This window comes from Paenibacillus sp. NPDC057886, assembly GCF_042796655.1.
In the GTDB taxonomy this organism is placed as follows: Bacteria; Bacillota; Bacilli; order Paenibacillales; family Paenibacillaceae; genus Paenibacillus.
This window is the reverse complement of record NZ_JBHVMZ010000011.1, coordinates 115,343-230,685: the sequence shown is the minus strand read 5'-3', so window position 1 is coordinate 230,685 and position 115,343 is coordinate 115,343. Positions and strand designations below refer to the sequence as shown.

109 protein-coding genes and 2 pseudogenes (2 of these 111 running past the window's edge) are annotated in these 115,343 nt (G+C 46.9%); 77 read left to right on the top strand and 34 right to left on the bottom strand.

The genetic code is table 11. From position 1 onward, the window contains the following. The 8 genes from ppc to glmS all read left to right on the top strand — a co-directional run. Positions 1-2,620, top strand: partial view of a phosphoenolpyruvate carboxylase gene (ppc, locus tag ACFVQB_RS30140; protein WP_379448131.1) — the 3' portion only. It extends 173 nt beyond the left edge of the window; only the last 2,620 of its 2,793 coding nucleotides appear in the window; the start codon falls outside the window, past its left edge; it ends in the stop codon at positions 2,618-2,620. A gap of 255 nt (positions 2,621-2,875) precedes the next feature. Continuing rightward, complete coding sequence (gene sigW, locus ACFVQB_RS30135) at positions 2,876-3,442, top strand: RNA polymerase sigma factor SigW (RefSeq protein ID WP_017692117.1); 567 nt, start codon at positions 2,876-2,878, stop codon at positions 3,440-3,442. 135 nt (positions 3,443-3,577) lie between these two features. Further along, the gene (locus ACFVQB_RS30130; protein ID WP_062329949.1) at positions 3,578-4,192 is read left to right on the top strand and encodes a zf-HC2 domain-containing protein; all 615 of its coding nucleotides are present in this window, start codon (positions 3,578-3,580) and stop codon (positions 4,190-4,192) included. Between the two features lie 425 nt (positions 4,193-4,617). Further along, on the top strand, positions 4,618-5,457 hold the full coding sequence (gene cdaA / locus ACFVQB_RS30125) for a diadenylate cyclase CdaA (RefSeq protein WP_063567044.1): 840 nt from the start codon (positions 4,618-4,620) through the stop codon (positions 5,455-5,457). After that, positions 5,450-6,931, top strand: a complete 1,482-nt coding sequence (locus tag ACFVQB_RS30120; RefSeq protein WP_379448123.1) for a CdaR family protein — start codon at positions 5,450-5,452, stop codon at positions 6,929-6,931. Before cdaA ends, ACFVQB_RS30120 begins: the two co-directional genes overlap by 8 nt. A gap of 74 nt (positions 6,932-7,005) precedes the next feature. Further along, complete coding sequence (gene glmM, locus ACFVQB_RS30115; RefSeq protein ID WP_076291156.1) at positions 7,006-8,346, top strand: phosphoglucosamine mutase; 1,341 nt, start codon at positions 7,006-7,008, stop codon at positions 8,344-8,346. Between the two features lie 322 nt (positions 8,347-8,668). Continuing rightward, complete coding sequence (locus ACFVQB_RS30110; RefSeq protein ID WP_379448119.1) at positions 8,669-8,842, top strand: hypothetical protein; 174 nt, start codon at positions 8,669-8,671, stop codon at positions 8,840-8,842. Between the two features lie 244 nt (positions 8,843-9,086). Beyond that, positions 9,087-10,919, top strand: a complete 1,833-nt coding sequence (gene glmS / locus ACFVQB_RS30105; RefSeq protein WP_379448117.1) for a glutamine--fructose-6-phosphate transaminase (isomerizing) — start codon at positions 9,087-9,089, stop codon at positions 10,917-10,919. 641 nt (positions 10,920-11,560) lie between these two features. Here glmS and ACFVQB_RS30100 read toward each other — a convergent pair. The 3 genes and pseudogenes from ACFVQB_RS30100 to ACFVQB_RS30090 form a co-directional block, all read right to left on the bottom strand. After that, positions 11,561-11,929, bottom strand: a complete 369-nt coding sequence (locus tag ACFVQB_RS30100) for a VOC family protein (RefSeq protein ID WP_379448115.1) — start codon at positions 11,927-11,929, stop codon at positions 11,561-11,563. A 347-nt stretch (positions 11,930-12,276) separates the two neighbouring features. After that, positions 12,277-12,906: pseudogene (locus tag ACFVQB_RS30095) on the bottom strand (Rossmann-fold NAD(P)-binding domain-containing protein); the annotation flags it as partial. Further along, positions 12,887-13,198, bottom strand: coding sequence for a DUF6809 family protein (locus tag ACFVQB_RS30090; protein ID WP_379448113.1), 312 nt, complete (start codon positions 13,196-13,198; stop codon positions 12,887-12,889). The pseudogene ACFVQB_RS30095 and the gene ACFVQB_RS30090, both read right to left, overlap by 20 nt. Positions 13,199-13,311: 113 nt before the next feature. Between ACFVQB_RS30090 and ACFVQB_RS30085 the strand changes: the two genes are divergently transcribed. Then, positions 13,312-13,545 carry a helix-turn-helix domain-containing protein gene (locus tag ACFVQB_RS30085; RefSeq protein ID WP_094599886.1) on the top strand — a complete coding sequence of 78 codons (234 nt, stop codon included), beginning with the start codon at positions 13,312-13,314 and terminating at the stop codon, positions 13,543-13,545. A 212-nt stretch (positions 13,546-13,757) separates the two neighbouring features. On the opposite strand, the gene ACFVQB_RS30080 is transcribed toward ACFVQB_RS30085, so the two are convergent. Next, on the bottom strand, positions 13,758-15,500 hold the full coding sequence (locus ACFVQB_RS30080) for a HAMP domain-containing sensor histidine kinase (protein ID WP_379448110.1): 1,743 nt from the start codon (positions 15,498-15,500) through the stop codon (positions 13,758-13,760). Further along, the gene (locus ACFVQB_RS30075) at positions 15,497-16,231 is read right to left on the bottom strand and encodes a response regulator transcription factor (protein WP_094599888.1); all 735 of its coding nucleotides are present in this window, start codon (positions 16,229-16,231) and stop codon (positions 15,497-15,499) included. Before ACFVQB_RS30075 ends, ACFVQB_RS30080 begins: the two co-directional genes overlap by 4 nt. Before the next feature lie 241 nt (positions 16,232-16,472). On the opposite strand from ACFVQB_RS30075, the gene ACFVQB_RS30070 reads away from it, so the two are divergent. Together ACFVQB_RS30070 and ACFVQB_RS30065 are read left to right on the top strand one after the other, a co-directional pair. Further along, positions 16,473-17,156, top strand: a complete 684-nt coding sequence (locus tag ACFVQB_RS30070) for a CPBP family intramembrane glutamic endopeptidase (RefSeq protein ID WP_379448107.1) — start codon at positions 16,473-16,475, stop codon at positions 17,154-17,156. A 385-nt stretch (positions 17,157-17,541) separates the two neighbouring features. Beyond that, a complete protein-coding gene (locus ACFVQB_RS30065) occupies positions 17,542-17,811 on the top strand; it encodes a macro domain-containing protein (protein ID WP_379448104.1) in 270 nt (89 codons plus the stop codon). Between the two features lie 32 nt (positions 17,812-17,843). Here the strand turns inward: ACFVQB_RS30065 and ACFVQB_RS30060 are convergent, their stop codons facing one another. Further along, a complete protein-coding gene (locus ACFVQB_RS30060; protein ID WP_379448101.1) occupies positions 17,844-18,089 on the bottom strand; it encodes a helix-turn-helix transcriptional regulator in 246 nt (81 codons plus the stop codon). Between ACFVQB_RS30060 and ACFVQB_RS30055 the strand changes: the two genes are divergently transcribed. Then, complete coding sequence (locus ACFVQB_RS30055) at positions 18,088-18,237, top strand: hypothetical protein (RefSeq protein WP_379448098.1); 150 nt, start codon at positions 18,088-18,090, stop codon at positions 18,235-18,237. The genes ACFVQB_RS30060 and ACFVQB_RS30055 overlap by 2 nt on opposite strands. 681 nt (positions 18,238-18,918) lie before the next feature. On the opposite strand, the pseudogene catA reads toward ACFVQB_RS30055, so the two are convergent. Then, positions 18,919-19,570 (bottom strand): annotated as a pseudogene (gene catA, locus ACFVQB_RS30050) (type A chloramphenicol O-acetyltransferase); the annotation flags it as partial. Between the two features lie 254 nt (positions 19,571-19,824). Here catA and ACFVQB_RS30045 point away from each other — a divergent pair. From ACFVQB_RS30045 to ACFVQB_RS30030, 4 genes are all read left to right on the top strand, one after another. Then, on the top strand, positions 19,825-20,112 hold the full coding sequence (locus tag ACFVQB_RS30045; RefSeq protein WP_379448095.1) for an ArsR/SmtB family transcription factor: 288 nt from the start codon (positions 19,825-19,827) through the stop codon (positions 20,110-20,112). Between the two features lie 254 nt (positions 20,113-20,366). Further along, positions 20,367-21,233 (top strand): aldo/keto reductase, encoded by an 867-nt coding sequence (locus tag ACFVQB_RS30040; RefSeq protein WP_379448093.1) that lies wholly within the window; start codon positions 20,367-20,369, stop codon positions 21,231-21,233. A 31-nt stretch (positions 21,234-21,264) separates the two neighbouring features. After that, positions 21,265-22,062: a dienelactone hydrolase family protein gene (locus ACFVQB_RS30035; RefSeq protein WP_379448092.1), complete on the top strand. Its 798-nt coding sequence runs from the start codon at positions 21,265-21,267 to the stop codon at positions 22,060-22,062. Between the two features lie 48 nt (positions 22,063-22,110). Continuing rightward, entirely contained in the window at positions 22,111-23,286 is a 1,176-nt protein-coding gene (locus tag ACFVQB_RS30030; RefSeq protein WP_379448089.1) for an MFS transporter, read from the top strand. 304 nt (positions 23,287-23,590) lie between these two features. Here ACFVQB_RS30030 and ACFVQB_RS30025 read toward each other — a convergent pair whose 3' ends face one another. Beyond that, positions 23,591-24,265 carry a VOC family protein gene (locus ACFVQB_RS30025; RefSeq protein WP_379448087.1) on the bottom strand — a complete coding sequence of 225 codons (675 nt, stop codon included), beginning with the start codon at positions 24,263-24,265 and terminating at the stop codon, positions 23,591-23,593. A 22-nt stretch (positions 24,266-24,287) separates the two neighbouring features. Further along, entirely contained in the window at positions 24,288-25,169 is an 882-nt protein-coding gene (locus ACFVQB_RS30020) for a LysR family transcriptional regulator (RefSeq protein ID WP_379448082.1), read from the bottom strand. A 161-nt stretch (positions 25,170-25,330) separates the two neighbouring features. Here ACFVQB_RS30020 and ACFVQB_RS30015 point away from each other — a divergent pair, with 161 nt between their 5' ends. Further along, entirely contained in the window at positions 25,331-26,524 is a 1,194-nt protein-coding gene (locus ACFVQB_RS30015; RefSeq protein WP_379448080.1) for an MFS transporter, read from the top strand. Between the two features lie 67 nt (positions 26,525-26,591). Here ACFVQB_RS30015 and ACFVQB_RS30010 read toward each other — a convergent pair whose 3' ends face one another. Next, positions 26,592-27,596 carry a helix-turn-helix transcriptional regulator gene (locus tag ACFVQB_RS30010; RefSeq protein WP_379448078.1) on the bottom strand — a complete coding sequence of 335 codons (1,005 nt, stop codon included), beginning with the start codon at positions 27,594-27,596 and terminating at the stop codon, positions 26,592-26,594. An 88-nt stretch (positions 27,597-27,684) separates the two neighbouring features. Here ACFVQB_RS30010 and ACFVQB_RS30005 point away from each other — a divergent pair, with 88 nt between their 5' ends. Then, positions 27,685-28,128, top strand: a complete 444-nt coding sequence (locus ACFVQB_RS30005) for a VOC family protein (RefSeq protein WP_379448076.1) — start codon at positions 27,685-27,687, stop codon at positions 28,126-28,128. Between the two features lie 84 nt (positions 28,129-28,212). Here ACFVQB_RS30005 and ACFVQB_RS30000 read toward each other — a convergent pair whose 3' ends face one another. The 4 genes from ACFVQB_RS30000 to ACFVQB_RS29985 are packed head-to-tail and all read right to left on the bottom strand — an operon-like array spanning position 28,213 to position 32,602. Beyond that, positions 28,213-28,992 (bottom strand): PHP domain-containing protein, encoded by a 780-nt coding sequence (locus tag ACFVQB_RS30000; RefSeq protein ID WP_379448074.1) that lies wholly within the window; start codon positions 28,990-28,992, stop codon positions 28,213-28,215. 41 nt (positions 28,993-29,033) lie between these two features. Beyond that, the gene (locus tag ACFVQB_RS29995; protein WP_024631502.1) at positions 29,034-29,861 is read right to left on the bottom strand and encodes an energy-coupling factor transporter transmembrane component T family protein; all 828 of its coding nucleotides are present in this window, start codon (positions 29,859-29,861) and stop codon (positions 29,034-29,036) included. After that, a complete protein-coding gene (locus tag ACFVQB_RS29990; RefSeq protein WP_379448072.1) occupies positions 29,836-31,722 on the bottom strand; it encodes an ABC transporter ATP-binding protein in 1,887 nt (628 codons plus the stop codon). Before ACFVQB_RS29990 ends, ACFVQB_RS29995 begins: the two co-directional genes overlap by 26 nt. After that, the gene (locus ACFVQB_RS29985) at positions 31,715-32,602 is read right to left on the bottom strand and encodes a DUF8171 family membrane protein (RefSeq protein WP_379448070.1); all 888 of its coding nucleotides are present in this window, start codon (positions 32,600-32,602) and stop codon (positions 31,715-31,717) included. Before ACFVQB_RS29985 ends, ACFVQB_RS29990 begins: the two co-directional genes overlap by 8 nt. Before the next feature lie 204 nt (positions 32,603-32,806). On the opposite strand from ACFVQB_RS29985, the gene ACFVQB_RS29980 reads away from it, so the two are divergent. From ACFVQB_RS29980 to ACFVQB_RS29955, 6 genes are all read left to right on the top strand, one after another. After that, on the top strand, positions 32,807-33,640 hold the full coding sequence (locus ACFVQB_RS29980) for a MurR/RpiR family transcriptional regulator (protein WP_379448068.1): 834 nt from the start codon (positions 32,807-32,809) through the stop codon (positions 33,638-33,640). 394 nt (positions 33,641-34,034) lie between these two features. Next, entirely contained in the window at positions 34,035-34,895 is an 861-nt protein-coding gene (locus ACFVQB_RS29975; RefSeq protein ID WP_379448165.1) for a methyl-accepting chemotaxis protein, read from the top strand. A 147-nt stretch (positions 34,896-35,042) separates the two neighbouring features. After that, on the top strand, positions 35,043-36,737 hold the full coding sequence (locus ACFVQB_RS29970; protein ID WP_379448051.1) for a spore germination protein: 1,695 nt from the start codon (positions 35,043-35,045) through the stop codon (positions 36,735-36,737). A gap of 27 nt (positions 36,738-36,764) precedes the next feature. Further along, entirely contained in the window at positions 36,765-37,862 is a 1,098-nt protein-coding gene (locus ACFVQB_RS29965) for a spore germination protein (protein ID WP_379448049.1), read from the top strand. Continuing rightward, positions 37,859-39,064: a Ger(x)C family spore germination protein gene (locus tag ACFVQB_RS29960; RefSeq protein WP_379448047.1), complete on the top strand. Its 1,206-nt coding sequence runs from the start codon at positions 37,859-37,861 to the stop codon at positions 39,062-39,064. The genes ACFVQB_RS29965 and ACFVQB_RS29960 overlap by 4 nt, the downstream gene beginning before the upstream one ends. A gap of 89 nt (positions 39,065-39,153) precedes the next feature. Next, complete coding sequence (locus tag ACFVQB_RS29955; protein WP_379448044.1) at positions 39,154-39,402, top strand: homocysteine S-methyltransferase family protein; 249 nt, start codon at positions 39,154-39,156, stop codon at positions 39,400-39,402. A 200-nt stretch (positions 39,403-39,602) separates the two neighbouring features. Here ACFVQB_RS29955 and ACFVQB_RS29950 read toward each other — a convergent pair whose 3' ends face one another. From ACFVQB_RS29950 to ACFVQB_RS29930, 5 genes are all read right to left on the bottom strand, one after another. Next, a complete protein-coding gene (locus tag ACFVQB_RS29950) occupies positions 39,603-42,005 on the bottom strand; it encodes an ABC transporter permease (protein WP_379448042.1) in 2,403 nt (800 codons plus the stop codon). Between the two features lie 3 nt (positions 42,006-42,008). Continuing rightward, positions 42,009-42,767 (bottom strand): ABC transporter ATP-binding protein, encoded by a 759-nt coding sequence (locus tag ACFVQB_RS29945; protein WP_379448033.1) that lies wholly within the window; start codon positions 42,765-42,767, stop codon positions 42,009-42,011. 121 nt (positions 42,768-42,888) lie between these two features. Next, positions 42,889-44,331, bottom strand: a complete 1,443-nt coding sequence (locus tag ACFVQB_RS29940) for a sensor histidine kinase (RefSeq protein WP_379448032.1) — start codon at positions 44,329-44,331, stop codon at positions 42,889-42,891. A 21-nt stretch (positions 44,332-44,352) separates the two neighbouring features. After that, positions 44,353-45,051 carry a response regulator transcription factor gene (locus tag ACFVQB_RS29935; RefSeq protein ID WP_379448030.1) on the bottom strand — a complete coding sequence of 233 codons (699 nt, stop codon included), beginning with the start codon at positions 45,049-45,051 and terminating at the stop codon, positions 44,353-44,355. Between the two features lie 200 nt (positions 45,052-45,251). Further along, complete coding sequence (locus ACFVQB_RS29930) at positions 45,252-46,070, bottom strand: helix-turn-helix domain-containing protein (protein ID WP_379448027.1); 819 nt, start codon at positions 46,068-46,070, stop codon at positions 45,252-45,254. A 143-nt stretch (positions 46,071-46,213) separates the two neighbouring features. Between ACFVQB_RS29930 and ACFVQB_RS29925 the strand changes: the two genes are divergently transcribed. Together ACFVQB_RS29925 and ACFVQB_RS29920 are read left to right on the top strand one after the other, a co-directional pair. Continuing rightward, positions 46,214-46,990 (top strand): sugar phosphate isomerase/epimerase family protein, encoded by a 777-nt coding sequence (locus ACFVQB_RS29925; RefSeq protein ID WP_379448025.1) that lies wholly within the window; start codon positions 46,214-46,216, stop codon positions 46,988-46,990. 27 nt (positions 46,991-47,017) lie between these two features. Beyond that, entirely contained in the window at positions 47,018-48,037 is a 1,020-nt protein-coding gene (locus tag ACFVQB_RS29920; protein ID WP_379448023.1) for a Gfo/Idh/MocA family protein, read from the top strand. Between the two features lie 327 nt (positions 48,038-48,364). On the opposite strand, the gene ACFVQB_RS29915 is transcribed toward ACFVQB_RS29920, so the two are convergent. Continuing rightward, entirely contained in the window at positions 48,365-49,312 is a 948-nt protein-coding gene (locus ACFVQB_RS29915; RefSeq protein WP_379448021.1) for an aldo/keto reductase, read from the bottom strand. A gap of 21 nt (positions 49,313-49,333) precedes the next feature. After that, the gene (locus tag ACFVQB_RS29910; RefSeq protein WP_379448019.1) at positions 49,334-50,338 is read right to left on the bottom strand and encodes a Gfo/Idh/MocA family protein; all 1,005 of its coding nucleotides are present in this window, start codon (positions 50,336-50,338) and stop codon (positions 49,334-49,336) included. 118 nt (positions 50,339-50,456) lie between these two features. Here ACFVQB_RS29910 and ACFVQB_RS29905 point away from each other — a divergent pair, with 118 nt between their 5' ends. From ACFVQB_RS29905 to ACFVQB_RS29895, 3 genes are all read left to right on the top strand, one after another. Then, positions 50,457-51,293 carry an AraC family transcriptional regulator gene (locus ACFVQB_RS29905; RefSeq protein ID WP_379448016.1) on the top strand — a complete coding sequence of 279 codons (837 nt, stop codon included), beginning with the start codon at positions 50,457-50,459 and terminating at the stop codon, positions 51,291-51,293. Between the two features lie 109 nt (positions 51,294-51,402). Next, a complete protein-coding gene (locus ACFVQB_RS29900) occupies positions 51,403-51,810 on the top strand; it encodes an Rrf2 family transcriptional regulator (protein ID WP_379448014.1) in 408 nt (135 codons plus the stop codon). A gap of 39 nt (positions 51,811-51,849) precedes the next feature. Then, the gene (locus ACFVQB_RS29895; protein ID WP_379448011.1) at positions 51,850-52,299 is read left to right on the top strand and encodes a nuclear transport factor 2 family protein; all 450 of its coding nucleotides are present in this window, start codon (positions 51,850-51,852) and stop codon (positions 52,297-52,299) included. Positions 52,300-52,417: 118 nt separating this feature from the next. Here the strand turns inward: ACFVQB_RS29895 and ACFVQB_RS29890 are convergent, their stop codons facing one another. Further along, entirely contained in the window at positions 52,418-53,632 is a 1,215-nt protein-coding gene (locus ACFVQB_RS29890; protein WP_379448008.1) for a sugar efflux transporter, read from the bottom strand. 211 nt (positions 53,633-53,843) lie between these two features. Next, entirely contained in the window at positions 53,844-55,220 is a 1,377-nt protein-coding gene (locus tag ACFVQB_RS29885) for an MFS transporter (RefSeq protein ID WP_379448005.1), read from the bottom strand. 210 nt (positions 55,221-55,430) lie between these two features. Here ACFVQB_RS29885 and ACFVQB_RS29880 point away from each other — a divergent pair, with 210 nt between their 5' ends. The 5 genes from ACFVQB_RS29880 (at position 55,431) to ACFVQB_RS29860 (ending at position 59,157) form a co-directional block, all read left to right on the top strand. After that, positions 55,431-55,754, top strand: coding sequence for an ArsR/SmtB family transcription factor (locus tag ACFVQB_RS29880; protein ID WP_053780179.1), 324 nt, complete (start codon positions 55,431-55,433; stop codon positions 55,752-55,754). Between the two features lie 140 nt (positions 55,755-55,894). Continuing rightward, positions 55,895-56,083 carry a hypothetical protein gene (locus ACFVQB_RS29875; protein ID WP_072735590.1) on the top strand — a complete coding sequence of 63 codons (189 nt, stop codon included), beginning with the start codon at positions 55,895-55,897 and terminating at the stop codon, positions 56,081-56,083. A 94-nt stretch (positions 56,084-56,177) separates the two neighbouring features. Further along, on the top strand, positions 56,178-57,098 hold the full coding sequence (locus ACFVQB_RS29870) for a helix-turn-helix transcriptional regulator (RefSeq protein WP_379448001.1): 921 nt from the start codon (positions 56,178-56,180) through the stop codon (positions 57,096-57,098). A 25-nt stretch (positions 57,099-57,123) separates the two neighbouring features. Then, entirely contained in the window at positions 57,124-58,122 is a 999-nt protein-coding gene (locus ACFVQB_RS29865) for a hypothetical protein (RefSeq protein WP_379447999.1), read from the top strand. 18 nt (positions 58,123-58,140) lie between these two features. After that, a complete protein-coding gene (locus ACFVQB_RS29860; RefSeq protein WP_379447998.1) occupies positions 58,141-59,157 on the top strand; it encodes a hypothetical protein in 1,017 nt (338 codons plus the stop codon). A 173-nt stretch (positions 59,158-59,330) separates the two neighbouring features. Here the strand turns inward: ACFVQB_RS29860 and ACFVQB_RS29855 are convergent, their stop codons facing one another. Further along, entirely contained in the window at positions 59,331-60,893 is a 1,563-nt protein-coding gene (locus ACFVQB_RS29855; RefSeq protein WP_379447996.1) for an FAD-dependent monooxygenase, read from the bottom strand. Positions 60,894-61,071: 178 nt separating this feature from the next. Here ACFVQB_RS29855 and ACFVQB_RS29850 point away from each other — a divergent pair, with 178 nt between their 5' ends. Together ACFVQB_RS29850 and ACFVQB_RS29845 are read left to right on the top strand one after the other, a co-directional pair. Next, positions 61,072-61,782, top strand: coding sequence for a MarR family transcriptional regulator (locus ACFVQB_RS29850; protein WP_379447994.1), 711 nt, complete (start codon positions 61,072-61,074; stop codon positions 61,780-61,782). Between the two features lie 273 nt (positions 61,783-62,055). Continuing rightward, the gene (locus tag ACFVQB_RS29845) at positions 62,056-62,241 is read left to right on the top strand and encodes an aspartyl-phosphate phosphatase Spo0E family protein (RefSeq protein ID WP_379447991.1); all 186 of its coding nucleotides are present in this window, start codon (positions 62,056-62,058) and stop codon (positions 62,239-62,241) included. Positions 62,242-62,294: 53 nt separating this feature from the next. Here ACFVQB_RS29845 and ACFVQB_RS29840 read toward each other — a convergent pair whose 3' ends face one another. Next, positions 62,295-63,173, bottom strand: a complete 879-nt coding sequence (locus ACFVQB_RS29840) for a carbohydrate ABC transporter permease (RefSeq protein ID WP_076291187.1) — start codon at positions 63,171-63,173, stop codon at positions 62,295-62,297. Between the two features lie 12 nt (positions 63,174-63,185). Next, positions 63,186-64,145, bottom strand: a complete 960-nt coding sequence (locus tag ACFVQB_RS29835) for an ABC transporter permease (RefSeq protein ID WP_379448162.1) — start codon at positions 64,143-64,145, stop codon at positions 63,186-63,188. A 265-nt stretch (positions 64,146-64,410) separates the two neighbouring features. On the opposite strand from ACFVQB_RS29835, the gene ACFVQB_RS29830 reads away from it, so the two are divergent. From ACFVQB_RS29830 to ACFVQB_RS29810, 5 genes are all read left to right on the top strand, one after another. Continuing rightward, entirely contained in the window at positions 64,411-66,171 is a 1,761-nt protein-coding gene (locus ACFVQB_RS29830) for a sensor histidine kinase (protein ID WP_379447989.1), read from the top strand. Further along, on the top strand, positions 66,146-67,738 hold the full coding sequence (locus ACFVQB_RS29825) for a response regulator transcription factor (protein ID WP_379447984.1): 1,593 nt from the start codon (positions 66,146-66,148) through the stop codon (positions 67,736-67,738). Before ACFVQB_RS29830 ends, ACFVQB_RS29825 begins: the two co-directional genes overlap by 26 nt. Before the next feature lie 99 nt (positions 67,739-67,837). Next, positions 67,838-69,490, top strand: coding sequence for an extracellular solute-binding protein (locus ACFVQB_RS29820; RefSeq protein ID WP_379447982.1), 1,653 nt, complete (start codon positions 67,838-67,840; stop codon positions 69,488-69,490). Between the two features lie 346 nt (positions 69,491-69,836). After that, complete coding sequence (locus tag ACFVQB_RS29815; protein ID WP_379447979.1) at positions 69,837-71,525, top strand: DUF6138 family protein; 1,689 nt, start codon at positions 69,837-69,839, stop codon at positions 71,523-71,525. A gap of 69 nt (positions 71,526-71,594) precedes the next feature. Then, a complete protein-coding gene (locus ACFVQB_RS29810) occupies positions 71,595-72,641 on the top strand; it encodes a hypothetical protein (protein WP_379447976.1) in 1,047 nt (348 codons plus the stop codon). Between the two features lie 203 nt (positions 72,642-72,844). Here the strand turns inward: ACFVQB_RS29810 and ACFVQB_RS29805 are convergent, their stop codons facing one another. Further along, a complete protein-coding gene (locus tag ACFVQB_RS29805; RefSeq protein WP_379447974.1) occupies positions 72,845-73,948 on the bottom strand; it encodes a stalk domain-containing protein in 1,104 nt (367 codons plus the stop codon). A 195-nt stretch (positions 73,949-74,143) separates the two neighbouring features. On the opposite strand from ACFVQB_RS29805, the gene ACFVQB_RS29800 reads away from it, so the two are divergent. After that, a complete protein-coding gene (locus ACFVQB_RS29800; protein WP_379447972.1) occupies positions 74,144-74,809 on the top strand; it encodes a DinB family protein in 666 nt (221 codons plus the stop codon). A gap of 138 nt (positions 74,810-74,947) precedes the next feature. Here the strand turns inward: ACFVQB_RS29800 and ACFVQB_RS29795 are convergent, their stop codons facing one another. Next, positions 74,948-75,154, bottom strand: coding sequence for a hypothetical protein (locus ACFVQB_RS29795; RefSeq protein ID WP_113055449.1), 207 nt, complete (start codon positions 75,152-75,154; stop codon positions 74,948-74,950). A 335-nt stretch (positions 75,155-75,489) separates the two neighbouring features. Here ACFVQB_RS29795 and ACFVQB_RS29790 point away from each other — a divergent pair, with 335 nt between their 5' ends. From ACFVQB_RS29790 to ACFVQB_RS29745, 10 genes are all read left to right on the top strand, one after another. After that, positions 75,490-77,118 carry a copper amine oxidase N-terminal domain-containing protein gene (locus ACFVQB_RS29790; RefSeq protein WP_379448160.1) on the top strand — a complete coding sequence of 543 codons (1,629 nt, stop codon included), beginning with the start codon at positions 75,490-75,492 and terminating at the stop codon, positions 77,116-77,118. Between the two features lie 302 nt (positions 77,119-77,420). Next, positions 77,421-77,873 (top strand): disulfide oxidoreductase, encoded by a 453-nt coding sequence (locus tag ACFVQB_RS29785; protein ID WP_379447969.1) that lies wholly within the window; start codon positions 77,421-77,423, stop codon positions 77,871-77,873. Positions 77,874-77,890: 17 nt separating this feature from the next. Next, on the top strand, positions 77,891-78,334 hold the full coding sequence (locus ACFVQB_RS29780) for a FixH family protein (RefSeq protein WP_379447966.1): 444 nt from the start codon (positions 77,891-77,893) through the stop codon (positions 78,332-78,334). 88 nt (positions 78,335-78,422) lie between these two features. After that, complete coding sequence (locus tag ACFVQB_RS29775) at positions 78,423-79,403, top strand: LacI family DNA-binding transcriptional regulator (RefSeq protein WP_379447964.1); 981 nt, start codon at positions 78,423-78,425, stop codon at positions 79,401-79,403. Positions 79,404-79,561: 158 nt separating this feature from the next. Next, complete coding sequence (locus ACFVQB_RS29770; RefSeq protein ID WP_379447962.1) at positions 79,562-80,884, top strand: ABC transporter substrate-binding protein; 1,323 nt, start codon at positions 79,562-79,564, stop codon at positions 80,882-80,884. 202 nt (positions 80,885-81,086) lie between these two features. Continuing rightward, complete coding sequence (locus tag ACFVQB_RS29765) at positions 81,087-81,971, top strand: carbohydrate ABC transporter permease (protein WP_379447951.1); 885 nt, start codon at positions 81,087-81,089, stop codon at positions 81,969-81,971. Next, positions 81,971-82,798 (top strand): carbohydrate ABC transporter permease, encoded by an 828-nt coding sequence (locus ACFVQB_RS29760; RefSeq protein WP_379447948.1) that lies wholly within the window; start codon positions 81,971-81,973, stop codon positions 82,796-82,798. The genes ACFVQB_RS29765 and ACFVQB_RS29760 overlap by 1 nt, the downstream gene beginning before the upstream one ends. Before the next feature lie 45 nt (positions 82,799-82,843). Then, entirely contained in the window at positions 82,844-84,373 is a 1,530-nt protein-coding gene (locus ACFVQB_RS29755; protein WP_379447946.1) for a glycoside hydrolase family 32 protein, read from the top strand. A gap of 212 nt (positions 84,374-84,585) precedes the next feature. After that, positions 84,586-86,067: an alpha/beta hydrolase gene (locus tag ACFVQB_RS29750; protein WP_379447944.1), complete on the top strand. Its 1,482-nt coding sequence runs from the start codon at positions 84,586-84,588 to the stop codon at positions 86,065-86,067. A 24-nt stretch (positions 86,068-86,091) separates the two neighbouring features. Beyond that, the gene (locus ACFVQB_RS29745; RefSeq protein ID WP_379447941.1) at positions 86,092-86,499 is read left to right on the top strand and encodes a MerR family transcriptional regulator; all 408 of its coding nucleotides are present in this window, start codon (positions 86,092-86,094) and stop codon (positions 86,497-86,499) included. A gap of 105 nt (positions 86,500-86,604) precedes the next feature. Here ACFVQB_RS29745 and ACFVQB_RS29740 read toward each other — a convergent pair whose 3' ends face one another. From ACFVQB_RS29740 to ACFVQB_RS29725, 4 genes are all read right to left on the bottom strand, one after another. Beyond that, on the bottom strand, positions 86,605-87,282 hold the full coding sequence (locus tag ACFVQB_RS29740) for a M14 family metallopeptidase (RefSeq protein ID WP_379447939.1): 678 nt from the start codon (positions 87,280-87,282) through the stop codon (positions 86,605-86,607). 94 nt (positions 87,283-87,376) lie between these two features. After that, on the bottom strand, positions 87,377-88,345 hold the full coding sequence (locus ACFVQB_RS29735) for an ABC transporter ATP-binding protein (protein WP_379448158.1): 969 nt from the start codon (positions 88,343-88,345) through the stop codon (positions 87,377-87,379). 22 nt (positions 88,346-88,367) lie between these two features. Next, positions 88,368-89,168 carry an ABC transporter permease gene (locus ACFVQB_RS29730; protein ID WP_379447937.1) on the bottom strand — a complete coding sequence of 267 codons (801 nt, stop codon included), beginning with the start codon at positions 89,166-89,168 and terminating at the stop codon, positions 88,368-88,370. Then, complete coding sequence (locus tag ACFVQB_RS29725; RefSeq protein WP_379447935.1) at positions 89,165-89,941, bottom strand: ABC transporter permease; 777 nt, start codon at positions 89,939-89,941, stop codon at positions 89,165-89,167. The genes ACFVQB_RS29730 and ACFVQB_RS29725 overlap by 4 nt, the downstream gene beginning before the upstream one ends. A gap of 305 nt (positions 89,942-90,246) precedes the next feature. On the opposite strand from ACFVQB_RS29725, the gene ACFVQB_RS29720 reads away from it, so the two are divergent. From ACFVQB_RS29720 to ACFVQB_RS29675, 10 genes are all read left to right on the top strand, one after another. Continuing rightward, a complete protein-coding gene (locus ACFVQB_RS29720) occupies positions 90,247-91,089 on the top strand; it encodes a DegV family protein (RefSeq protein WP_379447932.1) in 843 nt (280 codons plus the stop codon). Positions 91,090-91,224: 135 nt separating this feature from the next. After that, positions 91,225-91,944 carry a response regulator transcription factor gene (locus tag ACFVQB_RS29715; RefSeq protein ID WP_379447930.1) on the top strand — a complete coding sequence of 240 codons (720 nt, stop codon included), beginning with the start codon at positions 91,225-91,227 and terminating at the stop codon, positions 91,942-91,944. Between the two features lie 5 nt (positions 91,945-91,949). Continuing rightward, positions 91,950-92,873: a sensor histidine kinase gene (locus tag ACFVQB_RS29710; protein WP_379448155.1), complete on the top strand. Its 924-nt coding sequence runs from the start codon at positions 91,950-91,952 to the stop codon at positions 92,871-92,873. Positions 92,874-93,001: 128 nt separating this feature from the next. Further along, the gene (locus tag ACFVQB_RS29705; protein WP_379447928.1) at positions 93,002-93,925 is read left to right on the top strand and encodes an ABC transporter ATP-binding protein; all 924 of its coding nucleotides are present in this window, start codon (positions 93,002-93,004) and stop codon (positions 93,923-93,925) included. Next, positions 93,918-94,616, top strand: coding sequence for an ABC transporter permease (locus ACFVQB_RS29700; RefSeq protein ID WP_379447926.1), 699 nt, complete (start codon positions 93,918-93,920; stop codon positions 94,614-94,616). The genes ACFVQB_RS29705 and ACFVQB_RS29700 overlap by 8 nt, the downstream gene beginning before the upstream one ends. Positions 94,617-94,720: 104 nt before the next feature. Further along, positions 94,721-95,533, top strand: coding sequence for a bifunctional hydroxymethylpyrimidine kinase/phosphomethylpyrimidine kinase (thiD, locus tag ACFVQB_RS29695; protein WP_379447923.1), 813 nt, complete (start codon positions 94,721-94,723; stop codon positions 95,531-95,533). A gap of 243 nt (positions 95,534-95,776) precedes the next feature. Beyond that, a complete protein-coding gene (locus tag ACFVQB_RS29690) occupies positions 95,777-96,457 on the top strand; it encodes a response regulator transcription factor (RefSeq protein WP_379447920.1) in 681 nt (226 codons plus the stop codon). Further along, positions 96,406-98,211, top strand: a complete 1,806-nt coding sequence (locus ACFVQB_RS29685; RefSeq protein WP_379447917.1) for a sensor histidine kinase — start codon at positions 96,406-96,408, stop codon at positions 98,209-98,211. Before ACFVQB_RS29690 ends, ACFVQB_RS29685 begins: the two co-directional genes overlap by 52 nt. Before the next feature lie 20 nt (positions 98,212-98,231). Then, positions 98,232-98,777, top strand: coding sequence for a CDP-diacylglycerol--serine O-phosphatidyltransferase (pssA, locus tag ACFVQB_RS29680; RefSeq protein WP_379447915.1), 546 nt, complete (start codon positions 98,232-98,234; stop codon positions 98,775-98,777). A 13-nt stretch (positions 98,778-98,790) separates the two neighbouring features. After that, positions 98,791-99,276, top strand: coding sequence for a DedA family protein (locus ACFVQB_RS29675; protein WP_379447913.1), 486 nt, complete (start codon positions 98,791-98,793; stop codon positions 99,274-99,276). 144 nt (positions 99,277-99,420) lie between these two features. On the opposite strand, the gene ACFVQB_RS29670 is transcribed toward ACFVQB_RS29675, so the two are convergent. Further along, positions 99,421-100,611: a cation:proton antiporter gene (locus tag ACFVQB_RS29670; RefSeq protein WP_379447911.1), complete on the bottom strand. Its 1,191-nt coding sequence runs from the start codon at positions 100,609-100,611 to the stop codon at positions 99,421-99,423. A gap of 377 nt (positions 100,612-100,988) precedes the next feature. On the opposite strand from ACFVQB_RS29670, the gene ACFVQB_RS29665 reads away from it, so the two are divergent. The 5 genes from ACFVQB_RS29665 to ACFVQB_RS29645 all read left to right on the top strand — a co-directional run bounded on the left by ACFVQB_RS29665 (position 100,989) and on the right by ACFVQB_RS29645 (position 104,255). After that, positions 100,989-101,573, top strand: coding sequence for a DUF420 domain-containing protein (locus ACFVQB_RS29665; RefSeq protein ID WP_379447909.1), 585 nt, complete (start codon positions 100,989-100,991; stop codon positions 101,571-101,573). 72 nt (positions 101,574-101,645) lie between these two features. Next, positions 101,646-102,389 (top strand): 2,3-diphosphoglycerate-dependent phosphoglycerate mutase, encoded by a 744-nt coding sequence (gpmA, locus tag ACFVQB_RS29660; RefSeq protein ID WP_379447907.1) that lies wholly within the window; start codon positions 101,646-101,648, stop codon positions 102,387-102,389. A 219-nt stretch (positions 102,390-102,608) separates the two neighbouring features. Next, positions 102,609-102,782 carry a hypothetical protein gene (locus ACFVQB_RS29655; protein WP_379447905.1) on the top strand — a complete coding sequence of 58 codons (174 nt, stop codon included), beginning with the start codon at positions 102,609-102,611 and terminating at the stop codon, positions 102,780-102,782. A 153-nt stretch (positions 102,783-102,935) separates the two neighbouring features. Continuing rightward, a complete protein-coding gene (locus ACFVQB_RS29650; RefSeq protein WP_379447903.1) occupies positions 102,936-103,844 on the top strand; it encodes an aldo/keto reductase in 909 nt (302 codons plus the stop codon). Positions 103,845-103,928: 84 nt separating this feature from the next. Beyond that, positions 103,929-104,255: a thioredoxin family protein gene (locus ACFVQB_RS29645; RefSeq protein WP_379447901.1), complete on the top strand. Its 327-nt coding sequence runs from the start codon at positions 103,929-103,931 to the stop codon at positions 104,253-104,255. Between the two features lie 305 nt (positions 104,256-104,560). Here the strand turns inward: ACFVQB_RS29645 and ACFVQB_RS29640 are convergent, their stop codons facing one another. Then, on the bottom strand, positions 104,561-105,349 hold the full coding sequence (locus ACFVQB_RS29640) for an undecaprenyl-diphosphate phosphatase (protein ID WP_379448152.1): 789 nt from the start codon (positions 105,347-105,349) through the stop codon (positions 104,561-104,563). A 239-nt stretch (positions 105,350-105,588) separates the two neighbouring features. On the opposite strand from ACFVQB_RS29640, the gene ACFVQB_RS29635 reads away from it, so the two are divergent. From ACFVQB_RS29635 to ACFVQB_RS29590, 10 genes are all read left to right on the top strand, one after another. Further along, a complete protein-coding gene (locus tag ACFVQB_RS29635; protein ID WP_379447899.1) occupies positions 105,589-106,221 on the top strand; it encodes a TetR/AcrR family transcriptional regulator in 633 nt (210 codons plus the stop codon). A gap of 176 nt (positions 106,222-106,397) precedes the next feature. Beyond that, a complete protein-coding gene (locus ACFVQB_RS29630) occupies positions 106,398-107,231 on the top strand; it encodes a substrate-binding periplasmic protein (protein ID WP_379448150.1) in 834 nt (277 codons plus the stop codon). Positions 107,232-107,262: 31 nt separating this feature from the next. Beyond that, the gene (locus tag ACFVQB_RS29625) at positions 107,263-107,907 is read left to right on the top strand and encodes an amino acid ABC transporter permease (protein ID WP_379447898.1); all 645 of its coding nucleotides are present in this window, start codon (positions 107,263-107,265) and stop codon (positions 107,905-107,907) included. A 16-nt stretch (positions 107,908-107,923) separates the two neighbouring features. Then, positions 107,924-108,670: an amino acid ABC transporter ATP-binding protein gene (locus ACFVQB_RS29620; RefSeq protein ID WP_379447896.1), complete on the top strand. Its 747-nt coding sequence runs from the start codon at positions 107,924-107,926 to the stop codon at positions 108,668-108,670. A gap of 18 nt (positions 108,671-108,688) precedes the next feature. Next, positions 108,689-109,111 (top strand): OsmC family protein, encoded by a 423-nt coding sequence (locus ACFVQB_RS29615; protein WP_053780142.1) that lies wholly within the window; start codon positions 108,689-108,691, stop codon positions 109,109-109,111. A 172-nt stretch (positions 109,112-109,283) separates the two neighbouring features. Then, positions 109,284-111,074, top strand: a complete 1,791-nt coding sequence (locus tag ACFVQB_RS29610; protein WP_379447894.1) for a sensor histidine kinase — start codon at positions 109,284-109,286, stop codon at positions 111,072-111,074. Then, a complete protein-coding gene (locus ACFVQB_RS29605; RefSeq protein ID WP_379447891.1) occupies positions 111,067-112,659 on the top strand; it encodes a response regulator transcription factor in 1,593 nt (530 codons plus the stop codon). Before ACFVQB_RS29610 ends, ACFVQB_RS29605 begins: the two co-directional genes overlap by 8 nt. Positions 112,660-113,026: 367 nt before the next feature. Further along, positions 113,027-114,010, top strand: coding sequence for an ABC transporter permease (locus ACFVQB_RS29600; RefSeq protein WP_379447886.1), 984 nt, complete (start codon positions 113,027-113,029; stop codon positions 114,008-114,010). Between the two features lie 15 nt (positions 114,011-114,025). Continuing rightward, the gene (locus ACFVQB_RS29595; RefSeq protein WP_379447884.1) at positions 114,026-114,928 is read left to right on the top strand and encodes a carbohydrate ABC transporter permease; all 903 of its coding nucleotides are present in this window, start codon (positions 114,026-114,028) and stop codon (positions 114,926-114,928) included. A 188-nt stretch (positions 114,929-115,116) separates the two neighbouring features. After that, a protein-coding gene (locus tag ACFVQB_RS29590) for an ABC transporter substrate-binding protein (RefSeq protein WP_379447881.1) crosses the window boundary here: on the top strand, positions 115,117-115,343 show its 5' end (the start). Its footprint extends 1,462 nt past the window's final position; only the first 227 of its 1,689 coding nucleotides appear in the window; its start codon is at positions 115,117-115,119; its stop codon lies off the right edge, out of view.

Genomic DNA, 115,343 nt, shown 5'->3' with positions numbered 1-115,343 from the left:
CTTGCCAGAACTTTATGCAGAGTTCAAAACGATGATCCAGGAATTAGACTCGGAAAATCGCCATCAGGTGATTCGAGCTTTTGCAATTTATTTTCAATTAGTTAACATTGCTGAACAAAACCATCGGATCCGGCGTAAACGGGATTATGAACGTTCTGCAGGGGACGCTGTGCAGCCAGGATCGATTGAAAAAGCAGTACAAGATCTGAAGGAACGTGGACTGTCTCACACGGAAGTAGAGGATATTCTAGACGAATTATCGCTCGAACTGGTGATGACAGCTCATCCAACCGAAGCCATGCGTCGGGTTATACTGGACATCCACAAACGGATATCCGAAGATGTCATGTCACTTGATAATCCTACGCTGACGTTGCGTGAACGTGAACAGTTGCGGGAGAAGCTGCTGAACGAAGTCATTACACTATGGCAGACTGATGAGCTTCGTGACCGTAAACCGACTGTGCTCGATGAAGTACGGAACGGAATGTATTACTTTCATGAAACGTTGTTCCATGTACTTCCGGATGTATACCAGGAGCTTGAACGCTGCCTGAATAAATTTTATCCTGACCATGACTGGCATGTGCCGACGTATTTGCGGTTCGGTTCCTGGATCGGTGGAGACCGGGATGGAAATCCTTCGGTAACTTCAGATGTAACATGGCAAACACTGTTGATGCAGCGTAAGCTAGCTTTGCGTGAGTATCAACGGATTATGATTGAACTTATGGGACATCTCAGCTTCAGCACGAACATCATCCACGTATCGGATGAGCTGGTGCAGTCGATTGAGCAAGACCGTAATTGTGTAACGTTGAAAAAAGTGGATATGTGGCGGAATGAAAAAGAGCCATATCGCATTAAATTGGCATATATGATTGCCAAGCTGAACAATGTCCTGGATGAGAACAAAGTAGGGCATCCAGATCGCTATGACAGCGCTCAAGGACTGATGGATGATCTGATGATTATCGATCGCAGCCTGCGTCATCACTTTGCAGACTATGTAGCGGATACGACCATTCGCAAAATGATTCGTCAAGTGGAGCTGTTCGGTTTCCATACAGCTGCATTGGATGTGCGTCAGCACAGCAAAGAGCATGAAAATGCGATGTCGGAGATTTTGGCCAAGATGAACATCGTAGAAGATTATGCTCGTTTGACGGAGGATGGCAAAATCGATTTGCTGGCACGTTTGCTGGATGATCCCCGTCCGTTGACTTCCCCTTATCACCAATACACAGAGGGAACCAAAGAGTGTCTGGACGTATTCCGTACGATCAAACGTGCTCAGAGCGAGTTTGGAGCCGGTTGTATCACAAGTTACCTGATTAGTATGACCCAAGGAGCAAGTGATCTACTTGAGGTTATGGTATTTGCCAAAGAAGTAGGTTTGTTCCGCAAAGAACATAATGGTGAAGTGATATCTACGCTTCAAGCAGTGCCATTGTTTGAAACGATTGATGATCTTCATGCGGCTTCGGAAATTATGGAGAAATTGTTCAACCTTCCGGTATATCGCGCAAGTGTGAGCGGGCGGAATGAACTGCATGAAATCATGTTGGGATATTCGGACAGCAACAAGGATGGCGGAGTTGTTACAGCCAACTGGGAGCTGCGCGTGGCGATGAATGCCATCACCGCTGTTGGTAATAAACACGGCGTTAAGCTGAAGTTCTTCCATGGTAGAGGTGGGGCGCTTGGACGTGGAGGCATGCCACTCAACCGCAGTATTCTTGCTCAACCACCACACACCATTGGTGGGGGTATCAAGATTACAGAGCAGGGTGAGGTTATCTCTTCCCGTTATTCCCTTCAGGGAATTGCATACCGCAGTCTTGAGCAGGCTACATCGGCTTTGATTACAGCTGCTTTAAACGGTCTGGAGCCACAAGAGTCGGCATCAGAGCGTCAGTGGGACAGCATCATCAAAGATATTTCCGAAGTATCCCTGACGAAATACCAGGATCTCATTTTCCGTGATCCAGACTTCTTTACTTTCTTCAAGGAATCGACACCGCTGCCTGAGGTTGGGGAACTGAATATTGGTTCACGTCCATCCAAACGGAAAAACAGCGACAAGTTCGAGGATCTGAGAGCGATCCCTTGGGTATTTGCCTGGACCCAAAGTCGTTATCTGCTTCCCGCATGGTATGCGGCAGGAACGGGACTGCAAAGTTACTATCAGGATAAAGAAGAAAATTTGGTTGTCCTGAAAGAAATGTATGAAAACTTCCCATTCTTCCGTACACTAATTGATACGGTGCAGATGGCTGTTGCCAAAGCAGATTTGGTTATTGCAAAGGAATACTCGGCCATGACTTCCAATGAGGAAGCACGTGATCGCATCTATGGTCAGATTGAATCGGAATTCAAGCTCACCAAAGAGCTGATTCTGAAAATTACCGGAGAAGCTGAAATTCTGGATGATGTACCGGTGATTCAAGAGTCGATCCGACTTCGTAATCCGTATGTCGATCCTTTGTCCTACATGCAGGTCCAACTTCTGAGTGAGCTCAGAGACATGCGTGAGCGCGGCGAGGATGACACAGAGTTACTGCGTGAAGTGTTGCTTACGATTAACGGCATTGCTGCAGGACTTCGAAATACGGGCTGATCGTTAAGCTGCTTAACAATAAATGAAGTGAATTTTCCAGCCATGTAGATAGTAAAAGCTTAATTCTTTCCTCAATTCGAGTGAGAGATGAAACGGGACTCCTTCGGGAGTTCCCGTTTTTACTGTTTTTGGCGGATATTTTCCGACACAGTCTTGATTTTTGACCAAAGTTGATTTACGATTTGATTGGTGAATTACAAGTGTGGACGGGTATCAGAAGGCGGAAGACCCATCAGCATGTCTGGGGGAATAAGGGTGGACAATTTGGAGAACAGGCTTGTTAAGCTGGTACTGAAGGGTGACCAGCGGGCCTTTGCAGAAATCGTTGAATTATACAAGGACAAGCTGTTTCATCTGGCATACCGGATGCTGAACAATCGTCATGAAGCCGAAGACGTTGTACAGGAGACGTTTTTGCGTGTGTTTCGCAATATGGAGAAGTATGATCCGAACCAGAAGTTCTCAACCTGGATATACCGGATTGCAACCAATCTGTGTATTGACCGCTTACGGCGGAAAAAACCTTCTTATTCATTGGATGCGGAGTTGAATGATCAGGAAGGATCTGACGGTTATGCGATGCTTCCAAGCGATGATCGTACACCAGAGAGCGAAGCACTTTTGTCTGAGACACAGACACTTATCCGTGAAGCGATTGACAGTTTGCCGGCCAAGTATAAATCAGTCATGATTTTGAGATATTTACAGGACTTGTCGCTACAGGAAATCAGTGATGTGACAGGTATGCCCGTAACAACGATTAAGACTCGTGTTCATCGGGGGCGTGATTTTTTGCGTAAAAAACTGGAGTATAAGTTGTAAATGTAAAACGTCTTTATTTTGGGCGAAATTATTTGAAACATATCCGAAACGGATGCGTATGTAATGTATGCAAGTCTTATGCGTGCTTTTTGGCAATGCAAGGACTAAGTGATCTAAGAAAGGATTGGCTCTCATATGGATTGCAACTCGGCCGTCTCTTTAATGCATGAATGTTTGGATGAGTCGTTGTCCCCGGCCCAGAAGGTTGAACTGAAAAGTCACCTTGTGACCTGTCCGGATTGTCGCATGCGCTTTAAAGAGTTGGAACAGACGGAAATGCTACTCTTTGCCATGAAACACTATTCACCGTCTGCCTCGGATGAGCTGACCAATCGAATTATGAATGCTCTGCCCCAGCCCAAGAGACAGCAAGTATGGCTCAAATGGGTCAAAGGACATCCCGCGCTGACGGCGGCAGCCTTCTTTTTGGTCGTGATGCTCTTTAGCGCCTGGAATTTCTGGAATCAGAATAACGAAATGGTCGTTAAGGGAAATAATCTGGACCAGATCGTGATTGAAGGAAACACGGTTATTGTTCCGGAGGGCAAGTCCATTGCTGGCGATCTTACGATAGAGAATGGAACTGCTCAGGTATACGGTGATGTAAATGGCAATCTGACGGTCATCGACGGACAGTTGTATCAGGCCTCAACGGCACATATTTCCGGCCAGGTGAAAAGTATTGATCAAGCGCTGGACTGGTTCTGGTACAAAATAACCAATATGGTAAATGAAGTGGCTTATCGCTAAATTAGGGTGATTTCTTCCATGGTATATACCAAGCAGGGTACCTCCAGATTGCTGGGGTACTCTTTTTTATCTTTTGACCTTGTAATTTATGGGATTTGTGTTGTTTCTGCGCAGTTTGTGACTCCCGTAACTTGCAACCTGAACGTTAACGTTATAACCTAGATACTAAAGAGAACATACTACTACATATAGATAAGCTTTTTGCATAAATCCAAAGAGCGTCTTTCAATCAGCAAAATATAGATCGAAATGATTCTATTCGTTTATACGCTGGTTGGATCAGAGTGCTCTTTTCTGGCCAACTTTTGTACCTGAGCGTGAGCCTGAATGGATTATGCAAATGCGAGAAAAAGGATTATTTAAATCCTAATGGGTTAATATGAGAGCAGGGTTTACTCATCAATGGGGATAGCGGGGGCTGGCTTATGAACTATTTTGCTGACTTAACGTGGAAAGAGTCCATTAAGGACGTTATCGATATATTGATCGTTACCTATATTATGTACAAATTGATTTTGCTTGTGCGGGGTACCCGTGCGGTTCAGCTACTTAAAGGTATTCTGTTCCTTGTGGTGATCTGGGCACTAAGTACGTGGCTAAACCTCTATACACTCAAATGGCTGATGAACCAGATGTTTACGTTTGGTGTTGTTGCGGTCTTTATTATCTTTCAACCGGAACTGCGTCGTGGTCTGGAGCAACTGGGTCGTGGCAAACTGTTTGGACGCTCGGCGGCGGCAAGTGATGAAGAATTAACGGTGTTAATTGGTGAGATTATTAAATCCGTGAATTATTTGTCACGCCGAAAAATTGGTGCATTGGTTGTATTCGAACGGGAAACGGGTCTGAACGATTACACGGAGTCCGGGATCCAGATGCAATCACTGGTCAGCTCAGAGCTGATGATCAACATCTTTATTCCGAATACACCGCTCCATGATGGAGCCGTCATTATACAGGGCAAACAGATTTCGGCGGCAGCCTGTTACTTGCCTTTGTCCGAGAATCCGTTTATTAGCAAAGAGCTAGGAACGCGTCACCGTGCAGCAATTGGGATTACCGAGGTTGCGGATGCGATCTGTTTGGTTGTTTCGGAGGAGACGGGACAAGTTTCGCTTGCGATGAATGGACAGGTTGTTCGTGATATTAAGGAAGAATCGTTGATTGCCAAACTGTACGAAGAACTGCGTCCAACATCCAATCTAACTAAAAAGAATGGTTGGACTACCTTCTGGAAACGGAAGGGGGGACGTAAAAATGGATAAATGGTTCAATAACAATAATTTTGCCAAGATTCTTGCCCTGGCGGTGAGTTTGTTGCTCTGGTTCATGATACATCTGGATGAAGTACCAACTACGCCAACGATCACGACAGGGACAACTAATAAGGTTGTGGAGCGTACTGTGCCTGTTCAGCCTTATGGACTCGACAGTAACTCCTATGTACTTACTTCATTAAGTACGGATGAGGTACGTCTGGAGATTAAAGGGCAGCGTTCGATGTTAACTTCGATTTTTACGAATGATGATTATAAGGTGCTAGTGGATCTTAGTCAGGTGAAAGATGGGTCCAATACGTTACCGCTAGTACCCGATCTGCCTTCTGGGGTTGAGGTAGTCAGCATGGAGCCTTCCATGGTTACGGTCAACGTGGAGAAATTGGGCACAAAATCCTTCAATGTGAATATTGTACCCGAAGGAGAACCATCCGCCGGATATAACGCTGGAACGCCCGTTGTTGAACCTTCAGGTCCAGTTAAGGTAACTCTGCCGGAAGGGCAGCTTGACGCCGTAGCGAAGGTTCAGGGCAGTGTGAGCGTGAAGGATGCGAAGGATGACGTAACGCAGAAAAAAGTGAAGCTTCAGGCATATGATGCGGAAGGCAAGGTCATTGAAAATGCGATTGTTACACCAGAAACCGTTGAAGTCCGTATTCCAGTCAGTCAGCCCTATACAACTGTGCCCTTAAGAATCAAATATTCGGGACAGCTGCCAGAGGGAATGGTGCTCTCCACGGTTGAGCCAAGCGTGAAAGAAGTCTCGGTTTACGGAACAGAGGATGCGCTTGCGGGTATACAGTCCTACGACCAAGTAACCCTTGATCTTACACAGTTCAATGAGGCAGGAACGTCGACAGTTAACGTGGACTTGACGCCGCCTCCCGGTTTTGAGAAAATCGAGCCTAGTTCGATTCAGCTTAAGGTGACGGTATCGCCTTACGATGAGCTTCAGGAGACGACCAAAGTCTTTCCGAACGTACCCATTACGCTTACTGACGCGGGGAACGGGCTGGAAGGGACACTGGTTACTCCCAAAAGTGGTGGCTTGAATATTACGCTAAGAGGTTCTTCAACGATGCTTGAAGGTCTAAGTAGCGATGATATCAAGCTGACTGCGGATCTTGCTGGACTTGCGGTAGGTACGCATGAAATAAAGCTTGAGGCTGACCTGCCTCGTTTTGCCAAACTGGATGAATCATCAGTTGATCTAAGCGCTACCGTTAAAATTGGCGAAAAGGCTGATGATACGACGGTTGCTCCCGGCGAGGATCCGAATGATGAAGGAACGCTGGGGCCTGATCCTTCACCAGCCGAAGTCGAGAATGGGGATACCGAAACTGCTCCTGGAGAAGAAGAAACAGAATCGAATACGGACAATCAGGAGCAGAGCCAGCAGGGGAATACCAGTCGAGGTAACTCCAATAACAGCGGTAGCAGTAATAGTGGCTCCAATCCGTAAAAGAAAATGTTCAGATCAGAATTTTAAAAATAACGTTTATGCTCTTATATGATGCGAATAGAAGGAGTTAGATCATGGGGAAATATTTTGGTACAGATGGCGTAAGAGGTGTTGCCAATAAAGAGTTAACGGCGGAGCTGGCTTACAGCATCGGACGTTGTGGTGGTTATGTGCTTGCAGGTGGTGTGGAAAGACCAAAAGTGGTCATCGGTATGGATACCCGAATCTCGGGGCTTATGCTGGAATCCGCACTGGTTGCAGGTTTGCTGTCCATTGGCGCCGATGTAATTCGTCTGGGTGTTGTATCCACTCCTGGAGTGGCGTATATTGCTCGTCTGCTGAAAGCCGATGCAGGGGTAATGATCTCGGCTTCCCACAATCCGGTTGAGGATAACGGAATCAAATTTTTTGGGGGAGATGGCTTCAAACTGTCGGATGAGACGGAGAACCGGATCGAAGAACTGATGGATGCAGAAACGGATCAATTGCCACGACCTGTAGGTGGTGGTTTGGGGACCGTTACTGTGGATGAAGAATCCCGTTACCGTTATTTGGACTATTTGAAAACAACGGTAAATGAATCGTTCTCAGGACTCAAAATTGTTCTGGACTGCGCTAACGGAGCAGCTTATGAGCTGGCACCCAAATTATTCAGAGAACTTGGTGCAGAAGTCATTGCCATTGGCGCTGAGCCTAACGGCCTGAATATCAATGAGCAATGCGGATCAACTCACCCGGAGCATTTGAAACAAGAGGTGCTGAAACATAACGCAGATCTGGGCCTTGCTTTTGATGGGGATGCAGACCGACTGATTGCAATTGATGAAACAGGCGCAGAGGTTGATGGTGACTTTATTCTGTGTATCTGTGGTGATGCGATGAATCGTGCAGGCAAACTGAAAGACAGTACTGTAGTTTCCACCGTAATGAGTAACATCGGATTTTACAAAGCTACGGAGAAGCTTGCACTGAAAACAGCAAAGACTGCTGTGGGTGACCGTTATGTGATGGAAGAAATGCGTCGTGGGGGTTATAACCTGGGTGGAGAGCAGTCCGGTCACGTTATTTTCTTGGATTACAACACAACAGGTGACGGCATGCTGACAGCGATTCAGCTCGTGGACACGATGAAGGCTTCCGGCAAAAAACTTAGTGAACTTAAGGCGCTGATGACCCAGTACCCACAAGTATTGGTGAACGTGCGTGTTGAAGATAAGAGCAAATACGAAGGCAATTCCGCGATTGAGCAAGCCATTGCTACAGTGGAGCAGCATCTGGGCGATAATGGACGTGTACTTGTTCGTGCGTCCGGGACCGAATCCTTGATCCGTGTTATGGCGGAAGGACCAGATAAGGATGAACTTGAACAATTCGTGTCTCAAATTGCGGATGTTGTGCAAAAAGAACTGGTATAGGACCTGATCGATAAGCCTTCCAAACACGGCTTGTTCAAGCAATTACTGTATCAAAAGGTGTAATCTAGCAGGGATTATGCCAAACAAAACCATATTCCTACGTCCCGGCCTAGTGAGACCATGGGTCTGTTTAACAGGTCGGGATTGTGGGTAAATATGCCGAAATTGTCACAGGTACTTTGCTCCATTGCAAAATGAACCTGACGTGCATATAATGAGTGGAGTCGTCATTCAGACACAGAAAGTGAGGATCGTAAGGTACTAGTTACACAAGCGCCAGAGCTTGAAGTTGCGCGGGAAGGATTTTGGGTCGGTATGAATCTTGAAGCATAAGAGACTACTGAGCAAGATCGACGGCAATCAAGCTGACGAGGTGGAGGTGTTCGGATTGTTCGGCGGGGACCTCCCGGTGATGCACCAGAGCCGTAAACCGGATTGCGGAAAATGGATGGGTGACTGTCCACACAACGTGCCGGTAGGTGCAAGAATCAACTAAAATACAAATGAATGTGCGCGAAGAGCGTGAACAGTGCGCGGACGGGAAAATGATGTACATTCATGATTGCATCTAATAACAGCTTATGACTGCGGAGCGGCAAGAGGCTGCTCTGATCATTGATAATTGAATAGTTGAAAGTATTTATGATACGTTAGGCAATCATTTTCATTTTTCCGATATGCCGTGCCAGCCTGTTTCTCTTCGTAGCGCAGTATTCATATACAATCGGAGGAACTAAACTATGTGCGGTATTGTTGGATATATTGGTAATAAGAACACTCAATCGGTATTGGTCGAAGGATTGAAGAAACTTGAGTATCGTGGTTATGATTCTGCAGGTATCGCGGTATTCACACCGGAAGGTCTGCAAATCACGAAAGCTCTTGGTCGTCTTGCGAACCTTGAAGCCAAGCTGGATGGTGCACCACTGGTAGGTAATGCCGGAATTGGACACACACGTTGGGCAACTCATGGTAAACCATCGGATGAGAACTCTCATCCACACACGGATGGAAGCCAGAAGTTCTCTGTTGTTCATAACGGTATTATTGAGAACTATCTGGATCTGAAAGACGAACTGATCGCTCAAGGTCACACGTTCACTTCCGAGACAGATACTGAGGTTATCTCTCACCTGATCGCACGTGAATACAATGGTGATATCGTTAAAACAGTGCAAAAAGTGATCACGTTGTTGCGTGGCGCATTCGCACTGGGTGTATTGACAGAGCATGAGCCTGAGAAACTCGTAGCTGTGCGTCAAGCAAGCCCATTGATTATTGGTATTGGTGAAGGCGAGAACTTCATTGGTTCCGACATCCCGGCAATTCTGGAACATACACGTAACGTGTACATTCTGAATGATGGTGAAATGGCTGTATTGACACATGATGCTGTCGAATTGATGACGATTGAAGGCAACTTTATTTCTCGGGAAATGATTCGTGTCGATTGGGATGCTGTAACCGCAGAAAAAGGCGGATTCGAGCACTTCATGCTGAAAGAAATTCATGAGCAACCAAAAGCATATCGTGATACAATGCTGGGTCGCATCGATAATGAAGGCAAAAAAGTTCAACTTCCTGAGTTGAAAATGACCGAAGAGCAAATTAAAAATATCCGTAACGTTCAAATCATCGCTTGTGGTACAGCGTACCATGCAGGTCTGGTTGGACGTACTGTGATCGAGCAATTGGTACGTATTCCGGTTGAAACGGATGTTGCTTCCGAATACCGCTATCGTTCCCCGATCATAAGCAAAGATACACTTGTGATCGTGGTGAGCCAATCTGGTGAAACGGCTGATACACTTGCTGCACTGCGCGAAGCACAGTCGAATGGTGCACATGTACTCGCCATCACTAACGTTGTAGGTAGCTCCATTGCACGTGATGCGGACGATGTGATTGCAACACTGGCAGGACCGGAAATTGCTGTAGCTTCCACTAAAGCGTACACTTCGCAATTAATCGCGTTCAATCTGCTGGGTCTGTACCTTGCACAAGTTCGTGGCACGCAAACAGCAGAAGAGATTGCTCATACGCTCGCAGCAATGCAAGCATTGCCTGAGCAAGTGGAATCCATGCTGGAGCAAGCGGAAGCCATTAAAGGATATGCAGAGCAAATCTCCAAACATGAACATCTCTTCTTCATCGGCCGTGGTCTTGACTATGCAGTAGCACAAGAAGGATCGTTGAAGCTGAAAGAGATCTCTTATATTCACTCCGAAGCGTATGCTGCGGGTGAGTTGAAACATGGTACGCTCGCATTGATCGAGGACGGTATCCCTGTCATTGCTCTGGCAACGCAGGAGAACGTTTTGGAGAAAACCGTGAGCAACATCAAAGAAGTGAAAGCACGTGGCGCAGACGTACTGGCAATTACGTACGAAGAGCACGTAGCGCCATTGCTGAAATCGGTAGACCAAGCGTTTGCAATTCCTAAGACGCTGCCACTGCTTAGCCCGGCTCTGTCCGTTGTAGCATTGCAATTGCTTGCTTACTACGCTTCCCTGGCACTGGGCCACGATGTGGATAAACCACGTAACCTGGCGAAAAGTGTAACGGTAGAGTAAGGGATTAATCTTTATTTTCAAAGGTGAATGCGTTAAATTTAGTATGTAACTGAAAAATATAGTTTGTAACTTCTTAACCAACATACAAATGAGCTCAGATTAGTCTGAGCTCATTTGTTGTTTAATCAGGAAAATCAGGGGTCTTAATAAGATTAAAGACAAATTCCGTATTGGAGTGGCCGTTCTCGGGGCTTAAATTGCCTTTCAACAGCCTTTTTGTCGCTTTCCAAGGAAAATATATGTCTCCAACACATATGGTCCTCCTAAGGGCCATGAAATGGGCTAACGGCCAATCTAAGTATCTTATTGTACTTTGGGGTTCACAGAGCACCGTTGGTAGCTTGCCTAGGGGCTTAGGAAAAAGAGAAGGGATAATAAATGATGGTTTCTAATATGTGATTTTTAGCAGCACTTTTTTAATAATAATTAGTACCTATTCTCGTTGTGCTTTCCTGATGAGATTCTAGAAATCAAAAAGATCAGTAAAAAGAAACCAAGAGCAGAAAATTGCTCTTGGTTTCTTTTAGCACCTTCGCGCGTACTTTCTTCAACGAGATGCATCAACTTACAGGTTTCTAGATGATTAACTTTTCTTATGAAAAACTCATTCACTGAACCATCCCCCTGGATACATTTGCGTATTAGGCTTTACTGTGAAGGGTAACTAGGTAACCGTCTGGGTCGGCAAATGTAAAGGTTCGCCCGAATGGTCCATCTATTGGTGCGGATGTAATCTTTACGCCTCCTGCAATAAGCTTGTCGTGGATTTCTTGCGTATCAGGGGCATGAAGCCACAGAGCGACACCAACTCCAGGCTGAGTACCTGAACCGAGTTCTATTCCTGGCATTAGGTCACGAAGAGCAAATGCAATAGGCTTTGTTTCAAAGACCACAGCATGAGGTGGTCCCGCCTGTGAGCGGACCAGTCCGAGATAGTTTTGATAGAATTCCGCAGAGCCTTCAAGATTGCTCACTTGAAGTGAAATGAAGTCGGGTCCAATTACTGACATTTAATGTCCTCCTTTGTATAAGGGGTTGTTTATGTTATTAATATAAGTCGTAATACTGACATCGGGAATGTTTCAACTTTTCTTCCTTGGGCAACACCTCCTTTATGGGGATTAATACCAATTAAACGGAGGTTTAAACGTTCTCCTGACATGAGTCAAAAACAATCGCAGATAGATTTGGATACCTCTCTTGGGTACCTTTTCAAGGAAACCGCCATTACACTACGTATGTCAATAGAAGCTGTTTTGCGACCACACGGCTTGACCTTAACGCACTATTCGTGTCTGGAGCCTTTCGGAGCTCTCTAACTCATAACTCGCTCGAGGGTCATTCGCCACACGGCAGTCTAGTTATCCAACTGCTTATAGGAGATCCCTTGTACAAGTTGACTTAGGGCTTCGTTCGTTGGCGTTAATGGCTGGCCAAGCAGCTTATCGAAATCGTTGCTTTCCACCTCAAAAGCTCTTCCCCGAATACCTTGCTGAATCCCTACAAGAATCGGAATAACGAAGTCCGGTACGCCAGCCTTTTTCATGATCTCGGCATAGGTGGCATCATCTACTTGCTGGACGAGAACCTCCTTGCCCAAAACGATTCCAAGTGCGGACGCAAGTTCTTCCTGCGCCAGCAGTTTTCCGGACAACTCATAGATTGTATTCTCATGTCCGTCGCCGGCAAGTACGGCCGCCGCCGCTTCTGCATATTCTTGCTGAAGGGCCCCGCCTACCTTGCCGGATCCCGCAGATATAACCCAAGGCGCTCCAGCCAGCACAGCTTGAATGCTTGCCGTCTCATTCTCCAAATACCAGTTATTACGCAGGAACGAGTAAGGAATGCCGGATTCCAGAATCGCCTTCTCCGTCGCCTGATGACTTGCTGCAAGGAATATCTTGCTTTCCATTGCATTCGGTGCACTTGTATAAGCGATGAATCCAACTTTCGCCCGTGCAGCGGCTTCAACTGCATTCGTATGTTTTACTCAACCTACTAGCAAGATCCTCCTCCCCCGTTAAAACCTCAACCATAATGCCTGCTCCTAGACGGAATCCATATTTGAAAATCGAGGATAGCTCCATGCCGTGTGTCTGAGCGTTTAGGTCTAACAATGCTTCTAATTGTTGGAACTCCTCTTCTGTAAGTCGTTTCTTCCAAGTCTCTATGATTTCAGATGTTTGTTGACATAATTCAGAGTATTGCGGGTCACTTGGTATTACGTTTTCATTCGGATGCAAATGGCCATGATATAGCTTTTCTAAATGACTCTTCATTCCCTCATCCCCTTTATGCAAATTATATCATGAATTATTATCATTTTGTAGAGTATACTACGTGGATTTGAATGTTCGGACAACTAGATAATTAACCTAAAAGAGGTATGGCCTTGAAATCAGAAGAAATCTTTGGGCAAGTGTTAAAGACTATTCGGAAGAGAAACAAGATGAGTCAAGAGAAGTTAGCCTTCCAAAGCAATCTTGACCGGACTTACATATCGATGCTGGAACGCGGGATTCATCAGCCTACCCTGAACTCATTGCTAGCGCTTGCTGAGGCGTTGAATATGAAGGCTTCGGAATTGGTTAGGCTTGTGGAGGAAGAGATTGCTGGAGCCAAGTGAATATAAAACACAAAAATGACTGTTGCAGATTTCTGCACAGTCATTTTTGGTTTTTATCCATTCAATATTAACTCTATAATTTGATAAGTTATTTCAGAAACTTTAATTCCCCCATTTGGATTGAAGTGAATTGATATCGTACGATTAAGGGCCGATTGCCTGAATTCTTTGCTTCATTACAGAATTAGCTGAACTTGACAGATTAGCGCGATCTAACAGCAGGGCAAAAGAATCTCAAATTCCGTGCCTTGCCCAATTTTCGATTGGACCTTGATTTCGCCGCCGTGTGCTTCGACGATGGTTTTGGCGATGCTCATTCCGAGTCCGGAGCCGTCTGTTGATTCCTCGGTATTGGTTCCGCGGTAATAGCGATTGAACAAATGATGCAGTGTCTCCTCATCCATCCCGTTCCCATTATCGAGTACCCGTATGCAAGCTTGGCCGTTGACTCGGATAAGATTGACGGTAATGGTTGTGCCTGGCGGATTATGCTTGACCGCATTGGACAGCAAATTGTCCATCAGCCGCTGTAACCAGGTTACATCTCCCTGTATCAACAGGGAATCCTCTTCCCCGGTGTAGTGAAACAGATACTCAGACATGGTGGCATCGTTGACGTACTTCAACACGGAGCAGCGTACCAACTCTGCCAGATCGATGTCCCGGCGGACCATGATGGAATCGCTCTGCTTGAGCTGATGGATTAGAGAGAAGTCGGAGATCAGCTCAAGCATATAATCCCCTTTTTCCCGGATGGTCGCACCCATGATCCGCATTTCCTCTTGGCTCCATTGCTCAGGCAGCTTCTCCAGCATATATCCGTAGCCTTGAATCGTGGCCAGAGGTGTGCGCAGATCATGGGAGATCCCTGACATCCACTCCGCCTGCTCCTTCTCGAGCCTCTTGCGGTCCCTCTCGATTTGAGCCAATTGATGAGTCATTTGATAGAAGGCTTGAATGACTTCCTGATAGAGCCTGTTGCGGGTTCGCATAGTGCCATTGCGGCGGAATACCTTACGTTTGTCCTTGGCGGTCAGCACCTCGTCGTACTGCCCTTGGCCCATCCGTTCGAACCAGCCTGCGAACAGAATCAGAGGCCGCCCATAGCGGTAGCCATGCCAGATGGAGATCGACAGAGCGAGGATCAGGATCAGTACAGCAATCCAGATGAGTCTCGGCGTTGCGTTTTCCAATACAGGATGCTTCAGAGGGAGTCCGGCTGCATGGGGCGTATAGACGATCCAGGTCATTCCGCTCGGCTCGTCCCGGTGGGCCACAATACCCGCGTCATAGTTGTCTGGAGACTGCTGGATGGCCAGAATATCCAGCGGCCGATATGCCTTTTGTACATACGTTTGATCGCCAATGCCTTGTACGGTGTTACTCTCAGGGTCGATCACTTGCAGATAACTGCCAGTCTCTCGAAGCTGCTGTTCCAAGAGGGGAACCGCTTCACTTCTTACCATGCCCTGCTGTCCGTAAGCGTTGAACCACGCCGTGAGCTGGTCAAGGTCAGGGGTTGGATAGCCGAGTACATATAGAAGCGGGTCCTGGAACGAGAAATTCAGTTGCGTCTGCACAGCATAAGACCCCAGTCTCCGTGTCTCCTGGATATCGAGCAATTGAGCGGTGGAGTAGGAGGCAGGCAGTGCGGGGTAGGGAGTTGTATTAATGCTGTAGACTACGTCTCCTTCCGCACTAACCACCTGCAGCCACATCTCTTTCTCTTTGATAAGCTTGTTCCACTGGGAGAAGATGTGAATTTTTCCGTCTTTGTACTGGGCTTCTTGGGCAATCTGTTGCAGGACGCCAACCGGAAAGTTCCGGCGTATCTCATTACTGGTCATGTTCTGAAAGAACAGGATGCAGGCAACCAAAGCAATGGTCACAATTGCCAGAGCATAGAAAATCAACTGATACGTGAAGTGGAAAGCCATACGTTGCTGGATTTTCATCGCTCCTCCGGCTCCTTCACCAGCTTGTAGCCAAGTCCGCGTACCGTAAGCAGCAGCTTTGGATTGCCGGGATCGAGTTCAATCCTCTCCCGTATGCGGCGGATATGCACCATCACGGTCGAATCATCGCCCTGTCCGTTGATCCCCCAGACATTGTCGTAGAGCTGGGTTTTGGAGAATACGATTCCGGGATGTCTGCAGAAGTGCAGTAATAGCTGGAAAACCTGTGCAGGGCAAGGAACGGGCTGTCCCTCTACGGTCAGCTCGCCCTCCGCCTCGTTGATGGTAAAGCGGCCGAACCGGTAAATTCCCGCATCGGGATGCTTCGCAGAACCGGACGCCAGGGCTTCCGGCTCCAACCGGCGTATGCGCGCTTGAATTCTTGCGGCTACCTCCAGGGGGTTGAAGGGCTTGGTGATATAATCATCCCCACCCATGGCGAAGCCTTTTAGAATATCGAGATCGGACGCCTTGGCTGTCAGGAACAGTATATACGGGTTCCCGTATTCGCGGATCTTGGAGCAGAGCTCCAGTCCGCTGCCGTCGGGAAGCATAATGTCAAGCAGAACAATATCGGGGACCACGCGTTGCACTAGGCTGAGAGCTTCGGTACAAGTGGAAGCCCCGTACAGTTGATGAAAACCTTCCCGGCGAAGCACCATTTGCAGCATGGTGATCATCGAAGGTTCGTCGTCAACGATAGCGATTTTAATAGCGGATAGATTTGGCATTTTCTCACCCTTTTTTCAAAATAACATATTTATCTTAACAGAACCTAAACAGCGGGGACAAAATTAAGCAAAAATTCATCGGTTCGTTTAAGTTCTGTTCCAGCGGGGTTGGTAGGATAGGTCTGAGCAGCACATTCGAGCTTCGATGAGAGGAGTAGGAGGAAAAGGATGGTTGCATTCAATCTATTAAAGCGGAGGTTAATAGCATGAGTAAAAAATGGTCACTACCGGGAGGCTGGCAATGAGCAGTCCATCCATGTCTGAAATACCTCAAACCCGGCCCGGCTGGCCGGAGATCCTAACTGCACTGTTCCTCTATATGGTTGGCGTTGTTATCCTTGGTGTCTGGATGCTTCAACTTCCTGATGAGCAAGCCATCTTGCGGATTAATATCGGAGGTGCGGGCAATGGTCTGATTGGCTTCCTGGCTTTGTTTGCAGCCTACGCCTTGCGGATTCGCAATTTACGTGCTTTCGGGTTTCGGATGACTGAACGGAAATGGTTGCTGGTGGCGGTCGTAATCGGCATTGCCGCGTTCGGGGGATGCTTTGTTATTGAAGGAATCTATTATCACTTTATTACCGAGATCAACACCCAGGCGGACTTCCAGACGGCAGCGCAAGGCGGTCCGCTCTCGCTCTTCATTCTGATTATCACCGGGGCCATCCTCACGCCACTCAGCGAGGAGTTTGTATTCCGCGGCGTAATTGCCAATGCACTGAACCGATATGGAGCATGGGCCGGGGTGGTAGGCAGCGCTGCAATCTTCGGCTTGATTCATGGATTCACCGTTATCCTGTTAGACGCATTCATGGTCGGCATCCTGGTGGGATACCTGTTCCGCAAGACAGGCTCCATCTGGCCGGGAGTCGTGGTGCATATCGTGTATAACGGCCTCAATCTTCTCTATTATTCTACGCTGTAGACGGAGGAGAATTTTGGAGCTGGAGGAGCGGTAGCGTCCGCCTTTGTCGCCGGATTTCTACTGCTAATATAGTTCAAATTAAGAAATCTGGGGACAACAGCGGCCGGAAGGCCAAACATTCTCTGTAGTCACGGCTATCCCGGAACGGACATTCTTAAGTTCAATCTATCTGCCAAACACCCAAGTCACAACAACAAGGAGAGAACCATGACCATCCAAATCATAAACGGCGATCTATTAGAAGCCAGTGAAAATATTCTTGGGCATCAGGTGAATTGTCAGGGGGTGATGGGGTCGGGGATTGCGAAGATTCTGCGGGACCGATATCCGAACTTATTTCCTGAGTATAAAAAGTACTGTGACCAGTACACGCCTGACGAGTTGCTTGGACACTGCCAGCTGGTGCAGACGGGCGCGAAGTACGGCGAATCTGTTCGGCCAGCTTGATTATGGGAGGAGCAAAACCCGGTATACGGACTATGCTGCGCTGGAGCAAGCATTAACCATCCTGAGGACAGAAGCGCAGGCCAAGGGACTGTCTGTCGCCCTCCCGTACAACATTGGCTGCGGGCTGGCGAACGGGGAGTGGAGTGTGGTAGAGCAGATGATCGGGAAGGTTTTTGCAGACTATGAAGTTACTTTGTATAAAATATAGATAGTTATACAAGGCACACCAGGCCAGACTGCTTACAAGCGGTCTGGCTTTATTTTGTGCTCCCTATACTGTGATGGCGTCTGCCCCGTCTGCTGCTTGAATTGGCGCATGAAGTGAATCTCGCTGGCGTAGCCGCTCATTTCGGCGATCTTTTTGACGGAGATGTCTGTGGTCGTGAGCAGATATTTGGCATGTTCGATCCGGCTGGCAATGACGTCAGCCATCGGGCTTACGCCGAAGAAGTCCTTATACAGGTGCTGGAAGCAGGACCGGCTCATGGTCAGCTCGTGGGAGGCCTTCGATCGTCCAGTTCAGGAAGGGCTGGTTGTAGATTTTGGTGCGGATGACGGACATCTTGTTGTAATGCGTGTTGCCGACTTCCTTCTGGGTGGAGTGAATCCGGTTGCTCAGCTTAATGAAGAATAAGCGCACAGAGAGCCTATAATTTCTTCATCAAAGAGTTATGAAAATATAAGATTTAATAGTTACAACAGATCAATACCGATCTTATGATTCGTGATGATGATGAAAGGTATAGTCGGGCTGAGAGCATAAAGTTACGAAATTCTAAGATGTGGGATAAATATTTTTGGAAACTGAATCAATAAACAGATCTACTGAAATGGACTACCCTGATATGAAGTTACAAAATTTATTTTCCTGTAAAGAAGATTCAGTTACAAACTTTAAATCGATCCTAAGACAAGGAAAGTTAGAAGTGGCATGGGTTTTCAGTTGCGAACTATTTTTAACTTCTTCAAAAAGAGATGACAGAAGAAAATAAAGTTCTATATAGACCGAGAAAATAAAATGTTAGACTGGCGATGCTTCATTTAGCTAGCAGGCAAGTTAGTGACATTAGAACGGGGCTGTCCCATAAGTCATAAAAATGGCTAGGGACAGCCCCGTTTTCTAAATTGTAAAACAAAAAGAAACCGTTCCTTGATAAAATGGAGGTACACCCAACCATTTGAAAAGCATGATGGAAAAGCATAAACGGGACGAAGCAGGATAGACCTTTGCTTCGTCCCGTTTGAACATATCGGGTTATTACTCTTCATCGATATGCATTTTTTAAGAGCTTGTGAGACATCTCATTTTCTAATTATTATAAAAGCCAGTCCTTAGATCTATCTGCGAGTTCCTGAATAGAGTTCATAAACAATCCTGTATGATAACCATCACAAACCGAATGATGGACTTGTAAAGACAACGGTAAATATATTGAATTGCCTTCACTAATGAATTTTCCTGCTGTAATAATGGGCAGAAGATAATTACTGTTATTATTAATATTTAAGTTAAACCCAGTAAATGAAGTCCATGGAAGAATAGAAATGGAAAAAGTATATTCAGGTATAGGTGTTTTCGGAAACAATTTCCCAGAACCTTGATATTTCTCTACATCGGAGAGGTAAAAATCATAAAACTCTTTGAAGTCATTCTTTCCAGCAGTCCAAATACCAGAGAATGATTCAGATACACTATCAAAAATCGTATAAAGTGGGTCTAACTTATCCCAATAACCTAAATCTCCCTCGCTATTGTAACCAGTTCTAAAAGCTGTATTTGAGTTTATCACACTTGTCACTAAGAAAATTAATGCAGGATAAAATTTATATCCTATTTGTTTTATGTTTCGGTATAAAACACTAATATCAATTTCTGTGGTTATGCTAAAAGTCGTTTGTTGGTTCAAATAATGATTAAATATCTCTTTTCTATTCCAATTGTCTATATCAATTTTATTAAAGTTCATTTGATATGCCTCCTAATTTTTATCTAAAGTGAAATTAGGAGGCTGACTTGTCTGCTTTCTTCATTAGAATCAATCCTTTTTTAAGAGTCCATATTATTGTATCATAAATATTTATTTGAAAAACAACACACCGATTGCCTCGTTTCGCCCTCGAGCGTATAGAAACACTTTCGATTGTTTTGGGAAGTTTGAAATGTGCTATAATTGTGGTAACCTTTCACCAGACGAATTCACAAGAAAGGAGCGACATTTTCATGACTGAATTATCAGATCATCAGTTCACCTTAATTTCCCGTGCTCTTGCCGAGCCGAGACGTTATAAGATGCTTAAAGAAATCGGCGCCTCCAAAGACCCCCTTGCCTGCAGTATACTTCAAAATAACCATAACGTAAGCGCACCGACCATGTCTCACCATATTAAAGAGTTGGAGACGGCAGGATTAATCCATGTCATACGCGAGGGCAAGTTTAAGAATCTCGTTCTGCAGTCCGACACTCTTCGTACCTATCTGGATAGACTCTCGGAAATCGATGCGAATTGAATGAAACGCGCCGGTTGAATTCAAACTGAATATTTATCGGAACCCCCTCATGGAACATGAGGGGGTTTTTGCGTTCGTTTGAGTACGTCTGCAGTATCAGTGTGCAGCTATACATTGTTAATCAAATTAAATTTTGATAGAACAACTTGACGAAATTAAATATCAATGAGATACTTTTACAAGTATCTAACTATCTTTGTGGTTGAAGATGTACTACCCAAGACAGAATGATCTCAAAAAGGGGAGGAATGGAAATGGCTGAGCAACAAATTACGGCAACAGCTTCCGGCAAATTGAAAGTTGGAAAGGATCTTCAGGTCAATCGGTTAGGCTACGGGTCCATGCAATTGACAGGCCCTGGAGTCTGGGGAGATCCCGCCGATCCGGAGGGAGCCCTACGCGTTCTGCGGCGAGCGGTAGAGTTAGGCGTCACATTCATCGATACCGCCGATTCCTATGGCCCCTCCGTCTCGGAACAATTGATCAAACAGGCTCTTCATCCATACAAGGAAGATCTTGTGATCGCCACAAAAGCGGGCCTTACGCGTCCGGGCCCGGACGAATGGCTTCCGGTTGGGCGTCCTGAATACATACGTCAACAGGTCGAACTAAGCCTGCGTCATCTTGGTCTCGAGCGTATCGACCTCATGCAGCTGCATCGAATCGATCCAAAAGTACCACTCGAAGAACAGCTTGGCGAGCTTGCGCTTCTGAAGGAAGAAGGGAAAATACGGCATATTGGCCTCAGCGAAGTCACGGTGGACCAGTTGAAAGCAGCGGAGAAAATCACACCAATCGCTTCCGTGCAAAATTTGTATAACCTGGTGAAGCGTGATTCGGAGCCTGTGCTCGAATACGCGGAAGCGAACGGCATCGCCTTCATTCCCTGGTTTCCGCTCGCGACGGGCACGCTTGCGCGTGAAGGAAGTCCGCTTGATGAAATCGCCGTACGACTCAACGTGAAGCCCGCTCAACTCGCGCTTGCCTGGCTGTTAAAACGTTCACCGGTTATGCTGCCGATTCCGGGAACTTCGACCCTCTCGCATTTGGAGGAGAATATCGCGGCAGCCGGTATTACGCTCAGCGAGGAAGATTTCAATACCCTTTCACAATTGAAATAAAGGTTTTACTGAAAAAAGGAGTGTGTTATTCATGATATTACCTACTGAAGTAGAAACAGAAAAGGTCATCGCCAAGCGGGATACCACTGATGGATCTCCTGCAGAGATTCCTTTGTTCATCGTCAGACCGAAAGGAGTTTCAAAATTGAATCTCCCTGTCATTCTTTTAATTCAAGAGGCATTTGGCCTGAACAGCCACATTCAGGATGTTTGCCGTCGTTTTGCCGCACAAGGATATGTCGTCGTATCACCCGATTTATATTATCGTACGGGAGTGTGGCAAACCTTCGGCTATACGGAATATCCGGCAACAGCCCAGGCTCGAGAGCCGCTGACAGAGGAGAGAACGATGGGTGACCTCCAGGCTGTCCTCGACTATATTCTTGATTTGGAAGGTGCAGACGAAACAAGAGTCGGTGTCATCGGTTACTGTATGGGAGGCATGCTCTCCTATCTAACTGCCAGCCATTTCTCTGACAGGATCACAACGTCCGTCGTCTATTACGGTGGAGGACTGACGGCTCAAACTCCTCCATTTCCGGTTGCGCCCGTGAACAGAACGAACCGGATCAAGGTGCCTGTCCTCGGCTTCTTTGGAGGAATGGATCGAGGGATTCCCAAGCAAGTCGTCGAGCAAGTAGATCAAGCGTTGGAAATAGCTAATATCGAGCATGCCATTTACTATTATCCGGAAGCCGATCACGGTTTCTTCTGTAATGAACGGCAAAGCTATCATCCCTTAGCAGCTCAGGATGCATGGCATCGCACATTATCCTGGTTCGCCGAAAAGCTGTATGCATCCGATTCGATTCGTCTAGAGCAGCAATAAGCGGTTTAAGCGGACATTCGTTTAAAAAACAGTATTCAGGAGGGAAAAATGAACTCAAATGCAAATGCCGCCAATCGTCTTCCATTAGCGGGACTGCTCGCTTTGGCAATGACAGGTTTTATCGCGTTGCTATCGGAGATACTGCCAGCCGGGTTGCTGCCTCAATTAAGCCAAGGGCTTGGTGTTTCACAAAGTATGGCTGGTCAATTGACCACTGTTTATGCGATCGGTTCGGTCGTGGGAGCTGTCCCCATCATCACAGCAACTCGAAATTGGGGACGTCGGTCGCTTCTATTACTGACCGTTTGCACGTTCTTGGTTTTTAACACGATCACGGCCATATCATCTGTCTTTATATTAACTCTGGTTGCTCGCTTATTTGCAGGTGTAGCTGCAGGCGTTGTATGGGGAATGCTTACAGGCTATGCCAGACGTATGGTACCAGAGAAATTAAAAGGCCGTGCCGTGTCTATCGCTATGATGGGTATCCCCATTGCATTGACCTTTGGTTTGCCTCTCGGAACATTTCTAAGTTCTTTTATTGGTTGGCGCAGTTTATTTGGAGTTGTGTCCTTGGTCGCCGCTATTCTAATAGGATGGATTTTATGGAAATTACCTGATTTTCCAGGGCAGTCTGATAAAAGTTCAGTTTCGGTTTGGAGTGTTTTCAGAACACCTGGAGTACGTTCCGTATTGTTTGTCGTTTTGGCTTGGATGACAGCTCACAATATACTCTATACCTATATTTCTCCATTGCTAGCTTCTGTAGGCTTCAATCAGATCGAATTCATATTGCTCATATATGGTATTGCTTCGATCGTGAGTACCTTTTTAATAGGTAGGTTAATTGATCGTTACTTACGTCCTTTAGTAATTGGGAGTTTAATAGCATTTATTCTAGTTACCGTTCTATTTAGTATCAGTAGCAACTTACCGGTTGGCATCTATGTAGCTATCATTCTGTGGGGATTTGTATTCGGTGGTGCAGCATCACTCTTACAGACTGCAATTGCTGAAGCTGTGGATGATCAGGCTGTAGATATCGCATTGTCGTTAAGCTCAACCACATGGAATTTTGCTATTGCTTGTGGTGGTGCCGCAGGTGGAATATTACTGAATACGGTAGGGATGTCTTCATTTCCGTGGGTAGGATTTGTTTTGTTAATTTTGGCTATGTTCGTCGCATGGAAAGCGAAAAAATACGGGTTTAAATCTAAACGATGAAAGGGGCATGAGGGAACAGGGGTGAAATAAGTTAGCAAAATGATTCCCACCTTTTTTAATAGTATCTTCGGTGGTTCCAGACTGTTCCGAGATTTTTACACCTGACAATGACGTTAAATCATAATGTTTAAGTAAAGGGTCCTGATGATAAAAAAGTCATCAGGACCCTTTTGCTATGGACAAATAATCAAATTAAATTATTTGAGTCCAGACCATCTAAATATAAAGGCATTGTTATCTGTGAGAAGAGAGCTAATCCCTTTCAGTTGAATATAGGGGGAATCACAGCACATGACTCTCTAATTTAATTGGAATCAATAGAGTAAAAACTATTCTGCAACGAAATGCTCCCAGTCCGTCCAGTTTCAACCTTTACCTCAGTGGCAAAAACACCAGGCATACGCCCGTCTGGGAACCAGGGCATCTCTTTGTCGATAACAATAAACATGCCTTCTGCGTCACCGATGGGGGCAAATTGCTTTCCATCTCCGGCAAAGGGTTCAAGGTGATACTGTCCATTCATTTTGTTTATTGTATCGGGTACATCATCGACAGGCAGACCAATCTCGCTAATGCATAGCAGCTGCCTAGAATCAAAGGTTTCTTCGACTGCATTATCTAACGAATGGTGAGCGATGAACTCCATCAAATTACCGCTCGGGTCATAGAAATAGAAAGCTGTTGCATCCCAGTATGGGAAATAGAATTCATCTTTATCATCTTTAGAAAGCAAAGAGATGTTTCGATCTTGAACCCACTTTTTGGCTTCAGGCAGATGGTTTGTAGGAATCGTAAATGCGACATGATAGAAGGGCTTTTCCTGACCATGAGCTTGCTGAAATGAAAGGAGCGAATTTCCTGTGCGGAACGATACGGACGATGTACTCTCCTCCAATAGCTCCAACTCCAATAACGTACCGTAAAACTGCTTCATGGCCTCTATTTGATGTGTGAACAAGTTAACCTCTTTTATTTGCATTCAAGTCACTCTCCCTCTGAACTTATCCTTGATTAAAATAATCAATGGTTTTCTCAATAAATGCTTTGGCAGATTGGGTCAGGTAACGGTCGGACCGATGAATGATCTCAAAGTGACGGTAAGGGGCATCGTCCGTGATTCGGATGATGCGTAGTGTCGGTTCATTCATTGCCTTGATCAGTGGATATGGCAGTATCGTACCGCCAACGTTAGCTTTGACCAGACTAATAATGGAGGTTGCCGAACTTGTCTCCATGATTGTATTCAAGGTAAAGCCATATTTGCGGCAATAGCCATCCACCAGTTCTCTGCCTGTGAACCCTTCCGGGAACATTACTGTCTGAATATCGCGCAATTCCTTAATTCCAATTTCATTTTGTTCAGCCCAAGCGTGGTTCTCAGAAACGACGAGTACGTATTCTTCGCTGCACAAAGGAATGCGGACAAGACGATCATCAGAAACGGAAGTGAGCTCGATGCCGATGTCGACTTCGTTATCCAGCACTTGATTCAATACATAAATCGAAGAAACAACCTTTAATTTCACTTTGGGAAAATGGGCATGAAAATTAACGAGCAATGGAGTAAGACGGTAGTCCAAATCGGACGGTAGGACTCCGATCACCAGCTTGCCTCGCTGATCATTGCGGAATTCTGCTAGCGCATCCTGGGTATTATGTAAATGGCGAACCATTTGTACACAGTGCTCAAGGAACAGCGTTCCCGCCTGGGTTATCACAATTTTTTTGCCTACCCGGTCGAACAAGGGAACGCCTAACTCATCCTCCAAAGCTCGGATCTGTTGGCTCAAGGTAGGTTGAGAAATACCGATTTTATCTGCAGCACGTGTGAAATGGAGTTCCTCACAAACGACGATAAAGTTTTCCATTTGACGGATTTCCATATGCATTCCCTCTAATCATTGGTTTTTATAATCATTTTAATAAAAACTATTGTATTGTTCAATCATTATAATGCTTCTATACTAGTCTTGCACCACAAAAAGATCTACAACCTGGATCATTAGTGAATGCAACTATATAACAATACATGAGGTGATCCATAGTGAAACTGTTTTATATTCTTCTGGCGCTTATTCTGGCTTCATTGAATTTGCGACCACCGATTACATCCATTTCACCACTAATGAGTACTATACAAAGTGATCTGGGTATTAGCGGAATTACCGCCAGTCTGTTAACTACGCTTCCCGTATTATGTATGGGTATATTCGCTCCATTTTCCGTAAAGCTGAGCAGGAGGTGGGGGAATGAGGGCGCGATCGTTTTGGCATTAATCCTTATTGGAATTGGTACGGCATTGCGGTTGTTCGTGGGTGCAACGCCTTTGATGATGTTTACTTCATTTCTATCTGGAGTAGGGATTGCATTAGCCGGGCCGCTGTTGTCCAGCTTTATCAAGCAGTACTTCCCTACGCGAGTTGCTGCCATGGTGGGGCTCTACTCTACAGCAATGGTCGTGGGGGCCAGCATTAGTGTTGGGTTATCGGTTCCGCTTCAAAATATCCTGGGAGGGTCGTGGAGGGGTTCACTAGCGGTATGGGCATTACTTGCAGCAATTGCTTTGCCGATCTGGATGAGATTAGCCTTGGCAGCACGAAAGGATCGACAATCGGGGCAGATTTCTGCTGTGAACGTTGAAGCTCTTCCAGTGAAAAATATGCGAGCATGGGTACTGACGGTGTTCTTCGGACTGATGGCAGCGATCTTCTATTCATTGACTGCATGGCTTGCGCCTGCGATCCAGAGCCAGGGATACACGAAAGAGACTGCCGGCAGCATCCAAACGTTATTTACGTTAATTTCATTACCGTCTACGTTATTCATTCCAATGCTCGTACACCGTTACCAAAGACGTGTATTCTGGCTTGTTGGATGTGCGTTAATGGAGTTGATAGGAGTCTTAATGCTGAACCTGTCCGTCAGTCCTTGGCTGGCCGCGATTCCACTCGGCATTGGTGCCGGGGGATTGTTCCCGATCGCACTGATGCTGCCCATTGATGAGACAAATAATGCTCAGGAAGCCAGCGCCTGGTCAGCCATGACTCAATCGGGCGGTTACATTCTGGGCGCGCTTGGTCCACTGGCGATCGGCTGGCTCCATGATACTACGGGCAGCTTTGTTCAAGCGTTCTATGGTCTGGCTATAATCATCGTGTTGCAAATCATGGTTCAGTTGGTGATAGGCAATAAAAAAAGCTCTCCAGCGGTTCATGATAAATCAGAGTCCAGAGTTTGAAGAAAAAAAAGATTTATACGATGTGCGATGAGGTCGTAAACATTAAAAGGTTAATTGGTGGCGACATTTAAACATGGTCGAGTAAATCCAGGTAGTACTGTCTTAAGGATTCCTTTAAGGTATCGGGCTCCAAGATCTTAATGGACTTGCCGAAGCTTGCAAGATAACGAATGATGAACTCAAGCTCATGGGCTTCGTACGACCCGACTAAATAGGCGTGTCCAGTTCGTCCGGAATCAGCTCCAGATTCGTTCATAAGCTGCATGGATGGAAACTGTTCTTGCTGGAAGAGCTCAACCCCGGCTTCATTGATTAGACATTTGAATGGGATAGCGTTCTCTGATGGTTTCCATAACGAGTGGGCATCCTGTAGATTGAGTTCATTAATATGTGTTATAGGTTCGATGTCTGTCGCCTCGGGTGAGGTGATTCGGTCACATCGGAACACACGGTATGCATGCTTATCAAGATCATACGCCTGGCAATACCAGTAGCCTTTCATGGCATAGAGGGCGATAGGCTGGATGGTGCGAATGCTGGGCTTGGTTTTGTCGAGATTTGAGCTGTTAAGTGGATTACTGCTACTGCTGCGAATATGTTGATACGTAATCTGTATCACTATATTCTGAACAGCGGCCATCAATAGGAACTCCAGATGCTCAATATCCCGGATTTGCTCGGTGTGTCGGAAGGAGACCCGATGCTGAATTCGCTCAATATCTTGTCTCTGGTTCTCGGATAGGGCACTTAGAAACTTCTCGTGAATGGAACGAAAAGAGATCTGAAAGGGCAGGTTGGTAAAACTGCGCAATGCCTGCATCGCAAAGTAGAGTGCATGAAGCTCTCCCGTATTAAACGAAATGGGCGGCAGCTGCATTTGCTGAAGCAAACGATACCCGCCATAACGTCCATACTCGACATAAATGGGTGCACCGATTTCCTCCAATGATGCAATGTCTCGTAACGCGGTTCTCTTGGATATCTGAAACTCCTGCATGAGATCTTGCAGGGTGAAGTGTTGTTTTTGATTGATAAAGCGCAGCATCTGGTTCATACGTTCTGATTTTTTCATAAAAGAACCTCTCAATGGTGCCATAGATTGGCACCTTTATTCGTTATATTAAACAGTGTAATCCAATCAAACGAAGGAGGCAATACACATGAATGTTGAAGTGATCCCGTTTCTGTCGATGAATGGAGATGCTGCGGCAGCCATTGCTTTTTATGAGAAGTACCTGGGAGCTAACGTGTTATTCAAGAAAAATTACAAAGAGATGAAGGAAATGAATCCGGGGTTTGAGTATCCTGAAGGGCAGGATGAATATATTACACATTCGGTACTCCAGATCGGGGTAAACAAATTGATGATTGCTGAGGAAGAAATGGATTCGGGTCGGCCTTGGCAGCTGGGAAACAGCACGTCATTATGCATTCAATCGAAAGATAAAAGTACGATGACGGAGCTGTATCATTCGCTGGTACAACATGAGCAGGTTACGGTACTGGTGCCTTATGAGCAGAACGAGTTTAGTCCGGGGTATGGAATTGTCCGTGATCCGTTCGGAATCGTGATTCAGCTTTGTGTGACGGTGCATAATTTTTAATTAGGTAAAAGTGAATCCGTCATGAGCCTGGAGGATGTATATCCTTTGGGCTCATTTTGAATTCTTTGGAAGCTGTCGTTTCCTCTAAACTTTCTGCAAACGGGTGGCGTCCAGCTTGGCAAGACGTTTCATCACTTTCTTCAGCATAACGGAGGCTTTGACACGGAGAGCTAGATCGTTGGAGATTTCGATGCTGTACCAACCGGCGAGAATCTGCTCTTTGAGCTCGGCAACCGATGCACATGGACGATCCAGCACATTGAATACACTGCCGTATTGCAGGCACTGGTGGGTATCACTTCCGGCAGTGACGGGTTTACCGAGGGACTGGGCGAATGGTTCAACCTGACTGCGGCACGTCTCGATACCGTATTGATACATATCCTTGGCGTTCAAGTCAAAGGCATCCAGACGTCCCAACAAATCACGGTCCAACTGAAACAGCGGGGTAGACTCGCGGAAAGGGTGCGCGCCAATTTTGAGAAAAGGCCAGGCTTCGGCCATATCCAGCAGCTCGGCAAAAGGAATGAATGAACCTTTGGCAGTATATTGTTCCAGGCCGCTGCGGACGGCAAGAATATGTTCTTTTTGACCCACCAGCAAAATATGTCCTGTCTCCTGAATATCCACTTCCATGCCGGGAAAGATGCGCAGCCCATCTGCATCGTAGTACTCTCCGTTGTATGGATAGAGACGATCCAACGTTTCATAGACCTCGTAAAAGTTGCGAGTGTTAAAATGTTCGGTAAGCGCGAGGGCTTCGAGCCCGCTTGCTTTGGCTTCGTTGACCATTTCGGTGAAGTAATCGACCGAGAAATCAGAGTTTTTGGATAATTTGCCGTGTGTATGAAGATCAATGCGCATAGAAGACACTCCTTTATTCCATGAATGATTAATGAGTTGAATTACAGTATTTCGTAATGCCCGCCTAGCCAGAATAGCAGTGCAACATAGATTGCTGATCCGGCGAGAAATCCGAGGTCACGTGAGGTGATTTTCAGATGAGCCAGCTTCAGGCGTTTGGACTCGGGATGCTTCATGCCGTACGAGAACCCGCGTGTCTCCAGGGCTTCCACGGTTGTGCGGGAACGTTTGGCGGTAGCCAGCATGAGCGGGAAAAAAGACACAACGAACAGCTTCATATAGTAGACAACGAGCCGCCAGTAGAGCCATCCGTGCCGGGAGGGAACCTGACCCCGCAGTCTGTAGGACAGCATGATGTTGCGGAATTCACCGAACAGCACCGGCAATATGCGGTAAGCATAAGAGAGACTGAAGGAGAACGTCGCAGGCATGCCGAGCGCAAGCAACCCATCGCCGATCCGTTCCGGGTCCATACCTGAAAAGACGGTGATACTTGCGAGCGAGACGATCGACAGCTTCAAGGTAAGCAGCAGCAGGGGGAATGCAGATTCCAGATTGCCACCGAAGAACAGCGAGATGATAAACATCCACCCGACCTGGCCGATTAATCCCAAGCAGAGAATAATAATGATAAAGGGAGCGGCTCTGGACAGTATGGTGGTCGTCACCATCAACAGAAACATGCCAAGCAGCACAGTCCCGTTATGAACAAACCAGGGAACGATGGCAAAAAAGAGATACCAGATCAGCATGGCACGGGGATCAATCCGCGACAGGCTGGCATGTCCGCTGCCATATACGGTATTCATCAGCTCAAGCTGAATGCGTTCAATGGATATTTTGTCAAACCAGTTGCGGACAAGCTGCATGACGGGCATCCTCCTTGGTGAGTGATTGATTCAACAGGCTATCAACAAAAGCCTCGGTTGTCGGTGAAAGTGTCGGCAGTCCCATCCGGTGCGAGAGCTCCATGATCTGTGTAAGCGCAAGTCCGGAGCGGCGCAGAAGGGATTCATCCGCAAATACGTCGGCAGGTGTGCCGTCTGCTTCCACCTGACCATTGTGAAGCACAATAACTCGACTGGCCCACTGGGTAACCAACTGCATGTCATGCGTGGCAATGACGGTTGTTCGCACATGCTGATCCAGCTCATCGAGTACACCGATCAGTTCCTCGCGGGTGGCGAGGTCCAGATTGGCGGTGGGTTCATCCAGCAGCATAATTGATGGCTTCATGGCTGCACCGATGGCAAGTGTGACACGCCGCTGTTGTCCACCACTGAGAAGTCGGGCATCCCGCTCTTGTAGCGGAGTAAGCCGGAAACGCTCCAGTACATGTGTAATTTGCTGGTCAGCTTCCGGGATGCGACGGTTCTTCAGGAAATAGGCGACTTCTTTACGGACACTATCTTCGATAAACATTTCGGAAGAGTTCTGAAAAATATAGGCGACCTTCCCCACCAGCTGCTCCAAAGAGGAACGGTGCGTAACTTCACCCAGAACACTGACACTGCCTTCCTGAGGTAGGCTAATGCCAGCCATCAGCTTCAGCAAGGAGGATTTGCCGGCACCATTATTGCCAATCAAGGCAATCCGTTCTCCTTCATGGAGTGAAATATTAACACCACGAATGACTTCATGTTCTTTTTTACCCAGTCCTCTGTAACGCAGTCGGGTTTGATGGAACTGTACAATAGGAATCAACGGTTCAGCAGCGGAAGCAATCGTTAGGTGCTCGGAATTCACCATCTGATTGGGAAGGTCGCATGCCAAGGTCGAGTAAGATGAATGTTCATTTTGCAAAGAACCGGAAAGAATGGACGGGTAATGCTCGGCAAAATAAACTTTGGCTTCTACTACAGTGATCGGGAAGGATTGACCTGAACCTGAGGGGGTCGCAGTTGTTTTTTCACCCTGCGATATCTCGGCAGCCTGGATAGCTGCACGTGTCACCTCAGGAGGCTGAATGCCAAGCCGCTCCAGATCGGTAATGCGATTCAAACCTTCGCTAACAGGAAGATTCCACAATACCCGGCCTTTGTCCATCAGTACTACATCCGCACAGAAGTCGGCGATAAATTCAGTATGGTGTTCGATGACGATAATCGTCTTGCCATATTCCGTATTCAATCTCGAAAGGCACTCATAGATGAGTCTTGCATGCTGCGGGTCAAGCTGTGAGACAGGTTCATCCACGATCAGGATATCCGGGTCGAGCGACAAGGCTCCAGCCAGAGCGAGCAGATGTTTCTGCCCACCACTCAATTCCCAGATGTATCGGTTATGAATGGTATCCAGACCACACATGGCAAGTGCGCGTTCACCGAGCTCCCGATAGTTGGACAGACCGTAATTGAGTGGTGCAAAGCAAGCCTCGTCCAAGACGGTGGGCCGCACGAGCTGGTTGTCGAAATCCTGATAGACGTAACCTATCTTTCTGGACAGGTCTGCAACACTTCGGCCTTCGGTAGGCATGCCAAGTACCTGGATTTCACCGGAGAAGTCTCCTGTGTAGAATTGAGGGATGAGGCCATTGAACAACTTGCACAGGGTGGATTTGCCGCATCCGTTGCCCCCGATAATGGCTGTAAAACTGCCTCGTGGGAGTTCAAGCGAAGCTCCGTTCAGGACAGGCTCTTCCGAGCCAGGATACGTAAAGATGACGTTTTGAATGGAAATGGCGGCATTCGATGCAGAAACAGAAGTAGATGTGGATATGACATTATGCATAAGGGCGGTTCTCCGTACCTGGTACCGTTTTGTTTTTGCTCCGTTTAGCGCGCATGATCAGTAATGTCACCACGGCAACCAATGCAGCAGCTCCGATACTAATCCAGATTGAAGCTGAACCATATTGATCTGCATAGTCCGTCTCCCAAACAGCGAAGTTGATGTCCATTTCGGACAGGGATTCCGCACCAAAGGCGAGCGCAAGCAGCAGCACACCGATGAGGATCAGTTTCGGACGGAAGAAGCCGATGCCTTCATACTTCATACCTGGATTACGAGGTTTGATACCGAGCAGTGGTTCAATTTTGCCATAGAGTAGGGGGACGAGATACAGCGTAGGCAGCAGAGCGAACAGGATACCTGAGAACAGTACGTCATTTAGAAAGCCAACCCCTTCGATCAGTACAACACTTTCCGCAAGTCCAGGGACTGCTTCCAACTGTTCGACACCAATCCACACTTTACCGATATCGACCAGCGAACTGAGGAACTGATGAATGATGACTCCCGTCATGGCTGCGATTCCGACTTGTCTGCGATTGCGTGGATCACTGACCATACGTCCTGCGACATACATGGCAAAGGAAAAGGTAATGAATTTCTCCAGCTCGCCCAGTCCGCCGAATTGCCCCAGCATCAGCTCACCGAAGATCACTTCGCCAAGAGCCGCACCAAGGGCAGCAATCATGGGGTGGAACAAAATGCAAAGTGTCAACGGAATGAAGGCAAAGTATTCAACAGACAATTCAATCGGTCCAAGCTGGAGCTTGGGAATAAGCTCTGTGAACATGTTGGACAAGCCGTACAGTGACATGGAAAGCACAAACACCATCATTTTCTGTGAAGACGTCAGCGTATAACGCTCAGTCATCTTCTTCATCGATACATACCTCCCTGAAAGTTGGTGATCATCATAGCCACAGTCTAGGGGCAGAGTATTAACGGGAAAGAAGACATTTGTAAATCAATTGTAATTTTTATTACATAATATAAATATAATGAAAAAAATATTACATACATAAACGACTTCTTCTTCATTCAACTGATATACTGAGTGCAGAGCGAGAAAAGGAGTGCATACGGAATGAATTTGTTTACTCATAAAGAACAGCTGTCACCAGGCCATCTGAAAATTGCTGATTTTGTTGAACGCAATCCGGAAGAGATTCTGTTCATGACAGAACAGGAGATTGCCGACAGGCTGGGGGTTAGCATTGCGACGGTATCCCGTTTCTGGCGGGCGGTTGGATATGATAATGCCAAAGCGTTCAAAATCCGGCTTCGTACATCCGAAGACACTACACCTGCCCTCAAATTAAATAAAACCATATCCCGCATGGATACGGACAGCCTTCCCGTTCAGTTACTGGAGGCTTCTGTCAGCCATTTGCAGGAGACGTTGTCCCATATGAAGCAGGGGGATTTGGAGCACGCAGCAGCCATCCTTGCTGAAGCACGAAGAGTATATGTATATGCTCCAGGCCCTTCCGCTGGTTTGGCGGAATTATTGTCCTTTCGGTTGTCCCGATTCGGATTGACGGTCATCCATCTCGCCGGAGGTGGTCATGAATTATTAGAATCGTTGATGCACATGCAGCAGGAAGATGTAGTGCTGCTGATGTGTTTTACAAGACTCTTGCCAGAAGCAGAGGTCATTCTGGATTATGCCAGAGATACGGGTAGTAAAGCCGTACTTGTGACGGATCGCGAAGACCTGTTATATGGCTTGGGGACAGAGTTATCTTTTTACGTCAGCAGAGGAGAGCTTGGCGAATTTCATTCCATGGTTACTCCACTACTGTTGATGGAACAACTGGTGCTGGCGGTTGGGTTGATGCAGAAGGAGCAAGCGCTGTCCAAGCTGGAGCGGCTCGCAGATCTGCGCAACCGGTACGCAGACAAATTGCCGCGAGGCTAATGAATGAACAGGCAGAGTAGAATACACAGAAATGTCACAGATAACTTTAAATTATGAAGTTTTATCCCATCATTAGGGGCAGTTAATCCGCCCCTTTTTGTGTTAGAATCTGCTCATGAAACATAATGTTTAGACAGTTAGTTTATTGGGTATAAAAAGGCAAGCCGTAAACGGATTGTTGGAAATTGATTTGGGAGTGATCCAATTGATTGCAATTGGAGTATACAATAATAGAGTCGTCTCTATTCAGTTGAATACATAATTGCATTACAGCAGGAACTGCCAGAATGAGAACGGTTTAATCTTGGGAAGAAGTCAGGGAGTGGGGATCGGTTTGCCTATAGTAGATGTGGAAAAAAAAGATGTTGTCACCGATGCGCTGGTCATTAAGGCGATGGAGAAAAGTCTGGCTATCATTCGATTCGATCTGGATCGACGGGTTACGTATGTAAATGAAGTTTTTGCCCAGACGATGGGCTATACGGTAGCTGAGATGTATGGCAAGCAGCATGAGCAATTTTGCTTCGACGAATTCGTAAAAAGCCCCGACTATAACGCGTTTTGGAGCAGTATATTTAACGGTACCAGCTTTCAGGACAAGGTTGAACGCAAGGATGCAGAGGGAAATCCTGTATGGCTTGAGGCGACATATATGCCCGTCTATGATGAGTTGAATCAGAACATACTGGGTGTGTCCAAAATAGCTACCAACATCACGAGCCGTCAGAATAATATTTCAACTGTAGTTAACGAATTGAAGACGATGTCACATGAACTGAACGAACATGCTGATATCGGCATTGAGCGAAGCCGTGAGCTGATGTCCAGTATCACGTATATATCTGAAGTTTCTGCCCACAACCGAGCGACACTGAATCATTTGCAAGAACAGGCTCGTTCTATCCAGGGAGTTGTTAAAACGATCCGCGAAATTGCGTCGCAGACTCAGCTGCTGGCTCTGAACGCTGCGATTGAAGCGGCGCATGCGGGCGAATATGGGCGCGGGTTCGATGTAGTAGCCAAGGAAGTACGCAAACTATCGGCCATGGTCGAAAATTCCATTAATGAGATTCGGGATAGTGTGAATGGGATAACGAAAGAGATTACAAACATTTCTGGCGGAACACAGAAGGTTGAAGGATACGTGGAGCGAAGTCAGCAGCAGATCGAGGTGGCATTGAATGATTTTACAACCATTGCGGCGTCTGCACATCAACTGGATGAGAAGGCGCAACACGTAAGCAAAATCGTATAAAACAGTAGACACCATAACCTTGTAGGAAAGCAGGTGCCAGTAGAGGCATCTGCTTTTTTGTTGTTCAATAAACCGGGAATTATTGTGAGCAATCAGGGTAACAATACTCAAAGATACCAAGAAAGTCTAGATAATGGGGTGAGCGGGATGTGGTCGAAAATTCTTTCTTATGTGCCGGAGTGGCCTATTTGGGGCCAGGCATTTCTATTATTTTTGATGCCGATATTGTTCATGAAAGGGTTTCAGTGGTTTCGCTCATCCTTAAAAAAAGGGACCTTTTCCAGTGAAGATCAACAAAATCAGGATAATGCGAGTAATTCTTCTTCAAACGAAGAGACAGGAAGTTACGCAAATATACGGCTTATCGGGGATTATGCTACGGATCTGATTAGTGTAAAAGAAACGTTTGGTCAAAATGCAGATGTACGTATACGGGAGTTTACGATAAGGGGAACCAATACACCTGCAGCTGTCATATACGTGGATGGGCTAGTGGATCATGATCTGATCGATACACACCTCTTCAGTCCTCTGATGATTGAGGGGGTCCCCGATACAGAGCAGAAAATATTTGAACACCCCGAAAATGCAAATGAACTCAAAGCTTACGTTAGCAGCCGGCTGCTACCTGTAAGTGAAGTTCAGGAAGCGGAGACGCTGCAGCAAGCTGCACGGGCAGTTCTTATCGGTAAAAATGCACTGTTGATTGACGGGATGCCAGGAGCTCTCCTTGTCGGATCAGCCAAGGGGAAAACCCGCAGCCTGGAAGAGCCGCTATCTGAAGCCCTGCTTCGCGGGCCAAGAATCGGCTTCACCGAACGCCTAATCGATAATACCGGAATACTGCGAATATTCGGCAGTAACGATGCTTTGTTTATGACCAGTCATCAGGTTGGTAGCCGGATCAAAAAGGATCTGGTCATTGCGTATATCCGAGATATTGCCAATCCCGATCTTGTTACTGAGGTGGAGAGACGAATCCAGAACCTGGACATGGATATGATGCTGGAATCTGGTTATGTGGAACAGTTGATTGAAGATGATGAGCTGAGCCCTTTCCAACAGGTTCAGAACACAGAAAGACCCGACCGTGTAATCAGCGGGTTGTTGGAAGGACGCGTAGCCATTTTACTGGATGGAACACCCTTTGCATTAATTGTGCCGTCCACTTTCAGCATGCTGCTTCAATCTCCTGAAGACTATTACGAGCGATGGATTCCGGGGACGTTTCTGCGTATGCTACGATTCCTGGCGGCCACGCTTGCCATGTTTGCACCAGCCTTGTATATCTCCTTTATCTCGTATCATCCAGGTCTTATTCCGACGAAGCTGGCCCTAACCATTATTCAAACCAGACAAGGGGTACCATTTCCCTCGATTATTGAGGCGCTAATTATGGAAATTTCCATTGAAATTTTGCGAGAAGCGGGAATTCGTCTGCCCAAGCCAATTGGACCGGCGATGGGCATCGTTGGGGGGTTGATTATTGGGGAGGCCGCAGTGAAGGCCGGAATTGTCAGTCCATTTCTGGTTATTGTGGTGGCAGTTACTGCGATTTCTTCGTTCTCGATCCCTACCTATAGTGCTGGGATTACACTGCGTATTTTACGTTTTTTTGGAATGTTCAGCGCGGCTGTCTTTGGTTTGTATGGGGTAGTTATGTTTTTCTTGTTGCTCTGCAGTCATCTGGTTCGGTTAAAAAGCTTTGGAACTCCTTATGTCACCCCGGCTGTGCCTTACAGCCTGTCGGATTGGAAGGATTTCTTTATTCGATCTCCTCTGCGAATGATGAAGCAGCGCCCAAGCATGATGCATCCGAAAGACCCTGATCGCAAAAAGTAGGCATATCCAATATTCAGGAGGTGAACTATGAATCGCAAACAGGACCAGCTGACAACAGTTCAAGCGGCAGTCTTTATAATCAATTACATGCTCGGTGCAGGCATTCTTACACTTCCTCGAACCACAGTGACAGCGACCAAAACGCCTGATGTGTGGATTTCAATTATATTGGCCGGTCTGATCGTTATGTTGCTGGGCATAATCTTGGTAACCCTGTGCCGAAAATTCCCAGGGAAGACCGTCTTCCAATTCACCCAGGAAATCACAGGGAAGTGGATTGCTTTTATTCTGGGATCGGCGATCATCCTGTATTTCCTTGTCATCTCTGCTTTTGAAATCAGGGTGTTGGCTGAAGTCACCAAATTATATTTGCTGGAGGGCACCCCGGTGTGGGCGGTTGTCATGGTGTTTATGTGGATCGGCTTTTATCTGATCTCAGGCGGGATAAACTCCATGGCCCGTTTGTATGAGGTCATTTTACCCATCACACTTATTATTTTTGTGTTGGCCATTTTTCTCAGCAGCAGTCTGTTTGAGATCAATAATTTGAGACCTGTGCTGGGAGAGGGAATCATGCCGGTTTTTAAAGGACTGAAATCTACGGTGCTTGCGTATACGGGTTATGAAGTCATGTTTGTGGTGATGGCATTTATGAAAAATCCAGGGAAGGGTAAGAAAGCCATGTTCTGGGGGGTATTTACTCCAATGGTAATCTACCTCATCACATTGGTTATGGTCATCGGCAGTTTATCTATTGAAGGCATGAGAACAAGAACGTGGCCAACCCTTGATTTGATGCGCAGCTTTGAGATTGAGGGTTTGATCTTTGAACGGTTTGAATCCCTGCTGCTGGTTATTTGGATTATGCAAATTTTCTCTACTTCTACCATCACGCATTATGCCGCTGCTCTTGGGTGTTCGCAATTGTTCAAGAAAAAACTGCTGCCATTTCTGATCATCCTGCTTCCGATCATTTATATCATTGCTATGCTTCCGCAGAATGTGGACGAAACGTTCAAACTCGGAGACACTGTCGGAAATGTTTCCATTTATTTGTTTGGTGTTATGCCGTTATTGCTTCTGTTGTTGAGTATGATCCGAAAAAAAGGAGGGAAGCACAGTTGAGCAGGATCAGAAGACTACTATTAACCATTTTGTTAACGGTGCTGCTGGTGTTTACCTCTGGCTGCTGGAGCAGCAAAGAGATCGAGGATTTAAGTGTCTATGTGGGTCTGGGACTGGATGTGGCTGAGGAATCAAAATTTGAAAAAAGTATTAATGAACAAGGGGGTCATTATCCCAAAAAAAACATATTTACAGCCACCGTACAGATTGTCCCACGAGTTGGGGGTAAACAGGAAAATCAAAACAGTTCCAGTGGTTCTTCCGGCGGGCAAACCTTTTTGAATGAACAGTTGACCGGAGATTCTCTTTTTCAGATCTTTCGTCAGTTTGCTCTAAGAAGAGACCGTCCGCTCATTGGTCATCATTTAAAGGTTATTGTCGTTTCCCATGAGTTGTCGAAGAAATATAGCCTGGAGCAGCTGCTTGATTTTGTTTTGCGGGACAATGATATCCGGCCCAGTTCCCTTGTTCTGGTGAGCAAAGGACGAGCTTTGGATGCTCTTAGCTCCAAGGAGTCGGGAGAAATTCCAGCCTTTTATTTAAAAGGGTTGGTGGATAACGCGTACCGTTCCAATAAAATCCTTCCTCCAGTATCTCTCTCGAAACTTGACGGCAAAATGCAGTCAGGATCAAGCTTTTTGCTGCAAAATGTCCTTACTGCAGATGGAGAACATAAATTCTCAGGCGCAGGCATCTATAAAGGGAAAACGAAAAGGTGTGTCGGCAGCTTAAATCAGACGGACCTTGAAGGATTATCCTGGATAACTGGAGAGGCTCAGGGAGGAGCCTTAAAATCGTATGCGCCGAAAAAGGGACATACGGTAATCTATGAAATCAAGTCTACCAAGAGCAAAATTACGCCAAAAGTCCACGGAGATGACATTTCTTTTCATGTAAAGGTTGAATCAGAAGGTCAGCTCATGGAAGATTGGAGTTCTCCGGAAATTCCTGCGACGGAAGAGTACATTGATGAATTGGAGGTTCAGTTCGCTGATACAGCCAAAGAACAAATACAGCAGGTCATGAACAAAATACAGAACACCTATCGGGTGGAAGTGGCCGGATTTGGAGAGCAGTTGCGGATCAAATATCCGAAGGTATGGAAGAAAGTCAAAAAAAATTGGGATGAAACCTTTAGTCAGATTCCCGTGACCTATGATGTGAAAATGAGAATCACAGATTTTGGTTCATCGACGGAATAATGATGAGGCTGACGATATTTAATTGTTGATACAACCCTGATAGCTCGCTATTTTTATAAAAAAATAATTTTCTTATCCGGAGAGGTGGCATGGAAGTGGTTACGGAAGCGGTCCGTATGCTGAGCCGTGCTAGTGACAAACCGGTCATTGTCTACCCGAATTCAGGTGAGATCTATGATGCAGAGACTAAAACATGGAGTGGTCAAGGGACATGTGGCAGTATGAGCGATACTTCGGAAGAATGGGAAGCAGCCGGTGCCCGAATTATTGGTGGCTGTTGCCGGACTACGCCGCATCAGATTGGTGAGCTGGCGAAGAAGTGGCGGAGTTATCGTTAAATATTAGAGCTGTACACGTACACGTGGAAAGAGCCCTTTCGAATCCGATGAAGGATAAGGAGGGCTCTTGTGATGTTGGTCCTAGTGTCGAACCATGAGATGTGGTTGTATGATTGCTTCATATGCTTGTGGAAAGGTGGATATTTGGTATTCGACGACATTAGCTGGAACTTCAACAACATCCTTTATTCGTTTACGTGTTATTCAATGACCAACATACGTGGGGATGCTTCACGAATAACTCGTGATGAAAACCAGGAGCCAAGAGCTGCTGCACCAATGCTTAGGCAAGCGGACAGAATAATGCCTCCCCAATTTAAAATAAGTGGAAGATGTACGATGCCATATCCGGACAGGACCATCTCGAGCAGCATGGGTAGCACATACACACCTACCACGATACCCATAACTGCTCCAATGGCAGACAGAATTGTAATTCCCATGGCAACCGACAATCGAATACGACGGGATGACATGCCGATGGATTTGTAGATTCCGTACGTTCTGCTTTCTTTGCGGATACTGATCCGGCAGGTACTGAAAATAATGATGAATGTAGCAAGGATAAACAATAACCCAATCAAGCCCATAGGATAGATGAGGATGTCAGCGGCTTCTGCATAGACCGAATCGAGCAGTGTTTTTTGGGTTACGACTGAAGCGGAAGCTTTGAATTGCTCATTTAATTCCCCTGCAACCGTATCTGCTTGCGCTGGATCTTTTAAATTGATGAAAATGGCATCGAAATCACCGTAAGACGGGTTCACCGTTCTCATGGCATCGATGGTAATCCGACCTGATACGGACATGTTGGCAATTGCCTGATAGATTCCAGTGATGATGAATGTGCGTTTTTCTCCCTCAATATAAAGGTCTATGAGGTCACCGAGTTCCTTATTTAATGTCTTAGCGACACTTACACCAATGGCAACTTCATTCGCATGACGAGGATTATCTCCTTTTAGCGTCTCAAACCCAAGCTCCTGATAACTTCCGTCGAGCACACTCAGATATAGGCTGGTGGATTGGCCCTGCATTTCTGATGAAGACTCCGGACTAACTACTCCGGTAATGTTTCCTTGCCAACCCACATTTATAATCCTCGAATCCGTTCCTAACACTTGCTTCAGCTCAGCCTGGGGAAATGTATTTTTGTTAACAACGACGGCGGCGATATTGGCATTGTCATAACCCCATTGGGCGGCAGTCTGATAAATTCCGGTGATGCTGGTCAATAGAACATACCCCAGCACCAGTACGGAGGAAGCTATTGTGGTCAGCAGCAACAGCAAAACAGAACTTTTGGTGTTCTTGATCAAGTTGCGGATTCCGATGACCACGGCTACAGGCAATCGCGCAAAACCGACCCAGTTACCTAATGGCGAATTTATTCGGTTTGCCATGCGAGTATTATCCGTCTCTGACATTCCATAGCGGATGGCCTGCACCGGCTGGATGCTGCGTGTTTTTTTGGCATACAGAACGACGAACAATATCACTAATGCAAACAGGGACACACCTATTAGCATGGCTTCACTAATTCCGTTGATCGCAATATGACGATTGCCTACCTGAAGGGAAGACACGGAGATATTAATGATAAATTTGGATACTACCACACTCAGGGCGAGACCTGGGAGAATGGCAACAACGGATAGTAAGGAGTACTGAATAACATATGTACCTATAGTTCTGCTTGAAGTAAGGCCCAGTGATTTGAGAATGCCGATTGTTTTATAGTTGGCCAGAATGGCATCCGAAATCGTAAATCCGATGGTAATAAGGGCGATTACAAGCATAACAATACCAAGGAATATCATGATAAATCCAATTACCTGGTTGATAATCAGATAGAAAGAGGAGATGCTCTCGAACTCCATCTTGGTTTCCAGAAAAGGAGTTCCCGTCTCGCTCGCATAACGTTCCCAATAGCTTGAATTGGTGCTGTAATCGTCGAAATGGATGCCCATCATGTAATTGTCTTTACCTGTGATTGAATCGAAATCAGTTTGATAATCAGTAGGATTCATCCACACTCGTGCTGTATTGGTGAAGGGTGCTCCGTATGGCACATCGACCACAATGCCGGATACCGTCAGATCAAGTGTGCTGGAACCTGTCTTGAAGCCTATCGTATCTCCTGCCGAGATATTGTAGGCATTCGCCAATGAAGTGGGAATCCAGACCGTCCCTTGCTCGGGAACAGCGCTTGCAGTTCCGTTTGAAAAAATGAGTTTATCCACACCCCATGGGGGTGAAGGGGTATTAAGCATGTAAAGATAAACGTTGGGAATATCCATACCCTTAAAGGCGATGCCTGATAATGTGCGATAGGTCAGTAATGGAGAGACTTCAATTCCTTTCTGATCAGCCCACCATTGATGTACATCGTTGGGATTATTCAACCCTTTCTCAAACGTCAGAATCTGATGAGATCCATTGGTTTGATCATGCATATCTTTAAATTGATTACCTGTGTTGGTCAGGATGATGACTGCTGTGGATACAAGGAGTGTAGAGAGAAGAATCAGCAGAGCGATGAACAGGTTTTGTATTTTACTTCTGCTCAGATAGGATAGGCCCAGTTTCAACATGGCAGCCATAGATTACTCCTTCCCCGATACAAAAGCGAAAACCATCGATTCCCGATCCTGGATCTGATGTGCGTCATATTTCTCAAACTCCATCATGCCACCCACTTTGCCATCCCGGATGAAAATAAGCCGATCTGCCCGACAGGCTGCCTTGATATCATGTGTAACCATGACAACGGATTGTCCTTTTCGGTTGATATCCGTCAGGATATCCAACACGGCTTTGCCATGTTCATAGTTCAAGCTTCCAGTAGGTTCATCGGCAAAGAGGATATCCGGAGAATTAATTAGAGCACGTGCAATGGCAGCCCTTTGCTGCTGGCCTCCCGAAGTTTGAGAAGGAAGTCGATTACGCTGACCGTCAATATCCATGGCATTCATGAGTTGAGCGGTTCTTGTTTGTACTTCGTTTTTCTTAGTTCCGGCAATATACCCCGGCAAAGCGATATTTTCTTTGATAGAAAGGTCGGGGACCAGATTGATGCTCTGATAGATATATCCGATCCTGCGAATACGGAAGTCGGACATTTCCCGTTCACTATAGGCATCAATACGTTGATCCTGAAAATAGACTTCGCCTGCCGTCACATGGTCAAGCCCGCTCAGCAGATAGAGTAGTGTTGACTTGCCTGAGCCGGAATTGCCCATAATGACCGTGAAGTCCCCTTCATAAATATCAAGATCGACGTTGCGAATGGCATGATATTGTTCACTGCCTGTATTGTACGTCTTGCACAGATTCTGTGCATGGATGATGGTTTTTTTTGCCACGTATGATCACTCCCGATTGTAATATAGGGTTCATTCTAAAGGAGGGATATTGATGAAGCCTTATCAAATTATGAATAAAGTATTACAGGTACCATGTGGCCAGGTAGGGTCGCTTGTTCGCTCAGCAAATCGGGAGATTAAACTGAAAGATTGTACCCTGTCCTTCTTTGCTTGAAAAGGAGATATGTCCTCCGTGCGCCTCAATAATGCTTTTGCAGATAGATAGACCCAGGCCAGTCCCTTCGTGAACGTTTCTGTTTGACCAGGAGGTTTGACCCTTGAAATAACGTTCAAATACAAAAGGCAGGTCCTGTGCACGTATTCCCTGACCTGAATCAGCGATTGTGACGTTGAGTTGGTCGGCTTCCAGCTCTATGTTTATACAAATGGCGTCTCCCGGAGAAGTATGCTTAAGGGCGTTCGAGACGAGATTGGATATGACTTGTTCAATTCGAATAGGGTCCATTTGGATTAATACATTTGGAATGTTTTTGGGGGATTCATAGATCATTCCACTCGTTAGAACTATATGTCCAATCGGTTTTAACATACTCTCAAAGGCAGGGCTGCTATATACTTCACGCGGCTCCACAGAAATCTGCCCCAGCTCCTGCAGTGCATGAACAAGCAGGTCCTCGACAAGACGAGCTGTTTTGTCCGTATTGGTCTGCATGACTTTCATATACTCCATCAGGGTTTCCTTATCGGAGCACATTCCTTCCAGAATAGCTTCTATGTACGCTTTTACTGTTGTAATCGGTGTTTTAATGTCGTGAGAAATATTGGTAATGAGTTCTTTTTGCGCCGTTTCCTGCCGGATACGAAGTTCGCTTAAATGCATAATTTCTGTACGCATCAGATCAAACATGGCGTATAGTTCGCTCATCTCATCCATCCGGTTATACTGAATCGGTTCATTATACTGTCCTTTGAGAATGGATTCGGCATGTTGCTTCAACTGATGAATGGGGGAGAGCAGCTGAGTCTTGAATTTTCTCCTCATCAACACTAGAGAAATGCCAAGAATCATGGAGGTGACCAAAAGCGCTCCCAAAATAAAGAAAGGGAGTATCACCGTTTCTTTCACCATAACCATTGCTTTGGGAATCGTGAAGATGGCATTGCCAATTTGGCTACCTTCGGGACCAGCCATAACAGGGAAAGCGATGTTAAGCGAATCGTTTCCGTTCGTGGCCTGTGCGGCATGATTCAGATCATAATGCAGGGCTGAACGCAGATTGACTTGTTTTCCTTCGGAGGCAGGAGAAGAAGACAGCAACATAGTCCCATCCAATCCAACATAGGAAAGCTCGACCCCGTTTTCCTTGGCGATGGAAAGAAGATGTTCTCGTGCTCTTGTTTCCTGCAGTAGATGAGTGTTCTGCTCCAGGTTGAGCAGGATGGGGTTAACCCGGAGACGAACTTGCTGGAGGGACACTGTAGACTCAGTCGAATTTCGGTTTTCTAGCAGATTAAGAAATAGAATCAGACTGCATCCGCTCAGAATAAACAGGAGGATGAATGATGTTCTAAGCCATCGTGCAGACCAGGTGTTCAGTGACATGTTGCCTCCTCCAATCTTTGCCTATTCATGATTGAATTTGTATCCGACGCCCCAAACGGTCTTTAGAACAGACGGATGGGAGGGGTCTGCCTCAATTTTTTCTCTCAGTCTGCGAATATACACGGTAACCGTATTTTCATCCCCGTATGTAGCATATCCCCAGATCGCATCAAGCAATTGAGACTTGGAGAAGACCTGATTTTTGTTGCTCGCCAGATAATGCAGCAGCTCAAATTCCTTGGCGGAGAGAGAAACCTCGTTACCGTCTAAAGAGACCTTATAGGCTTTCTTGTCAATTTCCAGGTTAGCCAGACGTAGCAGATGTGTTCTGTCCCGTTCGGTCGCTAGACTATCATATCGTCTGAAGTGGGCATTAATTCGTGCGAGTAATTCACTCAGGGAGAAGGGTTTGGTCATATAGTCATCCGCCCCGAATCCCAGACCGAGCACCTTGTCTGTATCACTGCCTCGTGCACTTAATATGAGAATGGGAATGTTATTTCTCCGGCGAATCTCCCGGCATACATCGATCCCGTCCATATCCGGAAGCATGATGTCCAGAATAATATAATCCGGCTGCAACATGTCCATCATTTTCAACCCGTCTTGTCCATTGCTAGCCACTGCGGCTTCATACTGATTTTTGGTCAAATAGTCTCGTAAAATGCGCGAAATATCATGTTCGTCTTCAATAATTAAGATTTTACGTTTAGTTTCCATTGAAATCTCTCCAAATAGTAGAGTGGTAGAGTATAAGACTAACCTATGTATGAATTTGTAAGAATACTATATTTTAACTATACAGGTTTGTTTTCTTGAAGTCATGGGAACTAGAAGAGGTTTTTTTTGAAAGAAAGCAGCCGATTGAAAATCAGCTGCTTTCATCATGAAGAAAGAAAGGGACCGAGCTACAGCTACACTTATAAATGCTCCAAATCGATGGACTGATGGGCCTGGGATTTGAGATATTCAGCCGGGGACATTCCAAAATGGGATCGGAACACTCGGTGAAAATAGGAATAGCTTGCAAAGCCGCATGTTTCGGCAATATGCTCCAGTGTCATATCGCTGTACTTCATACGCTCCAAGGCAGCATTCAGCCGAATTTCAATCGCATACTGAATCATCGTTTGGCCATAATGCTCCTTGAATAATCGCACCGCACGAGACAGGCTTAGTCCTGCGTAGCGGGCGGCTTCTTCGAGTTTGAAGGTCACGGTGGCATGTTCTTCGATGAATCGTTTCAGCTTCAGTGTCGAGGAAACAGAACGATCCGTCTGGATATTCTCCTTGATGGCCCGATCGATATACAGACACAAGCCGCGCAGCAGCGCGTCACTCAGTTCTATATTTTCCTCCAGCGGACCACGGCGTTTCTCCAGGAGCATATTGCGCCAGAGACTGATCAATTTATCATCCAGTCCAATGTGACTCACCGTTGAACGATGGTGGCGCTTCCACCAGCTTTCGATCCAGTCCCCTTCACAGAACAAATAATAGTCTCCGCTGGACAACCGGCCCTCCTTGTGAGGTTCTTCAACCACGAGATAGTAATCGTCTCCGGGTTTGAGCAGCAGTAAATCCCCGCCAGTCATTTTATATTCTTCATCCTGTACATATACCTTGCAAGAGCCTTCGGTTTGCAGACGGAACAGATAAGTCTGCAACTCGCCCTTCATATTATGGTTGAACGCCTTGTAGTGATATGAGTAATCACAGATCAGTACTGAGGTTTCCAAAAGATGTATCCTCCAAATTTAAAAATTTGATCAGATAGTTCATGTTCTGACGATATTGTATATGTTCATTCTAGCCTGTTTTGCGTTAGGATGATACCAGATAGAGCAATGAAAGCAAATTTGAGAGCAGAGGTGCATCTATTATGAAAAAACTTAATATTGGTTTGCAATTGTTTACACTCCGTGATGAAACTGCAGCAGATTTCCGTGGAACGTTGCGCAAAGTAGCAGAGCTTGGTTATGAAGGTGTCGAATTCGCCGGATATGGTGACATTCCTGCCGAAGAAATGAAAGCGCTATTGGATGAGCTTGGACTGAAAGGTTTCAGCAGTCACGTTTCATTGCATGCCATGCGTGAAGATCTGCAACAACAAATCGATTACCTCAAAACCATTGGGGCTCAATATATGATCTGCCCTTACCTGATGCCAGAAGATCGTCCAGAGAATGCAGAAGGCTGGACCAAACTGTTCAACGAATTGCAACAATATGGTGCAGAAGTGACCAAGCAAGGTCTGATCTTCGGTTATCATAACCATGATTTCGAATTCCACGGTCAGGTTGGCGACGAAAATGCCTTTGATGCGATGTTTGCTCAAACGACACCTGAAGCGGTTCAAGTGGAAATGGACGTATGTTGGGTACAATTTGCCGGCCAAAATCCGATTGAGTACATCAATAAATATGCAGGTCGTCTGCCGTTGCTTCACTTGAAAGACTTCAGCAAAGACGAACAGGGCCAGATGAAGACACTGGAACTGGGACAAGGTTCGGTTAATCTGCCAGCTGTTATTGAAGCGGCTACAGGTGCAGGTGTAGAATGGCTGATCGTGGAACAGGACGTTTGCCAGAATCCACCGCTTGAAAGCGTAGCCAACAGCCATAACTGGCTGAAGCAGAATTACTTGAACCAATTCTAATTTATTTGTCAAAGGAGACATTTGTACATGAGTAAAATTAAAGTTGCTTTATTCGGCTGTGGAGCCATTGCCGAGCGCAGACATATTCCAGAATACGCTGCCAATGAGAACGTAGAACTTGTCGCTTTTGCCGATCCAATCGTGGAGCGTGCGGAGAAGATGGCCGAAACTTACGGTGGTAAAGCTTACTCCAGCTACGAAGAATTGCTTGCAAGCGAAGAAGTAGATGCAGTCAGCGTTTGTACGCCGAACTACCTGCATGCCTCGATGGCCATTGCTGCTGCGAATGCCGGTAAACATGTGCTGGTGGAAAAACCGATGGCGGTTACAACCGAAGAAGGTGAGCAAATGATCGAAGCCGCCAAGAAAAACGGTGTGTATCTGATGGTTGGACACAACCAGCGTTTGATGCCTCCACACGTGAAAGCCAAAGAAATTCTGGACTCCGGCAAACTCGGCAAAGTCCTGAATTTCCGTACTTCCTTTGGTCATCCGGGTCCGGAAGGCTGGAGTGTAGATGGTGCAGAAAGCTGGTTCTTCCGCAAAGAAGAAGCGATTATGGGTGCCATGGGTGACCTGGGCGTGCACAAATCGGACTTTATCCGTTATTTGCTGAATGATGAAGTGTCCGAAGTTGCTGGTTTCATCAGCACATTGCACAAGGAAAACACCAAAGTGGACGATAACGCAACATGCCTGCTTCGCATGAAGAGCGGTGCAATCGGTACGCTGGTAGCGAGCTGGACACAATACAGAGCAGGGGATAACAGTACGGTTCTGTGGTGTGAAAATGGTGTAATGAAGATCGGAACGGTAGAAGGGGACGAGGTTATCGTTGAACTGACTAACGGTACGGTTGAGACCTACAAAGTTGGTGCGATGGCAACTAACGAAAAACAAGTACCAAGCGGCGTCATTGACGCTTTTGTAGAGTCAATTGTAACGAAAACACCTCCAAGCATTTCCGGTGAAGAAGGTCTGCGTTCCCTGCAAGTCATCTTGGCAGCATTCGAATCCGAGAAGACGGGTCAGATCGTGAAGCTGTAATCGTTATGTTATCATCTTAATTACTTTAATTAGTTTGACTATTTAATAATAAAAAGGGGCTTACCTCCAGAAAAATATTTCTGAGAGGTAGTCTCTTTTTATTACTTTTTTTCATAACAACAGATGGGTAAAATACGTAATAGAGGATACCTCAACCAGAGGTTTGGCGGAATGCGGGCCATAGCTAACAGCGACTCGTTGATCCAGCGGGATCGTTACTATGTTCGAATGGTAGCTGGTATTCCAAAAAGGACTGACCACTCCGCTACATCCGCGGAATAGTCAGTCCCTTCACCATTAAGATTGAATTAAAAGTGCATGCCAGTCTTAAACGCTTGGTTTCACATTACTGCCCAGATCCAGCCAATCCAGTTCCTCACGGGTCAGTGTGATGCGAGAACCTTCATCACAAGACAGAAGTTCTGCACGATTTTGAGCGCCAATCAGCGCACAGGTCGGAAACGGTTGGTTCAATACATAAGCAAGTGCAATCTGAATTGGCGTGGTATTCTTCGACGATGCCAATTGTTCCGCCCGGTGCAAACGTTCCCAGTTGCCGTCACTGTAAAATACACGAACCAGATCTTCATTATCCCGTACTTCTGGGGTAAATCGTCCGGTAAAGAAGCCGCGAGCCTGGGATGACCAGGACAGCAGAGGAAGCTTGGTACGCTCATGCCATGCCAGCGTTTCTTCGTCTGCCGATACACAGCCTGCCCAAAACGGTTCGTTCGCTTTGGCAAGACTGAGGTTCGGACTGCTGAATGTGAAACCTTTCAGACCGTTAGCAGCCGCATATGCGTTAGCTTCCTCCAGCCGCTGCCAGGTCCAGTTGGAGGCGCCGATCGCCCCGATTTGGCCGGATTCAATATGTTCATTCAACGCTTCAAGAATCACGCCAACAGGTATGTTTGGATCATCCCGATGCAGGGCATATAGCTCCACATGTTCCGTTTGAAGCCGCTCTAGACTGGTAAGAAGATCGCTGCGGATGGCATCAGCATTAACACGTGGGCCGTTCTGGTCATGATGCGCACCTTTGGTCAAAATCACAATCTCGTTACGGTTACCCCGTTCCTGCATATAACGTCCGAGCACTTCTTCACTCTGCCCGCCACAATAAATATGCGCGGAGTCAACGGTATTACCGCCAATCGCCAGGAATGCATCCATGTTCGTAGCTGCTTTCTCATAGGAATCATGGTAAAAATAATCGGTTCCTTTAATCAATCGGGAGATAGGTTTGCCTGCACCAGAAATTTCAATGTATTCCATAATTCAGTTCATCCTCTCTTCTTATAGTGTAATTCGTGTACATTCTTCTGCTGAACGAAGACAAGCTTCGAGTACTTTCATATTGGCTACAGCATCGGATGGAGCGAAGCGCAGAGCTTTACCTTGAAGTACAGCTCGTGCCATGTCGTCTCCCTGGAGGGAGTAGTGATTCACCTGTGGAACTTCAATCTCCTTACGCTCACCGTCAACAGTTACGAAGAAGTTGGAGCTGCGGTCCGGATTGCTGATATAAGCAGACGGTACCTCGATGATGCCATCCGATCCAAGCACCTCCAGGGTGTTGCGGAAGGCTGCCCACATGCTGCTGTCAAAGGTCACGCCAATATGATTGTCGAACTCAAGCAGGCCGGAAGCCATCATATCCACATGACCATGCTCAGGGGAGAACATGCCAATGACGGTTGCCGCCGAAGGCTCTTGGCCAAGCAGCAGGCGTGCTGCACTGATGGAATAACAGCCGATATCATATAGGGAACCGCCGCCCCAATCACGCCGGAAGCGAACATTACCTGTTGAACCTGAACTGTTGAACGAAAATGTACTATGAATGCCGCGGACTTCACCAATTTCTCCGCTGGCGATAATATCCTTAATCTGATCATAACGTGGGTGGTGTCGGTACATGAGAGCTTCAGCGAGATGCACGCCAGCGTCCTCGCAGGCTTGAACCATTTCCTGAGCTTCCTGCTCCGTCAGTGCCAGTGGCTTCTCACACAAAATATGTTTACCAGCTTCTGCCGCACGGAGTGTCCACTCCCGGTGCAGATGGTTTGGAAGCGGAATGTAGACCGCATCGATGGAATCGTCAGCAAGCAAAGCTTCATAGCTGCCATAGGCTTGAGAAATGCCGAGTTGGTCAGCGGTTTGTTTTGCTTTTTCTTCATCCCGACTGGCAATGGCGGTTACTTCATTCAACTCGGATTGCTGCAAACCTGGAATAACGGATCGCACGGCAATGCTAGCGCTACCAATAATTCCCCAGCGCAATTTTCGATCTGAATTCATTTGTTGTTTCCTCCTATGAATGAATGTATATTGTGATTATAAGTAATAGATGAATGAATGAAAATGATAATATATTGAAATGAGTTAACACAATATTGTTTAGAAAAGAGAATGGGCCATGATGAGACAGACTGTATTGCTAACCTTACAGGATATTCCGTATTTTTGTTATCCAGAATCCGTTGGACTTTATGTCGACCACCCTGAGCACTCCGTATTACGGGAGGCTGGCGCACTTAACAACTTCAATATTCACTATGTTGCTGCGGGCAAGGGGTACGTGGAAGTGGATGGGGTAGTGCATGAGCTTCGTGCGGGCCAGGCGGTACTGTATTTCCCGCAGCAGCGGCAGCATTACTACAGCAGTGAAGATGATCCATGGGATGTGCGATGGGTTCATTTTTACGGTGAACGTCTGCATGATTATATGATTGAGCGGGGGTTGCATCGCAATCTGTTGTGGACGCTGCGGCAGCAGGCACCATGGGAAGAAGCACATATGGCTCTACTGAATGAAGCCGAGCAGAATCGGATGCTGCGTCCTGCCCAATTATCAACGCTCACCTACGCGGTGCTGGCCGAGTTTGTACAGCATGCTGTTCCACTGAAAAGCACACGCACAAGCAAGGCCGAGAGTCGTATCCTTGGACTGCTTCCACAGATGCAACAGGAGGCATGCCAACCGTTTTTGTTGCAGGATTGGGCTGATATGGCGGGTGTGAGTTCGTATTACTTTTGTAAAATGTTTAAGAGTGCCGTGGAGATGACCCCGATGGAATTTATAACCCGTTCGCGGTTGCAGATGGCGAAGCAGTGGCTGCTCGAACGGCCAACGGCCAACATTGGACAGATCGCAGAGGAGGCGGGGTATCCCAATGCCAGTTATTTTAACCGCCAGTTCTTGGCTCATGAGGGCATGACCCCAACGGATTATCGGGGGCTTTATCATAGTTAAATGTAATGATGTCCGGTTGTATGGTTTTGCGGGAAATCTCGACGTTTGACAGAGCGTTCAATCAAGTCTATTATAGATAAATTAAATCCGTATATAATGAGGTGCCCTCATGAAATATTCGAAAGCAACAAACTATGCCCTGCACACTATGCTTTTTCTGGTCGCGACCGAACCGGAACAACTGGTCAGTGTACATCAATTAGCTGAGATGCAGAAAGTATCTCCAACCTACTTATCTAAAATATTGACCAAGCTGGTCAAAGCCGGCATGATCGAATCGACTTCTGGTGCCAATGGTGGTTATCGGCTTAGTCGGAAGAATCCGGACCCTTCTTTTCTGGAGATTATCCATGCGATTGAAGGGCAGGCTTCCCTGTTCGAATGCTCGCAGGATCATAACGAAGGCTGCCTGATTCAGCAGGTGATGGTTCGTGCGGAAGAAGAGATGGAGAGCTATTTGCACAATAAAAAAATGTCTGAGCTGGCTGCCCAGATGAAAGCTGCACATTCCATATAACATATTTGCTTACATCTTAGATTTCTGGAGGGACAACACATGAGCCAATCAACCATCACAGGACTGGAACAACTGCTTGCACTGGAAAACATTCGGAACACCAAAGCGCGCTATTGCCGTTATATTGATACGAAGCAGTGGGATACATTAGGTGAAGTGTTCGCTCCGGATGCCGTGGCTGATTTCAGTACAGAAGGCAATCCAATCCCGGTATTAACAGGCCGTGACACCATCGTTCAAGTATTCCGTGATTTGGTCCATGTTGCCGTAACTGTACATCATGTACATAGCGCTGAAGTTGAATTTGTATCCGCGAATGAAGCCAAAGTCATCTCTCCAATGGAAGATTGGGTGACGTTCCCTGAAGGCAATGACAATAAATCCTTTCACGGATTTGGACACTATCATGAAACGTTTGTCAAAATCGACGGCCAATGGCTCATACAGCATACCAGCCTAGAGCGTCTTCGTTTGGATCTGTTTGAGTAGTAGTGTATAAGAATATTAAAACGATAATAACGAAAGCCCCAGGAGCGCTATAGCTGCGTCCTTGGGGCTTTGGTGTGTTTAAGCTTTTATGTTCACTCAGGCTTGCATACGGATCTGCTTAGAGTGAAAGCGTCTGACGTTTCTCTTTTGAAAATTGTTGTGTGACAACAAGCATGCCTAACGAAAGCAGAACAAGCAGCAGACATACCCAATAGGAATTTCGATACCCCCACGCTCCAGCTGTCCATCCCCCTACCAGACTACCAAATAATCTTCCCAACGTGGAGGCATTGGAATAGAGTGTTGACGCATAACCGGGCATGGATGGAAGCAGGTCCTGCATGTAACTGATACCGATAGCAGAGATGACGGCGACAAAGAATGCGAGCAATAGTTGTCCGGCCAGCAAGTGCCACAGTTCCGTGGAGAACAAAACAATGACATAATAAGCGGCTCCCATCAGGGAGCCCCATAACATGAGTGAGCGGTTGGGATACTTAGAGGCAAGCAGTCCCAGACCCAACATAATGGGAATTTCAAGCCCCGCGCAAAGACTGGAGATCCAGCCAACTTCCCGGGTTCCCCCGCCCAGATGGTGAATAATGAACAGTGATGCATTCAGGTTATTCATCCAATGTGCCATATACAGGAGTGTGGTAATGAGAAAAGGCATATAGATTCTTGCATCCTGATGCAACTTCATATGTATGCCACCTGTAGATGCATGGAGGGTTGGAGGCTCGGGGGCCTTTTTTAACAGAAAGAAAAATAATAGCGCATTGATCAAAAAAATAAGACATGTTGAACTGAAAATACCGGTGTACCCAATATACGCGATAAGTAAAGTTCCGATTAAAGGTCCCGTAATAAACCCCAGTGAAAACGCGGAGCGCAGGGTTGAATTGGCCACAGCATGATCGACGTCCGTTGCGGTATTGACCGCTTCTCTTGCCGCTGCGAACAATTGTGGCATGGCGGGAGATCCGAGCGCAGTCAGCGCTGTCATATAGATGAATAATAAAGTGAAATCGTGAATCCACAGATACCCGGCAAAAGCAAGAGCATTGCAAATCATGGCGGTAACCAGAATGATTTTACGAGCCCCGGGTTGATCCGAGCGTCTGGCGATCCAGGAACTGAACAGTACACCCGCCATTAGAGTTACTGCAGTGAATAATCCGAATGTTGCGATGGATACTTCGAGGCGGGTTGTAAAGTAGACCGCCAGAAAGGGACCGCTTATTGAAATAGCCATGCCTTGCAACAACATACAAACGAGAAACAGCCGGTATGTAGGGATACGAAATAGTGAACTAAACGGTTGAAGCTTCATATGTGATTAGACATCCCCTTGGTTTTATCATTTTCCAAATATATATACTATCTGGTTATGATATAAGAAAAACAGAGAAAAAGTAATACGGAGTGATTCTTTTATTCTAATAACAAACAAAAAAGCCAGAGATCAGACCCTATTGGTCCAATCCCTGGCTTTCTTATATGAAGAGTCTACTATGAAATCCTTTTGAACCTTTTGAACTTGCTTAGTGTGAAGCGACGGTTTTTTTCCGTGACTGCATTCTCAGATACACCTGGGAGAAAATAATGGATGCCAGAGCAACCACAGTCATGCCCCAGAAAATGTTGGTGTACGCCGAGGATAATGGCAATTGCTGCATGGCTGTCAATGCCACACCAGTTACGGCAACACTGAATGCTCCGCTGAAGAACTGGCTGAGCTGGAACAGTCCCATGCCAGCACCCACCTGATCCATCGTCAGATTGCCCGATAACTCGTTGGATACACTCGTTGTCAGGGCAGAGAAGCCTACGCTAAGCAGAATGTATACCGCCATAATGGCATAGATGCTATCGTCTGCAAAAAGAGCAAACAGTCCGGCAGCAGCGAGCAGCAACCATGGTGCGAACTTGAGCAATTGAGTATTACCGTGCCGGTCAATCATGCGTCCAATCCGATTGGATAACAGCATGGACACGATTGCACCCGGGAAGATGACAAGCCCGGACTGGGCCGGAGTCAGGCCATACAGATGTGCCAGAATTTGCGGCAGCAGGAACAGCGTCGAGAAGTTGTTAATGTACGATACAATCCCCAGTGAGCTGAGCATCATATATTTTTTGTTTTTGAACAGGGCCGGTTGAACAAAGGGATCAGCCGCACGGCGAATTCGTAACCAGAACAGAACCAGTGCAGCCACACCAATGACAAGGGTTACCCATTCACGCGAAGTCAGGAATAGCAGGACGCCGGTTGTTCCGATCGCCAGTAACAGTGCGCCGAGCAAGTCGAATGAACCCTTTTGCGGCATCTCACTTGGAAGTAATTTGAAAAATACAGGGATCAGAAACAAGGTTAGTCCGGTAACGATAAACAGATCATGCCACCCGAGAAACTGTGTAATACTACCGCCGATCACAGGTCCGAGTCCAAGACCCAGTGAGCTGGCGGACATGACAACAGCCATGGATTTACCCCGGCGGTCACTCGGAATGTAACGAGTAATAAGAACGATAGCAAGCCCCGGTACAGAAGCTGCACCCGCAGCCTGAATCAGACGTGCAATGAGCAGAAGGATAAAATGGTTACTGAAGAAACCAAGAACGGATGCCGCACCAAGCAGTGTAAGACCGGTAGTAAACAGGGTGCGAATCGGCACAAAATCCGATAGACGTGAGAACGTGATCGAGGAAATAGCAAAAACGATGGAATAACCGGTGACAATCCAGGAAGAAGAGACAGATGAGAGCATAAATTCGGCTGCAATTTTGGGCAGGGCCAGATTGAACATCATCGTATTCATAACGACAAGCACAACGGTGAAGCCAAGCAGACTTACGATTAACCCTTCCTGTATTCCTGCTGTCCGTTCCCCAGATGATGCAGTTGCGGTGTTGTTCATAAAAACCTCCTAGATTGATGTGTATTTCGCAACATTTCAGAAACGGTGTGTAACATTTGCAAAATGTGATATGTGTGAATCCCATGCCTGGCAGCAAGGGATACATAAACGAAATATGTTTATAAGTTCGATTGGTATCGAACATTAGAAATATATCATGGAACTATGCTAAAATACAATGGATAGTCTGAAAAAAAGGAGACTACAACAATGAAAATTTTGCATCATCCCCAGGTGGAGGATATTGAACTTTCTTCCGTATTGTACGCTTTAAGTGATCCCATCCGTCTTGGGATTGTAACAGAAGCAGCCAGAAATGGTGAGCAGCCATGCAGTCATTTTCGTGCACCTGTTGTGAAATCCACGATGTCACACCATATTCGGACCCTGCGGGAAGCCGGAGTCATTCGGGTGAGAGTACAAGGTACACAGCATTTCCTGACGCTAAGATCGGAGGATCTGGAAGTGCGTTTTCCTGGTCTGTTGCAGCCTTTGTTACAAGCAGCAGCTCAGTCAGAAATACATGATTCCTAAAAAATGTCCTTTCTTCAGACCGAAGAGGGGACATTTTTTATGTTCAGAATGTTCCATACTGCTGCGACATTCTATGTCGTACCATGCCCTCTATAATAACGGTGAACACACAAACCATATCGAAAAGAGGTTCACAAACGTTGGCAAAAACAAAAAGAGGACGCGTCCTGTGGAATCTGCCATCTCGAGGAAGAGGAACATGCCCGGTGTGCAGCAGTACCCGGATTAAATTGTTGTATTCGCAAACCAAAACAGATGGTACGAGTTTGAAAGTATGCAAGAAATGCTCCAAAGCTGTTCAGTCCAGAGTGGACAAGGTAACCGTATAACGTAACAGGCCTGTTCTTCGGAACGGGCCATGTCTTTTGATATAATACAATTAGAAAATACCGAAACAACCAGAAAGAACCAGGGGGCGGGAAAATGAGCAATATGCATCGTATTCACTGGTTTGACGAGCAGGTTCGTTGTGGACGTTTTCCGAACAGCAGCTGGCTTGCACGTGAATTTGAAATATCCAGGCGCCAGGCCCAGCGAGATATTGAATATATGGCGATTTCTCTGCGTGCCCCCCTGGTGTATATAGCAAAATATCGGGGGTATTGTTACGAGGATCAGACCTACCGGCTGCCCCATTTATATATGACGGAAGAAGAACAGCGGGTGCTTAAGTATCTGGCACATCGTTATCGGCATTACAATTATGATCAGTCGGATGCGGTGAAGCGTGTGGCACATTTGCTGGAGCGTTTTACGCTCGAGGAACAGCAGACGGGAAGTAGTCAGCTTCCTGTGTTTAGAGCAGATCCGCAGCAACTTCAATTTTTTGAGATTTTGTCCCATGCGATTGCCGAATCCCGCAAAGTACATATCCATTATAGAGATCATGTCGGAGAACGGCAATTTACCTGGTGTCCATTGAAGATGCTGTCCCAGTTCAACGCCGATTATGTGGTTGGTTATGAAAAGGACCCTTTACAGCAAACGGCCATCCGATTGGAAGGCATGATTCATGTGCAGATCACGAACGAGACGTTTCAGTGTCAGACAGACGGGTTGCTGGGGGCATGGGAAGAGGCGCTGCCTGTCCGTAAACCGTTTGTCGCTGAAATAAGACTGAAAGAAGTGCAGCAAACAGAGCTGTGGCAAGGATATCGGATTCGGGAGAAGCAAGATCAGGTTTATTGGATTGAATTTTATGATACGGCTGCTTTCCTACAGCATTTGTTCATTAGCGAATGGGAAGAACTGTTGTCTCCAACGTGGCTTAGACGAAAGCTTCAACAAAGTGCTGAAGGAATAATCGACAGGCTCGCAGTACAGCGCAAGACAAACGTGAATTAGAGAAACCATAGAAAGGGGGATTTTTTTGACTGAAGTTGTGTTAGACAACTTGATGATGAAGCGGGAGTCCAAATCGTATGTGGATAGCCTACACGCTGTATTGACCCATGCGGGTCTGTTTCAGGGTTCCAAGTATGTGCTAGCTGGATATACGGGTATGGCATTCAAACTTTCGGTGCATCGCAGACTACTGCCTATGTCGGTTACAGCCTATGGTCAATGGGGAGAATCCCATCGCCCTGGAATCGATAACCTGGGGATATTCACGATCTGGGATGGGGGACGGACACGTCATCCCACATTTGGGTATTACCAGCGGGATGCGGTGAATTGGGTGAAACGCAGCCTGGATGGAGGCATGGGGGTAATCTACTGGATTCCGGAATTTGGTGTCATTCATGGGTATGATGACAGTGATCGCATCTTTTATGTGCAAGATGGCTGGAGCAAGGAACCGCAGATTTTACTGTATGACAATTTCGGATTAAACTTCACTGGGTTCTGGTATTGTCAGGTCTTTGGTGACCAGGTACATATTCCCGAACAACAGATGCTGTTAGAATCATTGAGATTGGCGATTGAGGATTGGGACATTCCTTATCGACTGCTGCCTGATCGGAATTTCGCTTCGGGCAGACTGGCGTATGACGTGTGGGTAGAGGCCCTTCGGAGTGGAGATTACGATGAATCGGGTGCTGCGTATATTCTGGAATCCTATTGCCAGTCCCGAACTGAAATTCAGATGGTTTTGCAGGATGCGCGGGGGATATGGACCGAACTGGACCAAGCCTATGCATGCTATGAACAGCTTGGAGCATTGATTATACAGATGAAGGAATGCATGATTCAGGAGCATAACAGAAGGATTATACAGGCAGATGCCACAGAGAAACTGGCACAGGCATTATTGGAAGCGAAAGCACTGGAAGAGCAGGCTGTTGATTATTTTCGTTTGATATCCCTAAAGTATCCTGACCGCAAACGGTCCACTGTACCCCGGTGGGGAGCGCACTCGGCGAGATAGGAAAGGAAGAAGTAGAGGATGGGGAGTAAAATTCTGCCGGATTGGATTCATGTTCCAAAAACACAGAGTTTTGGGGATGAGCATATATCATGGAACGGAGCGGGCTCCTATATAGATGCGATGTACCGGATTCTGGTGCACAAACAGTGGACGGATTTACCGCGTCACATGATTGCGGGGATGACCGCAAGTGTGTTTCGATTAGTAGTGGATTGGCGTCTAACGACAGAATCGATTTCGGCGTACAACTGGATGGCCGAGAACTTTGTAGCTGCTGATTTCATTGGCGTCACGACCGGACAACACGGGGGATTTTCGTTCGAACCAATCTTTCCGCTTTATCAGAAGCAGGCCTTGCTGGATATTAAAGCTTCCATTGACCGAGGTGTAGGGGCCATTCTGTGGCATGATCAGTTTGTCATTTGCACGGGATATGATGATGGGGAGCAGGTACTGTATATCTGTGAAAGTGAAGGAAATAAGGTTGTTCATCTGCCCTATGATTCTTTTGGTCGGAACAGCACACCATACTGGTACTATCAGGTGCTTGAATCTCATACAACCGTAGACGTATGGGAAGTGTGCAAGGAATCATTAATTCAGGCCGTGTACAAATGGGAAACCCATGATTATATGCTGCCACCCCAGGATTACGCCTGTGGACCCGCTGCTTATGCAGCCATTGCTGCTGCCCTGCAATCTGGGGCATATGAAACCGATCAAGCTGCTATTGTTTTACGTTATTATGCTAAATCAAGAAAGGATATGGCCTCCTATGTTGCAGAGCTTAAGCATTTGTCCAATCAGATGAATTATGTTGTACAGGAGTATGCGTTACTCGCAGACCTATATGCAGAAATGATGGAGAAGGTTGAGGATTCAACAGCTTGGAATGCGAAGGAACCAGGGCATGTGCTAAGGGTGATCCATCTGATCAAGCAGGCGGGGGAAACGGAACAGCGAGCTATTGATGCCATTAAACAAGCATTCCCAGAGACGATTGGCAATCGTTTTGAGGATATTGGATTAAGATGAATGGAACAGTGCAATTTCTCCAAAATGGAAAGAGTATATGACAAATAAGACCGGAAATGACCCCTGAGTGTGGTCGTTTCCGGTTTTATTTGTGTTTAGCTCAGCCACATCTATGGCCGTAATGACGGTCCTCATACATTAGCAGCATCAGCAATTATTGTCTCACATGAGCTTCAATTCGAGTTGGCTCCGATGGAATGCGGCGGGGCCAACATTCTGGCTACGTTGTCGAAGCTTGCTTGCCAATCGGCCGTGATGATGCTCCCGATGTAGCCATCTGGCCGTATCATGACCAGCGTGTCGCCGGTAATGCCATAGATGCGGGTCAGTTGGCCGCTGTAGTCATGGAGGACGTTCTGATCTGATTCGTGTGCGGTACCAACGACGTAGCAGTGTAATTCGGCACCGCTGGTTGGCCAGTTCAACTTAGGGAGTATCTTGGCAGCGTTAGGGCCAAAGGCAAGCAAAGTGAAGTGAGGCCCCTGATAGATGTCGAACAGACGCGGTTCCCCACCGGGTCCGGTGCAGGGAGCATCTGGCGCCCGGTCACCTACATGAAGGGTCTTCGTGGCCGATTCTTCGCTAGATGCGAGCGGCCCACCATGGTACGAAAGTCTAAGCTGTCGTTCCTCGTCTCCACGCTTGAGGCTAGCCAGGCGATTTTTGTCTAGACTGGCGTACAGCTCGCTGGATTTGCTGAGGACACGAGCGGCAATCGGTTGACGCTCAGCTTCGTAGCTGTCAAGCAGACTATCGGGTGCCCCAGCAATGACCTGCCCTGTTTTCCAACCGAGGTTATAGGCGTCCTGTATACCTGTATTGAGACCCTGTGCACCGGCTGGGGTGTGGACATGAGCAGCATCGCCTGCAATGAAGACGCGACCCGACCGATAGTGCTCAGCCAGCCGAACGTTGGGACGAAACACCGAACTCCAGGTGATGTGGTGGAGTCGCAAACCTGTGAGTTTATGGAATTGAGCGGCCAGTGCGGCTTCGTCAAGGTTAGGCTTTTCATCTGGTGCCAGCCTGATCATGACTTGGAACTGATCGGAGTGTGGCAGCGGGCAAGCTCCGACAAACGTGCCACGTGTGCGTGGCCACATATGCCACCTATTGCGAGACAGTTTGTCGATCGAGCCGTCGATGATGAGTGTACGGTCAGAGTCGGTAGTCTCTCCAATAAATCGGATACCTGCCCCTTTGCGAACGATGCTCGAACCTCCATCTGCTCCGACGAGATATCTGCTGCGAACCTTTTCCCCGGAAGAGAGAGTCGCCGTCACTCCATTGGCATCCTGTTCGAATTGCTCCAACCCGTTGTTAAATTCAATGTTTAAGCCGAGACGTTTCAGTAGGCGGTGTAAGATGGCATCCGTTCGGTGTTGCGCCAATAGGAGAATGTTTGGATACGGATCGTTGGTTGTTGGTTTATTTTGCTGCTGCATGCGCCAAGGCACAGTTAACGGTCCAATATGAAAACCGGCAAGCGGGTAAGAACTTCCCTCTGACTGAGCCTCTTCCAGCACGCCGAAGTCCTCCAAAACCTCTTGGGTTCTTGGTTGAACTCCCTTGGCGCGAGAACCTTGAAAGGCGTGAGAGGCCTTGTCAACCAGTCGGACACGAAGGCCTCGTCGTATCAGGTCGACTGCAAGAGCGGAGCCAGTCGGGCCAGCTCCAGCGATGAGTACGTCAATATCGTAATGTTGGGTCAGTTGAATCTCCTCCTGATCACCCATATTGCAATGGATGAGATATCATGCTTTGAATATTGTTTCGTTAGAAACTTTTTGATTTCAGATGAAACAATAATAATTTAATCCTTATCTATTGTCAATATTGTTTCCGGGAAACTTTAATTGTCGGACATACCCTGATATACTGGTCTTAAGCTAACAATCGTTGGAGGAAAATTGAATGATCGACCCATCGGAAAATCAAAATAGAGATCACTTAATTCAAGAAGTATTGGAAGCAGTGAAAGATATACAGATCAGATTCCAATCAGAAGATGACGAAGAAAAACAGTGGCTGATCCAAAATAGTCCTAATCCGGCTGTTGAAGAGCTAATCAAAGAAATGACGGTGACGATGCTGCATGTGCTGGATGCGATCGGTACACTTGAACCAGTAAACGGCATAACCATTTCAAAACAATTCGGCTTCTCCAAAGGGACAGTCTCCAAGATTACAAGAAGACTCGTGTCTCAAAACATCATCGTAACCGAGTCACTTCCGGATAACAAAAAAGAAGTTCTATTCCGTACCACATCGCTCGGAAAAGAGATTTATCGTTTGCATCAGGGCCTGCATCATCAGATTGATCTTGGGGTTCATCATTTCTTGCAACGGTATAACGAGGATGAGTTACAGTTTCTCGTCAACACCCTCCAGAAGACGTTGCATACATCATGGATTCATTTAGAGACAGAGGAGGAGGCTATTGAATCCGCCCGAAGAGATGCGCCTACAAGCAAGGATTCAGGAGCTTATAAGGCTAATAGCTCTTCGTCATCGACCGAGGAAATGAGCGAGATCATGTCTATGCTCAACAAGTTGGATTCCCGTAATTTGAAGAAAGCCAAAACCATTTTGAATGATGTTTTTTTTGCAGATTATGAGGACTAGTCTCGGCTTATTTCATATGGAAATGGCCTGAAGGGTTCTGCGAACAATAAATTAAGCTATAACAAAATACCGGATAAGGCTTGATAAGCCTATCCGGTATTTTTTCGTATTTTGCACCATCTGAGTCCATAGCTCATCCTTATTTCAACCTGTACAAGAAAAAATAACCATAAATTTGATTTTGGGGTAATCCGCAGCTCCCTTTGTTCCGAATATTATAATAGATGGTCTTTTTTGGATGAAGGATATTGAAGGACAACAGGGGGCGGGAGTATGGTGCATAATCCGGAAACCATTCAGGAATGTATCGAAAAAGCACGACAGAGGCTCTACCAGATTGCAAATTCTCATAAAGAACTGTGGCATCCGGAGGTCATTCATCAATCGATGGTTCTGGATGAGCTAATTAATGAATATAACAACGCCATTCGCGGGAAATCATCCCGAAGTAAATCATAAAAGCATTTTAAACCTCGGGATGAAATGATGCGAATTCATTCTGTGTATTAACCCTATTCTTTTACAGCCCCAAGCACAATTCCCTTTACAAAGAATCGCTGCAAGAACGGATACACGAGCAGGATTGGCAGAGCCCCGATAAAGATCTGGGCTGCGTTGACCGTACGCTGCGACATGTTCTGGAGCTGTGTTGCATCCACGTTCATGTTGGAGAAATCCTGCTGCACGATAATCGTTTGCATCAATGTAGCGAGCGGATATTTGGCTGCGTCATTCATATAGATCAACCCGTCGAACCAGGAATTCCATTGTCCCACCATGGTGAATAGGGAGATCGTGGCAATGGCTGGCATGGATACGGGCAGATAGATGCGGAACAATGTGGTGATGTGATTGGCGCCATCGATGAACGCCGCTTCTTCGAGCTCTTTGGGCACGTTACGGAAGAAGTTCATCATGAGAATCAGGTTCCAGACCGCTACAGCGCCCGGCAAAATCAGAGCCCACAGGGTGTTGATCAGTCCCAGCTTCTGAATCAGGATATAGGACGGAATCAGTCCGCCGCTGAACAGCATCGTGAAGATGAAAAACCACGCATACAGTGAACGTCCCTTGAAATTCAGGCTTTCCTTGGATAAAGGATATGCTGTCAGGATGACCAGCACCATACTGAGCAACGTACCGAACACGGTACGTTGCACCGAGATCCAGAGCGCGCTCAGAAAGTTGCTGTTACCAAACGTTTTGGTATAGGCATCGACTGTAAAGTCAATTGGCCAGAGCGTTACCAGATTGGCGGAAGCTGCCGCTTTACCGCTGAAGGAAACCGCCAGAATGTGGACAAGCGGCAGCACACACAGCAGCGAGACGGCCGCGATGAAGAACAAGTTGAAGCCGTTAAATATACGGTATCCGGTCGTTTTGTGATACACCTTAATTCCTCCTTAGAAAATGCGGTAATTGGCGATTTTGTAAGCCATCCGGTAGGCAGTAATAACGAGGAACATGGCGACGAAAGATTTAAACAAACCAACCGCAGTCGCAAAGCTCATTTTGCCATTCAAAATACCCATCCGGTAAACAAACGTATCAATAATATCGCCTTTATCATATACAAGTGGATTGTACAGGTTAAAAATCTGGTCAAATCCGGCATTAAGAATATTCCCCAGTGATAGTGTTCCCACCACAATGATCATCGGCACGAGTGCAGGCAGCGTAATGTGCAGAGTCTGCTTAAGCCGTGTTGCCCCGTCAACTTCGGAAGCTTCGTACAAAGCAGGGTTGATGCCCGCGAGGGCTGCAAGAAAGACAATGGTACCAAATCCGAATTCCTTCCATACATCACTAATGACTACGGTTACACGGAACCAATCGCCATCACCCAGAAAGAAAATTGGTTCAATGCCAACAGCCGCCAGCACCTGGTTCACCAGTCCGCCTTCGGGGGAGAGCATGTCCAGCAGGATACCACCCAGTACAACCCAGGACAGGAAGTGGGGCAGATATACCAGTGTCTGTGAGAACCTTTTGAATGTGGAGTTCCGTACTTCATTCAGCAAAATGGCAAACACAACCGGAGCCACGAGTCCGGCCACAATTTTCATGGCGGCAATCAGCACCGTGTTCCAGATGACCTGAACACTGTCCGGATATTCGAACATGAATCGGAAGTTATCCCATCCTACCCATTTGGAGCCGGTGAATCCCAGCCATGGTTTGAAATCTTGAAAAGCAATAATAATGCCGCCCATAGGCACATAGGCGAACAGCAATGTGAGCAGTACCGAAGGCAGCAGCATCAGATGCAGCGGCCAAGTGCGTTTGAAATTCCAGCGGGTTCGTTTGCGTGGATTGTGTGTTGCCTGCCGCACCGGCGTATTGGTCGTTAGTGGTTGTTCCATAGCCATCAGGTCCCTCCTTTATATCGTCCAGCCTCTGCATAATGAGGCCAGTCAGCCTCTGCAAATAGTGGAGCAACTGAATTATAGCAATGGAAACGGGCGGGCTATAGAACAACATTTCAAGGCAGATGTTGATTTATTAACTTGTTAAAAACGTATACCGAATAGTGACTCATTTGAAATTCAGTATAGATATGTAAGGGGTTTCAATATAAAATAGGACTTCGATGTGTATCTTTACTTTAATCCGGGACAGGGTGAAGCAATGAAATTTACAGTATTCTCGAAAACAGTCATGCTGCTGGTCTGCTTGCTGGTACCCATCTTGTTGCTCTATACATACGCCAATCAGGCGAACGTTGACATGATCGTCGAGGAGAAGCAACAGTCCAGCTTGAACCAGTTCAACTATTTTAGCTCTCAGGTGGATAAAAATATTGAACAACTCTCGCTTTACGGGCTGACTTTACTGCGTGATCCCAGCATTCTACACTATCGTTACATGACAGAATCGACCAGCCAATATGAGAAAAACAGCATCTATCTCGATATTCTCGACAAATTGTCGCTATATCAGTCCACAAGCCGCTGGAAGAACGATATTACCATTGTGCTGCCTCAGGCAGAGTTGGTTTTATCCACCAAGGCAAGTCGAACCGTTTACAATGAGAATATGTTGAAGTTTCCCCGCCCTGGACAGTGGCAATTGGATCAGGGGAGTTTTACCTACTTCTTCACGGATAATTATGAGTGGAGTGCCAAACCGGTGACCACGGGTGTGCGAACCGTGATGGAAATTAATTTTGATCCGATGAACATTGTAGCCATGCTGGACGACTTCAAGGAGGCCCAAGGGGGAGATCCCTTTCTATTTGTACCTGGCAATGAGCCGTTATTGAATCGAAGTGCGGACCCTGAACTGATTCAGGCCATCATGGAGGACATGCCGCTAAACGCGTTGGGCAGTGAAGGCAATCATCAGCTGGAGGTGGGGGGCAAGCAGTACTTGGTCAGTTATGTTCTCTCCAAACAGCTGAACGGAATCTATGTTAACCCGGTTGTGCTGGATGATTTGCTAACGCCTATGGACAAGAGCCGAAATATGTTTATAACCTCGATTTTGCTGCTGCTCGTACTCAGTATTGGCGCTGCACTGTTGTTATACCGAAAGGTACAGGTGCCGATACAACGTCTGATGAGAGGATTACAGCAGATTCGCAAAGGACAGCTGTCCACACGAATTCCGGTGGATCACTCCCGTGATGAATTCGCATACCTGACTCAGAGCTTCAATCACATGGCTGAGCAGATCCAGGAGCTGATCGAAAAGGTATATGAGGAACGCATCCGCTCGCGGGAAGCGACGTTGAAGCATCTGCAATCACAGATTAATCCTCATTTCTTGTACAATTGCCTGTTTTATATTAAAAATATGACGCAGCTCGGCAACCGCGAAGCGGTTATAGCCATGTCGCTCAGTCTGGGAGATTACTACCGCTACATCACACGTGATGAGAACGAGATGACGACCGTCGAAGAGGAAATTCGGCTGTTGGACAATTATTTGTCCATCCAACAGATGCGCACCAACCGTTTGTCGTATGAGATTGCCGTACCGCAAGAACTGATGCAGCAGCACATTCCAAGGTTGCTGATCCAGCCTATCGTGGAGAATGCAGTCATTCACGGCATTGAACCGATGGAGGGGAGCGGTCACATCGTAGTTACAGGCATGGCAGCACAAGAGCAAATCGATGGAAGGGAATACACACGATATAGTTTGTTTGTCGATAACGACGGTGTTACTTTGACGCCGGAAGAGATTGCCGGTCTTGAACGAGAAATCAATGAACCGATGGGTGAAGAAATTGGCACGGGTACCTGGAATGTACACCAGAGGCTCGTTACACGATATGGTCATTCTTCAGGGCTTCATTTTGCAGAGATCCCCTATGGGGGGCTTAGTGTGGAAATACGATGGTTTGAGGAGGAATATCCTAATGATGAATCTAATGGTCGTGGATGATGAACATTCAGCGGTGGAATCGATTGCAGCCTCCATACCGTGGAGGGAACATGGGATTGGACACGTATATAAGGCGTACTCGGTGAAAGAGGCATTGCAGCAAATGGCGGCACATCAGGTCCATATTATCATCACCGATATTCGTATGCCGGGCTTGTCCGGTCTGGATCTGGTGAGTCATATTCGGCAAAAGTGGGAGCGGACCAAATGTATCATTTTATCTGGACACGCCTCCTTTGATTATGCGAAGCAGGCACTCCGTCATGGAACAGTGAGTTATCTGTTGAAGCCCGTGCGGGATGAGGAGCTGATTGAAGCCGTGCAGCAGGCCTCCGTCCAGATTCGGCTGGAGGGAGAGAAACAATTAATGCATCAGCGCGCCATGTATTCGGTGAGGGAACACTTACCGGAGAAGCGGGCTGGATTAATGAAGGATGTGCTGCTGGGGCACAAATTTGCGGAGAGCGAACTTGTAGAAAAGCTGGAGCAGTTGGAGATTGGCTTCCGTCCTCAGGATAAAATGCAGCTGCTTCTCATCCGCTATGATGACCCACAGCCAACGCACAAGGCATTCCGTCTGATGAAATACGCTATCTCTAACGTGGTGGAAGAGATCTTTGGCAGCAGCTATCATCTCTGCCATACGGATGATGCGTATGATGATCTCGTCTTCATGGCAAGCCCGAAACAGACACAGTCTGAACCGGAACTGCTGATGGGACGGCTCGGAGAACGGCTGCTTCACAGTGTGAAGCAGTATTTGAATGCGACGATTTCACTGTCAGTCAGCCGGATAGGCCGTTTTCCGGAGCAGGTGCCGCAGCTGTACCATCAGGCAGTGAGTGCCCTGCGAAAGCAGGCGGAAGCAGGCAAAGGATTGCATCTCAATGCGGCTGCCGGTTCCCATGGAGCAACATTGAAATCACTTGCGGCGCTGTATGAGCCACCCGGATTAACTGCACTGCTGGAAGCAGGACGGATGGAGGATGCGCATCGCAAGATTGATTCGATTTTCGCCGAATTGTCGGACAGTGTGTTCCCGGAACATGTCTATGTTGCTTTTCACTATCTCGCAGCCGCTTTCTCATACATGGCCCATCGGGAGGGCAGGCAGTTGTCCGATGTGCTTGGAGAGCAGTATCAGCAGCTGTTGAAAGACGGATACGGCGTGTCGCTGCGCAGTCTGGAAGCGTGGACCCGGAGCGTGATGGAACAATGGGCTCAAAGCACAACCGACACGGGTCAGGAAAGTGGATCGAACATGATCAGACAGGTCCAGCAATGGATTGACCATCATCTGGGCGAAGATCTGTCCTTGCAGGTTATTGCAGGCGAGGTGCATTTGCATCCGGTGTATTTGTCCAAAATGTATAAACAATCGACAGGTGAAGGCATCAGTGATTACATTATCCGTTCCCGCATGGAACGTGCTGTTCATTTGCTGAAGCATACGGCAATGAAGATATATGAAGTCGGCCAGGAAGTGGGATACAACAATACTCCTTATTTCATTCAAGTATTCCGCAAACATTATGGCCTGACCCCGCAGGATTTTCGGAACGGTTAACAAATCAATATGAACATTGAAATTGTGATATATGTTTGCTTCCCCGGCTGCACTATCCTTTTCATGTAAGGGCATTCAAAGTGATTGAGGAGGGGTTTCATGTATAGAAAAATGATGACTGCATTGCTTGCACTGACGATGGTTGCCGTAACGGCATGCAGTTCGGGGGCAAAGGAAGAACCATCCAAGGAAGCGGCTGCGCCACTTGCGCTGCAAGACGGTAAGTATGAACCTGCGGTTCAGATGAGCTATTTGCGGGCCTGGAATGATGATACAAAGTTTAAGAACGGAGAGACAGCACAGAACAACGTGCACACCAAATGGGCCAAAGAACGTTTGGGCATCGACCTGACCACACCTTGGGCTGTATCCGTGACCAATGATGCTTTTTACACGAAGCTTCGTCTCTCCCTGTCGGCTAACGAAGAGATGCCGGATATCGTCTCCATTCGCGGTGACTACAATCTGGTTCGTGAGTTGATTGAGTCGGGTAAATTCGCCGATGCAGGTGAACTGTTCGACAAGTATGCATCCGACACATGGAAAGGGGCTGCCGAATCTGCTTCGGAAGAGTGGTACCCGTACATGTACGAAGGTAAACGATATGGTATTCCGATCTTCGACTATGCCTACAATGGTGATCCAGTTATGTTTATCCGTGAAGACTGGCTGAAAAAGCTGGGACTGGAAGAACCTAAAACGATCGATGAGCTCGTGACGGTGATGGATGCATTCACGAATAAGGACCCGGATGGTAACGGTAAGAAGGATACGTACGGTCTGACGGTCGGCATGAAAAATGCCCTGAATACCTGGATGACTGAATCCGGCTGGATCTTCGGGATGTATAACACGATGCCGGGACAATGGAATCTGAATGCAGAAGGAACACTGGAATATGGTTCGGTTCAACCGGGTGTGAAAGAAGGACTTGCAACGATGAAAGACTGGTTGTCCAAAGGTTATCTGCCGAAGGAAGCCGGCGTATATGACGAGATTAAGGCAGCAGAACTGTTTACAGCAGGCAAAGCGGGAATCATTGTGGGACCACACTGGATGCCAAACTGGCCGATCGATGATGTGAAGAAAAATGTGGACGGCGCTACCTACAAAGCCATTGCCCTGCCAACGGGACCGACTGGCGAGAGCCATCACCACGGTTCAGGTGCCAGCAACGGGGTCGTATTGATCAACAAGGATATGGCAAACCCGGAAATTTTCTTCACGTATCAAAATTATTTGTTCGATAACTTCGCTAATCCAGAAGTGGGTGGGGAGTTCGAACATGGCTTTGCCCAAGGATATGACTTTGATATTGTAGATGGCAAAGTGCTTGGTGAAGCTGAAGTGAAAGATGGTGTATCTCCGCTGAAATATACACTCACTTATGATGGTGCACGTATTCCGAATCTGATGATGGATACACTGGCTGAGCTTGCTTCGGGCAAGGAGCCTGAAACACCGTTTGAGAAGAATACAAGTATTGCAAACAAACCGGAAGTGTTCGCTGCGGCTCAAGTTGTGGTAGCTCATAAGGATGATGCAATCAAGAATAAATTCACGGGTGCACCTACGGATACGATGAAAATGAAGAAAGACGCGCTCGACAAGCTGGAGAAAGATACGTTCAGCAAAATCATTTACGGTCAGGTTGGCATCGATGAATTTGACGCGTTCGTGACAAAGTGGAAATCCATGGGCGGCGATCAAATCACAACGGAAGTTAATGAATGGTTCAAAACAGTCAATTAATACCGTGAATGATTCACCAGATGAATCATACTAAAGTAATAAAAGAAGGAAGAAGTATTTCGTGAATACACCGGATTTGGGCGGGAAATCGCCTGAATCCGGTGTTTTTGTTTTGTGTGCGGGATGCATAGACATGTGCGGACAAGCCGAACCATTAATTTCTCGGTGTACAACCGTGCGTAAGACTTATTGTTTCGCTGATGCCTGAGAGAGTAAAATAATAGGTAATATACGAACACTAATACGCATTTTTAGCATAGATGGTCTAAGGAATGATCTGATTAGATCAGGCGTTTTGGGGAGCAGTTACTTATGAATATTAGATAAATGGGAAGGCGGTCGAAGGATGAGTACACTCTATGATCAGGCAATGGAAGAGATGATTGCGGTAATTCATGAATGGTTTGATGAACAGATGAAGCGGGATGACCTGGAAAAGGCTGTGAAGCGAACAACGCTGCAAATGGGGATCTTTAATGATATTTTGCTGGATTACAGACCTGGACGGACCACGGTAGAAAGTGTGGATCTTGGATTGGATGAAGGATTGAAATCGAAGAAAGCCGGTCCCTTTACGGAGGAACAAGTGCGGAATGAAATCCAGCCCAAACTTGTAGAAGTGGTTCAAGAGAAATTGGACAAGCTGGCGGATACGCCGCTGATCGACTATCGTTTTACCTTTCGCGGGAAATTTCCAACGACAGAAGGAAAGCTCCAAGTGACCATGCTCGAATATATCAACGAAGGGAAGAGGCAGCAGTTGCTTGAGCGCATTCATACATACGTAGACCAAAAGCTGCTGAAAGGTTCATATCCAACAAAGCCGTTGGAATCCTTTTTTCTGACGCGTCACCTGCTTGACCCAAAATTGTTTCCTGAACTGAAAGTAGCGTGGACTATCGCGCAATACGATCGCATACAGGAGTTAAACAAAGGGCGTCAGGAAGCCCTGGCGGAGCATCGTGGTGATATTATCCGTGCGATAACGTCATGGGCGGAGAATTATTTTTTGCCACGCTACTTTGATGTGCAGTCTTCTGCCTACAGTGCCAATGAATATACACTTAAGCCAGGTGCTTTTTTGGAGGAGGACCAGCCTCAGAGTGAGCATGGGCAGCATGTGGCACAGCCTATCGATCTGCTGCTGTATGCAGCAGTAATGATTCTTCGTTATGAGCCTAGTTACAGTAAACCGAAAGGCCTTACTTTCTTGGAACTGGCCAAACAATTGGGCAGTAGCCGTGCGGTTCGCATGATGACGGAAGGTAGCGGAACCTATGCCAAGGAAGATATTCATGTGAAAAATGAGCTGGTGGAGTTCACCGCGAACGATGTGTTCTCGATCATTACCATCATTATTCGCAAGGAAGAAGCAGCTGCCTACGAACAGGCCATTGCTTTTATCACCCGTTTACTGAAGCAGGGTTTTCCCAAAAGCTACAAAATCAAGCTCAAATCCAGCGTGAAGCAGTATTTGCCTATGAAGGGCCTCGCGAAGTCGGATACGCACCGATTTTTTGCAAACGCACTGGAGTACCCGGAGCTGCGTCCGCTGCTTGAAGAATATGCACGTGAGGCCATCGAAGAATTTGAATTTTACGAGGATACCGAGGGCGAGAAGAGCTCTATGCCAGGCAGTTATGCAACCTTTGGACTTGGACTGGCAGATGAGCGGTATTTCCCGTTAGTAGAATATTACATGGGAGAAGTGGATGATGAGCACCAGTTGGTACAGGATAAATTCACCGTTGCCTTTGCTGAGAAGCATGGTGTAACGGCCAGTTCCATATCTGCATTAGTTGTCTGCCTGCGTCGTTCTACGGATTCCCTGAAGCTGAAAATCCAGCCAGAGCTGGAGGATGAGGCGAAGCTTAAACTTCTGGTCCAATCGTTGCAAGGACTGGAAACCTATGAAGTGGAGCATGTGCTTTATCCGATCTGGGGCAAGGTAGAGAAGCTTGCAACGCTGGCACGCAAGGCTGAGGGAAGAAGGAAAGAATTGCTGTTAGAGCTGTTAAAGGCGGCTGGGAAATAAGGATATGCCCGTGAGGGATTTTCAAGGTTAATGTGATGTATAAGGCAAAAGTGAAAGGTGGGGGAGTGCGTGGAAGCACTGAATCGGGATGCATGGAAAGGGCTGTCTGCTGAGGAAAAGGAGAAGCGGCTGCGTGGTTTGGTCAATCATTTTCCCACAGGTATGATGTATGAAGGATTGGAGACATTTGAACGATTCGGTCAGCGAATCGAGACAGGTGTATTTTCGTATGATGAGCAGAGATTTGTGTTTGTGCCCGGTGATCGGGTGACACTCGGCTGGGATCGTTGGCAGGATGGGATGAACGAGGAGACTTCCGCGGATTTGCTGGAGACGGTCAGTGAGTATGGTGTGGAGGATGTGGATTCTTTTTTAAGTAGCCAGATGTCTCCGGTTAGAGAAGTGCACATTGCTCCCATGCTGGTGGAGTGCAGTAACCATTCCCTTGGCTGGCTTGAAGTGACGGAAGCTGAAACGATGGCGCAGGAGAATGCTTATTTTGCAGAAGAGTTGGAGAAATTCAAGCTGTCAGATCTGAACCAGTATGAGCTGCATCAAGAGTTCCGTCTGGTTCGTCAAGGTGAGGCAGTACAGATATTTTGGTTCAATGAAGATTTGACGTTGGATTATTTAATCGATGAAGAAGAAAAAGCGGGTTTTGATTTGCTTACTGAAGATGAGTGGGAGTATTTGTACGGTGGGGGCTGCCGCACGTTATTTCCATGGGGAGACAGCTTTGAATACACGATGAAATTGAAGCATTTTGGAAGCCTCGAAGAGGTGAAGGGAAATGTAAGTGAATCGGCAGAGTCGGACCCTTCCCTAATAGTAGAGGATGACCGTCCGTATGATTTGGAGCTGCCTAACTTTTTTGGTGTCCAATTTGCTGGAGATCCCTATAACTATGAGCTTACGCTTGATACGTCTGGAACCATGATCCCCAAAGGTGGCGACGGTGGCGCGATGATCTGTGGTGGCATGGGGCCGTTGGTCGGATTTCTACCCGCTGCTGCGGTATACTATCGTGATGGTAATGCAGGTGAGTTGGACTGGGAGGATATGATCGATTATATGAACTATCGGAGAGTGATTCGTTTAACCGATTTGGCGGTGTAATTGAATAGAAAGATAATAGCGAGTTCATGGGAACTATCCTTGGCGCAATTGAAGTGCACAGAGTAATCTTTTTCCGGTTGGTATTCGCTATTGTACAGGAAAAACACACATCGAATCTGCCCCTGATCACAGGAAGAACAGAATGATGTGTGTTTGTTATGTTGCATGATTTTCAGTGTGTTTCTATGATTTTAGCTGCGAAGTTATTTCACTTTTTGCACAGATACAGCCATTTGCTCCAGCTGTGTGTGAGTCAATGCGTTATTTGCTGAGCTGAGGGTCACATAGCGATCATCCAGTTTGAATGTCAGCATGTCGGTTTGATCCGGGGTATACCATTTGGCAGTAACGCCGTTTGGCAGTTTAACATTTTTGCCGTCGTAGCTAAAGGAATAGTCTTTAGGTGACACAGTGACATTCATGTGATTGAAGACAAAGTTTACACCATCGCCTCCAGCAGCTACGTTTTTGAATGAATCCCCGGCAATCATCTGTTGTGGTGCGTAAGCAGTCTCGAATCCTTGGAATTTCGCAAATGCTTTGCGGATGGCAGCCGACTGTTCTTGGGTATATTTCACATCAGCGAAGCCCGTAACGCCCTGATCGTTGCCTTGTACCTTTTGCACAGATACAGCTACTTGCTGCAACTGAGCCTGAGTTAGCTTATGGTCAGGTGAGCTTATTGTGACATAACGATCATCCAGTTTGAACGTGAGCATACCCGTTTGATCCGGTGTGTACCATTTGGCTGTGACGCCATTGGACAGTTTTACATCTTTGCCATTATAACCGTCCGAATAATCTCTTGGAGACACATCCACTTTCATATGATTGAAAGTAAAGCTTACTCCATCGCCACCAGCGCCTACACTCTTGAACGTATCACCTGCAATCATCTGCTGAGGAGCGTATGTTGTCTCGAAGCCATCGAACTGGGCAAATGCATTTTGAATGGCTGCTTTTTGCGCTGCACTATAGGTTACATTGCTCAATGTGGAAGGATTGCTTGTCGCTTCTCCGATGATGACCTGTCCTTTTTTACCGTCATACGATACAGGTACATGCAGCGCATCAGCAATGGCACGTACAGGCAAGTAAGTTGAATTGTTGTAAGTGATTGGAGCCAGTTTATTGCCATTGCTATCCGTTGGTGAGTATGCCGCACCGTCTACTTTGAAGCTGATCCCATGGTTGAAATATGCCGAGATTTTCTCCAGCTGAGTACCTGCGAATACGCCCGTTGCTCCTGTTAATGTCATGCCCAGTACCATCATCGTTGCTGCGGATTTTTTTAAGTTTTTCTTCATGTGTATAACTCTCCTTTAAATTTTGTTATTTATAATGGCTTGCTGTCCTTATGGCTTTATATTACCCGCTGAACATATCCAGAATAATTCTGAATTATCTCCAACTTGTAAACATGTTCATATTCCAAATATGTAATGGGGAATTATACTGAAATTAGTTAACAGTAAAAGATAAATGAATGGAGTGTGATCGAGATGCTCGAAGATCGTCAGCGATGGAACCAACAGCAAAAGGAATTAAAGTCGATTCTGTTGAAGCCTTCTCATTATGAAAGAGCGTTGGAATTATTGGTCATTCAGCATGCCACGGTCCATTCAGCGGGTATTGTTGAACCTCCGGTGTGGTCGTTTGAAGATGAGGTTCTGAATCCCTTGCCGGAAGAAACCTTTCGACGCCTGCCTAAGTCAGGAGCGAATTCCATTGCCTGGCACATCTATCACTCCACCCGAATTGAAGATATGACGATGAATACACTAGTTGCCAATCGAACGCAGGTCATTTATGAAGACCACAACTGGCTGCAACGGATGAATATTAACGTTCATGACACCGGCAACGGGATGGATGAAGAGCGGTTGCGTACGTTGAGTACTTCTGTGGATATCTCGGCATTACGCGCATATCGTCTTGCGGTAGGATTGCGAACATCGGAGATCATGAAGATGCTGACACCTGAGGAATACAGAAGAAAAGTGGAGGTTGAGCATTTACGTGGGCTTCGGGATGCAGGAGATGTTACCAAGGAGGCGAGCTGGCTTCTGGAGTATTGGGGCAATCTGACCGTTGCGGGATTATTTTTAATGCCTGCAACCCGGCATCATTTTGTTCATTTGAATAAATCCTTGCGGATCAGCAAATGAGGGTAATTATGATCGACATTGATTCGGTGGAAGCTCACTACAAACATGGGCAATATTCTGGACTGCTGCCATACCTTACGGCAAGGCAACAGTTCGAAAATGATGAAGAATGGTCCTCAAACCATGTGAGGAATACATTCAGTTCACTAAATACAGGACAAAACCTCCTATGCCGAGAACGATGGCACCAACGTATACATAGGTAAGTTTGCTCAGATTTTGCTTGGTCCTGCGATCATACTCGGGGTTGCTGGTCTGATTCGCTTTCGAATTCCCGATGATCATTGTAGCAATTCCACCGAACAGGGCAATGCCAACAATTAATATATAGGGCAGCAATGTCATGCGATGACCTCCTTCATTGAAATCAATCGTTCTGTTCATTGTACTTCAAGTTCACCTTGGATGTAAGCTTTTATTGATAAATAAAGGAAAATAAAGTCCTTCACTTACAGTATACATGCAGCGCTGAATAGCGCGGATTACTATATTTTTAAAATTTTAAAATTGAGATAAACCTTGTTGTGGCGCACATTCGCGGCTTTCCTGGACGGAGGCTGCGATTTTTTTTGCCCAGAGAGGTGATCCAGATTGAAGAACCCTGCGTTACACCCTATGAAGACGACGACGAGGAAACAAAGGATAAACAAATCAAACTGAGGAGTGAACACGTAATGAAAATGAAAATGAAGAAATTTATCGCACCCATGCTGAGCTTGACGTTATTGATGCCAGGAATCGCCGGGGCTGCATCAGCACCACAGACACCAATGACTACGATGAAGGCAAGTGTGAATACACCTGCTGCTGACCTGAGAGCAAGCCTGGATCACTTGTTATCCGAACACTTTGCACTCGCAGTAACCGCAATGGCGAAAGCATATGACGGAGCAAAAGATGCAGATGCAGCTTACAAGGCACTCGACCAAAATGCATTGGATATGCAGCCGGCAATCGCTTCCCTTTACGGTGATGCAGGAGCCAAAGAATTCGAACGAATCTTCCGCGCTCATAACAAATATACAGACGATCTTGTGAAAGCAACTAAAATGGGTAACCAGGCTGGAATCAAACAGGCACAGGACAATATCAACGGTTTTGTAGAAGAATTCTCTACATTCCTGAGCACAGCAACGGAAGGCAAATTGCCAAAGGCAGCAGCCAAAAATGCTTTGAAAGTACATGAAGATCTCGTGCAAAAAGTATTTGATGAATATGTCGCAGGTGACTATTCAGATGCATACAAAGCTTACCGTGAAGGTTTCAAAGAAATGTTCGATGTGAGTAAAGCACTTTCCACAGCAATCACAACACAAATGCCTGAGAAATTCGGGAACAGCAAAGCGGACACACCAGCAGCTGATCTAAGATCTGCACTGAACCACTTGGCTTCCGAGCACTTCGCTCTGTCGGCTCTGCAAATGCAAGAACAATATGATGGCCGCACAGCAGCATCGAATGCACTGGTTACAGCTGAAGCTGGAAACACAGCGGATTTCAAAGCAGCGATCGCTTCCATTTACGGTAACGATGGTGCCAATGCGTTCGAGAAAATTTGGGTAACCAACCATGTGAATGCACAAAGCGACTATGTAACAGCTGTTAAAAACAATGATGCAACAGCTCGTGCAGCTGTCGAGAAACGTATTGACGGATTCACGACGGAGTTCGCGACATTCCTGGACTCCGCAACAGCTGGCAACCTGCTAAAAGCTGCCGGACAACAAGCATTGACTACACATGAGAAGCAAGTACAACAAGTATTGGATCAATACGCTGCGGCTAACTACGTAGGTTCGTACACAACGAACCGTGAAGGATTCAAAGTCATGTTTGGTGTAGGTCAAGCCCTGGGTAATGTAATCGTGACTCAATTCAATGATAAATTCCAAGAGCAACCCACTACACCAACCATGCCTGAAGCAGATACAACAATCGTATGGATGCAACTGAACAGCAAAATGCTGAAAATCAATGACAAAACAACCAACATGGACACAACACCAATGCTTTGGAAAAACACAACCTACATTCCACTGCGCTTCCTGAGCGAAGGTATTGGTGCAACCGTGAAATGGGATAAAAAAGCACAGCAAGTAACCGTAATGGCTGGTAATGATACGCTGAAATTCTGGGTGAACAACAACGTTATGGAAGTTAACGGCAAGAAGAAAAATGTGGGTGCAACTGTCTTTGTTAACAAAGATGGACGTACGCAAGTGCCACTGCGTTTCATCGCTGAGCTTCTTGGCTGGGATGTAAAATGGACTCAAAAAGACGGCTCCATCACATTGACTAAATCCATGTAATCACTATTATAAAAGAAGAACGAAAAAAGCTGCCCCATACGGCAGCTTTTTTCGTTTCAGCATCTTTACCTTCATCTTTCTTGGTTAATCTGCAATTCAATCTGTATAACATGGACGCAAAAAGGCCACATCAAAATATTCAAATATTTGGTATAATCAAGGCAGTCAGCAACCTCGCCGCAACATGTTATTTATCACAGTGCGGTGGTGGACTGTACATAATCGTAATCACTAGCCCGTTGGAGTCATGTATGTTGTATTATTATTCGGTATGATCAAACAAGAAGAGGGGGTTCAAGCGGATGGACACAGCTTCAAAGCCTGAGCGACGGGCAAAAAATATTGATACCCGTCTGTTTATTGCCTGGGCCGTATCAGTCATTGCGACTGGAGGCAGCCTTTATTTTAGTGAGATTAAGGGATATATCCCCTGTGATCTGTGCTGGTTCCAACGGATCTTCATGTATCCGTTAACGATTTTACTGGGCATTGCCTACTTCAAGGATGACGTGGGCATCACCAAATATGTTCTTCCACTTAGTTTCATCGGAGGCGGGATCTCGCTATACCATGTAACGATTCAGCGTATTTACTCGGCTACGGGTAGTTCAGTGGCATGCGGCCAAATTCCATGTTATACCGATTACTTGAACTGGTTTGGTTTTATCACGATTCCGTTACTTGCACTGATCGCATTTATCATCATTATTGTTATGCTGTGGGGAATTGGCAAAACACCAAAATCTTCTTCATAAGAAAGGACAGATGATTGATGAGCGGACAAGTCCGTTGGTTCATGCCCTTCATCATTCTGATTCTCTTGGCGGTGGGGTGCTCCTATACGGAGCAATCCCAGTCCGGTGAGATGCCGGAGATGATCAAGGTACAGCTTGTGATCCCGGACAAGGCTTCCCTCCATAAGCCCGTGTCATTGCAGGTGAAGCTCACTCAGGGTGGTGTACCGGTAATCAATGCGGATCAAGTTCAATTTCAGATCTGGAATGAACTCGAAGATGCCCCCGCTGTCTCTCCTGAACAGGGAATGATGTCTGCGGACAAGCTGGAGGAGCAGGGGGCTCTGAAGGCAAGCGAGGCGGAGAAGGGTCTTTACGAGGTACAGTATACGTTTGAGCAGGCAGGTACGTACGTGGTACAGGCTCATGTGACACATGAAGCCATGCACAGTATGCCCAGAGGGAAGATTCAGGTGGAGTAGAAACAGAAGGGTTCGGCAATTGGTTCAGGGCATGAGATACGTTTATAATAATAAAGATATGAAGAATGTTGTAGGAAAAGAGGTTGTTATGGCAACAATTCATGATGTTGCACTCAAAGCAGGGGTTTCCGTAACTACCGTCTCTCGTGTATTGAATAACCGGGGGTACATCAGTCAGAAGACGCGGGACAAAGTATACCAGACCATGAACGAACTGAACTACCGCCCCAATGAAATTGCCCGTTCTCTGCTGCGCAAGCAGTCGAACGTTATCGGTTTGATTATTCCTGATGTGTCACATCCGTTTTTTGGTGAACTGGCCAATTATATCGAGTATCATGCATATCGGAACGGGTTCAAAATTATGCTGTGCAACTCACACATGGACCCTTCCAAAGAGCGAGAGTACGTGGAAATGCTCAAGGGCAACCGGGTCGATGGGATTATTATGGGGAGTCACACGCTGGAAGTGGATGAGTATATGAATCTGCGTTCTCCCATTGTTACATTTGACCGCAGGATTGGTGGCGACATCCCGTTTATTTCATCTGATAATTATCAGGGCGGCGTGATGGCGGCTGAATTACTGCTTGCCAAAGGCAGACGACACGTGGCACATATCTGTGGCAATCTGGAACTGCAAATGCTGTCCAACCGCAGAACATCAGGCTTTCTGGATACACTGGAGGCGCATGGAATTAAGCCGGTCATGGTCCATGAGACCGACCTGAATGTGTTCAGCCAGCATCAATATACCGAATTGGTCGAAAAGCTGCTTGCTCAACATCCGGAAGTGGATGGCCTGTTCGTCACCAGCGATCTGATGGCGATTCATGCCTTGAAACAGATCGTGCTCGATGGGCGCAAAGTTCCCGAAGATATTGCAATTGTTGGGTATGACGATATCCGGGCAGCAGGTTATGCGGTGCCAGGTATAACGACCATAAGGCAGCCTATTGAGTCCATGGCAGAGTTAGCTGTCGAGTTGATTCGAAGCCAGATCGCTGAACAGGAAATTGGAATGGAGCATATTTTGCCAGTTACACTGGTGGAGAGAGAGACGACCTGAACAAGGTCGTTTTTTTGAATACGTTTATTTCCCTCCATCATTAGAGGGAGAAAAACCTATTCATTTTTTGTGTCAAACGATTGACATGTCAAACCTTTGACATTATAATCTGTTTTGTAAGCGTTTCCTCAATTATTAACGAACGGGGGCCAGGTCAGATGAAAAGAGAGCAAAAATGGATGAGGTTATCAATATTGTCCTTCATTGTGGTTGTTATGCTAACGGCTTGTGGCGGTGCAAAGACAGGAACGGGGACAGATTCGACCGCCTCATCCGATGGTGAGGTTAAAATTACACTTCTGAATTCCAAAGCAGAGATCAACAGTCAGCTGGAACAGGCAGCCAAAGATTTTCAGTCCGAGAATCCCAATATTACGCTGGAAATTGTGCCTGTAGGCAACGGGCAATCCCCGTTTGAGAAAGCTTCAGCCCTGTATGCATCAGGCAACCCGACAACGATGATGATGCTGGATACAGGGGACGTGGAGAAATTCAAGGATCGTGTTCTGGATCTGACTTCGGAGAAGTGGATGAAGGACGCCGTGGAGAACAGTACAGCGGCTACTACATTTGACGGCAAAAACTATGCATTTCCTTTCTCGATTGAAGGTTACGGTTTTATCTACAACCAGAAGGTGCTGGATCAAGCGTTAGGCGGCACTTTTGATCCCCAAACGGTACACACGACTGCGCAGCTTGAGGATCTGTTCAAGAAGATTGCAGCTAACGGGAAATCTCCTTTGATCATCTCTCCGATGGATTGGTCGCTCGGTGCTCATTATCTCGGGCTTGCGTATGGTGGGCAGTCTCCGGATCTCGCCAAAGTGGATCAATTTGTTAGCGATCTCAAGGCAGGCAAGGTGGATCTTGCTTCCAACACCGTCTTCAGTGGCCTGATGGATACGTTTGATCTGATGAAAACTTATAATATTGATAAAGCTTCCCCGTTATCCGGCACGTATGAACGTGGACCCGAAGTGCTTGGCAAAGGCGAAGTGGGCATCTGGTTCCAAGGCAACTGGGCATGGCCGCAAATTCAGAGCTTTGATACAGCGGATGGACAATACGGATTCCTGCCTGTCCCTGTGAGCAATAATCCGGATGATTTTGGCAATACGCAAATTTCCGCCGCCGTATCCAAACGCATTCTGATTGACAAGGAAAAAAGTACACCAGCACAGCAGGAAGCTGCAAAGAAATTCCTGGACTGGATTGTCTATCAGGACAAAGGGCAGGATTTTCTGGTGAACCAGGCCAGCATCATTCCCGCATTCAGCAACATTACCCTTCAACCGGATAATCCACTGGGCAAATCAATCGCTGAATACATCAAGGCAGGCAAAATCGAGGAATCCATGAGCACGCTTCCGGCCGACCATTGGTCCAAACTGGGTGCTTCCATGCAAAAATATTTAGCTGGCGTTATCGACCGCAACGGCCTTGCGAAGGAAATTCAGGGTTATTGGACCAACGTAAAATAAATACGGCACAAATGATAACCGGAGCAGCTCCCCCGCAATGGGGCGGAACAATCCTGTACCTGCTACCTCCGGGCGTCGGTGTTAGAGATAGAGAGTGAACGGTATGCCGGGTACGACAGAAGGGCGGACAATCATCTGTCCCGCCTTTGTCGTTTCCGGCCAAACCGACATTTAATACACTTGGATAGAGTGGAGGATGACAATGCTGACCGAAAAAGGATTGTGGGACCGCCTGCGCACCCGTCTTGTTTTCACAGGCCCGACGCTGTTTGCGTTTGCTACCGTCATGATTATTCCGTTTTTGTACGGCATCTATTTGACATTTACGAACTGGGATGGCATTGCTGTGGAGCAAAGTCTTGTGGGCTGGGACAACTATATCGGCGTGTTCAAAGATACCGTGTTCTGGACATCGTTCGGAATGACGCTTGAATATGTATTCATTACCGTGGTATTGACCAATGCGGTTGCATTTCTGCTTGCTTATGCGGTAACACGCAGAATAAAGGCTCAGGGCCTGTTCCGGGCGGGTTTCTTTTTGCCCAACCTGGTTGGTGGAATTGTACTCGGCTTCATATGGCAGTTTATTTTCAATCAGGTACTGGTATTCGCTGGACAAAAAATGAATATGCCGTTGTTCGCAGCCTCTTGGCTATCGGACCCGGATAAGGCCTTCTGGGCACTTGTCGTCGTCACCGTATGGCAATATGCCGGATATATGATGGTCATCTATATTGCCGGGCTGATGAATGTACCCAAGGATGTGATGGAAGCCGCCAGCATAGACGGGGCAAGCAACCGCAAGATGCTGGCACGAATCGTTCTGCCTTTGATGGTGCCTTCATTTATCGTGTGCATTTTTCTGTCACTCCAACGGGGATTTATGGTCTATGACCTTAACGTCTCCCTGACTGGCGGCGGACCGTTCAAGAGCACGGAAATGGTGTCCATGCATGTGTATGAACAGGCTTTTCTCGCACGTGATTACGGGCTGGGCCAAGCGGAGGCATTTGTCCTGTTTATCCTTGTTGCCACCATTACATTGCTCCAGGTCTATTTCAGTAAAAAACTGGAGGTGGAGGCATAATGGCTGGACAATCCCGCGTGTTTGGTTTGGCGAAGCTGCTCTCTTTAATGCTAGCGCTGATTTTGTTCATTTTTCCGTTTCTGCTGCTGATCACGAATTCGTTCAAGGCCAATCAGGCCATAACCTCCGACCCGCTGGGCCTGCCATCGTCCTTTCAATGGAATAATTACGTTGGCGCCTTTAATAAAATGGGATATATCTCCGCCTTCGGGAATTCGTTGCTGATTACAGTGGCGGGGGTATTGCTTATTGCGCTGCTCGCGGCGATGACGGCCCATTATTTTGTACGGCATAAAAGCAAGCTCAACCAATATCTCTTCTTTCTGATGGTTGCAGCGATGATTATTCCTTTTCAGGCCATTATGATTCCATTGGTGAAAATATACGGCTCTCTCGGGATGCTGGACAACAAATGGTCGCTGATCTATATGTACATCGGCTTTGGCAGTCCACTAGCCGTATTCATCTATCATGGCTTTATCAAGAGCATTCCGCTGGAACTGGAAGAAGCGGCTCTGATGGATGGCTGTGGCCGAGTGCAGACCTTTTTTCGCATCGTATTGCCGGTGCTGCTGCCCACAAGCGTAACCATTAGTGTGCTGAATGTCCTGTGGATCTGGAATGACTTCTTGCTGCCCTCCCTGGTACTGACTTCATCCGAGCAGCGTACGCTGCCGTTATCCACTTTTTATTTCTATGGTACCTACACGGTCGATTATGGCCCCTTGATGGCTGGTCTGGTGCTGACCCTGCTGCCTGTGCTGGTGGTGTATCTGTTCGCGCAAAAATATATTATACAGGGTGTGATGCAAGGGTCCATTAAATAATCAGCTTGAGGCAAATTGCGTTAGAGAGACAGGAGTGATGGACATATGAGACAGGAACCAAACGTAAAACAGGATTCCGATAGCCAATCGCTGGATACATCGCATCAGACACAGGAAATCTATACACTTGCTCGGGCTGATGCATACATCAGGGAAAACCAGCAACAGGTTAATCCAACATATCGCATGGCGTATCATTTAATGCCTGAAGTGGGCTGGATGAACGATCCTAATGGTTTTGTATACTACAACGGGATGTACCACATGTTCTATCAGCATTATCCTTACGCTCCGGTATGGGGGCCAATGCACTGGGGGCATGCGATTAGCTATGACCTGATCACTTGGTCTTATCTTCCGGTCGCGCTCGCCCCGGATCAGAGCTATGACAGTGGGGGCTGCTTCTCAGGCAGTGCAATTGTTCAGGGAAGCAAGCTGTTGCTCATGTACACCGGGCATGTCGTAACGGGACCAGACAAGGACAACGATTACCGGCAGACGCAGAATATTGCTGTATCGGACAATGGGATTGAGTTTGTCAAAAGCACGCTGAATCCGGTCATCCGTCTGGATCAGATTCCGGAACACACGAGTCCGAAGGACTTCCGTGATCCCAAGGTATTTGAACGGAACGGGATATATTATTGTGTATTGGGCTCCAATGATACGGCAGGTCATGGTTTAATCCTTCTGTACCGTTCGACGAATCTGGAGGAGTGGAGCTATGTCAACGTCTTGGCCCAAAGCGATGGAACGCTTGGAGACAATTGGGAATGTCCCGATTTATTTTCTCTCGGCGGTCGGGATATTCTGATCATGTCTCCCCAACGCATGCCGTCCCAGAAGGATAATTATCGCAACTTGCATTCCACCGTCTACATGATAGGCACACTGGATGAGAAGCGAGGCGTGCTGGAATATGATCAATATCATCCGCTGGATTACGGATTCGATTTCTATGCACCACAGACAACAGATGATGAGCAGGGACGTCGTATCATGGTGGCCTGGATGGAGACGTGGGAGACTGATATTCCAACCCAGCATGGTCACGAATGGGCAGGGGCGATGACGTTGCCGCGCCAGATTGTTCTGAAGGGGGAGCGATTGTTCTTCCTTCCAATCCCGGAGCTGGAGCAATATCGTTCGGATAAGATCGAACAACATGACATCCACCTGAACGGCTCACTGGATTTGGGGATGCAAGGAGAACGATACGAGTTGTATGCTGTCTTTGAGGCAGGCTCGGCAGAGCAATTCGGATTGAAGCTGCGTACAGGTGAGGAGGAGGAGACGATTCTCATCTATGAAGTGGAGCAGCGCAGACTTCTTCTTAACCGGGATCGTGCGGGAGCCGGCCCCGGAGGGGAGCGTGCAGCAGAGGTGGAACTGCAGGACGGCAGACTGGAGCTGCGAATTTTTGTGGACGTTTCGTCGGTTGAGGTATTTATCCAGGGCGGGGAGAAGGTCATGACAGCACGCATATATCCAGGACCGGAATCCACCGGGATTTCAGCATGTTCCTCGGGGGAGTGTACCTTGCTTGAAGTTCGGAAGTGGGATCTGAAGGTATAGGTTGATTCATCTTTTTAAAAAAGCATGCGTTGATTTTGTACTCTAATATACTGAACTGTTTTCATGCGAAGGTGTATTCGCTCGAAAACAGTTCATTTTGCTGTAAACGAAAATTTTTCGATATGTAAAATCCAGGTGCAAATATACCTTGACCTTGAAGTATACTTCAAGGTTTATCCTTGATGTATTACAACATGTTGGAGGTAAGAACGATGAGAATTTTGGAATGGATTATGGTCATTGTGAGTGTTATTAGCGCAGTAGTCATGTTGATGGCACCCAAACGTCGGGCAATGAAAGTGGGTACGTTGTCGGCACTGGCACTGGTTGTCCTATTGCATGGGGTAATCGATCATTTTCGTGTGCAGCTGCTGCCCACCTATATCGTAGCCCTTGTTTTACTGATTGTATTGGCGATTCAACTGTGGAAGTCCGGACGCCGTATGCAGAACATACAAAAACCGAAACGTCGTTCGTGGTTTAAAACCATCTTGGCATCCATTCTGGTGCTAGCTCTCAGTGCAGGTTCAATTGTGTTGACGTCGCTTTTCCCTGCATTCACGATGCCTGAACCGACAGGTTCATTCGCCATAGGCACCTATTCGCAGCAGCTAACGGATGAATCCCGCGAAGAGACCAAGACAGCTGAAGCGGGCGACAAGCGAGAACTTATGATTAATGTCTGGTATCCTGTAGATCAGGAAACAGCCAAAGGATTGCCGCTAGAGCATTATCCTGCCGAGTTGGGAGAGGCGATCAGTCTCGTATTTGGCATTCCACCAGTGGTGTTCAGTTACCTTGATACGATTCCCACGCATGTGGTTAAAGGCGCTGAGGTGTCTGCCGCACAGAGCAAGTATCCAGTGTTGCTGTTCTCACCTGGCGTACGCTCAGCACGCTTTCAAAGTATGACTGCGATTGAGGAACTAGTAAGCCACGGCTACATTGTTGTTGGGATCGACCATCCGTATACTTCTGCTCAAGTGACATTCCCGGATGGACATGTTGCTTCTTATGAGCCGGATCCTGACTATCCAACGTCAGAGGAATTATATCAACATAATATAGAAGGTGTTGGTATTCGTGCAGCTGACGCAAGCTTTGTACTGGATACGCTCACCCAGTGGAATAAACATGATCCGAATCAACTGCTCGAAGGCAAACTTGATCTGGATCATGTGGGTATCTTTGGTCACTCCTACGGTGGTGCTACAACAGCGGAAGCGCTGGCGCAGGATAGCCGTTTCAAAGCAGGACTCAGTTTGGAAGGCGGATTCTGGGGGACCGTATCCACGACAGCCTTGAAACAGCCGTTTATGTATATCATGTCGGGTGAAACAGCCAAAAGTTTGGACCCGAACGTCAGTGCCAAGGATAAAGTGTTTTATCCCGAGTTTGAACCCGATTTGGATCGGGTGATGACAAGCAGTCTCAATGACACGTATTACTTGACCGTGGATCATTTCTTCCATCAGAGTTTCACGGATATTCCGTTAATTTCACCGAAAATGTTTGCCAAGGGCATAATACCAGAGCATAATGTGGACATTACAAGATCGTATACATTGGCATTTTTTGATCGTTACTTGAAGGGAGAAGAGAAGCAGCCTTTGCTGGAAGGGCCGTCAGCCCGTTTCCCCGAGGCAACCTATGATACCAAGTATACCAAGCTGCGGAGCAATCTGGCGGAATAACGCGAAGATGGATGGAGGAGTAGCATGAAGACCATGACAAGAGGAGAGTTAGCCAAACGTACGGGTGTGAGCATGGCAACGCTCCGATATTACGAGGACAGCGGAATTCTGCCTGCTCCCCGTCGTTCGTCCAACGGATATCGTGTGTATACGGAGGATTATCTGGTTAAGGTCAAATTCATTAAGGATGCTCAATCGCTGGGTTATTCCTTAAAGGAAATACAGGATACGTTGCAACTGCTTAGTCAGGAGGACATGGAGAGTGAAGCACTAAAAACACTCGTACGTGACCGAATTGAAGAGATTCAGTTGCATATTGATAACCTGCAGCAGATGCAGACGCTTCTTGCCGGGTTACTCCTGACGCCAGAGCACGATATTCACAATTACATTGAATCTTTTCGGATCAACAAGGAAGATGGGAATTCATAAGGTAACCCTGTAACCAATAAACACCTTCATAGATCATCCCTGACGCGTCTGGCGTGAGAGATATCTTTGAAGGTGTCTTTTATGTTTCTGGTTATTCATAACGATTCAGAACAAGCCTGCTTCGCGCAGGAAATGGTGCACAATTTCCGTCTGATATTTGATCCGGTCTGAACGGTCCAAACTCCAGCAGGTCTCCACCGTAACCGAGCGGGCCTGAAGCAGGCGAGCTGCGGCTGTTCGTGCTGAACCGGGCAACTCGTGTTGCTTCAGAATGAAGTGCCTGTCACGAATGGGAATCGACCGATTCATTCGTCCTATAATTCGTTTGCATACCGGAATAGCCCCATTGCCTGGGTTGGTAATCAAGGTTTGTCCCAGTACCCGCGAGCTGCGTTGGGATAATCCATTGGCTTCATGCAGGTCAAGCCACCAGGCAGGTCCATATTGACTGGCAAGCCGAAAGACTGCGAAAGCAAGCGGGTGTTTGGCTTTGCCAGAAATATGCCGCGGGAACGTGCGATTTAAATCGGGCTTTCCTCGGCTTTTGTTTCGATAAGCCTTCTGATTCACTCGTGGAACAATAATGAGGAGTCCACGAACCACGTGTCGTCGCCCTGCCATGCAGTCATTAGCCAGCTTCTGCGCAGCGGCTATGCTCGCGGTTTCATTTCCATGAACTCCCGAAGTAATCATGACGACGGAACCGGGCTTCGTGCCTCGAACGAGGTAATAGGGAGTAGCGTGTGCAGTGGACGCAGCAAGTGTGTGTTTGGTAACAAGCATGACACTTCACCTCCGCTATTACAGTACGTCATGTCCTCCCCGCATGTAACGGCATTTGAACAGGCCCTGATCGAGTTCTGAATAAATAGGCCAGTCAATACACTCGATGAATAATATCCTCGAAATCCGGTTCTTTCATCTCGACATCCTCAATCTCGCCCCATTGTTCGAGCTGCTTCAGAATGTCCATCGTGCTCCACTCTTTTCGATTCACTTCGACAGTGACGATCCGGCCCTCTGCCCCTGTAATCTGAATGGCGGATGATATGGCATCCGGGATATGAAACGAACCGCGATATGTCACCCGGATAAGCGTTGGCAGACCGATGGTGTCGCGCAGAGAGGGGATGGAGCCGTCATATGTAAGTTGACCGTGATTGATCACCATCACCCGGCTGCATAGCTGCTCAATGTCGTCCATGTCATGAGTGGTCAGCAAAATCGTTTTGCCAAACTCCTCATTTAATGTACGAAGAAATTGACGAATGTTCCGCTTCGCGTTCACATCCAGTCCAATCGTCGGCTCATCGAGAAAAAGCAATTCAGGATCATGCAGCATGGAAGCTGCCAGATCGGCACGCATCCGCTGTCCAAGAGAGAGCTTGCGGACAGGCGTAGCCCAGAACGATTCAAGATCCAGCAGCTCGGCGAACTGGCCCAAACGTTTCGTTTTGTCCTCCGTACGGACTCCGTACATCTCGGCCAGAATATCATACGAATCCTTCACGGGCAGATCCCACCAGAGCTGGCTGCGCTGTCCGAACACGACACCGAGGCGTCCAACCGTGCGGCGTCTTTCCTGGTGTGGATTCATGCCACCGAGCAATACCTCACCCGAGGTTGGATGAAGGATGCCCGTTAGCATTTTGATCGTGGTGGATTTGCCAGCCCCATTCGGGCCGATATATCCAACAAATTCTCCTTTGCCAATATCAAAGCTAATGTCTCGAACTGCTTCCTTGGACAGATACTCACGTGAGAACAAGGTGCGAAGCCCGGAGAACCGGCCCTCGCGTACCACGGGGGTTTTGAATTCCTTTTGCAGATGCCGCGCTGTAATCATAGTCATGACGATATTTTCCTCCTTAGCTACCTGTACTTTGATATTTGGTTATACCGAATTTCCAGAAACGCAGACTTGCGGCCAGACTCAGGACGGCTACAACGACAATCGCAACAAGAACCCATGCACCTAATTCGCCCCGAAGCAGATAGAGTGACGGAACATAGTTGACGAAACCCACCGGGATCACGGTCAGCAGAATGCCAGAAATCCATTTGGGATATAACGTCAGCGGATATTGGGCAGCGTTACGCGCCGCATCCTCGGTGATGGTCTGCAGCTCTTCAATGCGTGTGGTCCAGAATCCAAGCGTTGCCGTGGCAAGCCCAATCGAAAAAAGAATAATAGCACCGGTCAGGATGACGAACAGAGAGAGGGGAATGGCGGTCCAGCCGATCTGTCCGCTATGCATCATGCCTGCGAGAGACCAGCAAAGAATAAACCCGCCTTGTAACACTTCACCAGCCATGATGCGGAAGTTTTGTGGCAGTAAGGCCAGCAATACGGGCATTGGACGGGTTAACAGTTGATCGAGTTCGCCGCCGACCAGATATTTTTCCAAATGATGCACTTCGTTGCCAAACGTTCGATATAGTGTCTTGGATAGGGTCATGATCGCGAAGAGGAAACCAATTTCATGAAGGGACCAGCCTTTAATGGCTCCGAATTTGTGCAGCACCAGAGCAACCATCAGAAACTCGGAGATTTGAATAAATGCGGCCAGAACGGAGGCCATGATGAAATTGAACTTGTATTGCATCCGACTGCGGATGCTTGTTCGAATGAGCATTTTATATAAAGTAAACCAGGAAGTTGTTTTCATCCGCCCTGCACCTCCACTTTACGGCGCAGCAACTGGGTGATCGCCAGACAGACGAACGTCATGAGGACGCACCAAATCAAGGTTCCCCATAACAAGGAGCCGTTTTCGTATCCCAGATAAATTCGGGTCGGTACATAGAGCAGGAAAGGATAGGGTGATAACCAGGCGATTCGTTCCAGCCAGTCTGGCAGCCATTCCAGCGGAATGAAGAAACCAGCGAGCAGATTCATCATGGCGTGATTGCCCCAATGCAGCCAGGAGGACTCCGTAGTCCACATCGCGGTGGCGCCAATAATGTAATTCATACAGATGGATAAATAGGATGCGCCGGCAAGACCAATTGCGGCTAATAACAGGGTTGAGGCTTCTGAGGGCCATTGCAGAGAAAATACGATGGAGAAGAGCAGGTAAATCGGAATGCTTTTGTACACGAACTGGTAGGAGACCTGCCCCCATTCACGTGCCATCAGGTGGGTAAACAGATGAACCGGCCTCATGAGATCAAGCGCGATCTGCCCTGTCCTGACCGTGAGTGGAATACCAAGTCCATTGGTGAGAAAACCCGAGATCCAGAGAGAGGATTGCGTAAACGCAATGTAACTGACCATCCCCTGTGTCCCGTATTCTCCGAGAGAGTGATCGGCCCCGATGCCAATCCAGAGACAGGCATACATGTAACCGAACATGGCGCTTGCCAGGTTATTTACCATGTGGGACCCGCGGTATTGCAGATTTCGGGAATAGGCTTTGGAAGCCAGAGTGAAATAAAGCATGTGACACCTCCGATAAGTTGGTTGAACGGCGTTTCCGTTCACTTCAGTCAAGGCGAAAAAGAGAGAAGGACAACAGCATACCAATTAATTCCTTCACAGGCAAGACATTTTTTTGGCATATACCGGAAGAAATGAGGCTGTTCAACAATGCGCCACAAGACAGCGGTTTGTCCGTTCCTTTATAATTGGGGAGCAAAGACGCAAACGTTTACAATATGAACTATTCAAATTTTAAATAATCCGCCGGGCATGTGCCTGACGATTGAGGATACAGCTTCAACAATCCGGCAAGAGAGAAGGTTGGAATGAGGAAAATTGCATGGGTCACGGACAGTACGAGCACACTCGATCCGCTATTTGCTGAGCAGAATCATGTGTACATCGTACCTCTGCGCATCGTTTTTGGAGAGGAATGTTATCGGGAGACGGAAGACATCTCGTCGGAATTGTTCTATGAGAAACTCGAGGGGGCTTCACACGCAAGCAGTTCACAGCCGCCGATTGGTGAATTTATTGAACTGTATGAATCGTTGAAAGGCCAGTACGATGAGATCATTACCATTCATTGCTCCACTGCGCTTAGCGGAACACTGCACACATCGATGCAGGCTGCCGAGATCGCAGGTGTGACGGTTACCGCCATTGATTCCAGAGCAGGCGCTTATCCGCTGCGGGAGATGATTTTGCAAGGACTGGAATGGCAAAAGCAAGGCCATACTGCATCCGAAATCAAACTTCACATCGAACAGATGATTGATAACATGTCCTTTTACCTCATTCCGGCCAGTCTTCAGCATCTGCACCGCAGTGGGCGTGTCTCGGGGACCCAGCTTATTCTTAGCCAATTGTTGAAAATTCATCTGCTCCTTCGATTCGAAGAGGGCAAGGTGGTTGTGAATGAGAAAATTCGTACGTTCAAACGGGCCAAACAGCGCATGCTGGATGTGCTCAAGGTGGATATGGGGAAAGTGAAGCATGTATGCATCATGCATGCAAACAATCAGGAAGAAGCCGTTACAATTAAACAGCAGATTGCAGATCTGCTCCCCCGCTTGAAGACGGAAATTATGCCTTTTATCCCTGTGGTAGGAATTCATGCAGGTGCGGGAACGATTGGACTGTGCTGGATACGAAGCGAGACGGTATAAGGTTGTAAATGAGACCTGACAGGAGGTTCACTTTGAAACATGAAGTGGCGATCCTGCCGGGTTTTTCGTATTACATTGCCAATTGATGCAAACTGTGAGGTAATAAAGGAAAACATTCATGTTGGAGGGAATCTTGTGTCAAGTTATCGCTTGCTGCTTGTTGAAGATGATCGCTCAATTAGTGAAATGGTCGGTCCTTATTTGGAAAAAGAGGGTTATGACGTCTCGTATGCATATGACGGATTGGAGGCGGAACGTCAATTCAGCCAATCATCGTCAGGCTATGACCTGGTCATTCTCGATCTGATGCTGCCGCACAAAAATGGGATGGAAGTGCTCCAGACCATCCGTGCCACCAGTCTGGTGCCTGTGCTTATCCTGTCTGCAAAGGACGGAGAGGTGGATAAAGCCCTCGGACTTGGGTTCGGCGCGGATGATTACTTGAGCAAACCATTCTCGTTGATCGAGCTGACCGCTCGCATCAAGGCGGCTATTCGTCGTGCCAACTATACCGCACAGCCTGCAACTGCAGCCGCTCCGAAGGCACAGCGCATACACATTGGCGGACTTGTGGTCGATACGGAAACGTATGAGGTCGAGCGTGAAGGCATACCTGTAAAACTTACTTCCAAGGAATTTGGCATTCTAAAAATGTTTGTCACCCACCCTGGCAAAGTATTTACCAAGGCTCAAATCTACGCTTCTGTCTGGAACGATCATTATTACGGCGACGAAAATATCATTAATGTTCATATGCGCCGTCTGCGCGAGAAGCTGGAAGTTGACCCATCCAACCCCCGGTATATCAAGACATTGTGGGGTATCGGTTATAAGCTGGAGGTGGACCCGGCGTGACGTTGATCTTGGCTTTTACTACCGGGATATTGGCTCTAGTCGTCATTCTGTTGAGCGTAAGGCTGCATAAACGCAGTACCCATCTAACCTACATACACGAGAAATTGACCGCTATTATAGATAAAGGTACATTTGAGCGTCTGCTCGTCTTTAACAGTGACCCCCAAATCAGCCAGCTCCTTAAGGACATGAATCAGTTACTGGATCATGCACATCGGGCTGAGGCGGGTTATGCCAATCAGGAGAAGGAGATGCGTAACATGCTCTCCAATATCTCACATGATCTGAAGACGCCCCTCACGGTTGTGCTGGGTTATAGTGAAACGCTGCTGCACAGCACTTCCTTAACCGATCAGGAACGCGTGATTATGACCAGCAAAATCCAGGATAAAGCGCAGGAAGTGCTGCGTCTGATTCATTCCTTTTTTGATCTGGCGAAGCTGGAGTCGGGGGATACGGAGCTTGCACTGACAAGAGTCAATATAAGCGAATTGTGTCGCTTGAAGATGATCTCTTTTTATGACATGTTAACGAGTCTGGGTGTGCAAGTGGAACTGTCCATTCCGGAGAGTGATGTCTTCGTGAAAGGCAATGAGGAGGCACTGGACCGTGTGTTGGATAATCTGATTACAAATGCCATGAAATATGGAGCCGATGGCAAGGTGCTTGGCCTTTCACTGGAGTATTCAATAGGGCAACAGGTGACAGTTAACATCTGGGACCAGGGCAAGGGCATTCCTGAACAGGAGCACAGTCGTGTATTTGAACGCATGTATACGCTGGAGGATTCCCGTAATCGTCTCTATCAAGGCAGTGGTCTGGGACTGACCATTACGAAGCGGCTGGTGGAACGGATGGGTGGAAGTATTGAGTTGCATAGTGTACCTTATGTACGAACTGTATTTTCGGTTTCTTTAAAACCTTGTTAGATGCGTTGTATAGCTTGCCCGGTAAGCTTAAGGTTTTTGTAAGATTTGATTAATAAAAAAGAAGACTTTTCTCTTTACAATACAGATATAAGAACCCGTCAGGGACGAACGTAAAGGAGAATAAGAACATGACATATATTGCGCGGACCATAGGTGTGACCAAGACGTATGCAGGGGCAGAGGTTGTATCAAACGTCAATATGAGTATCAAGCAAGGGGAGATTTACGGTTTTCTCGGTCCGAATGGAGCGGGGAAAACGACGATGATGAAGATGCTGACCAACCTGGTGAAGCCCACTGTAGGCGAGATTGAGTTGTTCGGAGAAAAGCTCACCCCGACATCCTATGAATTGCTGAAACGAATGGGCAGCATCATTGAATATCCCTTTTTCTACGATAATCTGTCCGCCAAGGAAAATCTGGATCTCCATTGTGAATACATGGGGTTTCATAACAAAAAGGTCATTAACGACATGATGGAAAATGTAGGTCTCAAGGACACAGGCAAGAAGCCTGTCCGTGACTTCTCTCTGGGGATGAAGCAGCGACTTGGCATCGCTCGTGCGCTTATCACAACACCGGAACTGCTCATTCTGGATGAACCAATCAATGGGCTCGATCCCGTAGGAATCAAGGAGATGCGCGATTTGTTCAAACGTCTCAGTTCCCAATATCGTATTACCTTGCTGATCTCCAGCCATATCCTTGGCGAAATCGAACAGGTTGCAGACACCGTTGGGGTCATTCGCAATGGGCGTCTGGTTGAAGAAGTATCGATGGACAGCATTCGAGGGAGCCACAGCGAGTACATTGAGCTGCAAACGTTGGACCCGCGTAAAGCAACGTATGTAATGGAGCATCAGCTTGGGTTAAAAAATTATAAAATGATCGATGACCATACCGTGCGCATCTATGATCCGGGTATTGCTCCATCGGAATTGACAGGCAAGCTGATCGGGCATGGCGTTGAGATTGAATCCATTTTCAAACGGGCACATTCATTGGAAGAACACTTCATGAACTTAATGAAAGGGGATGGGGACGTTGCTTAAACTGATCCAGCTGGAACTGCGCAAACATCGGTTTGCCCGAAGTTTCAGAACAGCAGGTATCGCCAATCTCGTCCTTATCCTGTTTCTCATCATGATTGGATTCACTGATCAGGGGGCTGAAGATTACTCTTTTGCCGATTACCAAGTCTCCTTCATGTTAATAGATACGTTTGCCAGAGCTGTTTTTATCATCTTTGGCGGTGCGTTGATAGCGAAACTGATTATCAGCGAGTATCGAAATAAAACGATGAACGTCATGTTTACCTACCCGATCAAACGCCATAAAATCATTGCTGCCAAGCTGATTATCATCTTTGTTTTTACCTTTGTGATGATTTTGTTTACCGATCTGCTGATGGGAGCATTGCTGGTTATCACAAACCAATTCTACTCCTTCATTCCCGATACGTTGACGATGAGTGATGCACGGGTACTGCTGCTGAAGTACACCATTAGTTCCTTGTCCGCTGCGGGCATGGCTCTGATCCCTCTATTCTTCGGGATGCGCAAACATTCGGTCACGACCACACTGGTATCATCCACTCTGCTTGTTCTTGTAGTATGTTCAGGATTCAACGGGCCTACGTTCTCCATCAACACGCTTGTTGTGATTCCACTGACGTTGGGGGCGATTGGACTGTGGATTGCTTCGCTGTCCATGATTCGTCTGGAGACAAAAGATGTGAACTGATTCCTCTGAAAACCATACTCCGTATGGCTTCACATGCCATTGACATCCGCTCTTACAAGGGATAGGATAATGTCAACTGAAGGATGAAGGAGAATGCAACTACCATGACGATTCCAAAAACATTAACAATCGCTGGTTCGGATACGAGCGGCGGTGCTGGGATTCAAGCAGATTTGAAAACTTTTCAGGAGCTTGGTGTATATGGCATGACTGTGCTGACTACTGTTGTGGCGATGGAGCCTGATACGTGGGATCACCAGGTCTTTCCTGTGGAATTAAATGTAGTCGAGGCTCAATTGCGCACCGTTCTGGATGGTATCGGTTTTGATGCAATGAAGACGGGCATGCTGGGTTCTGTAGACATCATTGAATTGGTTGCGAAGCACATCCGCCGGGCCGGACTGCCACAGATCGTTATCGATCCGGTCATGGTCTGCAAAGGTACGGACGAAGTGCTGCAGCCTGAGAATACAGAAGCAATGATCGAATTCCTGTTGCCGGGTGCTGATCTGGTTACCCCGAATCTGTTTGAAGCATCGCAGCTCGCGAAAAGTGGACTGATCCGCTCCAAGGAGCAGATGGAAGCTGCAGCAGCTGTCATTCACGATCATGGGGCGAAACATGTCCTGATCAAGGACAGAGGCGTTATTAACCCGGGCAAAGCGATGGATCTTCTCTATGACGGAACGAACTACGAATGGTTTGAAGCCGATGTTGTTGGCTCCGGATATACACACGGTGCAGGCTGCACCACATCTGCGGCAATTACCGCAGGTTTGGCGCGCGGTCTTACCGTGAAAGAGGCTGTTCGTGAAGGTAAAGCCTTCGTGACCAAAGCGATTGCTGGCGGATTCCCGCTGAACCGCTTTGTTGGCCCAACGTTGCATGTAGCACACCGACTGGAGAATCAACGCTAAGCGGTGCGCACGTGTAGTGTGTAATCGCGGAGAAAAAGCATGGTTTTAGCCAAAGTAGCTGTCAATGAGCAGGGGTTTGCTCGTTGACGGCTTCTTTTTTTGTGCGAAAACGTATAGAATTTAGTAACTTTTGGTATATATTAATCGTATATAAGATGGAGTTCATTCCAGAACATGGCTGGACACACGGACGACACACGGAATCGTTATGTTAACAACAGAATGCTAAAAGGAGAGTCGGCCATGGTCAGAACAGTGCTTCTGGTGGAAGACGAAAGCCGCATTCGTGAGATTGTGGCCGATTATTTCATAAAAGAACAATGGAACGTTATTGAAGCAGAACATGGGGTGGAGGCGCTGGAATTGCTGGAACGGCATGAAGTGGATCTGGTCATTCTGGATGTGCTGATGCCAGAAATGGATGGATGGACCCTCTGTGGGCATATTCGTTCCCAGTCGACCGTACCTATTATAATGCTGACTGCCCGATCGGAAGATGATGACAAGATTCATGGCTTCCAGCTCGGCGTGGATGATTATGTTACGAAGCCATTCAGTCCTCGTGTGCTGGTGGCACGTGCAGAGACATTAATGAAGCGGGTAGAGGGTGCCGTTAGCAAGGAGCAGAGTGTGATCCGGTTTGGATGTGCCACACTTGATCCCTGGGCGCGGCGGCTTGAGAAGGATGGGATCGAAGTGGAGCTTGCTCCAAAAGAATATGACCTGTTGCTGTATTTAACTCGCAATCAGGGAATTGTACTGTCCCGTGATGCCATACTTAATCGGGTATGGGGATATGATTTTGAGGGCGATTCGCGTGTGGTTGATACCCATATCAAAAAGCTTCGCAGTAAGCTTGGGGATGAAGCCAAGTGTATCCGAACCGTTATCGGTACGGGTTATCGATTCGAGGCCGAGGCATGAGACGTAACGGTGTAACGATGAAACTGTTTCTGGTCATGGCCGGGTTTTTGCTTCTTCTATATGGAACAACGGTGATTGCCCAACTGGTCTGGTTCCCGGACTTTTACCAGCATCAGAAGATCAGCAGCATTAAGAAAAAATTGACGAAATTCGAACAACAATATTCCACTGGACATTGGAGCGATGTGCAGCTGGCTAAGGAAACCGGAAAGTTCATGCGCCAGAATCAGTCGCATCTGGTCATTTTGACGAATACAGGCAAGCTGGTCAATGACCCATTCCACATCGTGCTTCTGCAAGAGGATGGCAAGCAGGTAAATATATCTCTGTCGTTGTTTATCAACAGCGAGAACGCAGGATGGCTTGCTTCACACTTGAAGTATGGTCAGCAACTGACCGTTACAGGTTCGGCAAGTGGCATGAATGATCCTATGGTTTATCCGCTCAAGATAAAGGATCAGAGTTCTGTGGTCAGCGGAACGGAGGATTTTCAGGAGTTAACGGAGCCGGTAGAAGAATGGTCAGGAACATTGAAGGAAGTTGTTCTTCCCAACCTGGGAACATGGAGCCAGAGACAGGGTCTGCTCGTGCAGGCGCTGGATAGCCGCTTCCCGCTGTCTACGGAAGACCAGATCAGTCTCGCCAACGGAAAAATGATTAATGAGGAATGGACCGACAGCTGGAGTGGAGTACGAAATGTGCTTACGATTGCTCCGGTGCACAGCTCCGGACCTCAGCAGCAGCTCATTTTTTCCCTGACGTCTTTGCAGGAGATGAGGGAGGCGAGTGAAGCTACACAACTATTTTATGCGTATTTTGGTATTGCTGCATTTGTACTGATTGTGTTCCTTTCACTGCTCCTGTCCCGAATCGTCACCAAGCCATTGCTTGCCCTGAACCATGTTGCCAAAAAGATGTCCACCCTTGATTTCACAGTGAAATCTCCAATCCGCCGTAATGACGAGATTGGCAGTCTGTCCAATAGTCTCAATGCGCTGTCGACGACATTGGGTCAGACATTGGAAGAACTAAGGCAGGCGAACAGCCAGATGCGTACCGATATGGAGATGAAGCAGCGGATTGAACAGCGTCAACGGGAATTTTTTGCCGATGCATCCCATGAGCTCAAAACGCCAATCAGCATCATCAAAGGGTACTCCGAAGGGTTGAAAGATGGGGTCAGTGAGAGCAAACGTGAGCGTTACATCGAAATCATTGCCGATGAAGCGGTCAAGATGGAAACGATGGTCGAAGAGATGCTGGATCTGGTACGGCTGGAATCCCAAGCGATTAAGCTGAACACCGATGCAGTGGCTCTTGGAGATATGATTGAAGATATTGCCGGACGTCTGGGTCCACAATTGAAGGAAAAGGAACTGGAGGTCGTATTGGTCTCCACCACCGAGCAGACCGTTGAGGGAGACCGCAGCAAGCTGGAGCAGGTCATCTATAATATGATGATGAATGCTATACGCCATGCCGTTCCTAAGACCGATATTATGATTGGGATCAGCAGGCCGGAAGGGCAGGTTCGAATCTCCATCGAGAATCAGGGCGAGCAGATTTCGGAAGCGGAGCGCCAGTACATCTGGGAAAGATTCTACCGTGTGGAACGCTCGCGTAATCGCAAAATGGGGGGGACCGGGCTCGGCCTGGCCATCGCGAAGCAGATTCTCGATTTGCATGGATGCAGTTATGGCGTGGAGAACACGCCGGACGGAGTCCGTTTTTATATTATTTTTCCTAATGCTTAGTACGAAGGGGAGTCAAGTCTATGAAATCTTTACCGTCCATTCTAACGTTGGGCAACTTAACTTCAGGTATGCTGGCTGTCATTATGGCTATTCATGGCGAGTTTGCCCTGGCAGTGACGATGATCTGGGTAGCCATGTTCTTTGATCTGTTTGACGGGTTTGCAGCCCGCAAGCTGCATTGTGAGGGTGAATTCGGCAAAGCGCTGGATTCACTGGCTGATGTTGTTTCGTTCGGGACCGCACCCGTGCTGATCCTTTATTTGAACTCCATGAACGAAGTAAATGCACTGGGTATGGCGCTGACGGCATTATTCCCGGTTTGTGGAGCATTGCGTCTCGCACGTTATAATTGCCAGAAGACAACAAGCCATGGTTTTGTGGGTATGCCGATTACGTTTGCAGGCGGTCTTATGTCCTTTTTCGCGCTCTGGAGTCCTTATTTTACTCATGGTGTAGCCTATCTTGTCATTATCGTATTATCCGGTCTAATGGTTAGCCAAATCCGATTCCCGTCTCTAAAACAAGTGCTAGCCCCCCATGAGAAGGATATTGTGGAACCGAAATAAGGAGCGAGTCAGTATGGAATTTGCAAGAGAATTTATTGGTCAATATGGTTATTTCGCAATTTACGGACTGCTGGCTCTTGGCGTGATTGGCATGCCTATTCCGGATGAGGTGATGATGACCTTTGTCGGTTATCTCGCCTCCATCTCGGTGCTGAATTATTCGGTGTCCATCATTGTCAGTTTTGGTGGAGCATTTACTGGAGGACTTCTGAGTTACACGATTGGCAAGAAGGCAGGTCGGCCACTGGTTGAGAAGTATGGTAAATGGGTCGGAGTCAACGCCAAACGGCTGGTCAGGGTGGAGTCCTGGTTTTTGAAATATGGGTACTGGTCCATCATACTGGGCTACTTCATTCCAGGCATTCGTCATCTGATGTGTTGTTTCTCCGGGATCAGCCGCATGGCCATAGGGCGATATGTGCTTGTCTCCAGCATTGGGGCGTTTATATGGTGTGTTGTCTTTATATCGATCGGTTTTTACGTAGGTGTGTTAACTTAAAATGGGACAGCCTGTTATGAACAGGCGAGGATAAAGACCTCTTGTTAATGGAGTGGTCTTTTTTTGTTTGTGTATTAATTAATTCCCTTGAAAAATGAAAAGCCCACCGCAATATGCACGGTGAGCTGATAATAAATTTTGGTTTTACCCGCTTAGATGGGAGTCCTCAATGCCTTTTTCAACCTGGGGTTCTCCTTTTTTGCGTGCAAAGGTGATTTTGAGTAAAGGTGGCGTAACCAGGGTTGTAACAATAACCATGATGACCACACTGGTGAAATACTCAGCGTCTAGCAATCCGGAAGCAAGTCCGGTGGAGGCGATAATAAGAGCAACCTCCCCCCGGGAAATCATACCTGCACCGATGGCGAGGGAGGATGAGCGATCAAATCCGGTCAGACGCGCACCTGCTCCGCCGCCCAGAAGCTTGGTTACAATGGCGATGAGACTGATGACGATAATGAACCAGATTTGTGAACCTACGCCGTCAAAAGTCACGTTCAAACCGATACTTACAAAGAATACCGGGACAAAAATCGCGTAAGCAATCGGTTCAAGTTTGGTTTCGACCTCATGTTTGAAGTTCGTTTGAGAGATGGCGATACCCGCTGCAAAGGCCCCAATAATGCCTGCAACACCCATCCATTCCGCAAAGTACGAAAAGCTAAAACAAATGATTAATCCGGCTGTAATCACGGTTTCCGTGACCTTCAGCGGTGCCATCCACTTCATAATCCGTGGAACAAGGAACCAGCTGGCAGCGATAATAACAACAAAGAATAACAGCTTCTTACCAATGAGCAGAGAGATTGAAGTATCGTTTGCACCTGTGCCGAGCAAACTCATCATGATAGCGAGGATGACCACAACGAGTACATCATCGACCACAGCTGCTCCAAGAATCGTTGTACCCTCACGAGAGCTGAGCTGATTCATGTCCTTCAAAGTCTGAACCGAGATGCTGACCGAAGTGGCACAGAACAACAGTCCAAAGAACAAAGCGTGTGTCTGCGACATGCCAAAAGCAGCGGCAGCTCCATAACCTCCGATGAATGGTAAGATGATCCCCCCCACCGCAACAGCAAAGGCTGCCTTCCAATTTTTCTTCAATTGCTCCAAATCCGTTTCGAGTCCAGCAATGAACATGAGCAGTAATACCCCAATTTCGGCCATATAATGGATGAAGTCATTCGGTTGGACCCAGCCGAGCAGTGCAGGTCCGAGAATAACGCCGACGATCAATTTGCCCAATACCGATGGCTGACCGAGTCTTACCGACAAATCTCCAGCCAACTTGGTGAAAATAAGAATGAGTGCAAGTACCAAAACAAATTCCATAGTTGTTCTCCTTTCCAGTAATAGCGTTTATAGGGTAACCAGCCCAAGGGAAGATCATTCCAGCCTTAAAAACAGAAAAAAAGGCATAAAACGGCGTATGTCAGTGTGCCGCTTTATACCTTAAAAAAAGACAAGGAGGGCCCTTGGTGACAGGCTCCTCCAGTTCAACGCGTATGTGATTAATTGCATTAATTATACCATGAATACAGGATGGGGTAAACCAGTGATGGTGGGCTTTTAATGAAAATGGCCTCAAGGGGGCACTTTAAGGGTACCTGACGATGCTTTTTGTTCAGAGTGTTGTCACTTAACAGTCGAGAAATGGCAAGATATAATGAGATAGAACATAGAAGTTAGGATATAAGGAGGATTTTTCATTGGGCAAACAGGACAAAGGGGACCCGAACATTCAATCCAATCAGATTGCCCCGACCAGTAATAAAAATTTTGCAGGCATCATTATTACCATCTCCATTCTCGCCAATGTCATTATTTTATTGTTGTTCTTTGCACCGTCTATTGGATACAAAGGCGATGTAGCCTTTGACATTACAGTGTTGCCGCGGTTTAACGCCGTGTTCAACAGCTTCACCTTCATCTTCCTGCTTGCGGCCTTGATTGCCATTATCAAGCGGAATGTGAAATTGCACAAACGTTTCATCCTTGCTGCATTTTCAACGACCCTTTTATTTCTCGTTACGTATCTGTCGTTTCACTATCTGTCTCCGGAAACGTCGAAATACGGCGGAGAAGGCATCATTCGTTCCATCTATTTCTTCATTCTGATTACACACAGCATACTGGCAGCCATTATTGTGCCGCTTGCTCTGTTCACTCTGGTATGGGGCTGGACGAATCAATTGAAGAAACACCGTAAAATTGCTCGCTGGACGATGCCGATCTGGCTCTACGTAAGTTCAACGGGTGTAGTTGTATATCTGATGATGGCGCCTTACTATTAATAATTTCACATATCATGAGCATTTCCGGCTCGCCTTGCGGGTAATGGTTTCATGGAAGGAGGATTCACGCTTATGTACAGAGTAGTTTTGATTCGCCATGGACAGAGTATGTGGAACGTGGAGAACCGTTTTACCGGTTGGACGGATGTGGATCTGACGACCGATGGATACGGAGAAGCGCGTAAAGCGGGAAAGATCCTGAAGGAACAGGGTTTTGATTTTGACTACGCTTATGCCTCGGTGCTCAAACGCTCCATTCGAACACTGGATATTGCACTTGATGAAATGGACCGGATGTGGATTCCGATCACAAAGACGTGGAAGCTGAACGAACGTCACTATGGGGCACTGCAAGGACTGAATAAACAGCAGACTGCGCTGAAGTATGGTGAGGAGCAGGTGAAGGAATGGAGGCGCTCCATTAGCGTATCTCCCCCGGCACTGGACGAAACAGATGATCGTTATGTTCAGGATCAGGACAAGTATCAACGGCTGGGCTGCACCATCCCGCGTACCGAGAATTTGATGGATACATCAAAGCGGGTGCTGGAGTATTGGAATGCAGAGATCAAACCGGTTGTGTCAGCGGGCAAAAGGGTACTCATCTCCGCGCACGGCAATACGCTCCGTTCACTCGTCATGCATCTGGACCAAATGTCCGAAGCAGACGTCATGGCGCTTAATATCCCGACAGGCATTCCGCTAGTCTATGAACTGGATGAAGATCTGCATCCCATCGGGCATTTCTACCTGACTGCGGATGGCTCCACGTACAAACATGAGGAAATGACTCATGTCGCACCACCGTCGGATTGATCGGACAATTTTCTGACCGTGCACGATTCACTGTAGTAACAATGGGTTCAACTTATACAGCATGTTAGAAGATGGCTCCTGAATGTTCAGGCGGCCATCTTTTTAATTTATAATAGCCATTCTGTAATTTTAGAGATCACATCTGACGTTTCGTTTTTCTCCTACAGGGTAATCTCAAGCAAGACACGATGTACATTAATCCTGAAGGAGGAACAACACATGTCTAAAAAAAGTGAAATTATTGTAACAGCCATCGGAGCAGGCGTGACTTACTTGATGAGGAACAAACAAGCAAGGGATAAGCTGTTCAGTACGGTGTCAGGACTTATGAAAAATTCAAGTTCATCTTCAAAACCGTCTTATGGAAGCAAAAAAGGTTCACGTGTGATTTAAAATAGATCTTGGTATAGGAGTCAATTAGCATGAGAAGCCCGGAGCTGGTATGGTCCCGGGTTTTTGTGTGCGTTCATATGTCATATGCGATTTTTACCAGCAAGAATGATACAATGGAAACTTGCAGAACGTATGGAAGGGGATGTACAACATATGAAGAAAAATCGTCTGGGTTCATCCGAACTCATGGTTGGTGAAATTGGGCTAGGCTGTATGTCGCTTGGAACCGAAATGAGACCTGCCGTAGTCCTGATTCATGAAGCATTGGATCGTGGTGTTAATCTTCTGGATACCGCTGACCTGTACGATGCAGGTTTAAACGAGGAAATCGTCGGCCAGGCCATCCAGGGACGCCGGGATCAGGTCATTGTGGCAACCAAGGTTGGCAATCGTCGCATACCTGGGAAAGAAGGCTGGTCATGGGACCCATCCAAAGCCTATATTAAACAGGCTGTGCGAGACAGTCTGAAAAGGCTTCAGACGGATTATATTGATCTGTATCAGCTGCATGGCGGTACAATGGATGATCCAATCGAAGAGACAATCGAAGCTTTTGAGGAATTGAAGCAGGAAGGTCTTATCCGATATTACGGCATATCCTCCATCCGGCCTAACGTGATTCGTGAATATGTGCAGAGAGCTTCCATTGTCAGCGTGATGAATCAATACAGCGTTGCAGATCGCCGGGCCGAAGAGGAAGTATTGCCTTTATTGGAGCAAAAGGGGATTAGTGTTATCGCTCGTGGACCTGTGGCAAGCGGGGTTCTAGCCGATTCTGGTGCTGCTAAGGCAGATAAGGGGTATCTGGATTATACACCTGAAGAATTGCATATCATACGCGATGGCCTGAGCCGTTTCGTTACAGACAATCGCAGCATGGCTCAAACGGCCATTCGTTATGCGCTGGCGCATCCGGCTGTTGCCGCTGTCGTGCCAGGTGCCAGCTCGAGAGAGCAGTTGTTGCATAATATTGCAGCATCGGAATCCGAACCACTTACAGCTGCGGAGATTAACGAAATACGGGAGCTCAGCCCTGCTAATCTGTACAAGCAGCACCGTTAAACGTGGGCAGCCTATTTTCAATTGTAACTATACGAGGTACAATGAAGGTCAACCATAAAGAATCAAATAAGGGAGAGAAGACATATGGAAAGAATTCAAAGTGAGCAACAATATCGCGATACAATTAATTCTGACGGACTGACCGTTATTAAATTTGATACAACCTGGTGTCCGGATTGCAAAAACCTGGATCGCTTTATCGGGGACGTTATCGACCAGCATGCGGATAAAACCTTCTATGCCCTGGATGCAGAAGAGTTCCTGCCGTTTGCTGAAGAGAACGGTGTACGCGGCATTCCAAGCCTGCTCGTATTCCAGAACGGCAAGAAAATTGCGCATCTGCACAGCAAATGGGCAAAAACGCCTGCTCAAATCTCAGAGTATCTGGAGACTTTGGAGTCCAAGGTATAATGTAAGAAAGTCGTTTATATGGCAGTAGTCATACGAAACACCTCCTATCGCTGATAGGAGGTGTTTTTGGTATTGAGGGGCGAAGAGGGAGGATACTATTTACAAGTGAATCAAAATTGTTGAGAGGTTGTTAGAACGTAAGCGGAATAGAAATCATCTTATCAAAAAAATCAGGTTTTTAAAGAAAAGAAACAAAATTCAAGCAAGAAAGTGGTCCTGATTCGGTTTAGTACATAAAAATGGCGACCCGTTCTGAAAAGAACAGGTCGCCATTGGTTTTTTTGTTACATGACTCGAAGATAGGGTTACATCATTAAAATGATAAAGAATACGGCTGCCAGCACGAAGCGATAGACTGCAAAGACGGTCAGACTCAGTTTTTTCAAAATGGACAGGAACGTCTTAATGGCAAGCATGGCTACAATAAATGCGGCAATGAATCCAATCGCGAAGATCGGGAAATCGCTGCTATTCAGGTGATCGATACTTTTGTACAGATCATATCCTGTGGCTCCAATCATAATCGGCACAGAGACCAGGAATGTAAATTCCGCTGCAGCAACCCGGCTTACCCCTGCGAACAGTCCACCAGAGATCGTTGAACCGGAACGGGAGAAGCCTGGCCATAATGCGAGAATCTGAAAAAGACCCACTACAAATGCCTGTTTATACGTAATATCGTCTACATCATGGGTTGTAATGCGCTCGCTTCGGTGGCTCCAACGTTCAGCGACAATCATCAGAATACCACCAATAACAAGACTGTACAGCACCGTTTGTGCTCCAAACAGATGCGCCTTGATCCAGTCCCGGAATACAAGTCCAATGACCACGGCTGGAACCATCGCCAAAAAGATATGAATGAGGTTCAGACGGGAGGTGTAACTCCTTTTGCCTCCGGTGAAGCGGAACATATCAATGAATTTGTTCCAGTACAGCACAACGACAGCAAGTACAGCTCCGAGTTGCACAACCACCTCAAACGTTTTGACTGACTCGTTGTCCTCCGATAATCCCAGCAAGTGGGCAGTCAGAATCATGTGTCCGGTCGAGGACACGGGCAAAAACTCAGTCAAACCTTCGATGATGCCCATAATAATCGATGATATAAAGTCCAATTCTCTTCCTCCTTGAAATGCAGATGACAGCTTATAGGCTGTCCTGCGTGACAATGCCCGCTCATTTGAACAAGGCTATCATCTATTATGATCACAAATGCGCCCAACTTCAACTTATGCTTGTAATGAATTGTTTAAAACCATATTGACAAAAACCTAGTTATCCCATAGGATATACATTAACTGACTGACTGATCAATCGGGAGGATAGGCAAATGTCTAAAAACAATCATTTGGAACCCGGAGAAGAACGCCGGGACCAAATTATACGCATAGCGATGGAGCGTTTTGCGACCCAGGGCTACCATCAGACGAAAATTTCCGATATCGTCCGGGAAGCTGGCGTCGCGCAAGGCACTTTTTACTGGCACTTCAAAAGTAAGGAAGCCATTGCGTCGGAGATTGTGTTAACCGGCAGGGAGAAGCTGCTTGAAGCGATCGGGCAAGGCTACCGCAAGGATGCCGGATCGGTTGAGGATATGGTGAGAGCTTCGGAACGGCTGTTTACCGACTTATTCTCTTTTGCAGCCGACAATCGTTATTTTATGGAGTTGTTGCTTAAAGGCATCGTGTCGGAGGATTCGGTACGTCGTCTGGTCGAGGAGACACGGGGGGCGGTGGAACAGGCGTTTCGCCACAACATGCAACGGGCCATTGAGCTGGGCATGCTGCCCGATTCCATGGATGTACCGCTCCGTGCTGCGCTGCTGGTTAGCATGATTGAAGGCATCATTACGCGCTGGCTGTTTGGCTCAGAGGAGTTGCACAGCGAGTTCTCATCAATGACAGCAACAAAGCTCGCAGCGGAGGCGGCAAGCTTTGAGTTTTACGGACTGCTTGGCACATAAAGGTGTGCTGGCCCCGGAGCTTTATTTTCAATAACTGGATTAAATATTCACATGATTAAGCCAGCAGCAGGGAATAATGGGTACAACTGCGGTTTAGGAAGACAGGAAACAGAAGTTTCAACAAGACATGACTACATGGATGAGAGGAAGTTAATGACATGAATAAAACATATGGAATGAAATCCCGCAAAGGCTGGACTTTAACAGCCCTGCTGTTAATGACCGTGCTGGTACTGAGCGCTTGTGGCAGTAAAGCCACGGATAATGGAAGCAGCAATGGCGCACAAGCGAACAATGAACTGGAGCAGATTAAATCGGCTGGTACTATGAAAGTTGGCATGATGGGAACCTATCCTCCATACAACTTCCTGAATGACAAGAAAGAAATGGACGGTTTCGATGCTGATATCGCTCGTGAGGTTGCCAAGCGCCTGGGTGTAGAAGTTGAGTTTGTATCCCAAGAGTTCTCGGGACTGACGCCAAGTCTGCAATCCAAAAAGCTGGATGCCATTATCAGCCAGATGACGATTACCGATGACCGCAAAAAAGTATTGGATTTCAGTGATCCCTATATTACGAACGACGTGAAAATCATCGTGAAAAAAGATAACAATGACATTACCAAGCTGGAAGATTTCAAAGGAAAAACAATCGGTGTAGGTCTCGGTACCAATGATGAAACGTACCTACGTAACGAAGTGCTGCCGAAAGTCGGCAATTTCACCATCAAGACCTATGACGATGTCATCACATCATTGAAAGATCTGGACGCTGGACGGATCGATGCAACAATCAACAACCTGTACGCACTGAAACCGATTGTAGATGCCAACGGCTTCAACATCAAAGCAGTAGGTGAGCCAATCAAGAGTGACCAAGCGGGCATTGCTGTGCGCAAAGACAATCCGGAACTCGTAGCAGCACTGAATGATGCTCTCAAAGGCATGAAAGATGATGGTACCTACAATACCATCTTCAAAAAATGGTTTGGTGAAGAGCCTGCGCAATAATGAACCGGCAGGGCGAAGGGAAGTTTGATCCATGGAATTGGTATTTGAGAATATCCCCTTCTTTCTGAAGGGGGCGTATTACACGCTGTATGTAACTGTAATTTCAATGTTTTTTGCTTTTATCATCGGGGTGCTCGTCGCTATCGCGCGTCTGAAGGGGCCGATGTGGCTCAGAATGATCGCCCGTTTCTACGTATCCATCATGCGGGGAACCCCGCTGCTGGTGCAATTATTCGTTATTTATTATGGGCTGGTCGATTATGGCGTAACCTTGGGCTCGCTCACGGCAGCCTGTCTCGGGCTTAGTCTTAATGCAGGTGCATTTCTGTCCGAAACGTTCCGCGGAGCGATTCAGGCTGTGCCGAAAGGGCAGACGGAGGCCGCATATGCTACAGGTATGACACCGGCTCAGACCATGAGAAGGATTATATTCCCCCAAGCGGTGCGTATTGCGATCCCTCCGATGGGCAACACGTTTATCGGGATGCTGAAAGAAACATCACTTGTGGCAGCCCTCGGGGTGACCGAATTGCTTCGCTCGGCACAGCTACTGGTCGCGCAATATTACGTTAATATGCCGTTTTATCTGGCGATTGGCGTGATCTACTGGATCATGAGTATCGGATTCTCGGCCATTCTGGAACAAGTGGAGCGCCGGCTGGCCCGGGCTTACTGATAGGAGGGGAGAACCGGTGATTACAACAACAGGACTAACCAAACGTTTTGGGAAAAATGAAGTTCTCACAAATATAGACCTGCATGTCGATGCGAAAGATATTGTTGTTCTGCTGGGACCGAGTGGATCAGGCAAAAGTACGTTGCTGCGCTGTCTGAACGGTCTAGAAGAGCTCTCTGGCGGCAAGATTGAAGTGAATGGTGTTGTAGTAGACAGTGCCGACTCGCAGCGAATCCAGCGGGCAAGGGTACTGGAAATCCGTCGGCAGACCGGCATGGTATTCCAGCAGTTCAATCTGTATCCGCACAAGACGGTGCTCGGCAATGTGATGGAAGGTCTCGTGACAGTGAAAAAAATTAAGCGGGACGAAGCGGCCGAACGCGGCCGGATTTTGCTGGATCGGGTCGGTCTTTCTGACAAGCAGGATGCATATCCATCCCGTTTATCTGGTGGACAGCAGCAGCGCGTAGCGATTGCCCGTGCACTTGCCATGGAGCCTGAAGTGATGCTGTTTGACGAGCCTACCTCAGCCCTTGATCCCGAACTGGTGGGAGAAGTGCTCTCCGTTATGAAGGAGCTGGCACAGGAAGGCATGACGATGCTGGTCGTTACGCATGAGTTGAAGTTTGCCCGGAATGTGGCTAACAAAATCGTATTTATGGCGGATGGATCGATTGTGGAAGAAGCAAGTCCACAGGCCTTTTTTGAGCATCCGACCAAGGAGCGGACTCGCAGATTTTTGCAGCAAATTACTGAATTCTAAGAAAGAAGGATAAACATCATGAATGTAACAACTGTATGGAAAGGCAAACGCGCGTTTACTTCCGAAGGACCTTCTGGCTACGCGGTTGGCATGGATGCCACAGCTGCCTATGGTGGTGACAGCAAGGGTGCTACACCCATGGAATTGTTACTGGCAGGTCTCGGAGGTTGTATGGGGATCGATATCACGATGATTCTGGACGCTTTCCTGGACAAAATTACTGGAATTGAGATTGAAGCACAAGGTACACGCAGTGAAGGTATGCCAAAAGGGTTTACAGCCATTGACCTGATCTTCAAGGTAGACGGCGATATTCCGGATTACCGGATCTGGAAAGCCATCCAAATGGCTGAAGAGAAGTATTGTGCAGTTTCCGCTTCGCTTAGCGCTGATATTCATCCCAAACTGATTCTGAATGGGGTAGACACACCGCGTCCATAACGGCACATGGGTAAATTATATACTGAAGGGGCACTTCCAATTATGGGAGTGCCTTTTTTTGAAGCCCTCTTGCAGGGCTTTTGCTGTTATGTGGTATGATGAATTGGAAGGGCAGGCGTAATATGTACTGACCTTTATATGTAAGCGCTTATAAGCGACGGAAGGTGCAGATATGTTTAGAAGGCTCATACGAACATCCAATAATCTTAAATTAAAGCATAAATTGCTCATATCCTATGTACTTGTCGTCATGATCCCGGTACTGATTATAGGACTTGCTGTAACCGGATATTTTCGCAAGCAGGCACTGGACAATGCCATAGGACAGACGATCAACAACGTGGAAAAGGTCAAGAGTCAGACCGCCACACTGCTGCGTGTACCCACGGATATTTCCAACATTTTGATGTTCAACAATGATTTGAAGGAAATTGTGAACAAAAGGTACGAAAGCGTTGTGGAGTTGACGTCGGCTTACCTCGCATACACCGATTTTCAGGAATACAAGCGTCTATACCGTGAGGTTGCGGGCATTCGGTTTTATTCAACCAATCCGACGCTGATCAACAATCTGGAATTTATCCCGGTGGATGAGCATACCGAAGAGAGTTACTGGTACCAGAAGGCGTTGGAAACGACGAGCATCGGCTGGTTCTACATTCCTGACAAGGGAGATAATCCGGTGCACAAGCTTAGTCTGGTGCGCAAAGTGCCTTTTGCCGAATATCGGTCCGAGGGTGTGCTGATGATTGTAATCAATCAGGATGAGCTGAATGGATTGTTACGTCAGGAACCTTTCGAGACGTTGATTACGGACGAACAGGGTTATGTGGTTGCTGCCAAAAATACCGAACTTGTGGGCAAGACGCTGGATGAGCTTGATTTTGGCGTAGATCTGCAAAATCAGGCTAAAGGTACAATTGAAGCAGATTTTCAGGGCGAGCCATCCAACATTGTGATTGATGAGATCAATCCTGGATCGAGCATGAATAGCCTGAAAATCATTTCGGTTTTTGCCACCAAAAATATTGTCAAAGATGCGAATACCATTAGTATGATCGGTATGCTCTTTATTACGCTAGTGCTGGTCATTGCATTGTTGCTTGTATATATCATTTCATTTCTCACGTCGAACCGATTGTTACGCCTTAGTAAACATCTGAACAAGCTCGCGCTGGGTGACCTGAATGTCACTTCCCGCATTGACGGAAATGATGAGATCGGGCAACTGTCGAGACAGTTCAATTACATGGTGAAGAGCATTAATGAACTGATGACTCAGGTGGTAGAGGCAACGGAACAGAACAATCAATTGGAAATCGCGCAGAAAGAGATTAAACTGAAAATGATGGCCAGCCAGATCAATCCTCATTTTTTGTTTAATGCATTGGAGTCGATCCGCATGAAAGCCCATATCAAAGGGGAGGCGGAGATTGCCAATATCGTCAGGCTGCTGGGCAAACTGATGCGCAAGAGCCTTGAGATTGGCAGCGGCAAAACGACTTTCAGAGCCGAACTGGAGATGGTACGTTCTTATCTGGAAATTCAGAAATTCCGTTACGGCGACCGTCTTGCTTTCCAGATCCATATCGATCCGGAGGCGGAGAAGATGTACATCCCTCCTTTGATCATTCAACCTCTGGTTGAGAATGCGATTGTGCATGGTTTGGAAAACAAAGAGGGCACGGTCCGTGTGAATATAAATATTCGTTTGGTGGAGGATGTTGTCCAGGTGCGTGTCGATGACGATGGGGCAGGCATTACGCCGGAGCGTCTGGCTGAAGTGATGCAGTTCATCTGTGGACCGGAAGAACAGGAGAAGAGCCGGATTGGCATGCGTAACGTACATCAACGTTTAACGTTGACCTACGGCGAGCCATACGGATTACAGATTAAGAGTGTGTATGGGGAAGGAACAGAGGTTTCTTTCACCTTGCCAGCAGGAGGAGACCAGCATGTATAAAGTGATATTGGTAGATGATGAACCGAGCATACGTGAAGGACTGACAACGATCATTGATTGGGAAAAATACGGCTTTCAGGTGATTGGTACAGCTGCGAGCGGGCGTGAGGCCATTACCCGCTTCGAAGAGCTGGAACCAGACCTGACGATCATCGATATTCGCATGCCCGGCATGACCGGATTGGATGTCATTGAAGAAGTGCGGCAGCACCATCCAGGGTCGCATTTTCTGATCCTGAGTGGGTATGCCGATTTCGATTATGCCAAGAAAGCCATCAGTTTTGGCGTGGATGGGTATCTGCTCAAGCCAGTGGATGAAGAGGAGATTATCAGTGAGCTGGAGCGGATCTCAGCAATGCTGACACGGGAGCGGATGACCTTGGCCCGCCATGCTGGTGAGGATACAGCCTACCGGGAGCACCAGATTGAAGCATTGCTTTTTGATAGCCTGGAAGGTACGGAAACGATGGGAGCGAATGCTCTAGGATTGAATTGGTCGCAGTATCAGGTTGTGCTGCTGGAGATGCATGTAGAACCTGATTTACAGCGTGGTAGTGTGGTGAAACGCAGACTGGCAGAAGCTTTTGACCAGAAAGATCGGGGGATTGTGTTTTCGTTCCATTCCGGACTGGGACTGTTATGCAAAGAGCCTATTTTGACTGTACAATCTGCGCAGAGTTTATATGATGAGTTGCAAGGGCTGCTGGGAGAATGGAATATTCACATGTACGCCGCAGCAGGGCAACCTGTAAACTCCACAGCAGACATCGCACATTCCTACAATCAGGCCAACGGTGTATTGGGCAGACGTTTCCTGTTCGCTGAACAACGCGTTATGTTATGGAACGAAGGCGAGAAGAGCGAAAGTGTTTCTGGGCCAGTTGCTGCGATGGGGGAAGAAAGTGGTGAGCCGGATGAAGCAGAGCTTGCGGACAAGCTGTATTATGCACTCGATATTCGGAGCAGCGAGTCCGTGATGCGTGTGCTGACCGAGATGGAGGAACGCCTAATTCCCCACCACCAGACAGAACAGGCGATAAAGACGGCGTTCTCCCAAGTGTTTTCATTGGCTATTAACAAACTTGCGGCAACCAATCAGCATATGCAATCCATTATGCAGGAGCATTCCGTTCTCATCACGGAGGTTTACCATCAATTAACGTTGCTGGATCTCAAAGGGATGGCCGCTGAACACCTAAACCGGCTTATTCAGCGCATGGGTGGAGGCAGCAAGGATACGGTACTGAAACAGATGATTGAATTTATCCGTCGTAATCCGGGCGAAAATCTCAAGTTGGAGGTACTCGCTGAGGTATTCAACTACAATAGCAGTTATCTGGGCAAGCTATTCAAAAACCATACCGGGGAATATTTCAATGCATTTCTCGATAAGGTTCGAATGGAGAAGGCGAAGGAACTACTTGATGAAGGGTTGAAGGTTCACCAGGTTGCCGCGAGGGTGGGGTATGCCAACGTGGATTACTTCCACGGCAAATTCAAGAAGTATGTAGGGGAATCACCTTCCGCTTACAAACATGCCAGATCACAGTCCAAGGATTTTTCAGGAGAGCCGGATCGGGAGTAGTCCATGCTTGAGAGGTGATCACTTCTATTGTATGGCGTTTCTCCTGATAAGGTAAAAAACGTTTTCGGAATTATAGTCTATTATAGTCAATTGAAAGGACCTTTGAGGTCCTTTTTCTTTTTAATTTTACATAAAGTAAACGATTTCTATAAAACGTTTTCGACAATTACCATTTTCAAATTAAATTCCCTTTTAATTTCATTAATTAATAATAGACAGCGTCATTATCACTAATTTTATAGATATAATATCGGATTATATAAGGGGATATCTAATTTTTATATGATTTTCTCTAAAATCCAGCTGGTATTTTGAAAACGCTCTATCAGGTATGATTATTTTATAAAACAGAGGAGGGGGAACGGAGATGGAAACGCTAACAGAAAAATCCGCTTCCGCGAAAAAAAGCAGTGACCCCAATCCGCTAACACAAAAACGGCGGAACAGAATTTGGGACAGTATGAAACAGCAAAAGTATCTCTATCTCATGTCATTGCCATTCGTAGTTTGGGTTTTTGTATTTAACTATCTGCCACTATGGGGATGGACGATGGCTTTCCAAAACTATAAACCGGCCAGATCGTTCGGCGATCAACAGTGGGTTGGTTTTAAGCACTTTGCAGAGCTGTTCAGCGATGATCGCTTCTATCTGGTACTTCGAAATACGCTTGCGATGAGCTTGATGGGACTGGTTGTCGGTTTTATCGTGCCGATTTTCTTTGCAATTCTCTTAAATGAGATGAAAGGCATGTTCTTCAAGCGCGCCGTGCAAACGGTATCATATCTGCCTCACTTTGTATCCTGGGTCGTAGTGGCAGGGATTATTACCAAGATGCTCTCCACCGATGGCGGGATTATCAATGACCTTTTGGTAAACCTAAACATTATCGATCAGCCGATTCAATTCATGGCTAAGGGGAACCTGTTCTGGTACATTGTAACCGCTTCAGATATGTGGAAGGAAACCGGCTGGAATGCGATCATCTATCTGGCGGCCATTACCGGTATTGACCAGGAACTTTACGAAGCTTCCCGGGTAGACGGAGCAAACCGCTGGAGACAAATGTGGCACATCACGCTGCCTGGCATACGGACCACGATTTCCGTACTTTTCATCATGTCGATCGGGCATCTGATCAGTATCGGTTTCGAGAAGCAGTTCTTGCTAGGCAACAGTCTGGTGACCGATTACTCGGAAGTCCTTGATCTATACGCGCTTAATTATGGCTTGAATATGGGACGATTCTCATACGGTACCGCCATAGGCATATTCAACTCCGTTGTCAGTATCATCCTTCTGTTTACAGCGAACGGATTGTTCAAAAAATTCACCAAAGAAAGCATCATGTAGGGAGGGGACAACATTATGGCGAACAAAGCATTCAATGCTACTCGGGGCGATAAAGTGTTCGATATATTCAACATCCTCGCAATGACCCTGGTGCTGATTGTAACACTGTATCCATTCCTGAACGTACTGGCTATCTCGCTCAATAACTCGACAGATACCGTACGTGGTGGGATTTACTTGTGGCCTCGTGAATTCACATTGCAAAACTATAAAACGATTTTCCAATATGAAGGATTGCTGCAAGGTTTGCAGGTATCCATTCTGCGTACCATTGTAGGTACGTTGCTCGGCTTGATCAGCTCCTCAATGATCGCGTTTACACTAAGTCGTCCTGACTTCAAGTTGAGAAAGTTTGTTTCCACGACACTTGCACTCACGATGTATTTCTCCGGTGGTCTGATTCCGGTATACATCCTGATGCGTGACCTGAACCTGATCGGTACATTCTGGGTATATGTATTGCCAGGTATGATCAGTGCGTTTAACGTGTTTATCATTCGTTCCTTCATTGATGGCCTGCCGTATGCATTGCAGGAATCAGCGAAGCTGGATGGTGCGAATGACTTTAAGATCTATTACAAAATCATTTTGCCGCTCTGTAAACCGGTACTTGCAACCATCGCATTGTTCCTGGCTGTTGGCCAGTGGAATGCTTGGTTCGATACGTACCTGTATAATGGTTCGAAGGCTCATCTGACCACGCTCCAGTATGAGCTGATGAAAGTGCTGCAAAGCACACAGCAAGGCTCAGGCGCTGGGCGGAATGCCAATGACATGGCTCAGCAGATGACACAGATTTCACCGGAATCCATCAAGATGGCGATTACAATCGTTGTTACGGTTCCAATCCTGATCGTGTATCCATTCCTGCAAAAGTATTTTGTAGGTGGTATGACATTGGGTGCAGTAAAAGCTTAAGCAAGTTTGTACAGGCCGCCACATAGATAGAGCGGCCGTATAATATAAGAAGCATCAGAATGCCCGAAGCGCAGCCATTTGGCCTGCGCTTCACCGTATAGGGCTGCGGAGTGGCATTCATGAAGCTATAGACAGGGACAATAAAGTCCCGGATAAGACAGACATATGAATCAGGGAGGATTACCATTATGGCAAGTAACAAAATGAAGATTGCACTGGCTCCGGTGCTTGCGATGTCTTTGCTCGCAGGTTGCGGTGGAGGAAACAGTGGCGAAACGTCGTTTAAGGACACAAGCGGTGATACGTCTCCGATTACTTTTGACTTTTTTAGCGTCGATCCCAGTCCGAACTGGAACGGTATGAAGGATGAAGTGGGGAAAGTCCTTGCAGAGAAAACAGGAGTCACCCTTAACGG

Coding starts and splice junctions, on each gene's coding strand:
- ACFVQB_RS30130 (WP_062329949.1), top strand. CDS start 3,578: ATGGATTGCAACTCGGCCGTCTCTTTAATGCATGAATGTTTGGATGAG.
- cdaA (WP_063567044.1), top strand. CDS start 4,618: ATGAACTATTTTGCTGACTTAACGTGGAAAGAGTCCATTAAGGACGTT.
- ACFVQB_RS30120 (WP_379448123.1), top strand. CDS start 5,450: ATGGATAAATGGTTCAATAACAATAATTTTGCCAAGATTCTTGCCCTG.
- glmM (WP_076291156.1), top strand. CDS start 7,006: ATGGGGAAATATTTTGGTACAGATGGCGTAAGAGGTGTTGCCAATAAA.
- glmS (WP_379448117.1), top strand. CDS start 9,087: ATGTGCGGTATTGTTGGATATATTGGTAATAAGAACACTCAATCGGTA.
- ACFVQB_RS30100 (WP_379448115.1), bottom strand. CDS start 11,929: ATGTCAGTAATTGGACCCGACTTCATTTCACTTCAAGTGAGCAATCTT.
- ACFVQB_RS30090 (WP_379448113.1), bottom strand. CDS start 13,198: ATGAAGAGTCATTTAGAAAAGCTATATCATGGCCATTTGCATCCGAAT.
- ACFVQB_RS30080 (WP_379448110.1), bottom strand. CDS start 15,500: ATGAAAATCCAGCAACGTATGGCTTTCCACTTCACGTATCAGTTGATT.
- ACFVQB_RS30075 (WP_094599888.1), bottom strand. CDS start 16,231: ATGCCAAATCTATCCGCTATTAAAATCGCTATCGTTGACGACGAACCT.
- ACFVQB_RS30070 (WP_379448107.1), top strand. CDS start 16,473: ATGAGCAGTCCATCCATGTCTGAAATACCTCAAACCCGGCCCGGCTGG.
- ACFVQB_RS30055 (WP_379448098.1), top strand. CDS start 18,088: ATGGTCAGCTCGTGGGAGGCCTTCGATCGTCCAGTTCAGGAAGGGCTG.
- ACFVQB_RS30060 (WP_379448101.1), bottom strand. CDS start 18,089: ATGAGCCGGTCCTGCTTCCAGCACCTGTATAAGGACTTCTTCGGCGTA.
- ACFVQB_RS30045 (WP_379448095.1), top strand. CDS start 19,825: ATGACTGAATTATCAGATCATCAGTTCACCTTAATTTCCCGTGCTCTT.
- ACFVQB_RS30040 (WP_379448093.1), top strand. CDS start 20,367: ATGGCTGAGCAACAAATTACGGCAACAGCTTCCGGCAAATTGAAAGTT.
- ACFVQB_RS30035 (WP_379448092.1), top strand. CDS start 21,265: ATGATATTACCTACTGAAGTAGAAACAGAAAAGGTCATCGCCAAGCGG.
- ACFVQB_RS30030 (WP_379448089.1), top strand. CDS start 22,111: ATGAACTCAAATGCAAATGCCGCCAATCGTCTTCCATTAGCGGGACTG.
- ACFVQB_RS30025 (WP_379448087.1), bottom strand. CDS start 24,265: ATGCAAATAAAAGAGGTTAACTTGTTCACACATCAAATAGAGGCCATG.
- ACFVQB_RS30020 (WP_379448082.1), bottom strand. CDS start 25,169: ATGGAAATCCGTCAAATGGAAAACTTTATCGTCGTTTGTGAGGAACTC.
- ACFVQB_RS30010 (WP_379448078.1), bottom strand. CDS start 27,596: ATGAAAAAATCAGAACGTATGAACCAGATGCTGCGCTTTATCAATCAA.
- ACFVQB_RS30005 (WP_379448076.1), top strand. CDS start 27,685: ATGAATGTTGAAGTGATCCCGTTTCTGTCGATGAATGGAGATGCTGCG.
- ACFVQB_RS30000 (WP_379448074.1), bottom strand. CDS start 28,992: ATGCGCATTGATCTTCATACACACGGCAAATTATCCAAAAACTCTGAT.
- ACFVQB_RS29995 (WP_024631502.1), bottom strand. CDS start 29,861: ATGCAGCTTGTCCGCAACTGGTTTGACAAAATATCCATTGAACGCATT.
- ACFVQB_RS29990 (WP_379448072.1), bottom strand. CDS start 31,722: ATGCATAATGTCATATCCACATCTACTTCTGTTTCTGCATCGAATGCC.
- ACFVQB_RS29985 (WP_379448070.1), bottom strand. CDS start 32,602: ATGAAGAAGATGACTGAGCGTTATACGCTGACGTCTTCACAGAAAATG.
- ACFVQB_RS29980 (WP_379448068.1), top strand. CDS start 32,807: ATGAATTTGTTTACTCATAAAGAACAGCTGTCACCAGGCCATCTGAAA.
- ACFVQB_RS29975 (WP_379448165.1), top strand. CDS start 34,035: ATGGAGAAAAGTCTGGCTATCATTCGATTCGATCTGGATCGACGGGTT.
- ACFVQB_RS29970 (WP_379448051.1), top strand. CDS start 35,043: ATGTGGTCGAAAATTCTTTCTTATGTGCCGGAGTGGCCTATTTGGGGC.
- ACFVQB_RS29965 (WP_379448049.1), top strand. CDS start 36,765: ATGAATCGCAAACAGGACCAGCTGACAACAGTTCAAGCGGCAGTCTTT.
- ACFVQB_RS29955 (WP_379448044.1), top strand. CDS start 39,154: ATGGAAGTGGTTACGGAAGCGGTCCGTATGCTGAGCCGTGCTAGTGAC.
- ACFVQB_RS29950 (WP_379448042.1), bottom strand. CDS start 42,005: ATGGCTGCCATGTTGAAACTGGGCCTATCCTATCTGAGCAGAAGTAAA.
- ACFVQB_RS29940 (WP_379448032.1), bottom strand. CDS start 44,331: ATGTCACTGAACACCTGGTCTGCACGATGGCTTAGAACATCATTCATC.
- ACFVQB_RS29935 (WP_379448030.1), bottom strand. CDS start 45,051: ATGGAAACTAAACGTAAAATCTTAATTATTGAAGACGAACATGATATT.
- ACFVQB_RS29925 (WP_379448025.1), top strand. CDS start 46,214: ATGAAAAAACTTAATATTGGTTTGCAATTGTTTACACTCCGTGATGAA.
- ACFVQB_RS29920 (WP_379448023.1), top strand. CDS start 47,018: ATGAGTAAAATTAAAGTTGCTTTATTCGGCTGTGGAGCCATTGCCGAG.
- ACFVQB_RS29915 (WP_379448021.1), bottom strand. CDS start 49,312: ATGGAATACATTGAAATTTCTGGTGCAGGCAAACCTATCTCCCGATTG.
- ACFVQB_RS29910 (WP_379448019.1), bottom strand. CDS start 50,338: ATGAATTCAGATCGAAAATTGCGCTGGGGAATTATTGGTAGCGCTAGC.
- ACFVQB_RS29905 (WP_379448016.1), top strand. CDS start 50,457: ATGATGAGACAGACTGTATTGCTAACCTTACAGGATATTCCGTATTTT.
- ACFVQB_RS29900 (WP_379448014.1), top strand. CDS start 51,403: ATGAAATATTCGAAAGCAACAAACTATGCCCTGCACACTATGCTTTTT.
- ACFVQB_RS29895 (WP_379448011.1), top strand. CDS start 51,850: ATGAGCCAATCAACCATCACAGGACTGGAACAACTGCTTGCACTGGAA.
- ACFVQB_RS29890 (WP_379448008.1), bottom strand. CDS start 53,632: ATGAAGCTTCAACCGTTTAGTTCACTATTTCGTATCCCTACATACCGG.
- ACFVQB_RS29885 (WP_379448005.1), bottom strand. CDS start 55,220: ATGAACAACACCGCAACTGCATCATCTGGGGAACGGACAGCAGGAATA.
- ACFVQB_RS29880 (WP_053780179.1), top strand. CDS start 55,431: ATGAAAATTTTGCATCATCCCCAGGTGGAGGATATTGAACTTTCTTCC.
- ACFVQB_RS29870 (WP_379448001.1), top strand. CDS start 56,178: ATGAGCAATATGCATCGTATTCACTGGTTTGACGAGCAGGTTCGTTGT.
- ACFVQB_RS29860 (WP_379447998.1), top strand. CDS start 58,141: ATGGGGAGTAAAATTCTGCCGGATTGGATTCATGTTCCAAAAACACAG.
- ACFVQB_RS29855 (WP_379447996.1), bottom strand. CDS start 60,893: ATGGGTGATCAGGAGGAGATTCAACTGACCCAACATTACGATATTGAC.
- ACFVQB_RS29850 (WP_379447994.1), top strand. CDS start 61,072: ATGATCGACCCATCGGAAAATCAAAATAGAGATCACTTAATTCAAGAA.
- ACFVQB_RS29845 (WP_379447991.1), top strand. CDS start 62,056: ATGGTGCATAATCCGGAAACCATTCAGGAATGTATCGAAAAAGCACGA.
- ACFVQB_RS29835 (WP_379448162.1), bottom strand. CDS start 64,145: ATGGAACAACCACTAACGACCAATACGCCGGTGCGGCAGGCAACACAC.
- ACFVQB_RS29830 (WP_379447989.1), top strand. CDS start 64,411: ATGAAATTTACAGTATTCTCGAAAACAGTCATGCTGCTGGTCTGCTTG.
- ACFVQB_RS29825 (WP_379447984.1), top strand. CDS start 66,146: ATGATGAATCTAATGGTCGTGGATGATGAACATTCAGCGGTGGAATCG.
- ACFVQB_RS29820 (WP_379447982.1), top strand. CDS start 67,838: ATGTATAGAAAAATGATGACTGCATTGCTTGCACTGACGATGGTTGCC.
- ACFVQB_RS29815 (WP_379447979.1), top strand. CDS start 69,837: ATGAGTACACTCTATGATCAGGCAATGGAAGAGATGATTGCGGTAATT.
- ACFVQB_RS29805 (WP_379447974.1), bottom strand. CDS start 73,948: ATGAAGAAAAACTTAAAAAAATCCGCAGCAACGATGATGGTACTGGGC.
- ACFVQB_RS29800 (WP_379447972.1), top strand. CDS start 74,144: ATGCTCGAAGATCGTCAGCGATGGAACCAACAGCAAAAGGAATTAAAG.
- ACFVQB_RS29795 (WP_113055449.1), bottom strand. CDS start 75,154: ATGACATTGCTGCCCTATATATTAATTGTTGGCATTGCCCTGTTCGGT.
- ACFVQB_RS29790 (WP_379448160.1), top strand. CDS start 75,490: ATGAAAATGAAGAAATTTATCGCACCCATGCTGAGCTTGACGTTATTG.
- ACFVQB_RS29785 (WP_379447969.1), top strand. CDS start 77,421: ATGGACACAGCTTCAAAGCCTGAGCGACGGGCAAAAAATATTGATACC.
- ACFVQB_RS29780 (WP_379447966.1), top strand. CDS start 77,891: ATGAGCGGACAAGTCCGTTGGTTCATGCCCTTCATCATTCTGATTCTC.
- ACFVQB_RS29775 (WP_379447964.1), top strand. CDS start 78,423: ATGGCAACAATTCATGATGTTGCACTCAAAGCAGGGGTTTCCGTAACT.
- ACFVQB_RS29770 (WP_379447962.1), top strand. CDS start 79,562: ATGAAAAGAGAGCAAAAATGGATGAGGTTATCAATATTGTCCTTCATT.
- ACFVQB_RS29765 (WP_379447951.1), top strand. CDS start 81,087: ATGCTGACCGAAAAAGGATTGTGGGACCGCCTGCGCACCCGTCTTGTT.
- ACFVQB_RS29760 (WP_379447948.1), top strand. CDS start 81,971: ATGGCTGGACAATCCCGCGTGTTTGGTTTGGCGAAGCTGCTCTCTTTA.
- ACFVQB_RS29755 (WP_379447946.1), top strand. CDS start 82,844: ATGAGACAGGAACCAAACGTAAAACAGGATTCCGATAGCCAATCGCTG.
- ACFVQB_RS29750 (WP_379447944.1), top strand. CDS start 84,586: ATGAGAATTTTGGAATGGATTATGGTCATTGTGAGTGTTATTAGCGCA.
- ACFVQB_RS29745 (WP_379447941.1), top strand. CDS start 86,092: ATGAAGACCATGACAAGAGGAGAGTTAGCCAAACGTACGGGTGTGAGC.
- ACFVQB_RS29740 (WP_379447939.1), bottom strand. CDS start 87,282: ATGCTTGTTACCAAACACACACTTGCTGCGTCCACTGCACACGCTACT.
- ACFVQB_RS29735 (WP_379448158.1), bottom strand. CDS start 88,345: ATGATTACAGCGCGGCATCTGCAAAAGGAATTCAAAACCCCCGTGGTA.
- ACFVQB_RS29730 (WP_379447937.1), bottom strand. CDS start 89,168: ATGAAAACAACTTCCTGGTTTACTTTATATAAAATGCTCATTCGAACA.
- ACFVQB_RS29725 (WP_379447935.1), bottom strand. CDS start 89,941: ATGCTTTATTTCACTCTGGCTTCCAAAGCCTATTCCCGAAATCTGCAA.
- ACFVQB_RS29720 (WP_379447932.1), top strand. CDS start 90,247: ATGAGGAAAATTGCATGGGTCACGGACAGTACGAGCACACTCGATCCG.
- ACFVQB_RS29705 (WP_379447928.1), top strand. CDS start 93,002: ATGACATATATTGCGCGGACCATAGGTGTGACCAAGACGTATGCAGGG.
- thiD (WP_379447923.1), top strand. CDS start 94,721: ATGACGATTCCAAAAACATTAACAATCGCTGGTTCGGATACGAGCGGC.
- ACFVQB_RS29690 (WP_379447920.1), top strand. CDS start 95,777: ATGGTCAGAACAGTGCTTCTGGTGGAAGACGAAAGCCGCATTCGTGAG.
- pssA (WP_379447915.1), top strand. CDS start 98,232: ATGAAATCTTTACCGTCCATTCTAACGTTGGGCAACTTAACTTCAGGT.
- ACFVQB_RS29675 (WP_379447913.1), top strand. CDS start 98,791: ATGGAATTTGCAAGAGAATTTATTGGTCAATATGGTTATTTCGCAATT.
- ACFVQB_RS29670 (WP_379447911.1), bottom strand. CDS start 100,611: ATGGAATTTGTTTTGGTACTTGCACTCATTCTTATTTTCACCAAGTTG.
- gpmA (WP_379447907.1), top strand. CDS start 101,646: ATGTACAGAGTAGTTTTGATTCGCCATGGACAGAGTATGTGGAACGTG.
- ACFVQB_RS29655 (WP_379447905.1), top strand. CDS start 102,609: ATGTCTAAAAAAAGTGAAATTATTGTAACAGCCATCGGAGCAGGCGTG.
- ACFVQB_RS29650 (WP_379447903.1), top strand. CDS start 102,936: ATGAAGAAAAATCGTCTGGGTTCATCCGAACTCATGGTTGGTGAAATT.
- ACFVQB_RS29645 (WP_379447901.1), top strand. CDS start 103,929: ATGGAAAGAATTCAAAGTGAGCAACAATATCGCGATACAATTAATTCT.
- ACFVQB_RS29640 (WP_379448152.1), bottom strand. CDS start 105,349: ATGGGCATCATCGAAGGTTTGACTGAGTTTTTGCCCGTGTCCTCGACC.
- ACFVQB_RS29635 (WP_379447899.1), top strand. CDS start 105,589: ATGTCTAAAAACAATCATTTGGAACCCGGAGAAGAACGCCGGGACCAA.
- ACFVQB_RS29630 (WP_379448150.1), top strand. CDS start 106,398: ATGAAATCCCGCAAAGGCTGGACTTTAACAGCCCTGCTGTTAATGACC.
- ACFVQB_RS29625 (WP_379447898.1), top strand. CDS start 107,263: ATGGAATTGGTATTTGAGAATATCCCCTTCTTTCTGAAGGGGGCGTAT.
- ACFVQB_RS29615 (WP_053780142.1), top strand. CDS start 108,689: ATGAATGTAACAACTGTATGGAAAGGCAAACGCGCGTTTACTTCCGAA.
- ACFVQB_RS29610 (WP_379447894.1), top strand. CDS start 109,284: ATGTTTAGAAGGCTCATACGAACATCCAATAATCTTAAATTAAAGCAT.
- ACFVQB_RS29605 (WP_379447891.1), top strand. CDS start 111,067: ATGTATAAAGTGATATTGGTAGATGATGAACCGAGCATACGTGAAGGA.
- ACFVQB_RS29600 (WP_379447886.1), top strand. CDS start 113,027: ATGGAAACGCTAACAGAAAAATCCGCTTCCGCGAAAAAAAGCAGTGAC.
- ACFVQB_RS29595 (WP_379447884.1), top strand. CDS start 114,026: ATGGCGAACAAAGCATTCAATGCTACTCGGGGCGATAAAGTGTTCGAT.